The sequence below is a fragment of the Peribacillus butanolivorans genome, assembly GCF_001273755.1.
Taxonomy (GTDB): domain Bacteria; phylum Bacillota; class Bacilli; order Bacillales; family DSM-1321; genus Peribacillus; species Peribacillus butanolivorans.
Genome location: NZ_LGYA01000005.1, coordinates 173,014 through 288,356, shown reverse-complemented (window position 1 = coordinate 288,356; position 115,343 = coordinate 173,014). Strand labels below are relative to the sequence as shown.

General features: G+C 39.6%; 100 protein-coding genes and 3 pseudogenes (2 of these 103 only partly in view). 16 read left to right on the top strand and 87 right to left on the bottom strand.

Features of this window, described 5'->3' with window-relative positions:
- On the bottom strand, window positions 1–746 hold the 5' portion of the coding sequence (gene secA2 / locus AKG34_RS23380; RefSeq protein WP_053348534.1) for an accessory Sec system translocase SecA2. It extends 1,645 nt beyond the left edge of the window; 746 of the gene's 2,391 nt are visible here — the first part of the coding sequence; the start codon lies at window positions 744–746; the stop codon falls past the left edge of the window.
- Window positions 747–1,063: 317 nt separating this feature from the next.
- Here secA2 and AKG34_RS23375 point away from each other — a divergent pair, with 317 nt between their 5' ends.
- Window positions 1,064–2,494, top strand: coding sequence for an alkaline phosphatase (locus AKG34_RS23375; protein WP_053348533.1), 1,431 nt, complete (start codon window positions 1,064–1,066; stop codon window positions 2,492–2,494).
- 310 nt (window positions 2,495–2,804) lie between these two features.
- Here AKG34_RS23375 and AKG34_RS23370 read toward each other — a convergent pair whose 3' ends face one another.
- From AKG34_RS23370 to AKG34_RS23340, 6 genes are all read right to left on the bottom strand, one after another.
- On the bottom strand, window positions 2,805–4,892 hold the full coding sequence (locus AKG34_RS23370; RefSeq protein ID WP_053348532.1) for a SpoIID/LytB domain-containing protein: 2,088 nt from the start codon (window positions 4,890–4,892) through the stop codon (window positions 2,805–2,807).
- A gap of 415 nt (window positions 4,893–5,307) precedes the next feature.
- Window positions 5,308–9,846 (bottom strand): endonuclease, encoded by a 4,539-nt coding sequence (locus AKG34_RS23365; protein ID WP_053348531.1) that lies wholly within the window; start codon window positions 9,844–9,846, stop codon window positions 5,308–5,310.
- A gap of 77 nt (window positions 9,847–9,923) precedes the next feature.
- On the bottom strand, window positions 9,924–13,220 hold the full coding sequence (locus AKG34_RS23360; protein WP_053348530.1) for a 5'-nucleotidase C-terminal domain-containing protein: 3,297 nt from the start codon (window positions 13,218–13,220) through the stop codon (window positions 9,924–9,926).
- 428 nt (window positions 13,221–13,648) lie between these two features.
- Window positions 13,649–15,655, bottom strand: coding sequence for a penicillin-binding transpeptidase domain-containing protein (locus AKG34_RS23355; protein WP_053348529.1), 2,007 nt, complete (start codon window positions 15,653–15,655; stop codon window positions 13,649–13,651).
- A gap of 155 nt (window positions 15,656–15,810) precedes the next feature.
- Window positions 15,811–17,250 (bottom strand): hypothetical protein, encoded by a 1,440-nt coding sequence (locus AKG34_RS23350; RefSeq protein ID WP_053348528.1) that lies wholly within the window; start codon window positions 17,248–17,250, stop codon window positions 15,811–15,813.
- Between the two features lie 622 nt (window positions 17,251–17,872).
- Window positions 17,873–18,190, bottom strand: a complete 318-nt coding sequence (locus AKG34_RS23340) for a hypothetical protein (protein ID WP_053348526.1) — start codon at window positions 18,188–18,190, stop codon at window positions 17,873–17,875.
- Between the two features lie 541 nt (window positions 18,191–18,731).
- On the opposite strand from AKG34_RS23340, the gene AKG34_RS23335 reads away from it, so the two are divergent.
- Window positions 18,732–19,625: a helix-turn-helix domain-containing protein gene (locus AKG34_RS23335; protein ID WP_053348525.1), complete on the top strand. Its 894-nt coding sequence runs from the start codon at window positions 18,732–18,734 to the stop codon at window positions 19,623–19,625.
- 235 nt (window positions 19,626–19,860) lie between these two features.
- On the opposite strand, the gene AKG34_RS23330 is transcribed toward AKG34_RS23335, so the two are convergent.
- Complete coding sequence (locus AKG34_RS23330; protein WP_053348524.1) at window positions 19,861–20,409, bottom strand: REP-associated tyrosine transposase; 549 nt, start codon at window positions 20,407–20,409, stop codon at window positions 19,861–19,863.
- Between the two features lie 133 nt (window positions 20,410–20,542).
- Between AKG34_RS23330 and AKG34_RS23325 the strand changes: the two genes are divergently transcribed.
- Both AKG34_RS23325 and AKG34_RS29095 read left to right on the top strand, forming a co-directional pair.
- Entirely contained in the window at window positions 20,543–22,168 is a 1,626-nt protein-coding gene (locus tag AKG34_RS23325; protein ID WP_053348523.1) for a hypothetical protein, read from the top strand.
- Window positions 22,161–25,133 carry a DEAD/DEAH box helicase gene (locus AKG34_RS29095; RefSeq protein WP_053348522.1) on the top strand — a complete coding sequence of 991 codons (2,973 nt, stop codon included), beginning with the start codon at window positions 22,161–22,163 and terminating at the stop codon, window positions 25,131–25,133. Before AKG34_RS23325 ends, AKG34_RS29095 begins: the two co-directional genes overlap by 8 nt.
- A 236-nt stretch (window positions 25,134–25,369) precedes the next feature.
- On the opposite strand, the pseudogene AKG34_RS29090 reads toward AKG34_RS29095, so the two are convergent.
- Together AKG34_RS29090 and AKG34_RS23315 are read right to left on the bottom strand one after the other, a co-directional pair.
- Window positions 25,370–25,507 (bottom strand): annotated as a pseudogene (locus AKG34_RS29090) (LysR family transcriptional regulator); the annotation flags it as partial.
- Between the two features lie 267 nt (window positions 25,508–25,774).
- Window positions 25,775–26,383: a LysE/ArgO family amino acid transporter gene (locus AKG34_RS23315; protein ID WP_053348521.1), complete on the bottom strand. Its 609-nt coding sequence runs from the start codon at window positions 26,381–26,383 to the stop codon at window positions 25,775–25,777.
- Between the two features lie 125 nt (window positions 26,384–26,508).
- Here AKG34_RS23315 and AKG34_RS23310 point away from each other — a divergent pair, with 125 nt between their 5' ends.
- Window positions 26,509–27,954, top strand: a complete 1,446-nt coding sequence (locus tag AKG34_RS23310; RefSeq protein WP_053348520.1) for an aminotransferase-like domain-containing protein — start codon at window positions 26,509–26,511, stop codon at window positions 27,952–27,954.
- A 175-nt stretch (window positions 27,955–28,129) separates the two neighbouring features.
- Here the strand turns inward: AKG34_RS23310 and AKG34_RS23305 are convergent, their stop codons facing one another.
- From AKG34_RS23305 to ssb, 8 genes are all read right to left on the bottom strand, one after another.
- Window positions 28,130–28,549 (bottom strand): hypothetical protein, encoded by a 420-nt coding sequence (locus AKG34_RS23305; RefSeq protein WP_053348519.1) that lies wholly within the window; start codon window positions 28,547–28,549, stop codon window positions 28,130–28,132.
- A gap of 253 nt (window positions 28,550–28,802) precedes the next feature.
- On the bottom strand, window positions 28,803–32,537 hold the full coding sequence (locus AKG34_RS29495) for a S8 family serine peptidase (protein WP_152952398.1): 3,735 nt from the start codon (window positions 32,535–32,537) through the stop codon (window positions 28,803–28,805).
- A 207-nt stretch (window positions 32,538–32,744) separates the two neighbouring features.
- Complete coding sequence (locus tag AKG34_RS23295) at window positions 32,745–33,647, bottom strand: ABC transporter permease (RefSeq protein WP_053348518.1); 903 nt, start codon at window positions 33,645–33,647, stop codon at window positions 32,745–32,747.
- A 16-nt stretch (window positions 33,648–33,663) separates the two neighbouring features.
- A complete protein-coding gene (locus AKG34_RS23290; RefSeq protein ID WP_053348517.1) occupies window positions 33,664–34,668 on the bottom strand; it encodes an ABC transporter permease in 1,005 nt (334 codons plus the stop codon).
- 117 nt (window positions 34,669–34,785) lie between these two features.
- Window positions 34,786–36,402, bottom strand: a complete 1,617-nt coding sequence (locus AKG34_RS23285) for an ABC transporter substrate-binding protein (RefSeq protein WP_053348516.1) — start codon at window positions 36,400–36,402, stop codon at window positions 34,786–34,788.
- A 44-nt stretch (window positions 36,403–36,446) separates the two neighbouring features.
- On the bottom strand, window positions 36,447–37,415 hold the full coding sequence (locus tag AKG34_RS23280) for an ABC transporter ATP-binding protein (protein ID WP_053348515.1): 969 nt from the start codon (window positions 37,413–37,415) through the stop codon (window positions 36,447–36,449).
- The gene (locus AKG34_RS23275; RefSeq protein ID WP_053348514.1) at window positions 37,396–38,400 is read right to left on the bottom strand and encodes an ABC transporter ATP-binding protein; all 1,005 of its coding nucleotides are present in this window, start codon (window positions 38,398–38,400) and stop codon (window positions 37,396–37,398) included. The genes AKG34_RS23280 and AKG34_RS23275 overlap by 20 nt, the downstream gene beginning before the upstream one ends.
- A gap of 377 nt (window positions 38,401–38,777) precedes the next feature.
- A complete protein-coding gene (gene ssb / locus AKG34_RS23270; RefSeq protein ID WP_053348513.1) occupies window positions 38,778–39,140 on the bottom strand; it encodes a single-stranded DNA-binding protein in 363 nt (120 codons plus the stop codon).
- Between the two features lie 385 nt (window positions 39,141–39,525).
- Between ssb and AKG34_RS23265 the strand changes: the two genes are divergently transcribed.
- Complete coding sequence (locus tag AKG34_RS23265) at window positions 39,526–39,960, top strand: YwpF family protein (protein ID WP_053348512.1); 435 nt, start codon at window positions 39,526–39,528, stop codon at window positions 39,958–39,960.
- Between the two features lie 127 nt (window positions 39,961–40,087).
- On the opposite strand, the gene AKG34_RS23260 is transcribed toward AKG34_RS23265, so the two are convergent.
- From AKG34_RS23260 to AKG34_RS23225, 8 genes are all read right to left on the bottom strand, one after another.
- On the bottom strand, window positions 40,088–40,375 hold the full coding sequence (locus AKG34_RS23260; protein ID WP_053348511.1) for a hypothetical protein: 288 nt from the start codon (window positions 40,373–40,375) through the stop codon (window positions 40,088–40,090).
- Window positions 40,376–40,672: 297 nt separating this feature from the next.
- Window positions 40,673–41,101, bottom strand: a complete 429-nt coding sequence (fabZ, locus tag AKG34_RS23255) for a 3-hydroxyacyl-ACP dehydratase FabZ (RefSeq protein WP_053348510.1) — start codon at window positions 41,099–41,101, stop codon at window positions 40,673–40,675.
- A gap of 124 nt (window positions 41,102–41,225) precedes the next feature.
- Window positions 41,226–41,462 (bottom strand): DNA-directed RNA polymerase subunit beta, encoded by a 237-nt coding sequence (locus AKG34_RS23250; protein WP_236695033.1) that lies wholly within the window; start codon window positions 41,460–41,462, stop codon window positions 41,226–41,228.
- A gap of 196 nt (window positions 41,463–41,658) precedes the next feature.
- Window positions 41,659–42,507: a flagellar hook-basal body protein gene (locus AKG34_RS23245; RefSeq protein WP_053348508.1), complete on the bottom strand. Its 849-nt coding sequence runs from the start codon at window positions 42,505–42,507 to the stop codon at window positions 41,659–41,661.
- A 56-nt stretch (window positions 42,508–42,563) separates the two neighbouring features.
- Window positions 42,564–43,403: a flagellar hook-basal body protein gene (locus AKG34_RS23240; protein WP_053348507.1), complete on the bottom strand. Its 840-nt coding sequence runs from the start codon at window positions 43,401–43,403 to the stop codon at window positions 42,564–42,566.
- A gap of 282 nt (window positions 43,404–43,685) precedes the next feature.
- Window positions 43,686–44,687 (bottom strand): rod shape-determining protein, encoded by a 1,002-nt coding sequence (mreB, locus tag AKG34_RS23235; protein WP_053348506.1) that lies wholly within the window; start codon window positions 44,685–44,687, stop codon window positions 43,686–43,688.
- A gap of 321 nt (window positions 44,688–45,008) precedes the next feature.
- Complete coding sequence (gene spoIIID / locus AKG34_RS23230; protein ID WP_034315767.1) at window positions 45,009–45,281, bottom strand: sporulation transcriptional regulator SpoIIID; 273 nt, start codon at window positions 45,279–45,281, stop codon at window positions 45,009–45,011.
- Between the two features lie 435 nt (window positions 45,282–45,716).
- On the bottom strand, window positions 45,717–46,655 hold the full coding sequence (locus AKG34_RS23225) for a stage II sporulation protein SpoIIQ (RefSeq protein WP_053348505.1): 939 nt from the start codon (window positions 46,653–46,655) through the stop codon (window positions 45,717–45,719).
- 152 nt (window positions 46,656–46,807) lie between these two features.
- On the opposite strand from AKG34_RS23225, the gene AKG34_RS23220 reads away from it, so the two are divergent.
- The gene (locus AKG34_RS23220) at window positions 46,808–47,233 is read left to right on the top strand and encodes a VanZ family protein (protein ID WP_053348504.1); all 426 of its coding nucleotides are present in this window, start codon (window positions 46,808–46,810) and stop codon (window positions 47,231–47,233) included.
- A 20-nt stretch (window positions 47,234–47,253) separates the two neighbouring features.
- Here the strand turns inward: AKG34_RS23220 and spoIID are convergent, their stop codons facing one another.
- From spoIID to AKG34_RS23030, 39 genes and pseudogenes are all read right to left on the bottom strand, one after another.
- On the bottom strand, window positions 47,254–48,288 hold the full coding sequence (spoIID, locus tag AKG34_RS23215; RefSeq protein ID WP_053348503.1) for a stage II sporulation protein D: 1,035 nt from the start codon (window positions 48,286–48,288) through the stop codon (window positions 47,254–47,256).
- A 201-nt stretch (window positions 48,289–48,489) separates the two neighbouring features.
- The gene (gene murA, locus AKG34_RS23210) at window positions 48,490–49,791 is read right to left on the bottom strand and encodes a UDP-N-acetylglucosamine 1-carboxyvinyltransferase (RefSeq protein WP_053348502.1); all 1,302 of its coding nucleotides are present in this window, start codon (window positions 49,789–49,791) and stop codon (window positions 48,490–48,492) included.
- A 32-nt stretch (window positions 49,792–49,823) separates the two neighbouring features.
- Window positions 49,824–50,573 (bottom strand): YwmB family TATA-box binding protein, encoded by a 750-nt coding sequence (locus AKG34_RS23205; RefSeq protein WP_053348501.1) that lies wholly within the window; start codon window positions 50,571–50,573, stop codon window positions 49,824–49,826.
- A gap of 167 nt (window positions 50,574–50,740) precedes the next feature.
- Window positions 50,741–50,983 (bottom strand): DUF1146 family protein, encoded by a 243-nt coding sequence (locus AKG34_RS23200; RefSeq protein ID WP_053348500.1) that lies wholly within the window; start codon window positions 50,981–50,983, stop codon window positions 50,741–50,743.
- Between the two features lie 149 nt (window positions 50,984–51,132).
- Window positions 51,133–52,659: an NADH-quinone oxidoreductase subunit NuoN gene (nuoN, locus tag AKG34_RS23195; protein WP_053348499.1), complete on the bottom strand. Its 1,527-nt coding sequence runs from the start codon at window positions 52,657–52,659 to the stop codon at window positions 51,133–51,135.
- Between the two features lie 3 nt (window positions 52,660–52,662).
- Window positions 52,663–54,186, bottom strand: coding sequence for an NADH-quinone oxidoreductase subunit M (locus AKG34_RS23190; RefSeq protein ID WP_053348498.1), 1,524 nt, complete (start codon window positions 54,184–54,186; stop codon window positions 52,663–52,665).
- Window positions 54,183–56,054, bottom strand: a complete 1,872-nt coding sequence (nuoL, locus tag AKG34_RS23185; RefSeq protein ID WP_053348497.1) for an NADH-quinone oxidoreductase subunit L — start codon at window positions 56,052–56,054, stop codon at window positions 54,183–54,185. The genes AKG34_RS23190 and nuoL overlap by 4 nt, the downstream gene beginning before the upstream one ends.
- A gap of 34 nt (window positions 56,055–56,088) precedes the next feature.
- Window positions 56,089–56,403, bottom strand: a complete 315-nt coding sequence (gene nuoK, locus AKG34_RS23180; RefSeq protein WP_053348496.1) for an NADH-quinone oxidoreductase subunit NuoK — start codon at window positions 56,401–56,403, stop codon at window positions 56,089–56,091.
- Entirely contained in the window at window positions 56,400–56,924 is a 525-nt protein-coding gene (locus tag AKG34_RS23175) for an NADH-quinone oxidoreductase subunit J (RefSeq protein ID WP_053348495.1), read from the bottom strand. Before AKG34_RS23175 ends, nuoK begins: the two co-directional genes overlap by 4 nt.
- On the bottom strand, window positions 56,921–57,340 hold the full coding sequence (gene nuoI, locus AKG34_RS23170; RefSeq protein WP_053348494.1) for an NADH-quinone oxidoreductase subunit NuoI: 420 nt from the start codon (window positions 57,338–57,340) through the stop codon (window positions 56,921–56,923). The genes AKG34_RS23175 and nuoI overlap by 4 nt, the downstream gene beginning before the upstream one ends.
- A gap of 35 nt (window positions 57,341–57,375) precedes the next feature.
- On the bottom strand, window positions 57,376–58,383 hold the full coding sequence (gene nuoH, locus AKG34_RS23165) for an NADH-quinone oxidoreductase subunit NuoH (RefSeq protein ID WP_053348493.1): 1,008 nt from the start codon (window positions 58,381–58,383) through the stop codon (window positions 57,376–57,378).
- A complete protein-coding gene (locus tag AKG34_RS23160) occupies window positions 58,384–59,484 on the bottom strand; it encodes an NADH-quinone oxidoreductase subunit D (RefSeq protein WP_053348492.1) in 1,101 nt (366 codons plus the stop codon).
- A 4-nt stretch (window positions 59,485–59,488) separates the two neighbouring features.
- A pseudogene (locus AKG34_RS23155) lies at window positions 59,489–60,578 on the bottom strand (NADH-quinone oxidoreductase subunit C); the annotation flags it as partial.
- 254 nt (window positions 60,579–60,832) lie between these two features.
- The gene (locus tag AKG34_RS23150) at window positions 60,833–61,309 is read right to left on the bottom strand and encodes a NuoB/complex I 20 kDa subunit family protein (RefSeq protein ID WP_176527554.1); all 477 of its coding nucleotides are present in this window, start codon (window positions 61,307–61,309) and stop codon (window positions 60,833–60,835) included.
- 26 nt (window positions 61,310–61,335) lie between these two features.
- Window positions 61,336–61,710 carry an NADH-quinone oxidoreductase subunit A gene (locus AKG34_RS23145; protein WP_053348489.1) on the bottom strand — a complete coding sequence of 125 codons (375 nt, stop codon included), beginning with the start codon at window positions 61,708–61,710 and terminating at the stop codon, window positions 61,336–61,338.
- A gap of 407 nt (window positions 61,711–62,117) precedes the next feature.
- On the bottom strand, window positions 62,118–62,519 hold the full coding sequence (locus tag AKG34_RS23140) for a F0F1 ATP synthase subunit epsilon (protein WP_053348488.1): 402 nt from the start codon (window positions 62,517–62,519) through the stop codon (window positions 62,118–62,120).
- A gap of 25 nt (window positions 62,520–62,544) precedes the next feature.
- Window positions 62,545–63,942 carry a F0F1 ATP synthase subunit beta gene (gene atpD / locus AKG34_RS23135; RefSeq protein ID WP_053348487.1) on the bottom strand — a complete coding sequence of 466 codons (1,398 nt, stop codon included), beginning with the start codon at window positions 63,940–63,942 and terminating at the stop codon, window positions 62,545–62,547.
- Window positions 63,943–64,029: 87 nt separating this feature from the next.
- Entirely contained in the window at window positions 64,030–64,890 is an 861-nt protein-coding gene (locus AKG34_RS23130) for a F0F1 ATP synthase subunit gamma (RefSeq protein WP_053348486.1), read from the bottom strand.
- A gap of 37 nt (window positions 64,891–64,927) precedes the next feature.
- Window positions 64,928–66,436, bottom strand: a complete 1,509-nt coding sequence (gene atpA / locus AKG34_RS23125; protein WP_053348485.1) for a F0F1 ATP synthase subunit alpha — start codon at window positions 66,434–66,436, stop codon at window positions 64,928–64,930.
- 24 nt (window positions 66,437–66,460) lie between these two features.
- Window positions 66,461–66,997, bottom strand: a complete 537-nt coding sequence (locus AKG34_RS23120; RefSeq protein ID WP_053348484.1) for a F0F1 ATP synthase subunit delta — start codon at window positions 66,995–66,997, stop codon at window positions 66,461–66,463.
- Entirely contained in the window at window positions 66,994–67,515 is a 522-nt protein-coding gene (atpF, locus tag AKG34_RS23115; protein WP_053348862.1) for a F0F1 ATP synthase subunit B, read from the bottom strand. The genes AKG34_RS23120 and atpF overlap by 4 nt, the downstream gene beginning before the upstream one ends.
- Window positions 67,516–67,682: 167 nt before the next feature.
- A complete protein-coding gene (gene atpE, locus AKG34_RS23110; RefSeq protein ID WP_048685857.1) occupies window positions 67,683–67,907 on the bottom strand; it encodes a F0F1 ATP synthase subunit C in 225 nt (74 codons plus the stop codon).
- 62 nt (window positions 67,908–67,969) lie between these two features.
- Window positions 67,970–68,665, bottom strand: coding sequence for a F0F1 ATP synthase subunit A (atpB, locus tag AKG34_RS23105; protein WP_053348483.1), 696 nt, complete (start codon window positions 68,663–68,665; stop codon window positions 67,970–67,972).
- Window positions 68,666–68,687: 22 nt separating this feature from the next.
- A complete protein-coding gene (locus AKG34_RS23100) occupies window positions 68,688–69,056 on the bottom strand; it encodes an ATP synthase subunit I (RefSeq protein ID WP_053348482.1) in 369 nt (122 codons plus the stop codon).
- A 7-nt stretch (window positions 69,057–69,063) separates the two neighbouring features.
- Window positions 69,064–69,254, bottom strand: a pseudogene (locus tag AKG34_RS29070) (AtpZ/AtpI family protein).
- A gap of 275 nt (window positions 69,255–69,529) precedes the next feature.
- Window positions 69,530–71,758, bottom strand: coding sequence for a S8 family serine peptidase (locus tag AKG34_RS23095; protein ID WP_083450947.1), 2,229 nt, complete (start codon window positions 71,756–71,758; stop codon window positions 69,530–69,532).
- Between the two features lie 83 nt (window positions 71,759–71,841).
- A complete protein-coding gene (gene wecB / locus AKG34_RS23090) occupies window positions 71,842–72,963 on the bottom strand; it encodes a non-hydrolyzing UDP-N-acetylglucosamine 2-epimerase (RefSeq protein WP_053348860.1) in 1,122 nt (373 codons plus the stop codon).
- 45 nt (window positions 72,964–73,008) lie between these two features.
- A complete protein-coding gene (upp, locus tag AKG34_RS23085; RefSeq protein WP_053348481.1) occupies window positions 73,009–73,638 on the bottom strand; it encodes a uracil phosphoribosyltransferase in 630 nt (209 codons plus the stop codon).
- A 246-nt stretch (window positions 73,639–73,884) separates the two neighbouring features.
- Window positions 73,885–75,126, bottom strand: a complete 1,242-nt coding sequence (locus AKG34_RS23080; protein ID WP_053348480.1) for a serine hydroxymethyltransferase — start codon at window positions 75,124–75,126, stop codon at window positions 73,885–73,887.
- A 410-nt stretch (window positions 75,127–75,536) separates the two neighbouring features.
- Entirely contained in the window at window positions 75,537–76,130 is a 594-nt protein-coding gene (locus AKG34_RS23075) for a TIGR01440 family protein (protein WP_053348479.1), read from the bottom strand.
- Between the two features lie 141 nt (window positions 76,131–76,271).
- A complete protein-coding gene (rpiB, locus tag AKG34_RS23070; protein WP_053348478.1) occupies window positions 76,272–76,718 on the bottom strand; it encodes a ribose 5-phosphate isomerase B in 447 nt (148 codons plus the stop codon).
- A 129-nt stretch (window positions 76,719–76,847) separates the two neighbouring features.
- Complete coding sequence (locus tag AKG34_RS23065) at window positions 76,848–78,137, bottom strand: methyl-accepting chemotaxis protein (RefSeq protein ID WP_053348477.1); 1,290 nt, start codon at window positions 78,135–78,137, stop codon at window positions 76,848–76,850.
- Between the two features lie 23 nt (window positions 78,138–78,160).
- Entirely contained in the window at window positions 78,161–78,604 is a 444-nt protein-coding gene (locus tag AKG34_RS23060) for a low molecular weight protein arginine phosphatase (RefSeq protein ID WP_053348476.1), read from the bottom strand.
- Window positions 78,605–78,863: 259 nt separating this feature from the next.
- Window positions 78,864–79,430: a manganese efflux pump MntP gene (locus tag AKG34_RS23055; protein ID WP_053348475.1), complete on the bottom strand. Its 567-nt coding sequence runs from the start codon at window positions 79,428–79,430 to the stop codon at window positions 78,864–78,866.
- 75 nt (window positions 79,431–79,505) lie between these two features.
- Entirely contained in the window at window positions 79,506–80,555 is a 1,050-nt protein-coding gene (locus AKG34_RS23050) for an L-threonylcarbamoyladenylate synthase (RefSeq protein WP_053348474.1), read from the bottom strand.
- A gap of 294 nt (window positions 80,556–80,849) precedes the next feature.
- Window positions 80,850–81,680 carry a stage II sporulation protein R gene (gene spoIIR / locus AKG34_RS23045; protein WP_053348473.1) on the bottom strand — a complete coding sequence of 277 codons (831 nt, stop codon included), beginning with the start codon at window positions 81,678–81,680 and terminating at the stop codon, window positions 80,850–80,852.
- Window positions 81,681–81,840: 160 nt separating this feature from the next.
- Entirely contained in the window at window positions 81,841–82,710 is an 870-nt protein-coding gene (prmC, locus tag AKG34_RS23040) for a peptide chain release factor N(5)-glutamine methyltransferase (protein ID WP_330219177.1), read from the bottom strand.
- On the bottom strand, window positions 82,703–83,773 hold the full coding sequence (prfA, locus tag AKG34_RS23035; RefSeq protein WP_053348858.1) for a peptide chain release factor 1: 1,071 nt from the start codon (window positions 83,771–83,773) through the stop codon (window positions 82,703–82,705). Before prfA ends, prmC begins: the two co-directional genes overlap by 8 nt.
- 156 nt (window positions 83,774–83,929) lie before the next feature.
- Window positions 83,930–84,385, bottom strand: coding sequence for a hypothetical protein (locus AKG34_RS23030; RefSeq protein ID WP_152952396.1), 456 nt, complete (start codon window positions 84,383–84,385; stop codon window positions 83,930–83,932).
- A gap of 331 nt (window positions 84,386–84,716) precedes the next feature.
- Between AKG34_RS23030 and AKG34_RS23025 the strand changes: the two genes are divergently transcribed.
- From AKG34_RS23025 to AKG34_RS22990, 8 genes are all read left to right on the top strand, one after another.
- Entirely contained in the window at window positions 84,717–85,019 is a 303-nt protein-coding gene (locus tag AKG34_RS23025) for an urease subunit gamma (RefSeq protein ID WP_053348471.1), read from the top strand.
- Between the two features lie 17 nt (window positions 85,020–85,036).
- The gene (locus tag AKG34_RS23020; RefSeq protein ID WP_053348470.1) at window positions 85,037–85,360 is read left to right on the top strand and encodes an urease subunit beta; all 324 of its coding nucleotides are present in this window, start codon (window positions 85,037–85,039) and stop codon (window positions 85,358–85,360) included.
- Window positions 85,357–87,069, top strand: a complete 1,713-nt coding sequence (ureC, locus tag AKG34_RS23015; protein WP_053348469.1) for an urease subunit alpha — start codon at window positions 85,357–85,359, stop codon at window positions 87,067–87,069. Before AKG34_RS23020 ends, ureC begins: the two co-directional genes overlap by 4 nt.
- 11 nt (window positions 87,070–87,080) lie before the next feature.
- Window positions 87,081–87,536 carry an urease accessory protein UreE gene (gene ureE, locus AKG34_RS23010; RefSeq protein ID WP_053348468.1) on the top strand — a complete coding sequence of 152 codons (456 nt, stop codon included), beginning with the start codon at window positions 87,081–87,083 and terminating at the stop codon, window positions 87,534–87,536.
- Entirely contained in the window at window positions 87,529–88,215 is a 687-nt protein-coding gene (locus AKG34_RS23005) for an urease accessory protein UreF (protein ID WP_053348467.1), read from the top strand. The genes ureE and AKG34_RS23005 overlap by 8 nt, the downstream gene beginning before the upstream one ends.
- 34 nt (window positions 88,216–88,249) lie before the next feature.
- On the top strand, window positions 88,250–88,861 hold the full coding sequence (gene ureG, locus AKG34_RS23000) for an urease accessory protein UreG (protein ID WP_053348466.1): 612 nt from the start codon (window positions 88,250–88,252) through the stop codon (window positions 88,859–88,861).
- Window position 88,862: 1 nt separating this feature from the next.
- Entirely contained in the window at window positions 88,863–89,687 is an 825-nt protein-coding gene (locus tag AKG34_RS22995) for an urease accessory protein UreD (protein ID WP_053348465.1), read from the top strand.
- A gap of 269 nt (window positions 89,688–89,956) precedes the next feature.
- Entirely contained in the window at window positions 89,957–90,436 is a 480-nt protein-coding gene (locus AKG34_RS22990; RefSeq protein ID WP_053348464.1) for a hypothetical protein, read from the top strand.
- Window positions 90,437–90,512: 76 nt separating this feature from the next.
- Here AKG34_RS22990 and AKG34_RS22985 read toward each other — a convergent pair whose 3' ends face one another.
- The 13 genes from AKG34_RS22985 to AKG34_RS22925 form a co-directional block, all read right to left on the bottom strand.
- Window positions 90,513–91,118 carry an ABC transporter ATP-binding protein gene (locus tag AKG34_RS22985; RefSeq protein ID WP_053348463.1) on the bottom strand — a complete coding sequence of 202 codons (606 nt, stop codon included), beginning with the start codon at window positions 91,116–91,118 and terminating at the stop codon, window positions 90,513–90,515.
- A complete protein-coding gene (locus tag AKG34_RS22980) occupies window positions 91,108–92,028 on the bottom strand; it encodes an ABC transporter ATP-binding protein (protein ID WP_053348462.1) in 921 nt (306 codons plus the stop codon). Before AKG34_RS22980 ends, AKG34_RS22985 begins: the two co-directional genes overlap by 11 nt.
- Window positions 92,029–92,066: 38 nt before the next feature.
- A complete protein-coding gene (locus AKG34_RS22975; RefSeq protein ID WP_053348461.1) occupies window positions 92,067–92,933 on the bottom strand; it encodes an ABC transporter permease in 867 nt (288 codons plus the stop codon).
- Window positions 92,905–93,873: an ABC transporter permease gene (locus tag AKG34_RS22970; RefSeq protein WP_053348857.1), complete on the bottom strand. Its 969-nt coding sequence runs from the start codon at window positions 93,871–93,873 to the stop codon at window positions 92,905–92,907. Before AKG34_RS22970 ends, AKG34_RS22975 begins: the two co-directional genes overlap by 29 nt.
- Before the next feature lie 59 nt (window positions 93,874–93,932).
- On the bottom strand, window positions 93,933–95,552 hold the full coding sequence (locus tag AKG34_RS22965; RefSeq protein ID WP_053348460.1) for an ABC transporter substrate-binding protein: 1,620 nt from the start codon (window positions 95,550–95,552) through the stop codon (window positions 93,933–93,935).
- Between the two features lie 832 nt (window positions 95,553–96,384).
- Window positions 96,385–96,990 carry a thymidine kinase gene (locus AKG34_RS22960; RefSeq protein WP_053348459.1) on the bottom strand — a complete coding sequence of 202 codons (606 nt, stop codon included), beginning with the start codon at window positions 96,988–96,990 and terminating at the stop codon, window positions 96,385–96,387.
- Window positions 96,991–97,128: 138 nt separating this feature from the next.
- Entirely contained in the window at window positions 97,129–97,329 is a 201-nt protein-coding gene (gene rpmE / locus AKG34_RS22955) for a 50S ribosomal protein L31 (protein WP_053348458.1), read from the bottom strand.
- Between the two features lie 149 nt (window positions 97,330–97,478).
- Complete coding sequence (gene rho, locus AKG34_RS22950) at window positions 97,479–98,768, bottom strand: transcription termination factor Rho (RefSeq protein WP_053348457.1); 1,290 nt, start codon at window positions 98,766–98,768, stop codon at window positions 97,479–97,481.
- Between the two features lie 327 nt (window positions 98,769–99,095).
- Window positions 99,096–100,058, bottom strand: a complete 963-nt coding sequence (glpX, locus tag AKG34_RS22945; protein ID WP_053348456.1) for a class II fructose-bisphosphatase — start codon at window positions 100,056–100,058, stop codon at window positions 99,096–99,098.
- Between the two features lie 98 nt (window positions 100,059–100,156).
- Complete coding sequence (locus tag AKG34_RS22940; protein ID WP_053348455.1) at window positions 100,157–101,440, bottom strand: UDP-N-acetylglucosamine 1-carboxyvinyltransferase; 1,284 nt, start codon at window positions 101,438–101,440, stop codon at window positions 100,157–100,159.
- Window positions 101,441–101,651: 211 nt separating this feature from the next.
- Window positions 101,652–102,302: a fructose-6-phosphate aldolase gene (fsa, locus tag AKG34_RS22935; RefSeq protein WP_053348454.1), complete on the bottom strand. Its 651-nt coding sequence runs from the start codon at window positions 102,300–102,302 to the stop codon at window positions 101,652–101,654.
- Window positions 102,303–102,484: 182 nt separating this feature from the next.
- Window positions 102,485–103,342: a class II fructose-bisphosphate aldolase gene (locus tag AKG34_RS22930; RefSeq protein WP_053348453.1), complete on the bottom strand. Its 858-nt coding sequence runs from the start codon at window positions 103,340–103,342 to the stop codon at window positions 102,485–102,487.
- A gap of 246 nt (window positions 103,343–103,588) precedes the next feature.
- Window positions 103,589–103,960, bottom strand: a complete 372-nt coding sequence (locus AKG34_RS22925; protein WP_053348452.1) for a response regulator — start codon at window positions 103,958–103,960, stop codon at window positions 103,589–103,591.
- Window positions 103,961–104,273: 313 nt separating this feature from the next.
- Here AKG34_RS22925 and AKG34_RS22920 point away from each other — a divergent pair, with 313 nt between their 5' ends.
- Complete coding sequence (locus AKG34_RS22920) at window positions 104,274–104,804, top strand: DUF2529 domain-containing protein (RefSeq protein WP_053348451.1); 531 nt, start codon at window positions 104,274–104,276, stop codon at window positions 104,802–104,804.
- A 44-nt stretch (window positions 104,805–104,848) separates the two neighbouring features.
- On the opposite strand, the gene AKG34_RS22915 is transcribed toward AKG34_RS22920, so the two are convergent.
- The 9 genes from AKG34_RS22915 to AKG34_RS22880 all read right to left on the bottom strand — a co-directional run.
- On the bottom strand, window positions 104,849–106,456 hold the full coding sequence (locus AKG34_RS22915) for a CTP synthase (RefSeq protein ID WP_053348450.1): 1,608 nt from the start codon (window positions 106,454–106,456) through the stop codon (window positions 104,849–104,851).
- A gap of 475 nt (window positions 106,457–106,931) precedes the next feature.
- A complete protein-coding gene (gene rpoE / locus AKG34_RS22910) occupies window positions 106,932–107,522 on the bottom strand; it encodes a DNA-directed RNA polymerase subunit delta (RefSeq protein ID WP_309446281.1) in 591 nt (196 codons plus the stop codon).
- 201 nt (window positions 107,523–107,723) lie between these two features.
- Entirely contained in the window at window positions 107,724–107,882 is a 159-nt protein-coding gene (locus tag AKG34_RS28145; protein WP_157443906.1) for a hypothetical protein, read from the bottom strand.
- A gap of 138 nt (window positions 107,883–108,020) precedes the next feature.
- The gene (icmF, locus tag AKG34_RS22905; protein WP_053348448.1) at window positions 108,021–111,287 is read right to left on the bottom strand and encodes a fused isobutyryl-CoA mutase/GTPase IcmF; all 3,267 of its coding nucleotides are present in this window, start codon (window positions 111,285–111,287) and stop codon (window positions 108,021–108,023) included.
- A gap of 25 nt (window positions 111,288–111,312) precedes the next feature.
- Window positions 111,313–111,951 (bottom strand): TetR/AcrR family transcriptional regulator, encoded by a 639-nt coding sequence (locus AKG34_RS22900; protein ID WP_053348447.1) that lies wholly within the window; start codon window positions 111,949–111,951, stop codon window positions 111,313–111,315.
- Between the two features lie 113 nt (window positions 111,952–112,064).
- Window positions 112,065–113,204, bottom strand: coding sequence for an acyl-CoA dehydrogenase (locus AKG34_RS22895; protein WP_053348446.1), 1,140 nt, complete (start codon window positions 113,202–113,204; stop codon window positions 112,065–112,067).
- 26 nt (window positions 113,205–113,230) lie between these two features.
- On the bottom strand, window positions 113,231–114,361 hold the full coding sequence (locus tag AKG34_RS22890; protein ID WP_053348445.1) for an acyl-CoA dehydrogenase: 1,131 nt from the start codon (window positions 114,359–114,361) through the stop codon (window positions 113,231–113,233).
- A 29-nt stretch (window positions 114,362–114,390) separates the two neighbouring features.
- Entirely contained in the window at window positions 114,391–115,248 is an 858-nt protein-coding gene (locus AKG34_RS22885) for a 3-hydroxybutyryl-CoA dehydrogenase (RefSeq protein WP_053348444.1), read from the bottom strand.
- 31 nt (window positions 115,249–115,279) lie between these two features.
- Window positions 115,280–115,343, bottom strand: partial view of an acetyl-CoA C-acetyltransferase gene (locus AKG34_RS22880; protein WP_053348443.1) — the 3' portion only. The gene runs 1,127 nt beyond the window's last position; 64 of the gene's 1,191 nt are visible here — the last part of the coding sequence; its start codon lies beyond the right edge, outside the window; the stop codon is at window positions 115,280–115,282.

Genomic DNA, 115,343 nt, shown 5'->3' with positions numbered 1-115,343 from the left:
TCTTCATCCTCATTTAATGTCTTCATGATCTGTGCTGTAATATGAAAAAGCTCTGCCCCATCACTTGATTTTCCAGCAATGATTAAAGGCGTTCTTGCTTCATCAATCAAGATGCTATCAATTTCATCGACAATCGCAAATTGGTGGCCCTTTTGCACCTTTTCCTCTTTTCGAAAAACCATATTATCACGCAGGTAATCAAAACCAAATTCCGTTCCCGTTCCATATGTAATATCTGCTGCATAGGCTTCACGCTTTGCTGAAGGCTGCATTTTAGAAATATTCAAGCCAACCGACAAGCCAAGAAATTCATGAACCTGGCCCATTAATTCTTTATCTCTGCATGCCAGATACTCATTCGCCGTGATAATATGAACACCTTTTCCTTCCAATGAGTGTAAATAGCTAGGTAAGGCTGCAACAAGTGTTTTACCCTCACCTGTGTTCATTTGAGCTATGGCTCCCTCATTTAAGACAAAACCTCCTATAAGCTGAACATCATAGTGCCGAAGTCCCAATACACGTCTGGTTGCTTCCCGCACCACAGCAAAGGCATCAACTTGTATATCCATCAAGGTTTTACCAGAAGCAAGGAGACTTTTAAATGTATCCTTCATGCCTCTCAATTCATCATCCGAATATTTTTTATATTTAATCTCTAATTGATTCACATTATCTACAAACTTATAAATTCTTTTTAAGTCTTTAGAACTCTCATTAAATATCTTCTTCATACTAGTTAACATAGGATTTTCTCTCCTATAATATCAATTGTAGATCTAGAGAAATTATATCATATATAGGTATATATTGAACTTTTATCAATAATTACCTATCCATAGCAAATAGCAGTGTGAAAGGATTTTTTCGATTTTTGTAAGACCCTCGTAACAGGAATTTTCGCTGCTTTCTCCCAGGCTGTAATCTGGTTCAAATCTGGATGAAATGCAAATCATGCAGATATAGCCACATATAAGATTAAACCCTTCCTGATATTAAGGAAGAGTTTTTTTATGGATTTCAACAAATAATAGAAAGACTTACACCAAATGGAGGATTACATATGAATAAGACAACTAAAAAATTCATTCATAAACCTAGACGACCTTATCAATTTGGACTACTCGTTCTCTTCTGCCTTATTGGCTTAGCATCTCCTATTCATGCAGAAGCGCAAAACACTCCGAAAAATGTCATTTTGTTAATTGGTGATGGCATGGGGTTGGGTGCAATAGACATTGCCAGGCAATTTGAATATGGAAAAACAGGAATTTTACATTTGGAAAAGTTAGAGCATGTCGCACTGATGCGTACCTATTCCGCTAATAATTTTGTCACTGACTCGGCTGCTGGGGGTTCAGCGATTGCCACAGGTGTCAAAACCAACAATGAATCAATCGGTGTAGATTCAAATGGTTCTGAAGTAGACAGTATACTGGATGCCTTTCAAATGAGCGGAAAAAAAGTCGGGATTATCTCAACCAATATGGTTGTCGATGCCACCCCTGCTGCTTTTGGTGCCAGTGTATCAAACCGCTGGACAGGTGGCGCACATATCGCGAGACAACTCTTTGATAATCGTATCGATGTTATTCTTGGCGGTGGAGCCAGTTATTTCGGAGCGGATAAGCAAAATGGTGTAGATTTAGTCGCTAAATTTAAAGAAGCTGGCTATAGGGTTACGGCTAATAAGCAAGAACTTGATTCGGTTCAAAAATCAGAAAAACTTCTGGGACTGTTTCACCCTACTTATATGAATTTCAAGCTTGATAAAGAAGAATTTCATTCACAGGAGCCATCACTACCCGAAATGACAACCAAAGCAATCGAAATTTTGTCTAAGGGTGATAATGGATTCTTTTTAATGACTGAAGGTGCACGAATTGACCATACGGAGCATGCTGCGGATATCACTGGGATATGGAAGGAAACAATCGAATTTGATCAGACTGTAAAACAGGTTGTAGACTGGGCTAAGAACAGAAATGATACCCTTATTGTAGTGCTTGCAGACCATGAAACAATGGGTACCTCTGCTTCTGAAACAATGGATATCAGTGCATTGAAAAGGATCAACGTTTCTTCTGAATATATGTCCAAGCAACTTACTTTCGATAAAAATAATGAAATCAATCCCGAAAGTGTCGTTTCCGTATTTAAAAAGTATGCTCATATATCTCTTACCAATAAAGAGGTCCATCAATTCATTGATAACGTAAGAAAGAATAGAACCCTTGTCTATCCACAGCATCAAATAGATTGGGAAATCGGAAGCACAATTGCCAACTATTATAAAGCAGGAGTAGCTGACCGCAGCGTACGAGCAGCCAGTACAACAGGAGGACATACCGCCAATATGATTCCTGTTTTTGCAACGGGCCCAGGCAGTGAATACTTTGATGGAGTCATTGATAATACAGATATATCGCAAATCATCACAAAAGCCGCCCGTGTACCATTTACACCTGGCCAGCATCATACAAAAGAGGAATGAATTTATTCATCCCTCTGTTCAGATATTCTACTGTGTCAAAAGATAGATTTTTTCGGAGTTCAAGGGATATTCTGCGGATAAATATTTCTGCTTTGCCTATCGTAACATTAGATCCTGTTTATATCGTGTTAAGAACCTTGTCCAGATTTTTTCCAGACCTTAAATTGAATGTTTCGACCCACTTTTTGAAAGGTAAATTTTTTGAATGTCAGATTTGTCGCTCTACTGGCTAAGATCCCTCGAATCCGCTACTATAAAACCAACTTATTCAAAAAGACGCCATATAGTTTAAATATGGCGTCTCAAGTAGTTACTTTTTCACATATTCTTTTGAAACATACCCGATTTGGCTTCCATTCTTTATTTTATACCAATCTCCTTGTTGGGCCAGAATCGTCACAGTTTGGTTTTTCTTTAGCTTTCCGACGATTTTAGAGGATGTATTTGTTTTCTCTCTAATATTAAGTACGCTAGCCGTCACTTTTCCGGTTGTCTTCTTGATAGAGATTTTCTTTGAAACCGTTCTTTGATTATTACTTGCATCCTTGGCAGTGATCGTCACTGTATACGTACCGTTGGACACATTTTTAAAGTTCCAGGTAGCTGATTGACTACCTTTCTTCAGCGATGCCGTATCGGTCGGGGTGGCTATCACTTTTTCTTTACTGTTCTTGACTTGCACCGTAACTTTAGCTGCTTCGCTTATGGTATACGTAATGCTTGCTTTTTCTGTACTGTAATTTCCTGATGTATCAATACTCGTGATATTCGGTGCTGTTATATCCTTATTTACTTTAAACGCTTGTGTTACAGTACCTTTATTTCCGTCTCTATCAGTTGCGGTAATTTCCGCTGTGTAGTTTCCATTACTTACGGCTTTCGTGTTCCAGGCAGCCACCTGACTTCCCTTTTTCATAGATTTCCTACTAATTGGGGTGGCTATCACCTTGCTATTTTTATCTTTAATCGTGAGGGATACGGTAGCATCTTCATCAATAGCATACGTGAAGTTGACCTTACTATTTAGATAATCTTCCTTAGCCTTCACGCTCGTGATTCTCGGTGCCGTTATATCTTTATTCACAACAGGATCAGTTTCAGATCCAGCCGCAGCGTTACTATATTCCCTCACTATACTTGTATTCGGATAATAAAATTCTAAAATCCCCTGATATGTTTGACCCGCTTCTGCTCTGTGTTTTGCTCCATACTGACTTAGTCCAACTCCATGGCCGTATCCAAATCCATCAATTTTAATCTTGGCTGGATCCGTTGATGTTGAATTATCGACTAGGTAACTCTTCATATTACCCAGTCCCACCATGGCCCGGATTTTTGAAGCCTCGACATTCGTAAGGGTGACATTTTGCATTACTAATTTCCCCTTATCATCAGTAAGATCCTTCACATAAAAGTTCATCTGGATTGAACCTTTCGTAACCCGGCCTCCAGATGTTTTATCCGTTAAGGTTAGAACGGGAATTTCCGTTATTTTAATATCCTTTTTAGCATATCCATTATTTTGAAGCCAATTCTTCAGATTAGGAATAATCGTTTTGTCCTCTTCTTGTACGCTTGTCCACCAATCTTCCGGCTTTGATACATCGAGATTCGTTAAATCTATTTGCTTTTTATCCAGAGCTATCATCCATTTTAATTTCGGATCATATGAATCTTCTTTAATTGACAAATAAGCAAGAGGCTCTCCACTTGTCCAAACATTAGAATTTAATTCCGTCATGCCGCCATTGCTCGAGGAAAAGAGTGCTTCGATTAAATTCCCCTCATGCTTGATTACCATACCCGTTGTCTGTTCAACGGCTAAATTAGAGTGGGAGTGACCATCAGCTCCTCCATATACCTGGTAAGAAACCGTATCATTAATCACCTTAGATTGATAGCGAAGTGCATAAGTACGGGCCGCAATTGCCTGTGCTTTTACTGCTTCGATATGCCATAATGCCGGCATTTCCCTTGGAACCACACCCTTTAGATAATCTTCAATATAAACATGATTGATAGGGCGAATAAAACTGCCATCAACTGTAAATTCCAAGGAACCGGGATACGGACGGTTATTGATGGAAAGTAAAGAATCTTGTTTAACCGGAGTTACCATAATGGAAGCAAATATCCCTTTCTTCTGGGAGTTTTTGTACACCACGAGTTTTCCTGACTCTACTTTCACAGTCAGCTCTTCACCTGCCTTGATAAATACCTCTTTATCAGAAGTTTGATAGTCCCCTGTTGCCGTTAGTGTAACACTTGTTTGGTTTCCTAAGAAATTTTCCAGTTTCACTTTCATCGATGTATGCTCTTCGGCTGCCTCTGCTTCATGTGCAGGTAATGTAGAAAAAATGATAAAGAAAGCAATAAAAAGATACTTCAAACTTCTCATTCTAGTTCATCCTCATTTCTTTACCAACCTCTAGATTGATATTCAAAAGATTTTTATATTAATATTGACCCATTTATTAGTCACAACAATTTTACTTTGACATCAACTATGGCTCTTGCGACATTGTACATTGTGATATTTAGTGTAATAGCAATCATAAATATGCTTCTTCATTTTCTGTAAATCTATTTGAATAGCAAACTGTATTTTTCTGATAAAATTCATCATCACCCCAGGTTAGGAGTACTTAATTAACTTTTTATCTCTAAGAATTTGGAGCTTCTTTTAATACACAGAATAGCGAGATGCATAAGAGAGTAACTGATTTTACTTAACGAGAAAAAAATTTAATATCGCTGAGCTCATACGTATAAAAAAACCTCACCGTATTGACGATGAGCTGTGCAAAAATATATCAGCTTGCTTTTTTAATATCTTGTATTTTCTCAGCTTTCCAGATTTCGTTTGCCCACTCAGGGTGGTCAACAAAAGGATTGCGATTATGCTGCCATCTTTCATATATCACATCGTTTCGACGGCGTTCAAAGTCATCAACTGGGTCTAATTCATTCCACTCTAATAGAGTGGAAAATTTTCCATGCAATGCTTTGGGATAGGTATTAACTGTATCTGACAGCTCTAAATCAATTTCTCCGTTATCCCCTTCATAGCGGACAGCCATATAGAATATCATTCTCGCAACATCACCTTTAACACGGTTAGGTGGTTCCCAAGAGTCCGTATCATAATAACATTCACATCCACTATATTTTTTGCCGCCATTATCAAAATCAAGATGTCCCCTAACACTATTTACGGTAACATCCTCGGGGCGTAAATGATGAATATCTGTTCCTGGTCCTACACTGGTACCAAAATCACCATGGGATTTTGCCCAGACATGCTCACGATTCCATTGACCGTTGCCTCCACCATTATTCGACTTTGCCACAGACTTACCAGAGTAAAGTAAAATGACATTGTTTGGGTTTTTAGGATCTTCGTCTGTATCTTTGATTGCATCCCAAACCTTTGCGTATGTCAATTTCGTTTGTGACTTAATAATAGTATGTAATGACGTCTTTAATTCAGACCCGGTCTTACCTTCAGCTTTTTGATAATAGGTTTCAAGCTGATCGTCGGCAGTAACGTTTACTGAGAAAGTAGCAATTGTTTTCGATTCCCACTTGTCTCTTGCAGTGACAGCAACAATATAGGAACCTTTTGTACTAGTTGGAATTGTTAGTATGGACCCTGAGACCGTACCAATTGTTGTGGAATAAGAAAGTGAATCGCTATCTGGATCTGAAAAATGATTGTTTAAGTTTAAACTTACATCTTCTCCAACTTTCACGGAGAGATTATCGATAGTCTTTATTATTACTGGAGGACGATTTTCTTTTGGAATAAAGGGAGAAGCGATCGCTTCTCCTTTTGCATTATAGAATTTTATACCAGAAACATCTATACCTTCTTTAAAAATCCATTTTTGAACATTTTCTGCTCCCCTGATTTCTTTTACATTACTGTTATCAATCAACACTTCCTTGACTTCGGCACCTGAGAAATCAATGACAGTTTCCTTTTTTATTGGACTGATTATGATTTTCGTTTTCTTCAGACCTTCACCAGATAGAGTCGTATCTGTCTTCAGCCAAATTCCTTCTTTGATATTCGAAGTCGCATCAAGTTTGACCAATGAGTTAGGTGTTTCAACTACCAATTTTTTTGTTGTGAATCCGACCAAGTCATATACTTTTTGTGGCTGTGGTGTTTGTGTTGGTTTTAATTCTGTTTGAATCAGGACTGGATCATGGTCACTCGCGCGGCCATCAGCTTCTGTAAAGGATGAATTTATATGGACGATATTCACCTTAGTTTCTGCTGCAATATTATTAGAAACAAGAATATGATCCAGAACTTGAGAATTGCCTTGGTAAGTATAAGAATATCTTTCTTCAAAAGGAACCTTCTCCACCATGTTTGTTAATTCACTGCCTTTTAATGCAGTTAGTGTCTTAGAAAATTCAAAGTCATTGAAATCTCCTAGTAAAACAACATTTGCATTAGCATCTTTTGATTTAATATCCTTAACAAAGCTGTTAACAATACTTGCAATCTTAAGACGTTGAACTTCACTTTTTAATTCTGGCGGCTGATTTTTCCCAAATAGAGGCTGATCTCCACCCTTCGAATTAAAGTGATTGGCAACCACAATAACACTTTCACCGTTGAATTCAAATTGGGCTGCTAACGGCTTCCTGCTTGAAGCAAATGCTGCATTTGTCGGATCGATTCGGCCTGGGTTTAATGTAAGCTTGCCATCGTTAAAGCCGACCGACTCTGTAGCTTTTCCCTTTGTTCCTTCAGTAAGCGAAACAGTACCTTTTTTATACAAGAAACCTACTCGGATATTTCCACCTGGTGCTCCACCATCTTGCTTATCTTCTGGAGCTATATCAGTAAATAGATACTCTGGTCCACCTTCTGCTTGAATCTTGGCAACCAGCTTTTTAAAGCTTTCAGTCGCATCTGTAGTACCACTATCAGCCTCACCATCATTATCCTGCATTTCTGTTAAACCGATAATATCTGGCGTCTTCAGATTCTGTACAATGGCTTTAGCTAATTTCGTTAGTTTTTCATTGTCAGTTTTAGTTGAGAAATTCTCCACATTATAAGAGGCAACTGTCAGCTTCTTCCCATCCGGTTCAATAGAAGTAACTTCACGCTTCGTTCCCCCATCTTGTAGTTCAGGTAACTTATCCTTATTTGTCAACACTTTGAAGTTACTATAACCGTAGCTTACAACACCCGTAATACTTCCATTAAAACTATCACCCGTTTTCGCTACATATTTATCGTTATCAAATTTCAGATGAATTCTTTCTGGGTGGGTATCTGTTTCTGTAAACTTGACTCCACCAGCAGAAGTAGAAGTTTCCATGTTCTTAGGAATAACAACAACTTCCCCATACTCCTGTGGTGCCACAACCTTCGGACTATCAAGCTGAACAAGCATTCCCTCTAAACTTTCGTAAAAATCAATCCCGTCAACTGCTGGATTAAAAACAGTCAATCCATCACTATCAATCTTCCCTGTTGGCGGGGTACGGTCTTTGCCAATTACAATTGGGTCAGGTAAAGCCTGTCCATTTTTTTCAACCGTAATAGCGGATGCACTAATTTCTGTTACAGGAAGATCCGTTGTTGCTTTTTCGGAATATCCCTCCATCACATACTCTTTTACCGTTCCGCTTACTTTGACCACATCGCCAATCTTAACGCCATTAGCACTTTTATAAACAAGAATTCCCTCGGAAGTGTTTATATCATTATCAGGCTTTTGATCCTGAATAAAGAAATTATTATTATCAATCGTGGATACGACAATACCCTCTATATCTGTTACATTTTGATTTAAATATGGAGAAGTATGTCCAGCCCCTTGAATATCATGAATTCGGACATCACCTTTTGAAATAGTGTAAGTAAAAGTCGAAATGTTACCATCCGTTAAGCCACTTTTTACCGCAAAAGTTTTTAATGTCGTAGCTTCATTGATTGTAATTGGTTTGGTATAGACAGCGCTGCTTTTCGTAGGCTCCTGTCCGTCAGTTGTATAATAGATTGTTGCATCAGCTGTTCCTGAGGTCAGTGTGACAGTTTCACCTGCTTTAATAAATCCTGTACCAGGTGTTGCAACTACAGTTTGTACTTTATTTGCATCTTGGATAATATCAAGTGTACTTCTTGGAATTAATTGATATACGTCTTTATATGATCCCAATACACCTGTAATTGAATCATATGTTGTACCGACTGAAAGAAGCGTTGCATCTTGAGGGCGTAATGTAAGGGACTCTCCCTCCCCATCCTTTCCAATAAAGGTTCCGTTTGAAACAGACTCAACTGTTACATCTTTCACCGTTACAAGCTTAGCTTCCTTGCTCTCTTCAAATTGAGCAGCAGTCAATTTTTCTGCAACAGGAATACTTTCTTTTTTAAGAATAGTTACATCTGCTTTTTGAACATTTAACTCCAAGAGTGTATTATAATCAGCTAGCGTTCCTTTTGCGCTGATTTTATCTCCTGCCTCAACAGCTAGGTCTGAACCATAAATAACAATCCCTGCTGTGTCATCCTGGATATAGACTGTATTATTCGTGCCTGATGTAAAAACTGCCGTAACGACTCCAGAAGTAAGGGCTGAACTGCCAATGGTCATTTTTCTTACTTCGGCTATTGATTTAAGTGATATAATTTTATATTCAAACGATGCTATATCGCTATTATCCAAACCTGATGCTAAAGCAATTGCTTTAATTGTCATGTCTTTTGTAATAGTTATCGATTCTGTATATTGAGTGCTTGAACTCGTAGGAGTTGAACCATCAATTGTATAATAAATGGTTGCATTTTCAGTACCTGAGGAGAGCGATACTTTTGTTCCATCTATCACCCCGCCAGCAGCTACACTGGCTTTGACAGCTTCTACTTTATTAGGAGAAGTTTCTTCTATGAAGTTCGCCGCAGATAAATCTTTTAGGCCCGGTACTGAGAAATAGGCTGTGAGAGTTCCGGTGAAAAGCACCTTCTTACCCAAATTACCTGGATTTGTCTTTAGTCCGTAAGTAGCCCGATAAGTACCGCTATTTTTCAATTCTACCGGTATTATTTTACTTGGGTCTGTTTCGTCAGGAGAATCGGCAATCGCTAGATTTGTATCTCCTGCAAATTTTGCCGGGTCTTTAGTATATTTGTTTGTTGCTGTTGTATACCCCACGATATACCCCTGCACAGTAGCAGTTCCCGAGTTATTAGCAATCGCCTCTGCAACAGTAATTGGCTCAGCAGCTTTCGTAACGATAGAATTCATTGGTGCAAAAAAGCTTAATATCAATGTGGAAATTAGAATAAGGTTTATCTTTATTTTCCAATTCTTTCTTTTCATTGAACACTCTCCATAATTAATATATTTAGCAAAGGAAAGCCTCCAGCAAAGCCGCTAGAAGGCCTTCCATAAAACTATTAGTCTATGAAATATGTGTTACCAAGAACAGTTACATTTTTAAGAACTACCTTATCAGCGTCAGTGCCCTTCAAGTGAAGATTTCCTGTGATTATAGCATTTTCGAGACTAGATACTCCTGTTATATCGACTACTATACTGCCTTTATGAGTTTTAGGGTCCTCTGCTGTACCATTGAACTCACTTGCTTTCACTTCTGTTTTAGCTTCATCGATGATACGTCCTTCAAGAACTGGGGCAATTTTTTGGTCTTTCTGTACTTTGATATAATCTTGCAATACTTCCCAATCAACAAAGCCTAGCTCACTTACACGTCCTTCGCTGTATGCTTTTGCGAACATTGTGTAACCATCACCGCCTTTAGCAGTGAAAATATTCGTAGCAACCTGATAATTTTCATCATCTTTTAATTCTTCAAACATTCCATCTTTATAAACTTCCACACTTTGCACGCGAGACCCGGTGGCTTTTGTGTGGTCATATGTGAACCGTAGTCCGGAAACCTGCAGAAAACCGCCAAATGCAGAAGGAGCATCCTTCACGCTTAATTCAAGGGCAGATTTAATCTCTGAACCTTTTAAATCCATTACTCCCAATGAGTTACCAAAAGGAAGAATCTCAAAAATGTTTGCTAATGTAATGTTTCCAGCCTTAATTGTTGTACGAACGCCGCCTCCATTTTGAAGGGCAATAACTGTACCTGGTTTGTATTGTTGTGCTTTTGCAAGCATTCCGTCTGCAATAAAGTCACCCAGATTCGTTTCCCCTGTACGTGCTGCCGGATTTCCACCAATTAAGTCTACATCAGCGATGCCCACTACAAATTTCTGCATATCGTCGACCGCTGGCTTGTATTTAGTATTAAGGATATTTAAGGCTTCCTCATCATCTTTAATAACATAGGATTTATCTGCATTTTGTTTATTTAAATCTATTAACTTACCATCATTAGCAATAACTTTTCCATCTTTATCGAACTCTACATCCAATTGCCCTAGATAATTGCTATATTCATTAGCCTGAACAATGACAGTAGGCTCTGCTCCTGCTTCTGTATTAACAACAGTTGGTTTTTCTAATTTATCATGGGAATGTCCGCCGACAATTACATCAATTCCTTTTACTTTTTCTGCTAGAGTCAAATCGTTATCTCCACCGCCATCATTAAAGCCAAGATGGGTAAGTGCAATGACTTTATTAACGCCTTGTTCTTCTAAGCTATTAACGGTTTGCTGGGATTTTGCAAGATATTCTTCAAACTCAACCCCCGCTCCCGGGCTTGAGATATCTTTTGTTTCAGCAGTTGTAAGACCGAAAATCCCAACCTTTTCCCCATCAATACTCTTCACGATACTGCTGTATATTTCACCGCTTTTTGCTGTTTGTGTGCTTTCTCCCTTAAAGTAAGATTTGAGATACGTATCATTTGAAAAGTTAACATTTGCACTTACAAATGGAAATTTTGCATTTTTAACAAAATCAGCCAACTTTTCTGTACCTAGATCAAATTCATGGTTCCCAAAAGTCATTGCATCATATCCAATTAAATTCATGAACTCAAGATCAGCTTGCCCAGTATATTGGTTGAAATATAGTGTTCCAGAAAAGACATCTCCTGCATCTAAAAGCAAAGAGTTTTTGTTTTCCTTTCTTACTTCTTTAATAGCTGTAATTCGCCTAGCGATATTATCCAAATGTGCATGTGTATCATTTGTATGCATGACTGTTAATTCAAAGTTCTCATTAGTAACAGTAATTGTTTTGGTTGCCGAAGTTTTAGTAGCTTTGTGAATTAATGTTACGTCTATTTGGTCTCCTGCTTTCAGGTCATTCGCTCCATCAACTTTTGATAATACGAGTTGACCATCAGTGTTTGAAACTTCTTTTGCTCCTTTAACCCTTACTTCAATAGTCTCAAACTTTGTTACATCTTCACCATATTGGTTAACAACCTTATATCCAACGCTAACTTGCCCACCTACAATTGGAGCTTTCTCAGAAAGGATTTCGATACCTTTTACTTTTTCATCTTCTGTTTTAACTGAACCAGAAACTACTTTGTCTTGAGCTAAACCAGATACGTTAACTACGTATTCACCTTTTGTAATTTTAGATGTAAGTTCGATTGTTGCTGTTTTCTTGTCTTCGCTGAAAGTTACTTTTGAATCGTTAACTATACGTCCGTCCTTTTTCAACTCAAATAATGCTTTTGTATCATCAACAGCCTTGTTGAATTTAACTTCTAAGGTTTTAGAAGTGATCGCACTCACTTTCTCAACTTTAACTGTAGCTTCTTTAACTACAACTGTAATTACTAAGTCTTTTGCTTTGTTACCATTAGAGTCAGTTGCTGTGTAAGTTACTTTGTATACTCCGGCAACATTAGTATCAATTTTAGTCGCTCCTTTTGGCCCTTTAATTTTGTATGTTACGTACACTTTATTAAGCTTGTCTTCTGCCGTTACTTTAGGAAGCTTGAAATTTTCTCCCATTTCTACTTCGAATTTAACTTCACCTTTGTAAGTAAATTTTGGTGCTTCTTTGTCAGTTGCTTGGTCATATTTAGTTTGAACTTTTTTTGCATAGTCTTTAATTGCTTTGCCTAAGTCTTTTTTAGTATCTACTTTAATTTTCGAAGCAGTTTTAATTCTATCCGCTGCTGTTTTTGTATCTCCTTTATTCAGCCAGTACTCTGCTTTTTCATAGTAATAGTAAGCTTTGATTTCTCCTTGCAAAGCAGTTTTAGTAGCTGCTGTGAATTGAGCGTAAAGAAGTTTTTCAATTTTCGCACCGTATACAGTGTCTTTAATATTTTTGTCTGTTTTTTTAACAGAAGCATCAAGAGCATTGTATTTATTCTTTACATCTGTTGGCTTTTGAGCAATCGCAGCAGCGTTTAGTTTAGTGAGATCACTTTTAAGCGATTTTTTGGCTTTTTCAGCTGCTTTGTAGCCTTTTACATAGCCTTCAGCACGTGTGATATATTTTTCGTAACCTTTAAGTTCTTTGTAATAAGCATCTTTCTTAGCTTTGCTATTGCTTGAATTCTTTATTGAATTCTTCACATTCGTGTATTCTTTTTTAGCAGATTTAATTTGTTTTTCAACAGTTGTCACATTTGCTAATTTTTTAGCGTCGAAGTAAGTGCTAAATGGTTTTTTCATTGCTGCTTTTGCATTTTTAACTTGAGTGGCAATGCTAGTAGACGCCTCTGATTGTATTGGTGCAACAGCAGTGAATGCTGATGCGGCAATTGCAGTTGCCGTTGCTAGTTTAATTGCTTTCTTCTTATTCATATAGAATGTGTTCTCCCTTCCAATATCTAAAATAGTGCACTAGGTACTAATAGAGTAAAAAATAACAACGACTTACGAAACAAACAATTCAGCACTAATTAACCCCTTCACAACTCCTATTTTAAGTACCAATGTTAAAAACTAGTTCTATAAAACTATATAAACACAATCATTTTTTACCAATTTATCCTTGTAAATCTACAATAATACAATTATTTTGAAATTTCTACCTTTATTATAATAATTTTAAGTTAAAGTTTTTGTTATTACTTCCAATTATCTCTCTTATTAATCAACTATAATTTGTGATGATTTATTATTTCATTAATTAATATTTAAAAGAGTTTTGTTTTTATATGTTATCAATTTGTAATAGGAATATAGATACATAAAAAAGGCACCTACTACCAGTAGGTGCCTTTCCTTATTCATTTCAAGTATTTCTTCAAGATCGGTTTCATTTGATCGACAGCTAAATGGCTCCCGCCGCGTCCTTTTACATCTTCAATCATCCATGCCATAAGAAGTTCTGGATCTTCCGTGTCCATAGCGACGAACCAGCCGTTTTCTGTTCCGTTGGAGTTTTTGGAAGCCTTTATTTCAGCGGTTCCTGTTTTGGCTGCGATTTTGATGCCAAGATCATTTATGCCATGACCGCTTCCCTTAGGATGTTCCACTACTTGTGTCAACATCTTAGTGATCTGATTCGCTTGATCAGCTGATATGACTTTTTCTTTCCATATTTTCTTTTCAGTTTTATTGCCTGTTATTAACGAAGGCTTAAGGATGTTTCCTTCATTTAAGAATGCTGAGTACGTCATAGCCAAATGAAGCGTACTCATTTGAATTTGCGCTTGACCATATCCAGCATCTGCCAGGCGCCCTTCACTGTCCACTTTACCAATGCTCGATGCCTTGATCGGGTAGTCGTAGTCCAATGCATCATCAAAGCCAAATGCTTTGAGTCCACTTGTGAATTTGTCCTTACCAAGGCCAAGTGCTTTTTGGGCAAAATAAATATTATCTGAATAAATTAACGCTTTTTCCATATCGATTGCTACACCGGGATCAGCGACTCTTGTGATGGAATGGTCTTTCCAAGTCGACTTGGCCCACGTTTTCCCTTGGATATTGATTGACTCATTCGGATCCACACCATTTTTCAAAGCTATCGCCGCAGTTATTGCCTTAATAGTTGAACCAGGTGCAAAGGTTGAACTGAATCGATTCAGAAGCGGCTTATCCGGATCTTCTTCAAGCGCTTTTTGTTCGGCTTTTGTTATTCCGAATATATATTTGTTAGGATCAAATGACGGGCTTGAGACAAGCGCCAGCGTTTCGCCGGTCTTTGGGTCAAGTGCTGTAGCTGACCCTGCTTCTTTTTCGTATTGCTTAAAGATATCCTTTTGAAGCTCAGCGTCAATGGTTAATGTAATTGTTTCTCCTTCTTCAGCTGGCTTTTCAGCTATGACTTTTTCTTCGCCATTTTCTGTCTTAATATAGATTTTACCGCCTGGCTTTCCTTTCAGACGTTCTTCTAAAATTTCCTCGAGACCACGCTTGCCGATAACGTCACTTGCGGTATAGCCCTTGCCTTTCAATCTTTCCAGGTCTTCCGCTGACGCCTCACCGACATATCCGATTAGGTGGGCAGTTGCATCTTTATAGGGATATATACGATCCTCTGTATTATTGACCGAGACCCCAGCAATGCTTAACAGTTTTTCCAAGGTTGCGGTGTTATCGGATGACATTTTCTTGATAGGCACAAAATAGCTAGGCTGCACCCATGATTGGTTCAATTTCTGATTCACTTCATCCGTAGACATGTTGAGAATTCCAGCAACCTTCTTAACAGTCTCAGTTTCATTGGCCATTTTCTCTGGTACGATTCCTATTTCTGCAACGTTACCATTCATTGCAAGACCACGTTCATTTCGATCAACAATTTCTCCGCGTATTGCCGGGTACGATTCAACTGAAATTTTTTCATTAGCTTCTAATTCAGGGAAGATATAGCTTTCATCCCACTTGACGTACCAATTTTCTTCCTCATCTCCCTCTTCTTTGACAAGGGTTGCCTTATGATCAGAGCTAATCGCTCCCGCCATTGTTTCCATATCAACTGTATAGGCAAGATTTACTTTTTTTGCATCTTTATGATTTTTTTCTTCTTTTGGCTGTTTATAGTCCACTTTTAATTGGTCGACCTCAATGCCCTTATAGATTTTTTCATAGCGCTTCGCAAATTCATCTGCACTGACTTTTTCCTTTGTATCAGATGACAGATACTCATACATCTTCGTATAATCCTGTTTATTCCAAAGCTTCGTGTAAGTCGAAAAGCGCTCTTCTGGACTAGGCTCATCCGAGCAGCCTGCCAAAAACAATACGCTCATCAACAAAAAGCTGGAAACTAATGCTAGTTTCTTCATGATTTCCTCCTAATGAATAGTTAGAATGGTACACATATAGTTTATCAAAATATTAGAGAAATGGGGGAATTTGTATGACTAATTTCTTCATTTTACTAATTTCCCGTGTTTATGCTAAAGCAAAAGTCCTGTACTTAAGTACAGGACTCCTACAATTAAAGCATTTTCTTTTTTCGACTCCTTTTCTCTTGCAGCCATTTTTTCAGGAAGAAAAAGCCCAATAAACTGGAAATAACAAGACCAGTTGTCGTTACAAAGACGGCCACCCATTCATATATGGTGTAATTCAAATACTCTTTCCATGTTACTTTCCCTTTCCAATCTTCAATATATAGATTCATCCCGAAAATTCCGGAGATAACGGTGTAAATCGTGAGGATTTGCAAGAGATAATTACTGCTTTTCCCAGCTAGTTTATCCTGATTCAGATAGAGGTAGGAAAGTGTTTCCTTTACTTCTTTATAAAGCGGGGCAATCCTAAAGGTTTCATCCGTCATTTTAAATAGCTCTTTCCCAGTGGCCGTACTGTTGACTTCGGTAAATAAGTATTTTGAGGAAAAATCGGTGATCATGAAGATTAGCTGTTCTGTACTTGATTGGTCTTTTTCCACATCAATTCGGGAGTGTTCATGTGCCAATTTCAGAAGTACTATTTTATAATAGAAGTAAAGCAACACCGCATAAAAGTGCTGGCCGTACATTTCGCTTGCGAGTTGCTGTTCAAGCTTGCCTGTCGCTTTCGTGACACAGGCAAAATGATACACGCTTGTTACATAATAGGTTTCCTTCGCCCACCTGTCATACACCCTTTCCTGATAATACCGTTCGATGTAATCTGGATTTGTTGCACCGATATAGGGTTCACCATCACTATCATACCCATTCAGATCACTTGCACGGTACAAATCATTTTTAGAAATATTACGATACTCTGGGAGTGCAATATAGCTAATTACATACATTCTTTCATCGATAAAAAAAGGTAAGCTTCCGAAATAAGACGGATCGGCTTGTTCTTCGTCCATATACTCTTCCAGCGGTGGAAGTAACTCTTTGAAGATAAAATCCTTCACCTGTTTATATTTATTTTTCATACAGCCGATTTTCGTTTTCTCTTCGTCATCGGCAATTGGTTCGAGGATTCGGAACGTGTCGCCAAAATAGAGCACATCATTGTATGAAAGCCCCTCCGGCAACGTAACACGGAGATTCATCATGCCAATATGAAATGGGCATATAAAGATATCAATTGAATTAATAATAAAAGGGGTATTTAAATACGGTGATTCGAAGGTGCACCCAACATCCAGTTTTTTTGTAAAACGTCGCAATCCTTCCTTCTGCTTTGAACTGCTTGGAAACAAAATCGGCTCAATGTACGGCATAAAGTATTTTTCTAATTTACGGTGTAAAACTTTGTGGTCTCCATAAAATCCACCTTGCTGATTCATATCTTTCAAGTTCAAAAATACGAAATTGTCCTCTAGCAAATTTTCCACAAAAGTTTCAATCTTATTTCCCTCAAGTGTGAATGGAAAGATAAACTGCTGAAAGGAACACTTCGTAAGATCATTTTTATTATTTATCACATTCATCATCTATTCCTCCGCTTAAACCGGGATGGTCCAGGTTTAATTCATCTTGCTTCTTAATTTTTACCCAGGCATACAAAAACAAAACGAAACATATTGTAAAAATAAAGTGGACAAAGTATCCTCCAACAAAAAAAAGATCCCCCAAGCATGAGCCTGGGGGCCATCGAAGAGAGTCTTTCAACTCTCCTCACTTTAGGGTACTAGAAACTGATGTTTCTAATGAAAATCCGATATTCGGAACATTTTAGCATTTATTTTTAGTAGTATAAAACACGAAAATACACCCTATTTAAGCATTACAGCCTATTAGATGGTAATAAATTCAATTATACTGAGATTTTCAGACGAAAATATAACTATAGGAATATTTAAGTTTTCCCTACCTTATCTTTAATATACGGTCCTACTCATCCGTTAAATTCACGTTTTAGATGAAATGAAAAAGGGTAAAAACCCAGAAAAGGAACGACATCATGAAATCCAATAACAACAAATATCAATTCATATTAATTGAAAAAAACACCTCAAAAACAAGTGACAGAAAACGAATGAGTGAAAATGTCAAAATTCTCAATTAAACAGTAAAAGCTCATGACACGTATATGTCATGAGTTTTTACTGTTTAAAATGCAATTTCATTTCCCAGATGGTTGTGCCTTACGCACTTTTTGATACCGATTACGTCCAAAAAATGTTGAATTTTCTTCATAGATGTTGCCTGATATTCATCTACTATAGAAAATTCTTTAATATAAGCGATTTTTTCCTGTATATCTGTATCTATATTATCTTGGTTGTATCCTTTTTCGTTTGATTTTTTGCATGTGTATACCACAGCTTCACCGATCTTTTTGGTTGCCTTATCAAAATAAAAAGAAAACACAATGGCACATTCTTCATCGTAAAAAGAGGGCTGAACTTTCATATTAATATCAATCATTAACCTTACACCTCTCTCCGTTTTGTTATTTATACTATAACAAAATTAATAAAAGGAAATAGGCGTTCCAAACTACGCTTACGTTTCTTCTACCCGTACCAATTGGACCTTTTATTCCCAATCCGTAGATAATTATAACTAAAGGAATATGCGCAAAAGAATAATCTCCAAAAGAACAAAAAAAACATCTTCGAATGAAGATGCTAGAAAGAGCAAAATTAAAGTTCGATTCTTATTTATATAAGCCTGGAAGTTCTGCGTATAGGCCTGGTAATTCGTTTGGAACAATCACAAAAGCAGCGATGATAAGAAAAGATACGACTAATGCTTTAGTACTTTTTTTCATAGGTCATTCCTCCTTTTTTACAAAAAAATATTGGTTAAAATAGAAATTAATTCTATAGTTATATTTAACCACACTTCTTAAAATCATATATATCGACTACAGAATCTATTTAAACCGTTAAGGACAGGTACATACAGCTTTTACCGATTTTTCATAACAAAATATAACTCTAGGCATATTTTAAGGAGAATCAAAATGGATTTTTTTGCAGTTGGACAAAAAATAAAAGAACTACGCAAACAAATCGGACTTTCACAGGAAGAGTTAGCATCCGGTATTTGTACACAAGCACAGATTAGCAAGATTGAAAAAGGTGATGTCTATCCATACGCGTCCACTCTCTATCTAATTTCTCAACGCTTAGGAGTGGATGTGAATTATTTTTTTGATATTGGCATGACACCTAGACTGGATTACGTAGAAGAAGTGATCCATCAACTAAAAATAGCCAGAAGAACCCGAAATTATGAGGAAATGCAACAAATTGTGAAGACTGAGGAAAACAGTCCACTATTTCTTCAGAACAAAAAGAATCATCAGCTGATTCTTTGGCACAAGGGCATCTATGAATACGAAAAAAATAAAGATCTAGATAAAGCTATTGAATTTATTAAACAAGCCATTGCTATTACTCATACTACGGATAAAATTTATTCGGAACGGGAGCTCGAAATTTTAAGTAGTCTCGGAGTGATGTACGTAGCCGAAGAACAATACGAAAATGCGTTTGCCTTGCTTCAGAAGGCACTTGATCATTTGAAAGCCCTTCCTATCCTAACAGATAAGACGCTAAAGACACGTTTATCCTATAATTTTGGTAGAGTGTTAACACGATTAGTCCGATACGAAGAGTCTATTACATGCTGCCGCGATGCGATAAAATGGTGCTTGGAACATGATCAATTATATGCTTTAGCCGATTTACATTACCATTTAGGCTACAACCTTGAACTGGTAGGTAACTATAAAGAAGCAAAAGAATATCTAGAAAAGTCTGCATTTCTCTTCACGTTACAAAAGAATCATACATTTGCTACGTTTATCAACAAAAGACTGGATAGTTGGAAGAATGAAATGAAAATAAACTAAAACTATATTAAAAGGCCATTCCCCACACGGGAATGGCTCTTCACATTTACGAATTCACAAAGCAAATACACAAGCTCTCATGTCCATATTCCAAAACCTGTATTCCTCCATTTCAAATTCCAAGCCAAAATGAAGTATAATAAAGAGATGCTTCAAAAAACCACTCGGGAAATGGGATCTGACCCCTGTCCCATTGCTCAAAAACCCTGTACTTTCAAAGGTTTTCTGGTCTTTTTTATGGATGGGAAATAGGGTCTGACCCCCTCATTACGTATTCTTCGTAGTTTTGTGGGGTTTGAAAGTAATGAAGGATTTGTGTGGGGTTGACGTGCATATTTGGTTTCCCTATTTGGAAGGCTTTATAGCTGCTCCACTTATATTCAGCGGGGTTTTTGACGATATTGGCTTTTACAGGGTTTAAATGAATATAACGGCTTGTAGCAGTGAATTGTTCGATTGATTCGATTAAGACGGAATGATAACGGCCTTGGAAAAGGTGTCCATCGTGGTCATGACGCCTATTGAAGGAGATAGCATAGCGGGAGTTCAACTTATGCATAATATCGCTGATGGGGTGCTGCATCGTTTCGAGGAGAAGATGAACATGATTGGTCATTAGGCAATAGCTATGAAGCTCGAAGAAATATTTTTCTTTCGTTTCCTTTAAATGATGCAGATAACGAAGTCGGTCCTTGTCGTCTAAAAAAATGTTACTGTGGCGATTGCCACGGCTTGTAATATGGTACATCGCACCAGGGTACCATATCCTCGGTTTACGAGGCATAAAACATCATCCTTTCCTATTCCGGGGAAATAGGGTCTGACCCCTATCCGGTGTTGTTAAAGTACTGATAGATCAATGATAATACAAAAATATAATTTCGGGAAATGGGGTCTGACCCCTAAAGGAGGAGAGTATGGAGCGGGAGTTGTTGTTTGTTGGGGAGCGACTGGCAGGATTTTTGGATGCCGGGAATTCGGATGATTCGGATGTGGTAAATCAAGGGCTTCAATTGTACCGTCAGGGGCTTGTTGATCTTAAAGAGGAAGCGGTGGATACAATTACTGCTGAGGTGCAGGATGTCACTCGCTATAAGGCAAGGTTGAATCTTCTCTTCCCTCAGGATGGAAGCTGTACATGTGATTCCAGGTTTATTTGCCGGCATCAAATGGCGGTTTTCTTTTCTGCGTATTCGGAATACGCTAGTGTTTCCGATTGGTTAAGCGAATGGAACGCACCAAAGAATACCACACCCGCCCAAGCTTTACAGCAAGTAAAGCGGGCAAGTGAATTACTTAAACAAGTAGAGGAGAAATCCATTATCTTAGATAAAAGCTATCCATCATGGAAGCAATTCGTGAACGATACCTTCACGGAACAAGTAGAGCCTCATTTAGGCGCACCAACTTATGTGATTGAAAATCACATACAGACCTACTTTAAACGTCTCAGCTCCAAGGCCCCCATGGAACGGGAATGGAAGCTACTTTATCATTTTGTTACACAATTTTGCACAATGCAGCTGACACTGAGAATGATTCAGTTACATAAAAGTCAGACGCAAACGATCCGTGTCTTTTATGCACTGGCCGTCGATCTTGCAGAAGAGCTGCATGAAACGGTACAGCCGCTTAGTCGACAGGCACGCCCCTTTGCCTTTGATCCTTTCGTTTTCAGCATCAAAGAAGATGTAGCGAAGCTACTGAATGGCGGGGAAGGCCTAGAATATGAAAAGATCGATCTCTATCGGGAGATTTGGAGCTTTTTGTTCACCACGTCCTCATGGCGTAAAAAGGAACTCGAACGGGTCAAGAAAGAACTTCCAGAACAGTATTTAGGTACGACTGAGCGTACCTCCTATTCTCTAGCAGCGATTCACCTATCCCTGCTAGAGAATCAGGATCATCAGGCGATTGAACTTCTCCATGAATTGAAGAAGGAAGCCTGTCCGTATATCTTTTATTGGCTGACTCTCCTGTCTGAATCAGACAACCGTTCACGGGCCATTCCTTTCATTGAGTTCATCATCGCTCATGTACAGGAGTTTTTGGAGGATCTGTCTGATTATTATCAGCGGGTGGATTTCGTTCGGACCTTTACGACTTTGATTAGCAGCTGCTGCTATAAGTTAAAGCGGACCGATTTGCTTGAAAAATTTTACCGGGCTACCCTTCCACACAGCTATTGGAACTACGCAAATTTCCTTTTTGAACAAGGACAATATAAAAAATGGGTGGAGATGCATATTTACTCAGATATCAGCATTGATTTAATCAGCAGTGAATCCATTAAAGAAGTGGTCTCTAAGGAACCTGAACTAATCCTGCCCCTTTATTACCATGCGGTTCAGGAAAAAGTGTCCTTGAAAAACCGTCCTGCCTATAAGCAAGCTGTTCGCTATTTAAAAAAGATGCGCACTATCTATAAAAAGAGTAAAAAAGAAGACGTATTCGAACGCTATATTCTATATGTAGCCGATTCAACGAAACGGCTACGCGCTTTCCAAGAAGAACTAAAAAGGGGTAAGCTAATCGATGTTTAATCCAGGAAAATTAAAAATCAAAATAGCGGCTCTCGAAAACGGAACCTACGTCCTTGGTGTCGTCAATGAAGAGAATAGCTTTCTCAACACGAATTATATTCGCAGACTGTTATTTAATTGGGATGACGCCAGCTTTTACGGTACTAAAATGACGACCGATACGATAGAAGGAAATCCAGTTTTCATTCTTGACGCTTGGGGTCTGCTCAATTTTTTTGCGAAGGAAAGCTTTAACTCCTTCATTGAATGGGAGTGGTCCGAGATTTCCTCCCTTTGCCTGTCTGCAGCACCTGTTCTCCATGAATCCATTGAAGCAGGGATTCCCGTACCGGATTTCACTAATTTACAGTTGGACTCAATCGGCTGGAAGCTGCCGGAAGAAGTAGAGGAGGAATTTGTTCCTTCCTTTTGGGAAGAAGAAATCTCCTTGGACCTTCCTACACATGAAATGGAAACCAATCGAACTTTTATCGAGAAGTGGTATAATGGTGCCGCGAATATGTATTTAAAAAACTACTCACCGATGCAGCATAAATGGAGCGAAGCTGTCGGAGCATTAAAGGATTCACGACTTTCTCCTGAAGAATTGCAGGCCTTTTTCGACAAAGACAGCTGGCAGGAGTGGCTCGGCGCCCAGCATGATCCTAAACCATTCACTATAGGACTTCGGTTAACTGAGCCCCCGGATGGTGATGGACCTTGGATACTCGATGTCACCCTTCGTTCCAAAAGAGATGAGAATATCATCGAAACATATACAGGAAAAAAACTGCCGCGTGGCTGGAATAAGTACGCAAGCGATGTGGTGCGTGCTACTAAACGCTGGCAACTCGTCGTGCCCTGGCTTGGAGAGAATGGTCGTCTAAAAAGAGAGCTTTCGGAAACCGACGCATGGGAGTTTTTGACCGATGCTAGCGAAAAATTACTGTTTCTTGGTGTTGAAATTCTCCTTCCATCCTGGTGGCTAGCCCTGAAAGAGTCCACTCTCAAGGTGAAAGCGAAAGTAAAAAGCCAATCGAATCGGGGCCCCTCTTACGTTGGCCTTAAAGCTTTAATGGACTTTGATTGGCGGTTCTCCCTGAATGGTAAAGAGCTCACTGAGGCGGAGTTCGAGGAGCTCGTCAATGAAAAACGCAGACTCGTTTATATTCGTGGCCAATGGGTTAAACTCGACCCAGCTTTCATTAAGCAAATTCAGGAACTGATGGAAACAGCCAATGAAAAAGGTATTCAATTGTCGGATTTGCTGCAGCAAGAGTTATTGAACAGCACAGAAGTGGATGGCGATGATGATTCAGAAAACGACGAAATGCTCCGAATTCAATTTGAATTGAATCAGGAGCTTCGTAAAATGGTGGGAAGACTGCAGGAAACAAAAAACATTTCCATCCTGCCCATTCCTAAGACACTTCAAGGCGATTTGCGTCCCTATCAAAAACTCGGCATGAGCTGGCTGCTTTTTTTAAGAGAGCATGGTTTTGGAGCTTGTCTTGCAGACGATATGGGGCTCGGGAAAACCGTTCAGATGATTGCCTACCTACTTCATGTGAAGGACACTGAAGGAGCCCTTAAGGAGCTCCCTATTGCCTCGAAGGATGAACAAAAGAGTGAACCGATCATTGTCGACGAAGAAAGTAACACGGAGAGCAGCGATGAGGTAGAAATAATTACCTCCATTCCAGAACTTGTTTCAGTTCAATCAGCCCTTATCGTCTGTCCAACATCCGTTCTTGGCAACTGGCAAAAAGAATTAGAAAAATTCGCGCCCACACTTAAGGTTCATCTTCATTACGGATCTAATCGAGCTAAAGGTGAAGCCTTTGCTAAAAAAGCAGCGGGCCATGATATCGTTTTAACTTCATATGGCCTGACCCACCAAGATGTGGCTGAACTGTCTTCCATCCATTGGAGCAGTGTCATCCTTGATGAAGCACAGAATATCAAGAATGCCCAAACAAAGCAATCCAAGGCGGTTCGCAAGCTTAATGGCAGTCATCATATCGCCTTAACGGGTACGCCAATGGAAAACCGTTTAAGCGAATTATGGGCAATCTTTGACTTTATTAACAAAGGCTATCTTGGAACACTTGGTCAATTCCAGGAAAAATATGTGGCGACCATCGAACGTGAAGAACAGAAGGGTAAAATCAAGGAATTACAGCGCTTGATTCAACCATTCTTGCTCCGCCGGACAAAACGTGATAAAGAAGTCGCTCTGAATCTTCCGGATAAGCAAGAGCAAAAGGAATTCGTTCCGCTTACCACCGAGCAAGCATCACTGTATGAACAGCTAATCAAGGATACCTTTACTGATATCGAACAGCTGTCGGCCTTTGAACGAAAAGGTATCATACTGCAAATGCTTAATAAACTAAAGCAACTTTGCAATCACCCTGCTCTTTATTTAAAAGAGACGGAAAAAGAAAACATCCTGAAGGCACCTAACCGCTCTGGCAAACTTGAGAAACTGACTGAGCTTGTCGACGCTGTCCGCGAACAAGATGAAAGCTGCCTCATTTTCACGCAATATATTGGGATGGGCAAAATGATGAAGGAATTGTTAGAAAAACGGTATGGCTTTGAAGTTCCCTTCCTGAATGGGAGTGCGAACAAAAAGCAACGTGATGATATGATTACTCGATTCCAAGATGGAGATTTTCCAATCTTCATTCTATCGTTAAAAGCAGGTGGTACAGGACTTAATTTAACAGAAGCAAACCACGTCATTCACTATGATCGCTGGTGGAATCCAGCTGTTGAAAATCAAGCTACAGACCGTGCCTATCGAATTGGACAACAGCGGTTCGTTCATGTTCATAAGTTAATATGCACAGGGACACTGGAAGAAAAAATCGACCAGATGCTTGATAAAAAGCAAGCACTAAACGACGAAATTATCAGTAGTGACAACTGGATCACTGAACTTTCCACAGAGGAAATAAAGGACTTAGTTGCACTTCAATAATGTACTCACACTCAAAAAAACCTCTCACGATACGAAGAATGAATGAGGGCAGGGTGTTAGCTTATTAAGACATATAAAAAAAGGGAGAATACATATTCGAGATGTATTCTCCTTTTTCATTCAAAAAGCGCCGATTAATACTGCAATTTTTACCTCTTAAAAACCTTTCATAGCTAGCAAACTAGTCTATAACTTTCTCGGATCCAGTTTATTTTAAAGCAATCCTTTGACCCTGTTCATTCATCAAGGAACCCTTCTTCTAATAGCGTAAGGAATGATTGCAACACGGAAGATACACATCTGGATCTATGATAGATAGCATGACTCTTTATAAATCCTGGTACTTCGATTGGCTTGAACGCAAATTGGTTTTTTTACAATTCTCTTTCGCAACACGAAGGCACTAGTGGAGAAGAATATCATTTAGAAAGAAGGGGTTTGAGTTATCACCAGAACTGGAAAGGGAGATAATGAAAACAGATCAATACTATCCTGTAAGGCTAAAACATGAATTTGCATAGTTTTAACTGCAAATAAGAAAGGGAAAATTGCATTTCCCCCTTAAATATAGATTACCCAACTGGGTAATCTACTTCTTTTCCAGATTGGTTAAGTTCGAATTCAGATGCCATTTATCTGTTTCAAAACATCGATTTCACCATATAGAGAGCCGTAATCCAGATGATGATTGCAGAGGTTTTATTTAATATTCCAAGGAATTTTCCAGATGTATCAACCTTTTTTAGCAATCGTCCCGCAAGACATAATCCATGGAACCAGCACCATGATACCACGATGCATGTTGCCGTGAAAATCATTTTATCCGTTCCGGAATAAACAAGTGAACTCGAACCGATTACACCTATCGTATCTAAGATTGCATGTGGATTCAGTAGTGATACGGATAAAGCAAATACAATTTGTTTTTTGGTGGACATCTGTATAGTTTGAGCATCTGACCGTGAGTTCGCTTTGGCAAACCAAATCTGAAAACCCATATACAATAAAAATATAACTCCGATTATGATTAATGTAAGACGCAACCAATCATATTGCATGACAATCAACGAAACACCTAGAATAGCTAACAGAATGAGTACTGTATCACAAATGGCAGCTGTGATCGTTGCAGGCAATGCTTTTTTTAAGGTAGGTTGGGTTGCTCCTTGATTAAAAATAAATATATTTTGCACTCCTAATGGCAGTATCAGCCCTAATGCCAATAACAATCCATGAAAAAATGGTCCCATACGAATACCTCCCTCCATTCATATTCAGTATAATGAAAAAAACAAGGGGATTGACCATCCATTTGGTTGGTTTTCAATCCAACCAATTTATAATGAATATAGAACATGAAAGGAGTGGTTTTCGTATGTTTATCGAATGGAGACCAAACCGGCCGTCCAACCAATCTCTTCACCAACAAATAGTAGATTGGATGAAACAACAAATTACACGAGGGGAATGGCCAGTTGCTACCAAGCTTCCATCACAACGCTCATTGGCCGATTCTTTTGGCGTAAACCGAAGTACCATCATTACAGCTATAGATGAGTTGATTGCAGACGGACTATTAGAAACTAAGGTTGGGTCTGGCACATTCGTTTCGAATAACACATGGAATGTGCTCGTCTCCAGCAAACAGCCCGACTGGAAAAACTATGTCCGGAATGGCCTTCATGAACCTAATTTAAAAACGATTCAGGACATTAATCAGTATGAAACAGACATTGCCATCATCAGATTAGGCACAGGCGAACTTTCTCCATCTCTATTGCCTACAAAAAAAATCGAAAAGACGTTGCAATCCACTTCTTTTGATGCCCACTCATTAGGTTATTCTGAACCCAAGGGTGATAAAAGGCTTCGCCAATGTATAAGTGTTTATTTAGAAACAAAAGGGGTCAACGCAAGCCCCAGCTCCCTCATGATCGTTTCTGGTGGGCTTCAAGCACTCCAATTGATTTCAGTTGGTTTACTTCAAAAGGGATCAATGGTTTTACATGAATCCCCTTCCTATATAAATTCTGTTCATCCTTTTCAATCTGCGGGTATGCACTTAGTAGGCTTATCAAAACAAGGCCGAGAAAGTATTCCCACACAAATAAAGCGCATCAATGGAAGGAAGAAAGCGTCACTGTTTTATACTGTTCCAACGTTTAACAATCCAACCAATACTACATGGACAAAAGAGGAAAGACTAAACCTCTTATCCATGTGTAAAAAAGAACAGATTCCGATTATTGAAGATGACGTATATAGTGACTTGTGGTTTGAAAAGGAACCGCCGCTACCTATTAAATCCCTTGATACAGATGGCCTTGTATTGCACATTGGCAGTATGTCCAAAACATTAAGCCCCGGATTGCGCATCGGATGGATTGCTGGTCCAATAACTGTGATTGAACGTTTAGCAGATATTAAAATGCAAATGGATTACGGGTCCAGTGCTCTTTCCCAACACCTTGTGGCAGAATGGTTAGCAAGTGATCAATATTCAAAGCATTTAGAGTGGCTAAGGCATGAGTTGATAGTACGTAGAGATTTTACATTAACTCTTCTCAATCAATATTTTAAGGGACTGGCTGAATGGCAAATACCTCAAGGCGGATTTTATATATGGTTAAAATTATGTAAACCAATTGTGAATCCAAACCTTTTCAAGCAAGCGCTAAAGGAGAACATACTCCTTAATCCGGGGTACATATATGAACCAAATAACAATACACATTTACGGCTTTCATATTCTTACGCCTCGGAGGAACAATTAGCTTATGGTATTCAAACCCTCTCAAAGATCATTCGGCGGTTGATTTAAATTCTTGAAGGATTCAGAAAGCCGACTCATCATGTTGAGACATAAATGGGAGCTGCCTGCAGCCCCATTCTTATTGACTGAACAATCAACAGGCAGTGGTAAGGAATCTTATCGAATTACTTCTCGAAAGTCACTAACCTTTCACTGCTTACTAAGAAAGTTAAAGAAGAGGATATCATGGAGTAGTGGCTTTCCTTTTTGCGTCCCACTCTTTCGGCCTGACTATGAAAAAAGAATGGTAATTTCCATGATTGATCATTATATGCTCTAGAATTGTAGTAAGCGCCTCTCCCTTATTCAGCTGATAATCCTCTGAAATTTCCTCAATGGTGATTTTTTCTTGATGAGGGTCATATTTGATTGATGTTTTAGCAATACCCTTTTCAAATAGCGAAAGGGTAACCTCCTGACAAAGCGGATAATCGTGATAGGCTAAATCTGTGCGGGGTACTTTTTCAAATGGAGAATTAACATGTTGAAGTGTATCAAAGAAACTCGGTTTTGTAATTGATAACTGGTCACTTGCTCTTTTTTCAAATTTAATGGTAATTCCGCGACTATATACCTTTTTGTTCAAACCCTTTTTATAATTCATAGATACCCTCCTATTTAGATTGGTTCTTTATACCTAATTCCTTTATCTTCTATTATATTCCTGCCAGAACCCGAAAATAAATATTTTCTCTCATAGATTTCGTTATTGGCATGGTGAAAATACCATAAAGCTACTGAAAGCTTGTCGAAGAAATAAGCTGCTCAAACTTCACCTTTTGAAAATTCCACAGAAATTTTTATCATAGGTCTAATACGAAAAAACAGCCCCCTTGGATAAGAGGGCTGCCTTACGTTTATTTTTTGGCTTTTTGAATGTTGAATACTTTCTTCGATTCATTTCCGGCAAGATCGGTTACCTTAAATTCAAACTTATTGTTGCCTGGTTTAAGCGGTAGTTCCAAATCCTCTATCTTCTTCTTATAGGAACGCATTTTGTATGGTTCCTTGAATTCGTTATAGAATACTTCGCTTCCGTTCAAATAAAGGCGGATCTCATCGAAATTATCCTCTACTGTCACGTCCACTTTTGGATTTGACCCTTTGACTCCCACAGTTGCTGGCACACCTTTAACCTTTAAACCTGGTTTTGTCGCATCAACCATTATCGTCCGCTTAAAGGAAACCGTGTTATCCCATTTGTCTGTTGCTTTAACAGTAAAGCTTTGGACGCCATCCCCAAATTTCTTTTCAATAGAGAATTCATACTTATTCTTCGTTTTGTTATACGTTACAGGGACCCTTTTATTGTCGATTGTAAATTCCTTTATTTCCGACGCTTCTTCAATTTCACCTGTTATTTTGATTTTATTTTTATTGTTCACGCTTAAGGCTTCAGGACTTTTGATCTTAACTGCTGGTGCATTATTATCGATTGGAGCTGAATCAGTGGCCAATTCGGTTTCAGCTGCTTTTTCATTACCAGCGAAGTCTATTGCCACGACCTGTACCTTTTCCCCTCTTACATCAGGTAGAGTGAATTTTTTCGTATTCGCTGCAAGGGGCTCTTTAAGGATAGATTCACCATCGATTTGTACATCGTAATAGGCAATTCCTGAACCATTTAAATTATCCTTACCTTGGATGGTTAACACCTTACCTATTTTCGAAATCTTAACTGTCGGCTCTAAGGTATCTACTTTGATAGGCATTTTATACGTCTGCCATTTTGCACCCTCGTAATCTATCATCGCTTTGATTTCAAAATAATAGACTCCATCTTTAGCGAGTGCATTATTAATTTTACCATCCCATTTACGGGCAGGATCAAGAGAGTAATAGGACCCTTCTCCGCCATCATAATAGTCCTTACGCACATTATTCTCAGTTCGAAGTTTCCGAACTGATTTGTTTTCACCATTCAATATATTGAATTCTACCTTTTTCGCATTCCTTAAGAATGATAGGATCGGCACGAAGTCATCCTGTGCTCCATCACCGTTCGGGGAAATCGCAATATATTTACTATTAAATGTTTTTCCTGCAGGGTCGTACCCAAGATATGTGAAATCTTCATCTGCTGTCGAAACTCCTCCTGCCATGCCATAGAACGACTCTTTATCATACTTAGTTCCATCTAGGATCGGGGCCTTGTCCCATTCTCCTTTAAAACCTACATACGGAACATGGAGTTCTGGTTTTGTGTCAGTTGGATCCTTCAGTGTCACGAACCCTTCAACAAAATATCCATTTGGGAAGACCTTGTCAATGTCTACAAGAGTCTGAAGATCATCGCCAAGTACTTTTGCATTGGATATGTCCACTTTCACTTCAAATGTAACCGATTTTTTTGCAGGTACGGTAATCTTGTTTGTATTTTTATTATTAATTTTAATCGAAGCGTTCTGAATTTCCTGTGCCTCTAATTGGTTAGCGGAATAACCCAGTTGACCCTGGATAGCATAGTCTGTTTGGATATTTCCTTTTACATCATATTTGACTGCTTTGTTACTGAAGTTTTCAACCTTCAAAGTAAAGGCGAACTTATTGCCGATTTCCTTCATAGCAACCTTCGCTTCTTTCGTAAATGCCTCCGTCACGACAGCTGGTGTGGACAAAGCAGATTGTAGCTGCATGACACCTGCTCCTTGCCTCCGAGGCGAGTAAGGATTTTTCCAACCAAGAGCATTATTGACGACACCTTGATCCGTTAATGGCTTTGAAGTATTCATCATCAGGTTCTTAGCCAAATTCGCCCGCGCAAATCCATTTAGTTTAAATTCTTTATCCACTCTTTCAAGAACCAGTGCAGAACCCCCGGATACATGCGGTGCCGCCATCGAGGTACCACTCATCATGCCATATTCATCATTGTTCAACGTCGAGTATATTTGTCCACCTGGAGCTGTGATTTCTGGTTTAAAATCCAGATTCGGTGCGACACCCCATGAACTGAATGAGCTCATTTTCCCTGCTTCGGGATTTACAGCTTTTGTCTTATCACCATTAAAGGTAACCTTCACCTTTTCCCCTTCAGTTATGGCTGTTTTCATCTTTATTCCATCCGATTTCAACATAAACAACTGCGGAATCGTTATGCTTGGATCTGTAGCCATAGAAATATACCCATCAGCATTGTTAAAAATAATGACTCCTGCCGCTCCTGCTGCCTGAGCATTTTGGGCTTTTTCAATAAAAGAAAGCGTGCCGCGTTCAATAAGGGCAAACTTGCCTTTCACATCCACTTTCGAAAGCTCCCCTGGCGTCCCAAGACCTGCAACAACCAAGTCATATGTTTTATCCTTTAGAGCATTGGGATGTACGCTTGAAGCCGACATGAACGGTGCTTTCCCTTCCTGCCCTTTAATATCATAAGTAGCCGCATCTAAATCCATGAAGTTATTCTCGACGGATGCTACTTGTACCGAATCATGAGCAAGTCCAGGTGAACCTGAAACGCCGATATCCGGGTTTGAGGCCGTTGGGTTTGCAAACCCATTACCAAAATGAGCCGAGTTCCCTGCTGAAATCGACATGAGTATCCCATTATTCACAGCTCTCGAAACCGCCTGCTGCTCAGGATCTTCAGCTGATACAAAACCTGCAGTAGATCCTAGGCTCATGTTCAGCACATCTGCCCCAAGAATAATTGCATCATCAATTGCCTTAATATAAATATCGCCCCATGTTGTCTGCATAGCAGGGTCATTCCCAAATACCTTTAAAGCAAGCAACTGGGCTTCAGGAGCGACCCCTTTAATGCCGCCATTCTCTTCATCCCCATTGGCTCCTGCGGTTCCAGCTACATGCATTCCATGCATCGAAGCCTCTTCACCAAGATCAAGGATTTCTTCATTTTCGTCCATGTAATTGTATCCATAAGGTACCTTCGTAGTATAATAGTTACCTAATAGATGGCTAGAATCCTTTATTCCACTAATTTCACTTTCAGTCAGTTCTGCTTTATTTTCATCGCTTAGAACCATATCACGGTGAGATGGGTCGATTCCAGTATCTATAATACCGACGACCATTCCTTCCCCTTTATAACCATACTCCCGCCAAGCTTCCTGAGCCTGGACAAGTTCTTTACTATAAATCATCTCCGGCTTTTCAACAGGACGTTCATATTCATTCGCTATATGTACTTCAGCAACTTCAGGCATGGCTTCGACCTTTTTAATTTCGCCATATTGAAGCTCTGCACTGAAACCATTTACCACTGTCGTAAAGCTTTCTAGTTCCTTGAATGCTATTTTTTTCTCTTTCACTTTATTTTTCACTTTTTTCTGGTTGGCCAACTTTTCGGACTTTAATTGTTGCCTCTTATTTTTAGATAGCTCTTTAAAAAGTTTCCCTTCCTTCGAAGCTATTTCTATTGCCGGGGCTTCCTTCATCTCTACGATGACCCTTACCTTCTCGTTACTTTTGTATTTCTTTTCCGTTTCGTTTTTCTTTAACTTTAAAATACTTTCCTGATTCTTCTTTCCAACGCTCGATCCGTTCGAAGGATCAGGGAGCTTGGCTGCGGAAACGGTTGCCGTAAATACTAATAGAAAGATTGCTAGAATGGACAAGCTACGTTTAATCAATGAACTTTTCCTCCTCTAAAATAATCAATTTTTGGAATTTTCTTACTAAGTATAAAAGTATCACAACCTTTGGGGTGATTTTAAGAGATAATAGTCACTATTTTCCTATTTATAACTAGGATTTTGTTATTATTTTTCATATTTTAATAGATTTGTAAGAAAAACAAAAAAGATGGTGATTGTAAAAGAATCACCATCTTTTAACATTTAGTTTTTCATTCTCGGATCCAATGCATCACGCAGTCCATCACCCATTAGGTTAAAGCCGAGGACAGTTAACATAATCGCAAGACCAGGAAACAGCACCGTCCATGGTGCCTGAATGATAAATGACCTCGAATCGGCAAGCATTTTTCCCCACTCTGGTGCCGGCGGTTGTGCACCGAGACCAAGGAACCCGAGTGCTGCACACTCAATAATGGCAGTGGCAATCGCCAAAGTACCTTGAACAATAATCGGTGCAAGGCTATTCGGGAGAACGTGATGAAGTAGAATTCGGCCATCCCCCATTCCTATTGCCTTGGCAGCTGTTACATATTCCTCTTCTTTCACTGTTAATACCCTCGAACGTAAAAGCCTGCCGAATATAGGGACATTGACGATGGCAATGGCAATAAGTGCATTGCGAAGTGAAGGCCCCAATACGGCTACTACGGCAATGGCAAGCAATATACTTGGAAACGCTAGAATAATGTCAAAAACCCTCGATATGATTGTATCTATCCACTTTCCGTAATACCCGGCGATAATTCCTAGAAAAGACCCGACGACGACAGACCCGGCCACAGATAAAAAACCAATTCCTATTGATATGCGCGAGCCATAGATAACCCTACTCAAAATGTCACGGCCAAATTCATCCGTTCCAAACCAATGTTCTGAAGATGGAGACAGATGTTTATCACTAAGCTTCTGCCCCTCAAATGAATAAGGTGCAATAATCGGTGCGAAAATAGCGATTAAGACAAAAAATAAAACAATACCAAGACCAACAAGGGCTATCTTATTTTTCTTAAAGCTTTTCCACCCTTCCTTCCAGGGAGAGATGACTTTTTCCTCTGTCTCTTGGGGATTAAGGATTGGCGATGTATTCGTTGCTATTTCAGGCATGAGCTTCCCTCCCTATTTATTTATACTTAATCCTAGGATCAATCGCTGCATACAACAAATCCACAACTAGGTTAATCATGACAAACAAAAAGGCGATGATGAGGATTCCGGACTGAATGACCGGATAATCCCGGGAAAGAATTGCATCATAAATGTATGTACCGATACCTGGCCAACCAAAAATGTTTTCCGTTAAAATAGCCCCTCCTAAGAGCAACCCTGTCTGTAGGCCGATAACCGTAACCACTGGAATTAAAGCATTCTTCAAGGAGTGCTTATAAACAACCCAAAACATTCTCATTCCCTTGGCTCGAGCCGTACGGATGAAATCCGATCTCATTACCTCTAACATGGACGAGCGTGTCATCCTTGCAATAATCGCCATCGGAATGGTAGCAAGCGCGAGTCCCGGTAAAATTAAATGCTTAACCACTTCGCTAAATTGGTCAACTCTTCCAGAAATGAGGGTGTCTAATAAATACAGACCCGTTATTGCCTCAACAGGATCCCTGATATTGTCACGCCCTGTCGTAGGAAGTAAGTCCCATTGAATCGAAATGATATATTGTTCCATTAGTCCAAGCCAGAATATCGGCATAGACAAACCAATCAACGCAATGACCATTGCTGCATAATCAAACCATGAGTTTTGGAACCACGCCGAAATAATACCGGCATTTACACCAATGACTACAGCTATAAGCATTGCAATCAAGGCTAACTCAATCGTCGCCATTAGATAAGGCACAATTTCTTCAGATACCGGACTCTTTGTTTTTAAGGAAACACCAAGATCGCCTGTTAACAGACCTAATAGATAATCCCAAAACTGAATAAACCAAGGTTTATCCAAACCGAGTTCCTTTGTCATTGCCGCAACTGCCTCTTTTGTTGCTTGCTGTCCTAAAATTACTTGTGCAGGATTTCCTGGAATCGCACGAATCATCATAAATACAATAAACGCCATTCCAAGTAATACTGGAATGAGGGATCCTAAACGCCGTACGGTATAGGAAAACAAAACAATCACCCGCCTTTTTACAATAGGGTCCTTTACATTCACCCTCGATTATTTTGAAATGCATTCCATAACAAAACCGGGAAGCATGCATAAATCCATACTCCCCGATTCGTACGGTTAATTCTCTATAGACACGTTAACTAGAGATTGAGAACCGGTTGGATGCGGAACGAATCCTTTTATTGTCTTAGTTCCAGCAAGTTGTGGTAAAGAGTGTACAAGTGGAACCCATGGCGCTTCTTCATGAATGATTTCCTGCGCTTTTCCATATAACTCATTACGTTTAGCTTCTTCTGCAGTAGATTGAGCTTCAATCAATAGTTCATGAACCTCTTCGTTTGCATAGCGAGCATAGTTATTTGATCCGATATTATCTTTATCCAATAAGGTGTAAAGGAAGTTATCTGCATCTCCATTATCGCCTGTCCAGCCTAGCATGAAGGATTCAGCTTCTCCTGCCTGCACTTTCTCTAAATATGCAGCCCATTCATACGAAACGATATTTGCTTCGATACCTACTTGTTTTAAGCTTGCTTGAATGGCTTCAGCTACTTTTTGACCATCTGGCATATATGGACGTGGTACCGGCATTGCCCAAAGATCCATTTTGAACCCATCTTCAAGTCCAGCCTTTTTAAGTAATTCCTTAGCTTTTTCTACATCGTAGTCATAGTCTTCAATGTTGTCATTGTATCCAGAAACAGATGGAGGCATTGGATTCTTAGCAGGCTCAGCTGTGCCTTCGTAAAAGTTATCAATGATTTCTTTTTTGTTAATTAGGTGTGAGATGGCTTGGCGTACTTCCTTTTTGTCGAATGGAGCTTTTTCAACATTGAATGCAAAGTAGCCGACATTCATGGATGGACGTTCGAATATTTGTAGTTTGTCATCCCCTGTTACTTTGCTAATATCACTTGGGTTTAACCCGTCCATTAGATCAACTTCACCTTTGATTACAGCATTTAATCGAGCAGAGTTATCTTTAATGACTTTAAACGTGATTCCATCAAGCTTTGGCAGTCCATCTTGCCAATAGTCATCATTTTTCACCACTTCAATCGTATCGCCTGGTTTCCATGATTTAAATTTGAATGGACCTGTTCCAGAAGGATTCTTACCGAAATTGTCTGCATCTTTTTCAAAGCCAGTTGGACTTGCTATTGCAAATGTAGGCATAGCAATATTTTTCAAGAATGGTGCCTGCGGACGATTTAAAGTGAATTCCACTGTATTATCATCAATAGCTTTTACCTCTTTGATAACATGGCCTTCATCACCTTCAAAGCCGCCAAACATAGAGGCATAGTATGCAAATTTAGCTTCATCCTTACTTTGTGCCCAGCGCTGAAAGTTTTTAACAACTGCTTCCGCATTGAAATCCGAGCCATCATGGAACTTAATGCCGGTTTTCAATTTGAATGTATATGTCTTTGCGTCATCGGAAACATCCCATGATTCTGCAAGACCTGGCTTTATTTCCGTATTATCTTCTCCGTATTTTACAAGGGTTTCAAAAACCTGCTGTGTGACGATAAATGATTCACCATCCGTTACTATAGCGGGATCAAGTGAAACTGCATCGCCGCCTTTACCATAAATTAATACGCCTCCTTTTGCTTCACTTGATCCCCCTTTATCTTCATCTTTCTCTTTGGTTGTAGATGAGGAACATCCTGCAAGTGCAAGTGAAAGCGCCAGGATAGTAGTTAACAATAAAGCCCATGTCTTCTTCATATTCTTCCCCCTTTATTTTTTTAAGAATTTATGTGTACGTCGTGTCAATTGTATAAATGACAAGCAACGTAGTGACCGGGTTTATGCTCATGCAAGACGGGTTTTACTGATTTGCACTCCACCATGGCCTGCGGGCATCTCGTATGGAAGGGACAACCGCTTGGCGGGTTAGATGGGCTTGGAACATCGCCCTGCAAGATTACTCTATCTCCCTTATATTCCACATCTGGAATCGGCACAGCAGATAATAAAGCCTGCGTATATGGATGAAGGGGGTCTTCGTAGAGTTCTTCACTTCCCGTCAATTCAACGATATGACCAAGATACATGACACCGACGCGGTCAGAGATATGCCTTACTACGCCAAGATCGTGGGCAATGAATAAGTAAGTCAGATCAAAATCCTTCTGCAAATCTTGCAAAAGATTCAACACCTGAGCTTGAATCGACACATCCAGTGCAGATACGGGCTCATCAGCGATAATCAGCTTAGGGTTAACTGCAAGTGCCCTAGCAATGCCAATACGTTGCCGCTGACCACCACTGAATTGATGTGGGTACCTTTTGGCATGGTAACTGCTTAAACCAACAACCTTTAGGAGCTCCTGCACCCGGTGTTGGCGTTCCTTTTTATCTTTTAAACCATGAACGATAAGGGGCTCTTCCAATATCTTTTCAACAGTATGCCTGGGATTAAGGGACGCGAATGGGTCCTGAAAAACCATTTGCATTTCTCGACGCATCTTTCTCATTTCACGAGAAGTTAAAGTCGTTAGGTCTTTTCCCTCAAAATAAACATTCCCTTCACTTGGCTCAAGCAATCGAAGCAGTAACCTACCTGTTGTTGACTTTCCGCAACCGCTTTCACCAACAAGACCTAAGGTTTCTCCTTTATAAATGGAGAATGACAAACCATCAACGGCCTTTACCTCCCCCACCGTCTTCCCGAGAATACCTCCTTTGATTGGAAAATGCTTCTTCAAGTTTTCTACCTTAACTAATGGTTGAGTCATGCAATGCTGCTCCTTTCCCATCTTCATACATCCAGCAGCGTACTTGCTGGCCGTTATCGAATTCCAGAAGTGACGGGGTCTCACTTAGACATTTCTCCAGAGCATGAGAGCAACGAGGGGCAAACTGGCAGCCCTGGTTGCTTGTTCCTGGCCTTGGAACATTACCTGGAATCGAGTAAAGCCGCTCTTTTTTTAGACGCATATCAGGAATCGATTGTAGTAAACCGACCGTATATGGATGTTTCGGATTTCGAAAAATCGTTTGCACTTGTCCTTCCTCTATTACCTTGCCGGCATACATTACAATGACACGCTCACACATTTGCGCCACAACGCCAAGATCGTGAGTAATCATCATGATTGCTGTATCTGTCTCTTTATTTAAGTTCTTCATTAACTCTAAAATTTGTGCTTGAATCGTCACATCCAAAGCGGTTGTCGGTTCATCTGCTATGAGAAGTTTCGGCTCACAGATCATTGCCATTGCAATCATGACCCTCTGTCTCATCCCACCTGAAAGCTGATGGGGATATTCATTGATAAGTTCCTCAGCACGTCCAAGCCCAACCAGCTTTAACATTTCCACGGCTCTTTGACGGGCCTGCTTTTTATTCCATTTTCTATGTATCCGAAGAGTCTCCACCAATTGCTCTCCAATTGTAAAAACTGGATTCAAGCTTGTCATTGGTTCCTGAAAAATCATGGCAATTTCATTTCCGCGAATCTTTCGCATTTTCGCTTCAGAGGCATTGGCGATGTTAACCCCTTTAAAAAGAATCTCTCCTTCTACCTTACCAGCCGGAGAGGGAACTAGTCCCATGATGGACAAAGAAGTTACACTTTTCCCGCAGCCTGATTCCCCAACAATCCCCAGCACCTCACCTGGATTGATGTGAAAATCAATGGAATTTACGACTGGAATTTCCCCATCGTCAGTACGAAAACTCGTTCGTAGTCCGTTCACTTCAATAATTGGTCCCTTCATTACATCACTTCCTATATATAACTATTTTACCAATTTAATATTATTTGATTTATTATTGCATCTAAATTGAAAATTTACAATATATTTTCTTAAAATTCTAATTTTTTAGAATAATAATTTTATTTTACATTTACCACTTTGTTGTACATATTTATTACATAAAGAAAATGACTGCGATTTTGCAGTCATTCAAAAGGAGGGAATCAAGTACCTTGATTCAATTTAGGGGGTAATCGGAGATACTTACGGGGGAAAAGCCAAATCGGCTTTGGGGAAATAATGGGAGTAAACGAGTCTTATATGAAGTAATACTTTTACGAAATTGTTTTATGTTGATGAAAAAGACGCCTGGTTCAAGAATAGAAATTCACGTTAGACTATAAACCAATATGCTCAAAATCCTTTGGCTTAACATCATTTTGTTTAGATCCTATGAATTGAACCTTCTCGGCGACAACTTCGGTAACATATACTTTTTTACCTTCTTGGTTTTCGTATCTCCTTGTTTGAATTCTGCCGGTAATGCCAATTAAGGCCCCTTTTTTGCAATACTGAGCGGTGTTTTCAGCTGTCTTTTTCCATATGATACACTGTACAAAGTCCGCCTCATAATCGCCTACTGTATTACGAAAGTTACGGTTGACCGCTAACGTAATATTGGAAACTGCCTTGCCATCCGGTGTGTATCTTAATTCGGGGTCCTTCGTCAGTCTCCCTACAAGGGTAATTTGGTTGATCATCTTTTCACTCCTTTCTCTTTAATATGCTTTTATCATAATGAATCTTTCATCAAATGGAAAATCGACAAAATAATCTGTGTCCACCCATTTTCTTGATAAAAACCTGATTTGTATTTACCTAAAATTCAATTTTTGCAATGGAAAGTAAGTAAAAAACAAAAAGAATACAAATTTAAATTTTTTGCAAATTTTTATTGTATCGTTCATAATTTAGACAATTGTTGGGTTTTCATTTCATTAAGGTACGGTTTTTTAGTATGATATAATTACCTTTAAAAGGATTAACAGGTTTAAACTTTCACGAACCCAATCAAATATCGGAAATCTAGGTTTAAGAGGGGTATTTTCCACCCTTCTTCATACAGGCAAGAAACGGAGGAATTAGATGAAATCGTTTAAATTAATTTCGTTGCAAATTGTTACTGAGGAATTACACTTAATTGATATTGTATTAACAGACGGTCTTATAATTAATAAAGAAAATGATGCAAGAACCTGGTTACTCGAAGCCTTTGTAGAAGAAAGCCACTTCAAAGAGCTTGAATCCTCACTTCCCAATATAGACGGAGAGGTGTTTATCCAAGCCGTTATTACAAAAAAGGACAATGAACCAGCTTTATTTAGCACTGTCCTACGTACCATAAGAAAAGTTGGCAACCATTATAGCCTATTATTTGTTGGACACATCCAAAAAACACGCAGCAAATATGCAGAACTTCTTCTTGAAGATTTGGTCCTAAAAGGTCTAGTCGGAGATGAATTAATAAATGAATTCAAGCAAAAAATCCGCTCTAAGCCTAAACTAGCCACGAATAAATAAGGTACACTTCCCTTTATTCCTATTTCCCCTCAAACCAAATACACACAAAAAAAAGACTGACCTAGACGAAAAAGGATAATAATCCTCTTCTTAACTAGGTCAGTCTTTTTAATCAATGCTAATTACTTTACTTGTTATCGTCATCAGCGTCGTTATCTTTGGTATTATCGTCATTTTCAATCATTCCATCATCATCTTTATCCAGATCATTTGCATCGTTATCGTTATCATTATCATCATTCACATTGTTATCATCATTCACATTGTTATCATCAACGCCATTGTTATCATCATTAATTATGTTATTATCTTCTGGAGCGGGATTGTTATCATTATTATTTGTTCCACACCCAGCAAGGAACATCACAGATAATAAAGATCCCGCAATTAGTGCAAAAATTCTTTTCATCATCATTTTTGGCAACCTCCCTTCTATCTTTTATTCCTTACTTATTTTGCCCGAATGTGAAAATAACTTGCGTCCTATTTTAAAATAGCAAAGAAGTCCGCTGAACTCATATTTATAACGAATGATTCGCATTAAAAAATGCCGGACATATATATGTCCGACATTCAAAGGGAGAATAAAAAGAAATTGTACTTAAAGAATTCAAAGCATTTGCTTCTTATATATACACCTATAAAGGCTTTTCAAAACCATTTTTATAAAAAAAGTTATATTAATCCAACTTTATCTTGAACAAGTATATTTTTATTTGTCTCCGAAGGCAAACATAATCTCTGTTTCACATGCAACCTCGCCATCTACCGTTGCCACCGCTTTCCCTTTACCCAATGATCCCCTCATACGCACTATTTCAACTTCAAGGCGTAGTTGGTCACCTGGTTTTACCTGCTTTTTAAATCGACAATTATCAATTCCAGCAAAAAACGCAAGCCGTCCTTTATATTCATCTTGTTTCAAAACTGCTACAGCGCCAACTTGTGCTAATGCCTCTACAATTAAGACTCCAGGCATAACAGGATAATCAGGGAAATGCCCATTAAAGAATTCTTCATTAGCTGTAACATTTTTCAGCCCTACAGCTCTTTTTCCTTCATCTATTTCAATAATCCGATCAACTAATAAAAATGGATAACGATGAGGAATGATTTCCTTTATTTGCGTAATATCTAACATATTTGTTCCTCCTATGACTTTAATTTTTTCACACTTAACGAAAACCCGCCTCTACCCTAAAGGCAGAGGCGTAGTTGCCATAAATATTTCTATAACAACGGCAACTACTTCGAAAAATATGGAACTATGCGTCTTTGTTTACAATATCAATAATATGGGTCCACGTTGATTTTTGAAAAACATCCGTTGCGTGTCCTCCACCGATCACACTGTAACCTAAAAGCGCCCCAGATAATACAGCAAAGAAAATTAATCCCATAACAATGAGTAAACGAAGCCAAATTGGCAAAAGACGCACCCTTATTCTACGTTTCTGTTTCGCTTCAACTTCCATTACCTCTTCATTAAGTTGTTGTCTCATTACACTTTTTTGCTCCATATAAGATGTAAAAGCTCCTTTTTCTAAGAAAACTCGCCGACTGATTTTCTCTCTTCTCATACTATCGGCAGCCATGTCGAAATGAAAAGCGCCAACAAATACCTTTGTTAAAGTATTAATTATAACCGATTTGTTATAAACTCGCAGCGAGGTATTCTTTATTCTGTATTCCTATTAATCAACGGATACCATTGATTAATCCGCTCATTTGATCAGCCATCGTTACGGCACGAGATTGAAACTGATAATGACGCTGAACATTGATTAAATCCGTCATTTCTTTAGAAAGATCGACATTCGAGGACTCTAGGACGCCTTGGCTAACAGCTATTTCACTACGTGAATCTCCTGTTAGCGCTGTCATTATATCATCTTCCGTAACGCCCAGGCCTCTCATGTTATCGGGAAGACCAAGTAAATTACCACCTAATTGGTCAAGGAATTGTGGTTTTTTTACCGAGACAACGCCGAGCCCAAAACTCTTCTCGCCAAATTCCTCCGTATCAACCGTCAATAAGCCTTTTTCCGAAACTGTGATTTCTTTAATACTCCCCTCAATAAGGATCGGCTCCCCATATTCATCAAGGACTCGATGCCCAGCAGAGGTAACAAGCAGCATTTGTTCTGGATTTTTCGCACTAGGGGATAAATAAAAAGCACCATCCCGTGTTAACCTTGTATTGACCCCTTTGCCATCCTGAACGCTTACCGTAAAGAATAGATCTTCCTTTGTGAATGCCACATCAAGATTACGGTCTGTCGTCTTTAAAGCCCCCTGTGCAAGCACCAATTGAGATTGACTTATCTTAGCACCTGTTCCCTGTCGAATACCAGGTGTTGTCAACCTTCCAATTTCCTTGGACTTACTCGGCTGATTATCAAAACTTTGCGTAAACAAGTCATTAAAACTCGTTTGGTTCTTTTTGTAAGCAGTCGTATCCACATTGGCAATATTATTGCTGATTTGATCAATTTTACTTTGAAGTTGGTTTAGTGTATTCGTCGCTGTTATCATAGTTCGATTCATAGACATTCCCCTTAAATGTTCAAATTCCTAAAGACAGTTTTCTACAAATCGTTTACTTAAAGCTTGCCAACCTCATTGACCGCTTTATCCAAACTTTTATCATAGGCTTGAAGGACTTTCTGACTAGCTTCAAAAGAGCGGTATGACGACATCATTTCTGTCATCGTTCTAGATTGATCGACATTCGAGCCCTCAAGGAAACCTTGTTTCGTAGAAAAACTAACCTCTGCACCCGCATATGCACTAGGTAATTCATCATCATTCACAACTTTATAAAGACCTTCTCCATCTTTCATAAGCTGTGCAGATGGATTATCTGAAAAACCAATGCCAAGGCGTGCCTTTTGAACATTTCCTTCTAAAATAACACCGTTTTCTGTAACGGTAAACTGATCACTATCAAGCTGAATTCGTTCATTATTCTCATCCAGTACATAATAACCCTTAGGGGTAGTCAAATACCCTTGCCCATCTAAAGTAAAACTGCCGTTACGTGTATAACGGAGTCCACCATCACCATCCTGAACTGTAAAAAGCACCGCCCCTTGCCGACCGGTTCCTTCATTGATTGGAAGATTTTCGTCAGCCAAGGCAAGATCTGTATTAAGCTGGGTTTCCTCTAGAGTACCTTGTGTAAATAAAGGATTGGTTTCTTGTACATAAACACCGGTACTAAGGCTCCCTACCTGAGAAAACTTCGACATGCTTAATTTGTTTTCTGTAGGAATCGTTTTACTATCGATGTTGCTGAGAAGCATTTCCGGAAAAGATCTTATACTCGTTTGGTCAGCTTTAAACCCTGTTGTATTTGCATTGGACATATTGTTTGTAAGCATTTCTGTACGCCTTTGCTGTGTAAGCATCCCAGAAGCAGCTGTATAAAAACCTCTTAACATCTTCTTCACTCCTTATTCTACATTACTTATACCGTTTGATTTCTTATATCTATCTTATCGGTTATAAACTTCAGTATCTTAAGGAAAAAAGAAAAGCATTAGGCAGAAGAATTTGTCTGTATTATAGGCTAGGTCAGATTTAAAGGAATGGTGTTAAATTTTCAACTAAAAGAAGAGGGCCTATTGCTCATCAGTACTAGAACTGCACGCACTTTCACTATGCCTCATGTTTGTCTGAACCTTAGACCCCTATCTTATAATGCAGATTTTCACGTCCGCTTTTTAATTGAATTTGTGCCGTGGCAATTTGTCCATATTATCAAGCATAATTCCAGTTCCAATTGCAACACAATCCATTGGATTTTCTGCAACAAGTACTGGGACTTTAAGTTCTTCTGCAAGAAGGAGATCAATACCATGAAGCAATGCGCCTCCGCCTGTTAAAATGACGCCTCTGTCAATAATATCGGCAGAAAGTTCAGGTGGTGTCCGCTCAAGTACACTTTTAGCAGCTTGTACAATGATAGAAACCTGCTCGCGAAGAGCTTCTTCAATTTCTTCAGAGTTGACAGAGATGGTTCTAGGTAATCCTGATACCATATCACGCCCACGAATATCAATGACTTCTTTACGTGAACCAGGGAAGACTGTTGCAACCTGAATTTTAATGTTTTCTGCTGTACGTTCACCGATTAGAAGCTTATACTTCCGTTTGATATAATGTAAAATTTCATTATCAAATTTATCACCGGCCATTTTAATAGAAGAAGACGTAACGATATCCCCCATCGAAAGAACCGCAATGTCAGTTGTCCCGCCACCAATATCTACGACCATGTTGCCGCTTGGTTGAAAAATATCCATGCCAGCACCGATTGCAGCTACTTTTGGTTCTTCTTCAAGGAATATTTTCTTGCCACCGCTCTTTTCTGCAGCTTCTTTAATCGCCTTTTGTTCAACACTTGTTACGTTTGTTGGGCAGCAAATTAAAATTCTAGGCTTTGAAAGAAAGCCTTTCACATTTAATGTATTTATAAAATGCTTAAGCATCGATTCTGTTACATCAAAGTCCGCAATGACGCCGTCTTTTAAAGGACGAATTGCGATGATGTTTCCTGGAGTCCGGCCTACCATTTTACGAGCTTCTTCCCCGACAGCAAGAACACGGTTTGTATTCTTATCAATCGCTACTACCGAAGGCTCATTTAACACAATTCCTTTACCTTTGACATGTATTAGAACATTGGCTGTTCCAAGATCTATCCCAATATCTCTAGCAAACATTTCTTAAATCCTCCTTGAATATCCTCACATATAACCTACTTCTGTCCTAATTGTTTATTTTACCATATCGTATTGACACAAGTAAGTATGAATTATAAATAAACACAAACATATACTATTTTTTCCTAAATAACCAATATGAAACATCATCAATACATCTAAATATATCCATAATCACTTTCTCATACTATTACCCAATAAAAAAATCCCGGCATGGAGATTCATAATCAAGGTTTTAGAAAGATGACACATTTTCATGTCCTCTTTATCTATTCCCTAATTTCTCGAATCACTTCCAAATACCGGAATCAATTTAAATACTTATTTAACGATTTCTTCTTCTCTTTCAGATCGTTTATATTTTAATTTTGTCGCTTCTCCACCTCGAAGGTGACGAATGGATTTATGATAATCCAATATATCCTTCACTTCGTTAGCCAAATCAGGATTAATTTCTGGCAGCCTCTCCGTTAAGTCTTTATGCACTGTACTTTTAGAGACTCCGAACTCTTTTGCAATGACGCGAACTGTTTTTCTAGTTTCCACGATATACTTTCCTATCTTGATAGTTCTTTCTTTGATGTAATCGTGCACACCACTCGACCTCCCCAAATTGGATGTGAGAAGTGTGAAATGAGATTCGTATTTTTCGAATCGAATACCGCTGCCCTATAAACAATGAAAGATAGAATTATTCAACTATTAGATAATTTGTAATAAACGATTCCTCACCTCAAACACTCTCTTTTCATGGTTTATAACATCTTATTAGCTTGGTTAAGAATATATGCCTAATGGGACATGTGAATTAGATTTATTTCTAAGATTTATCTGTTTATTTTCCTTAAAAACAAATTATTTCCCGAGAAATTTGTCGGAAGGGTGAGGGTTTCATCGTTTGAACCAATATTTCCTCGAAAGAAAAAAAGGAAGCCGTTCAAAATGAACGGCTTCCTTTTACCAAATTTTCAGTTGTTGTCATTCGAAACGCTCAAGGTTTATGTTTTGATTTTATTAAAAATCTTAATCTTAATTAGATTGATTTAACGAATCTTTCAAGGAATCGCTTTTCTCAGTAGAATCTTCACCTGGAGTAGAGCCTTCCTTATCTGTACCACTTTCTAAATCTGTGCCCTCTTCAGTTTCATCAACTGCAGGCGTTTCATCTGTTCCAGTTTCTGATTCGTCAATTGCTGGTGTTTCTTCTTTCTCAGTTTTAGATTCGTCAACTGCTGGTGTTTCTTCTTTCTCAGTTGAATCGTCAAGTGTGCTGCCTTCTGTTTCAGTTGCTGATTGAATGGCAGATGCTTGTTTATCAACAAAATCAATTGGATTTAATGCAATGTTATCTTTTCTGATTTCGAAGTGGACATGCACGCCTGCTTCTTCATTGATTTGACTTTTTCCAGCAGTAGCAATAGCTTGCCCTTGTTTCACTTTGTCACCAACCGCAACTTTGATATCTTTCACTGATTGATAACGAGTAACGACACCATCTTCATGCTCAACTTCAATTAAATTGCCAAGCAAAGCATCGTCTTGAACTTTCGTTACATTTCCACTTAGCGATGCTTTTACATCGAAAGCTTTTCCATCTTCCATTGCAATGTCTATACCTTTGTTTTGCTCATATCTATTGTTGTAGAAAACCAAAGCTTCTTCTTGTGCCTTTTCATCTGCATTCACATCATAGAATTGTTTTTTAATTACCGTTTTGTCGGCATTGGCTACAGGCATCTTGATTGTCTCAAGATTACTATTGACCTCGACTGAAGGCTGTTCGTAGTTTTTTCCTGTTTCAGCTGAGTCCTCTTTACCGTCATTAGCTGAATCATCAAAACTATTTTGTAATAAGAAGGCCGCGGCTAAGATTATGGCTGCACTTGCGATATAGATTGCTGATAATGCCCAACGTTGTTTAAGTATACGTCGGATTTTGGAAGTTGGTTTCTTTTCTTCCTCTCTCATATTAATCACCTCAGCAATCATTCTGAACATTTTGCTAAGATTATATACATTTTGGTAAAAAATTTTTTAGATTTATTTTGTGGAAAAGAAACCGATTTTATTCGTAGAATGGTAAAATGTTTTGTATCTTACTGTTGAAGGATGTTTAATTTATGAAAAAAGCCTTTAAACTCGTGTTAACGTTATTACCTTTTTTATATATGATTGCCATTTGGACAATGTCCAGCCTTCCTGATGATGTTATTCTTGATATCCCCTCATCATCAACGGACCGATTTATCAAAGAGGCACTTCATTTAGTCGAATTTGCAATTTTGTACATACTATTCGTTTCTGCTCTTGCAGCAAACCAAAAACTGAAGCCAACGCTAAGCTTGTTGGCAGCCCTTGTGGCAGGCTTATATGGTATTGTAGATGAATATCATCAATCTTTCATTCCCTACCGTTCCGCCACCTTAATAGATGTAATCAAAGATATCATCGGAGTATTGGCTGTCTATTTTCATGTTCACTACCACTATTTCAAGCACAAACGTGGCTTTTTAACTATTATAGAAAAATTAGGCGAAAAAAAATGAGAGATGGGGAATCCCATCTCTCATTTTTTCGCCGTCATTGTATTCATCCACTTGCTAGAAGACTGTACTTTTACCCCTTTATAGTAGTACTTTACAATATCTTCATAGTTTTTTCCTTCCCGGGCCATTCCGTTAGCACCGTATTGACTCATTCCAACTCCGTGTCCATATCCTTTGGTCGTGATGACAATTTGGTTGCCTTGGCGCTCCCAGTTAAAATCAGATGACTTCAATCCGAGCTTTTCACGAATCTGCTTCCCTGTCAATTTCTTTCCACCGATTTCAACTACACCTACACGATTACCTGATGTTCTTTCAATGACGGTCCCTATTGTTGTCCCTGATGATAGACTTACGCCTAGCTTCTTTTCAAAATCCGCAGCGTTCACTACCATTTTATTATAAAACTTTGGTGAATCTTTATCCCATGGACTGGATACACTTTTTAAATAAGGAAACTCTGCTTCCCAATAGTCCTCGGAATTCTCTGTATACCCATTGCTGGTTGAAAAAAAAGTCGCTGTAATTGGTTTTCCATTATAGGTTAGAATTTGGCCTTGTGTTTCCTTAATAGCTTTGTTAATTTTCTTCATCTTCCATTTATAATCAGAGCCCCACTGCTTTTTTAGCTCATCATTATTCATATAAACTTGATGCATTACCGTATCGCTCACATCTGCACCGTCTGGCAAGCCCATTCGATTATCGTTTATTAGCTGATCGACAATGTAAGTTCTGGCTGTCAATGCTTGGGCCTTCAATGCTTCTTCCTCAAAATCCGCAGGCATTTCAGCTGCAACCACTCCAGCCAAATACGATTCAATCGGCAGTTTTTGAATCTTTTTAGCAGATGTACGGTAAACAGCAACTTCAACGGCACTCATTTCATTTGTACTCACTTCTTTACCCTCTTCCTTTGCTTTCTGTTCTAATTGTTCGTCTAACTTTCCACTTGTCTTATCACTTGAAAATGGAAGCACAAGCACTGCTGGAATCATAATAATCACAAATGCTACTGCTATAAATAGTACGATCATCGGTTTGATAGCTTTCAAATCCTGGGCCTCCCTACACATGTTCTCTGCTGATATTCTCCCATCCAGCAGGTATCTCTACATAACATATGTATGTCGAAGGACAAGCTTTTATGAATAGAAAAACGACAGTTACTGAGTTAGAAGTTTTAATACTAGAACAAAACAAAAAACCCATTCACACTTCAATGACTGAAGCGAGAATGGGTTTTTTAAGATATCTTATGCGTTTAAATCGGCAATTTTTTTCGTTTCTGAAGGTACTTCTTCGTTAATACGCTCCACATCAGCACCTAAAGATGCTAATTTACCATGGAAGTTTACGTATCCTCTGTCAAGATGCTTTAATTCTGTAACACGAGTAATGCCATCCGCAACTAATCCAGTCAGGATAAGCGCAGCAGCAGCACGTAAATCAGTTGCAGCCACTTCAGCACCTTGAATATTAGTTGGTCCATTCACAATAACAGAACGACCCTCAATTTTTATATTCGCATTCATGCGGCGGAATTCTTCAACATGCATAAAACGGTTTTCGAACACTGTCTCCGTAATCATACTTGTTCCTTCAGCACGCAATAATAATGCCATCATTTGTGATTGCATATCAGTTGGGAAACCAGGATGTGGCATTGTTTTAATATCAATAGCCTTCAAGGTTTTTGGACCGATAACACGCAATCCATCTTCTTCCTCAAGGATTGTAATGCCCATTTCTTCCATTTTCGCAATAAGGGAAGTAAGATGTTCAGGCACAGCTCCTTGAACAAGAACGTTACCACCGGTAAGAGCAGCCGCTGTCATAAACGTACCAGCCTCGATGCGGTCAGGTATAATCGCATGTTCAGTGCCATATAATTTATCGACACCTTCGATTCTCATTGTACCCGTACCAGCGCCTCTGACTTTGGCACCCATTTTATTAAGGAAATTCGCAAGATCTACAATTTCAGGCTCTTTGGCCACATTTTCAAGTATAGTCGTACCTTCAGCAAGTGTTGCTGCCATCATGATATTTTCAGTGGCACCTACACTTGGGAAGTCAAGGTACACTCTTGCACCCTTAAGTCTGCCTTCAACTTCGGCATCAATGAAACCGTTACCGACCTTCACTTTTGCTCCCATCGCTTCAAAGCCCTTTAAATGTTGATCGATAGGACGAGAACCGATGGCACAACCACCAGGGAGAGCAACGCGGGCCCGGCCATTCCTTGCTAATAATGAGCCCATCACTAAAACGGAAGCTCTCATTTTACGTACATATTCAAATGGTGCTTCTTCTAATAACTCTCTTGATGCATCTACAGTTACTTGATTGTCATGAAAGGCAACATCTGCATTTAAGTTGCGCAATACTTCGTTGATTGTATATACATCGGAGAGCGTAGGAACATCTTTAATGATACTTTTCCCATCACTTGCTAATAATGTTGCAGCGATAACTGGCAAAACGGCGTTTTTAGCACCTTCTACTTTAACTGTCCCGCTAAGCCTATTTCCGCCGCGGACGATGATTTTTTCCAAAAGTATTCCCCTCCGCGTCCATTTTCTCTATATTAATATTCAAACGTTATGATTGGTGTGCCAACTACAAAGTTCGTTCTGTCACCCAATCCTTCTGTCCGTAGCCCAAACTGCAAATTTAATTTTTCTTTTGTCAAAGGTTGTTTAAACAATGTTGAATGTGCAGATATAGATGTAAAGTTTGTTTCATGCACACTCTCAATTTCCCTTGCTTGGAACATATCTAACAGATCTTCAGTTTTAGAGTTTAAAACCGAATCCATATTATCATTGATAGACCCTTTTATACAAGAAAAAATTGAAGGAGTTCCTATAAATAGGTCATTCACCCTGTTCTGGAACGTTGTTGTAAAGAAGGCTGAATTACCTTTTCTCCACTTTTGCCCCTTCACTTCGTAAATAACATAGGTAACTTTATCAAATTTCTCTTCCGTTGTCATTATTTTAATAGACTCGGTTAGACCTGAATCGACATTGTGAATTAACGCCTCAGCCTTCCAGCCGGAAGCATCATCTTCCCGGTACCATTGAAATTGAGGGTATTTTTGTTTTAAAACTGATACTTCTCTTTCAAACTCTTGTTTAGTTGCAATCTCTTTATTTATTTCTCTAGCATATACAGACCATTCTCCTATGTTTAAATCCTTATCCTGTTGTAGCAGTTCCACCAACTTAACTATATCGGTTTTACTTTCTGCTACAATCGTTCTATTCCCAATTAAAATCACCATCAAACCAAGAAATACTATGTATGTTAACATTTTTTTGTTCCAATTATGCATGTTAAATCCCTCCCCTTTTATACATTCTTTCCACAAGGAGAGAGTTCATACTTCGTGTTTTCCGACAATTGGTGACACCTCACTACCTGATATTATTAATAGCAGGGGAAGTATGGCGAATACAAGAGTAGAATCATATTTTGCTATAAGCAGAGTCTTACAGCTTATTAATCATCACTAAACATATATGGGAGTTGGTTCGCAAATCCCAGGTAGTCAAGGAAGAAATTACTAACAACTGAACCGATGGCAACCGTTAATAAAATATATAAAACCCTGGCCTTGATGACTGAATTGGATCTTAAAATTTTATCAAAGTGTAATGCCTGTAAAGCCCACCAGGTAACTGCAATGAAAAACAAGTGTGCAATTATTCCTGTTAAAGCCTGCTGTCCCATTGTTGAAAACATGTACATACCTCCTAAAAGACACCCGTCTTCTATTCTAACACAAAACCCCTTCGAATTTGGAATATAAAAGGAAGAATTGCAAAATATCTTTTTGAAACTGTAAATAGAGGCTTGATCCAATGGAACAAGCCTCTGATACAGGCATTATATCATTCACTCGAAATAAAGTCTGTAAAATCCCCAAATTGATTATGGAGAAAATCCAAGGCTAGATTAGGAACTATCCCGAAAAGGATGGTACCTACTAGGCAAATAATTATAACGGTGGACAGACCGGATCGAATTTTAATTACCTTGTCTGAATGAATGGGGCGGAAAAAGACTTGAACCAATAATCCAAAATAATACACATAGGACACAATTGTACCTGCAATCATGATCCCTGCAAGGACATAATGTCCAGGTTCAGTAATGAATGTTCCAAGAAAAATATTCAGTTTGCCGATGAACCCTGTCGTTCCAGGAATTCCAGCTAACGAGAGGATAAAGACAGTAAATGCTATGGCAAGGTATGGAGATCTCCCCCCAAGCCCTGCCAGAATACTTATGTCCTCTGAGCCACTTTGACTGGAAAGCAGTTGAATGACCGCAAATACGCCGATATTCATTAGTAAATATGCCAGTAAGTAAAACCAGACAGTATCCATTAAGAAGTAGCCACCGCCCATTGTCGCTACCGCTACAAGGAGGTAACCGGCATGGGCGATACTAGAAAAGGCAAATAACCGTTTTAAGTTTTGTTGTCTTAATGCAATTACATTTCCAATAATGATTGTCAGACCTGCCACAAAAGCTATATAGATATTATTTTTTTCCAAAAAGTCGAGTGCTCCGAATGTATCACCGGGAGCGGTTAGAAACAGTGAAAGGAAGATACGCAGGATGATGACGAATCCTGCAGTTTTCGAGATGACACTTAAAAAGGCAACCACAGGAGTAGGTGCTCCCTCATAGACATCCGGCGCCCACATATGAAACGGAGCAGCAGCAATCTTAAAGGATAAACCAACAAAAACCATGAAGAAAGCGAGACCCATAATGTATTGCAGCTGGCCATCCGTCATAGCGGCCATCGTCCGGCTCATCTCCCCTAGATTTACCGAACCGGTCACTCCATATAAATAGCTCATTCCGAACAAAGTGATTGCCGTAGAAATACCGCCGTTAATCACATATTTCATAGACGCTTCATTAGACTTTCTATTATGTTTACGTATTCCTACTAATATATAAGAAGAAAGTGAAAGTAGTTCTAGCCCAACAAACAAGGTTATCATATCACCGCTTGAGGTCATGATCATCGCCCCAAGCAATGCGGTCAGGAACAGATAATAAAATTCCCCGCGATGCTCCTGCAATCCCTCTTGGGGCTCGTAGCTTTCAGCAAGGAGGATGACAAGACCCGCTCCGAATAATAAGATTAGCTTAAATGCTTTTGCAAATGAATCTAAACGAAATGTATCGGATAAGATGCTTACAGTCTCAAAGGAAAATAAGCTAATCAGTGACAAAAATGCCAGAATAATTCCGGTTAACGCGAGCCATGCAAGTTTCCTTCGATTAAAATGCTTTGGCCAGAATAAATCCAATATCGAAAGAATCATGGCCGTTCCAAGGATGATGAATTCTGGCATCATCGCTCCCCAATTGTAAGAAAGCATTGTGTTCCAATCCATCCTTCATCGCCCCCCTAGCGCTAGCATCATGGCATCAATCGTTTCTTGAAGAGGCCCGCCTAATAGATTTGGGTACACCCCAACCGATATAATCAACCCGAGAAGTACCACAGTTGGCACAAACTCCAGCCCCTTAAGGTCATGTTTCTCTTTCTCTACCAAGCTATTACTTTTACCAAACGTTATCATCAGGACCGCTCTCAGCATATAGACAGCCGTTAAAACAAGTCCCAGAGCTCCGATTGCCGCAAACAATGGCTGACTCTTGAATAAGCCGAGAAATACCATAAATTCACTGATAAAGCCAGACATCCCAGGCAAACCGAGGGAAGCCATCCCGCCAGCTAACAAAAGTCCAGAAAATATTGGCATCGACTTTGTCAAGCCGCCAAGTTTAGTAAGCATGGTTGTGCCCGTCCGCTCATACAACACGCCAACCAAGAAAAACAACAAAGCAGCAATTAATCCATGTGAGATAACTTGAAAGATGGCTCCCTGAATACCCGATTCGTTCAAGGCACCCAGCCCCATCATAACGATTCCCATATGGGAAACCGAGGAATATGCTAAAACGAGCTTGAAATCCGTTTGCAATAACGCTAAAAATGCACCATACAACAAGCTTAGGACTCCAAAAAGTACAACGATAAAAGCCAGGCTTTTATATTGTTCCGGGAAAATCCCCATTCCAAACCGGATGATTCCGTATGCCCCTATTTTCAAAAGGACACCTGCATGAATCATAACAATGGAGGGCGGTGCCTCGGCATGAACCCGCACCATCCAGCTGTGGAAGGGAAATACGGGCAGCTTAATCGCAAAAGCTATGATGAAGGCCAAACATAATCCATACTTCATCGAACCGGAAATTGGTGCAAAGAGCGAGACGCCGCCCATCGTCATCATCTGAGACAAAGCCTCAATATTCGTCGTTCCTGTCCGAGCAAACAAAATCAAAATAGCCACCAATAGAACCGCCGAACCAATGCCATTATAAATTAGGAAACTATAAGATGCTTTCTCCTTCTCTAAAAATCCCCATCTCCCAATTAAAAAGAATGTCGGAATCAACGTCATTTCAAAAAAGATGAAAAAAAGAATTAAGTTTTCTGCTGTAAAGACACCGAGCATACCAATCTCTAAAATTAGAAATAAAAGGTAATACCCTTTCCACTCTTGTTTTATATAAATGGAGGCCATCGCTGCTAGCGACGAAACGATTGTTGTCAGTAATATAAAGATGAGACTTAACCCATCCAGACCCAATTCAAAATTAACGGTAAACAATTTAGGGTCATACATCGCCAAATTTCCAAATCGGATCCAATTAATCTTGGTATCAAAGGAAGAGAGTGCCACACCCGAATAATATTGACTAAATAGAAATAACGAGAGAATAAGGGGAGGCAGTGTTCCAAAAAAGCCGAATTGCTTGATCGTTCTTTCCTCTTTTTTCGGCATAATGGCAACCATTACAATGCCAAGTAGCGGAGAAAACACTAATAGTGAGAGCAAATAGACATTCATCTTAAATACCCCCCTGTCAACGCAAAGATGACCAATAGTACCGCGAGCCCAAGAAAGGCGATCATGCCATACTGCTGCACCTGTCCTGTTTGCAGTTTAGACCCTATTTTCCCTAGCCCCTCTATTGAACTTGTCACTGTTGAGATCAATCCCCCGACAATGAACTTTTCAATATAAGAAAGAAATAAACTAAAGCCCTTAATTGCATAGCCTACAGTAAAAAAGTAAATCTCATCAATAAAATACTTATTATCTATAACTTTATATAATTTGGAGTTCTCTTTGAAGAGCCAGTCCCGGGGTATCTTCTTTTTAGCGTACATCATATAAGCAAGTAATATGCCAGCAAGCGATACAAACACGGCCATAAACATAATCCACACAGGTCCCTCATTATGGCTAGCGCCAAGCAGCTTTTCATTTCCTTCGACTAGCCAATCACCCAGGAATGTTCCGAACCATGGGGTTTGAATATATCCACTAATCACAGCAAGCAACGCCAAAACAAACATAGGAAGTAACATGATTGAAGGTGATTCCTTAACCTGATTAACTGAACTTCGTGATTCTCCTGCAAATATCATGAAAAACAGGCGGAACATATAAAATGCGGTTAAAAAAGATGTAATCACTGCAAGTGTAAATAGGAGATAATCCCCATGCTCCCAGGCTGACATAAGAATTTCATCTTTACTGAAAAACCCCGACAGCAAGGGAAACCCCGATATAGCCAAAGTTCCAATCAAGAAAAGCGGTCCTGTCCAATTCAACCTTTTCCATAACCCACCCATTTTTTCTATGTTCTGTGTATGTATAGCATGAATTACACTTCCTGCTGCTAAAAACAGCAATGCTTTAAAAAAAGCATGAGTCATTAAATGAAACACCCCTGCCACATATCCAGCCGTACCTAAAGCTAGCATCATAAAGCCAAGTTGGGAGATCGTCGAATAGGCTAGCACACGCTTAACATCCTTTTGCACAAGAGCAATGCTTGCGGCAAAGATGGCTGTAAATCCACCCGTTACTGCTACGACGTGCATTGCTGTAACGCTTGCCAGAAACAACGGAAACATAGTGGCTACCAAGTAAACTCCTGCTGCAACCATAGTTGCTGCGTGAATCAGTGCAGATACAGGAGTCGGACCTTCCATTGCATCAGGAAGCCAAGTGTGAAGAGGAAACTGTCCCGATTTCCCAACCGCACCGATAAAAATCAGAACAGCAATCAACGTCAACCTTCCAACTGAAATCTCGCCAGCTTGAACAGCTTGAAAGATCTCTCCATATTCAAAGCTACCAGTTTCCCAGAATAGTAGAATAACGCCAATTAAAAGCCCTACATCACCTATTCTGGTCATAATAAAGGCCTTCTTCGCAGCCTTCTTTGCTTCCTGTTTATAAAAGTAAAACCCAATCAATAGGAAGGATCCAACCCCGACCAATTCCCAGAAGAAATAGAGTTGCAATAAATTGGGTGCCATGACAAGCCCAAGCATTGCAAAGGTGAAGAAACCAAGGTATGCATAGAAAATGGAGAATCGCTCTTCACCGTACATGTACCCCTTCGAGTAAATCTGGACAAGCAGGCTAACAAGTGAAACAATCACGAGCATCAAGGCATTAAGCTGATTGATTTCAAATCCTGCCGTAAGTTGCGTCCCACCGATGGAAAGCCAATCTATCGTTACTTTATAAGTAGGTTCTTTAAACCGTTCTATCAAGACAAGCAGCGATAAAATAAACGAAGCTAGCGTTAATAATATTCCTATATAGGCTCCTTGTTCTCGCCATCTCCTGCCTGATAGAAGCAGAACCAGAAACGTGACGAGTGGGAAGATCGGTATGAGCCAAGCATTCTCCATCATCGTATCAAATCCCCTTCTTCATTTATATAAACCTTCAATGCTTCATTGAATCCATTTCATCAACATTGACCGTCTTACGATTACGATAAAGGGCCATTAATATGGCCAGCCCAACAGCTGCCTCGGCTGCAGCAATTGTAATTGTAAATAATGAAAACACTTGACCAGTAATGGATGGCGTTACTCCAAATTTACTGAAAGCAACCAAATTGATATTCGCAGCGTTCAGCATCAGCTCAATGGAAATCAAAACAATGACCACATTTCTTTTTACCAATGCGCCATACAGTCCAATACAAAATAAAACTAGTGCCAATACCAGATAAGCCGACAAGGGAACTCCTGTCATAATTGATCTCCCTCCTCATCCTTATCGTCTTTTTTTGCTAACACAATGGCACCTACTAAAGCAACAAGCAGGAGAACAGACATCACTTCAAACGGAATCACATATTTGGAAAACAGCTCAATGCCAATTTGTTTCGTATTTTCCTCATGCAAGGTCGTTGGCTGAACAGGTATATGCAGATTGTAAATACCCAGATAAACTGCCACAGCAAATCCAGCAACCGCTAGCAGCAAAGAGAATTTTCCCCACCTCCCTTTTGACGGTTCTTCGCGTTCTTGATGTTTAGTCAGCATAATTCCAAACAACATCACGATCGTAATTGCCCCAGAATAGATTAAGATTTGTACGACTGCCACAAATTCTGCCGAGAGCAGCATATAAATGCCTGCAATGCTTAGAAATGTAAAGACAAGGGCAATTACCATGTGTACCACTTTTGTTAACGTAATTAGCAGCACACCGCCTAATATGGCGACGAGTGCCAAACCCAAAAATGCAATTAATTCACCGGACAAACTCATACTTTATTCACCTTCCGGATATTTTCATCATTTTCATCCAGCCACTCCAGATTTTTAAATAACTGTTCACGGCTGTATTCCGCCAGTTCAAATTGATTCGTCATCACTATCGCTTCAGTAGGACAAACCTCCGTACATAGATCACACAAAATACATATCTCAAAATTGATGTCATACGTATCGATGATTTTACCTTTTTTTGTTTGGTCCGGATGCTTTTTCCCTGTTAATTGTATACAGTCTGTTGGACAAATCGTCACGCATTGATTGCATACAATGCACTTCTCAGGATAGAATTTTTGTATTCCACGGAATCGATCAGGGAGCGGCAGCGGCTCATTTGGGTAGTCGTAGGTCACTTTTTTCCGTGTCAAGTTCTTCAACGTATAGGTTAAACCTTTTGCTAAGCCAAGCATATTAATCCCTCGCTTTCTGATTAGCTTAAAGTTTTTTAAAAAAGTTTAAATAATTCTTTTAAAAGTGCAGTTAAAAATATATTAGCTAACGCAATCGGCAGCAGTACTTTCCAGCCGAACTCCATCAATTGATCGGCCCTTATACGCGGAAAGGTTACACGAATCCAAACCAATACATAAAACACAGCACTAAACTTCAGTCCAAACCAGACAGCCGCCGGAATAAAATCCAGAAACGGTATAGAATTCCATCCCCCTAAAAATAATACAGTGGTTAACGTAGCCATTGCAAACATATACACATATTCTGACAACATAAAGAATGCCCAGCGAAATCCAGAGTATTCAACATGATAACCCGAAACGAGTTCAGATTCCGCTTCCGGAAGATCAAAAGGGACCCTGTTCAACTCAGCTACCGATGCAATAAAAAAAACTATAAACGCAATTGGTTGAAGAAAAATGAACCAAACCTTCTCCTGTGCAGCGACTATATCATTTAAGTTTAAGCTCCCTGTTAACAGGACTATCCCCACTAACGACATCACGAGCGGAATTTCATACGATATCATTTGCGCTGCCGCCCGCATTCCGCCAATCAAAGAGTATTTATTGTTGGATGCCCAGCCTGCCGTGACGATACCAATCGTCGTAATACCGGAAACCGCCATATAATACAATAGTCCGACACCTATATCGGCAAATTGAAATGCATCGGTAAATGGCAATGTAGCAAGGACCATGAAAGCTGGAGCAAAGGCGATTACCGGTGCCAATATATAAAGCGGCTTATCGGCTTTTTTTGGGATTGTATCTTCCTTGATTAAAAGCTTCAAAACATCGGCAACGGTCTGCAAAAGCCCCCATTTACCACCAATCTGATTTGGCCCCACCCGCAACTGCATGAACCCCATGATTTTTCGTTCAGAAAGAATACCATAGGTGACAAACCCTAAAACAACAAATAGGAGCAGCACAGCCAAGCCAAAAAAGATGCCAAAATTCAGTAGACTTGGCGTGGATTGAAGCAAATCCTGGATCATTTATCCATCCACCTCCCCTAATACAATATCGATGGCACCTAGGATCGTTATCAAGTTCGCCATATTTTCCCCTTCCAGTAACTTTGGAAGAATTTGCAGATTATAAAATGAAGGTCGGCGGAATTTTAACCGGTACGGCTCCTTTTTTCCCTCACTTGCGATATAACAGCCGATTTCCCCTCTTGGTGATTCAATTCGGACAAAGGCCTCGCCTTTTGGCACTTTTATTATTTTCGGGACCTTAGCAATGATTGGTCCTGCCGTTGGAAACTGCTCAACCGCCTGCTCAAGGATTTTCAATGATTCTTCAATTTCCTCCATCCTGCAGTGATAGCGTGAAAAAGCATCGCCTTCTTCTCGGGTAGGAATATTAAATTGAAACCTGTTATAAATAGAATATGGTTCATTTTTTCTTAAATCCCATTTTACACCTGTACACCTTAAGTTTGCACCGCTTAGTGAGTACTGAAGCGCTTCTTCCTTCGAATAGGTGCCCACTCCCTTAACTCGGTTCACAAAGATTTCATTCCCTGTTACCAGCTCATGGTAACCAGCTAGCTGCTCCCTCATATAAGGAACAAACTCTGCCACCTTTTCAATCCAGTCTTCAGGAGCATCCCATTTCACACCTCCGACCCGCATATAATTAAATGTAAGTCGTGCACCTGACAATTCAGTCAATAAGTTAACGATCATTTCACGTTCACGAAAAGCATATAAAAAGGGGCTCGTCGCTCCAATATCAAGCAAATAAGTTCCCCACCAAACAAGGTGACTCGCAACTCTGCCTAACTCCATTGCGATTACCCGCAAATACTCTGCCCTGTCGGGGATTTCAACCCCCATCATTGTTTCAACGGCATGACAAAGCACATAATTATTTGTCATTGCGGCCAGATAATCCAGTCGGTCGGTATAGGGAATAATCTGAGTATATTGTAGATCTTCCGCTAATTTTTCCGTACCGCGATGTAGATACCCTATGACAGGTGTAGCCTCTTTTATTATTTCACCATCGATTTTGATGACAAGCCGAAAAACACCATGTGTACTCGGATGCTGTGGCCCTACATTGAGAAGCATTTCTTCCGTTCGTAACATTGGGTTACACCTCCACATCATAAGGCTGATAATCTTTTCGAAGAGGATACCCGACCCAATCCTCACCAAGTAAAATCCGCTTTAAATCAGGGTGTCCCTGAAAGAGGATACCGAGTAAATCGTAGGCTTCACATTCCGGCCAATTTGCCCCCGACCATAAAGGGACTAATGAAGGAACAACTGGAGAATCCCTATCCAGCTTCACTTTCAAGGCAGCCGAATGATTCGTATTAAATGAATATAGGTGAACATAGATTTCCATATGAGTTTCAAAATCTGTTCCATGCAGTTCTGATAAATAGTGAAAGTTCAACTGTTCATCATACCGTAAAATTTTAGCTATTTGAAAATATGTATCTGGTTTAGCAACTAATGTGGGGACATCTTTTGATAGATTATTAATATAGTAATCTGTTAGAGCACCTTGTCCCAAATTCCTTTCAATAGCCTGAACAATTTGATCGAGTATTGATTGGTTTGGTGAAGGTTCATCTGGGGTGTGAACTTCTGTACTCTCCTCTACTCTAGCCCTGGTCTTTGCAGCAGCGGCGGCTTTCGCTTTTGCAGCAGCAATGGCCTTAGCCTTTGCTTTTTCAGGATGCTCTTCTTTGCCCACTAATTCCTTTTTTTTGGCGAGAGCAGCGGCTTTTGCCTTTGCAGCTGCGGCGGCTTTTTGTTTCGCTGCATCCATATTTCCTTCTGATTCTTCTATTCCACTTTCTTTTAATTGTTTTCGGGCGAGAGCAGCGGCTTTTGCCTTTGCAGCTGCGGCGGCTTTTTGTTTCGCTACATCCATATTTCCTTCCGATTCTTCTATTCCACTTTCTTTTGATTGTTTTCGGGCGAGAGCGGCGGCTTTTGCCTTTGCAGCTGCGGCGGCTTTTTGTTTCGCTACATCCATATTTCCTTCCGGTTCTCCTGTAACACTTTCTTTTGACTGCCTTCGGGCTAAAGCAACTGCTTTTGCCTTTGCAGCTGCGGCGGCTTTTTGTTTCGCTACATTCATATTTCCTTCCGGTTCTTCTGTAACACTTTCTTTTGACTGTCTTCGGGCTAAGGCGGCGGCTTTTGCCTTTGCAGCTGCCTCTTTCTTTNGCGGCGCGGCTTTTTGTTTCGCTACATCCATATTTCCTTCCGATTCTTCTATTCCACTTTCTTTTGATTGTTTTCGGGCGAGAGCGGCGGCTTTTGCCTTTGCAGCTGCGGCGGCTTTTTGTTTCGCTACATTCATATTTCCTTCCCGTTCTTCTGTAACACTTTCTTTTGACTGTCTTCGGGCTAAGGCGGCGGCTTTTGCCTTTGCAGCTGCCTCTTTCTTTTGTTGCGCTAAATCCTGCTCTTCACTCATCTATATCACCCGCTTTCCAGTTTTCGCTTCGTAACGGATTTTTTCTTTTAATTTATTAATACCATAAATAAGTGCTGCCGGGTTTGGGGGGCACCCAGGGATATAAACATCAACAGGTACTATTTGATCTACCCCTTTGACAACCGAATATGATCGTACATATGGTCCTCCTGCAGTTGCACAAGACCCCATAGCAATAACCCATTTCGGCTCTGGCATTTGGTCGTACAATCTCCTTATTATCGGAGCCATTTTTTTCGTTACAGTGCCAGAAACAATCATGACATCCGATTGTCTAGGTGATGTTCGGAAAAAAGAGCCAAAACGGTCCAAATCATAATGAGAGGAACCCACTCCCATCATTTCAATCGCACAGCATGCTAAACCAAAAGTCATTGGCCATAGGGAATTACTTCTTGCCCAGGCCTTTACTTGTTCAAGTGTGGATAAAAAAATACTGTGACGCAATTCTTCCATTTCTGCAGGAGTAAGGTCGTCTAATTTTAATTCCACTTTAACACCTTCTTTTTCCAAGCGTAGATTAGTCCTAATAAAAGGATAAGGACAAAAAATAACATTTCAATTAGCGCAAACAGCCCCAGCTCGTCGTAAGCTACTGCCCATGGGTAAAGGAAAACAGTTTCTACATCAAAAATGACGAACATCAAGCCAAATAAATAATACCTGACATTGAACTGAACTCTTGAATCCTGAAAAGGCTCGATCCCACTTTCATAAGTCGTGTATTTCATATCATTCGGTTTGTACGGTCTAAGCAGTCTTCCAAAAAATAATGCGACTAAAGGTAGTAAAATGCCAAGACTAAGAAAAACAAATACAATTAAATAGTTATTTTGGTAAATATGCAGCTGTCCCATGTCCATCTCCCTTTATAGAGAAATCATGTTTAATAGGTGTATTTTTAACTTGCTTGTCTTCTTTTTTTATTGGAATCTTGTTTTAAATATTTATGCAGTGCTACAATTTTTTAGAAGTAACGTGACAAAGAGGGGGCCAGAAGTAATAAATGTAAGCGTATACATTATATCATCCAGAAATTAGTATGTCGATGAAGTAAGGGTTAATATGGAAAATACTTTACACTATAATTCGATATTTTTTATGAAATTTCAGCAGATTTTTTCTTATTTCGACGTTCAAATGCAGAAATTATGAGTTTGTATGATAATAAGCTCTTTTAAAGGCAGTTTAGATTGCATGACTAAAATAAAAAACACCAGGACTCTCCGCAAATAGAAAGTCCTGGTGTTTTGATTATATAAAATTATCGCATTTCTGCAATTTGAATCCGATTGATAGCACGTTTAAGCGATAAATCAGCTCTTTTGGTATCATTTGATCCATCATTGTTCTGCAATCTTTGTTCCGCACGTGCTTTTGCTGCTTGAGCGCGTGCAAGATCGATAGTTTCAGCTCTTTCAGCAGATTGAGCTAAAATGGTTACCACATCAGGGCGAACTTCTAAGAAGCCACCGTTTACAGCTACATAGTCTGTGTTGCTTCCATTTTTAAGACGGACAGCACCGATGGTAAGAGGAGCTACAGTTGGAACGTGTCCAGCCATAATTCCCAGCTCACCACTTTTAGCTTTAGTGCTTACCATTTCAACTTCTGCATCATATACTGGGCCATCGGGAGTAACAACATTGACTTTAATGGTCTTCATTTCATTCCCTCCTAGGTCCCTTTAATTAAGCCATTTCTTTTGCTTTAGCAATAACTTCTTCGATGCGACCAACTAGACGGAAAGCATCTTCAGGAAGTTCGTCGTATTTTCCAGCTAGGATATCTTTGAATCCTTGGACTGTTTCTTTAACTGGTACATAAGATCCCTTTTGACCAGTAAATTGTTCAGCCACGTGGAAGTTTTGTGACAAGAAGTTTTGAATTCTACGAGCACGGGCAACGATTACTTTTTCGTCTTCGCTTAACTCGTCCATACCCAAGATCGCAATAATATCTTGAAGTTCTTTATATTTCTGTAAAGTTGATTGAACTTGACGAGCTACTTTATAGTGCTCAGCTCCAACGACTTCCGGGCTAAGAGCACGAGAAGAAGAAGCCAATGGATCAACTGCTGGGTAGATACCCATTTCAGAAAGTTTACGCTCAAGGTTAGTTGTTGCATCTAAGTGAGCGAAAGTTGTAGCTGGAGCCGGATCCGTATAGTCATCGGCAGGTACATAGATCGCTTGAATAGATGTAACAGAACCTTTATTAGTTGATGTGATACGTTCTTGTAATTGACCCATTTCTGTAGCAAGGGTTGGTTGGTAACCTACCGCTGAAGGCATACGGCCTAGAAGGGCAGAAACCTCTGAACCTGCTTGAGTGAAACGGAAGATGTTATCGATGAAGAAAAGAACGTCTTGTCCTTGTTCGTCACGGAAATATTCAGCCATTGTCAAACCACTTAAAGCTACACGCATACGTGCACCTGGTGGCTCGTTCATTTGTCCGAATACCATCGCTGTTTTCTTAATAACACCAGAATCAGTCATCTCGTAGAAAAGGTCATTTCCTTCACGAGTACGCTCACCTACACCAGCGAATACTGAAATACCGCCGTGCTCTTGTGCGATGTTATTAATAAGTTCTTGGATAAGTACAGTTTTACCAACACCGGCACCACCAAAGAGACCGATTTTACCACCTTTGATGTAAGGTGCAAGTAAATCTACTACTTTAATACCAGTTTCAAGAATTTCAACTGATGTTGATAAGTTCTCAAAAGTTGGTGCTTGTCTGTGAATTGGATCACGACGTACTTCAGCTGTAAGTGGTTCAAATAGGTCAATGTTTTCCCCTAATACGTTGAAAACGCGACCTAGAGTTACTTCACCTACAGGAACGGAAATTGGAGCTCCTGTATCAACAGTCTCTGCACCACGAGTTAAACCATCCGTGGAAGACATTGCTACAGTACGAACTGTATTATCACCTAGTTGAAGGGCTACTTCAAGAGTTAGTCCTGTACCAGACGCTGTATTTTCGATTCTTAACGCGTTATAGATCTTAGGAAGTTGTCCGTCTTCGAATTTCACGTCAACAACCGGACCCATAACTTGAGTAACGCGTCCTATATTCATCGTTTTCCCTCCTAACGTGCTTATAACGACTATCAAGTTTATGGAACGGCCAACATATCGTCCGGGCCGACCGTCCCTTTAATAATTTTATTCTAAAGCTGCTGCACCGCCAACAATTTCCGTGATTTCTTGAGTAATTGCGGCCTGACGTGCACGGTTATATTGCAATGAAAGTGAATCGATCAATTCTTTCGCATTATCGGTTGCATTTTTCATTGCAGTCATACGTGCAGAGTGCTCACTTGCTTTACCATCTAACAAAGCACCATAAATTAAACTTTCTGCGTACTGAGGTAGTAATACCTCAAGAATTTCTTCAGCATTCGGTTCAAATTCATAAGAAGTCAATGTTGCATTGGAAGTATTAAAGTCAGCTAAAGGAAGGACTTGCGTTTCCGTTACATCCTGCTGGATTGGGCTGACATAATGGTTATAGTACATATAAAGCTCATCACACAGTTCATTTAGATACAAATTCACTGTAGATTTAGCAAGGGAGCTAATGTCAGCAAAAGACGGCTGATCAGGAACCCCAATTACTTCAAGCTCTACGTGCATATTACGGCTGACAAAGAAATCACGGCCAACCCTTCCGATTGCGATAATGACGAACTCATCATTGGATTTATGGCGTTCAAGAATAGTTTTATGAACGTGGCGAAGGATACTACTGTTGTAGGCTCCTGCCAATCCGCGGTCCGATGTGATTACCAGGTAACCGGTTTTCTTCACTGGACGTGAGACAAGCATTGGATGAGATGCATCCGTACTTCCGTTCGCAATACTTGATACTACTTCTTGAATTTTATCCATATATGGAACATATGCTTTAGCATTCGCTTCTGCACGGTTCATTTTAGAAGCAGATACCATCTGCATCGCTTTTGTAATTTGACTCGTCTTTTTCGTTGAAGTAATCCGAGACTTAATATCGCGTAAAGAGGCCATTCATTCTCACCACCCTTTATAAATTAGTTAGACCTTATTATTCAGAAATAACGAAATTCTTTTTGAACTCGTTAATTGCAGCAACGATAGCAGCGTCTTCAGGAAGACCTTTAGTTGTGCGAATGTGATCTAATAATTCTGGATGAGAACGATCTAGGAACACATAGTATTCTTCTTCAAAACGAAGGATATCCGATACTGGAATATCATCTAAATGACCTTTAGTTAATGCATAGAAAATCATGACTTGTTTTTCAACTTTAATTGGTTTGTTTAGATCTTGCTTAAGAACTTCAACTGTACGAGCACCACGGTTAAGTTTTGCTTGTGTAGCAGCATCAAGATCAGAACCGAATTGAGAGAATGCTTCCAATTCACGATAAGAAGCTAAGTCTAGACGTAATGTACCAGCAACTTTTTTCATCGCTTTAATTTGTGCAGATCCACCAACACGGGATACGGAAAGACCAGCGTTAATCGCAGGACGTACACCTGAGAAGAACAAATCAGATTGTAAGAAGATTTGTCCATCTGTGATGGAAATAACGTTTGTTGGAATATAAGCAGAGATATCGCCTGCTTGTGTTTCAACAAATGGAAGCGCAGTGATTGAACCAGCACCTAAAGTGTCATTCAATTTAGCTGCACGCTCAAGTAAGCGGGAGTGCAAGTAGAATACATCCCCAGGGAAAGCTTCACGACCTGGAGGACGGCGAAGCAGCAAGGAAAGTTCACGGTATGCTGATGCTTGTTTAGAAAGATCATCATAAACCACTAAAACGTGCTTGCCAGCAAACATAAACTCTTCACCCATAGTCACACCAGCATATGGAGCTAGGTATAAAAGTGGTGCTGGTTGAGAAGCTGATGCAGATACAACGATTGTGTAATCTAATGCACCATTTTTACGTAGTGTTTCAACTGTTCCACGAACTGTTGATTCTTTTTGGCCAATAGCAACATAAATACAGATCATGTTTTGGTCAGCTTGGTTAAGGATTGTATCGATCGCAACTGATGTTTTACCAGTTTGACGGTCACCAATGATTAATTCACGTTGTCCACGTCCGATTGGTACTAGAGCATCGATAGCTTTAATCCCTGTTTGTAATGGTTCATGAACAGATTTACGGTCCATAACACCTGTAGCAGGGCTTTCGATTGGACGAGTTTTTGTTGTAGCGATTGGGCCAAGACCATCTAATGGCTGTCCAAGCGGATTTACAACACGTCCGATTAATTCTTCTCCAACTGGTACTTCCATGATTCTTCCTGTACGGCGTACTTCACTGCCTTCTTGAATGTCTCTGAAAGGTCCAAGAATAACAACACCTACGTTATTTTGCTCAAGGTTTTGTGCTAAACCCATTGAACCATTGGAAAATTCTAAGAGCTCCCCAGACATTGCATTATCTAAACCATGAACGCGTGCGATACCATCACCAACAGTGATAACTGTACCTACATCGCTTACTTTAATTTCCGACTGATAGTTTTCAATCTGCTTTTTAATCAGCGCACTGATTTCTTCAGCTTTGATGCTCATGAATTTCACCCCTATCTGTGAATATTAACCTAATAGTTGTTTGCTAAGACGACCAAGCTTACCGCTAATCGTTCCGTCATATATGCGGTTACCGATTTGAAGTTTGATGCCGCCAAGAATATTGGTATCCGTAATATTAGTAATGCGTAAATTTCTTTTACCGATTTTTGCAGCAAAAGATGAAGACACAGCTTCCATTTCTGATTCAGTCAATGGACGAACTGTATAGACAGTTGCATCCGCAACTGAGTTTTCTTCATTCGCAAGTTCAATAAACTCTTGTGCCATAGCAGTCACTTCATCTGTACGATGACGCTCTACCATTAACATTACTGTGTTTTGAACGGAAGAAGAAAGGCTTGCAAATGCATTTGCAATCAAAGCACTTTTTGCATCTTTAGTCATTTTAGGATGAGCTAAGAAGCTTAATAGCTCATTATCATTTGTAAAAACTTCATTCACTATGCGAAGCTCTTCTTCAAGTTGGTTAATGAGATTTTGCTCTTTCGCAATTTGGAAAAGGGCAACGGCATAACGCTTTGCTACTGTTATATCGCTCATTTCCCTTCTCCTGCCTCTTGAATGTAGTCATTAATCAATTGCTCTTGATCAGCTTCAGAAAGTTCTTTTTCAATTACTTTAGAAGCAATAAGTACGGATAAAGATGCCACTTGCTCGCGTAATGCTGTAATAGCTTTTTCTTTTTCCTGTACAATTTCACGCTTCGCTGATTCTTTAACACGTTCAGCTTCAAGACGTGCTTGATTCACGATATCTTCACGCTGTGCTTCACCTTGAAGTTTTGCGTTTTCTATAAGTTGTCCCGCTTCAGTGCGAGATTGTTTTACGATTTCACGTTGTTCTTCTAAATATTTAAGTGCTTCTTGTCTGCTAGCTTCCGCTGCTTGAATTTCATTTGCAACATGTTCTTCACGTTGAGTCATGATGCCCATTAGAGGACCCCATGCAAATTTCTTCAGCAACGCTAACAAAATGATAAACATTACTAATTGGAATAACATGTCTCCGCCATTAAAGCCATGAGACGTTGACCCAAGTACAAAGCTGCTTGTTAACACGCTTGGTTCACTCCCTTCACGAGTTTCACTTCTTAAAGCGTTCATTCATATGAACTTTTAGAAAACTATGCTCTTAAACTGTATAAAAACAGGATTGTGGACATAAAGGAAAGGCGAAGGTTCACATGGAACGAACTTCGCCATTTTTGAACTTTTTAAAGGTTCTATTAACCACCATATACCATAAACGCAATTACTACCGCGATGATAGGCATCGCTTCAACTAAACCTACACCGATGAACATTGTTGTTTGAAGCATACCGCGAGCTTCTGGTTGACGAGCGATACCTTCTACTGTTCTTGAAACGATAAGACCATTACCAATACCTGCACCTAGTGCTGCTAAACCAATTGCAATTGCTGCTGCAAGAAGACCTACTGAACCTGTCATTATAAATATCCTCCTTAAATTGTATCAAAATTTTATTTTTTTAGTTCTAAATGAACTTATAATTAATGGTCGTCACTGACTTTATGAGACAGATAAACCATTGTTAACGTAACAAAGATAAACGCTTGGATACTACCGACGAAAATACTATAGCCTTGCCATACTAATGTAGGCACAATTGCACCAATAAATCCGGCAGGTCCACTAAATGCTAACGTCCCTGCTAATAAACCTAGCAAAACTTCACCAGCATAAATGTTACCATATAGACGCAGACCAAGTGTCAAGGAGTTTGTAAATTCCTCTACAAGTGTCATTGGGTTTTTGTAAGCTTTAAAGTAACCCTTGGCGCCTTTCATTTTTATAGCATAGTAATGCGTTAAACCTAAAACCATGACTGCAAGAGTCAATGTGATAACTGGGTCGGCTGTTGGTGATTTCCACCAAAGCACTCCATCGTAACTAATTGCAAACGGAAGACCTAGCATATTGGACACAAAAATGTACATTAGCAAAGTCATACCAAGCAGTTGAAACTGACCACCTGTTCTCCAGTCCATGTTACTATTAATAATCCCCTTAACAAAATCCATAATCCATTCCATGAAATTCTGCATGCCAGTTGGCTTCATTGCTAACTTACGTGTACCAATCACTGCAATTAAGAACACAACAAGACTCGCAATTGTTATCATTAGGACATTACTTAAGTTAAAAGTTAGACCCATAAAATCGTGTAAGGGTGCTTCATGATTCAACTATATTCACCTCTCTTCCCCGCTATCGACGTATTAATTGGATGAAAAAATCTATAAAAATGACGATATAAGCTGTCATTAATCCCCATACAACACTAATCAGATGAAAATGCTCCGGAAATTCCAATGCAAGGAGTACCGCTAGACCTGCGGATGCCATTCGTGTCATCGTTCCAAGAGATTTAGTTTTCTTTCCTTCATCAAGCGCCTGACTGAATTTTTTCATTTTCTGATTAATCAGCCATAAATTGTATAAACTCAAACTCGTACCCAGTATAAGCCCAGCAAAAACGGCTTGATAACTCGTAAGTCCCCATCCAACAACATAAACCGCCAGAAGAAAAATTATATATTTACTCTGCCTGTTGAACATGATTTTCATTTCTGGCATTTTTCATTTAATCTCCTGAGAAATATTTTCGAACTGAATGGAGCATTGCTTGTAAACCTAATGCAAGTCCACAAAGAAGGCCAATTACTAATAGCAGCGGTTCGAATCAAGGGTTCTGTCAAATCATCTTTCTAAAAAGAAGATACCGATCAAAACTGATCCGACTATTTGAGAAAGAATCGCTGACATCAAAGTCATAGCCATTAATAGACGGCAATTTATTTGACGAAAGTTGCATCCTCGCGGTTGAAATTTGGTGGAGGATAGAAAACATTTCATGCTGTAAAAATCTGCATGTTGGGCTCCTGAAAACCCTCTCATTTTACATCCTTAGTTAGCATACAATAGGCAAGAATCAATGTCAATGAGTGGTTAGTGAAATTTGTCACAGGTTTGTAATTATTAACGAATTGTTCACAAATTATCTTTTTATTACTATTGACATACGTTTTATTTTACTTATTGTCATTTCTTCACTCAATAAGTAACGTCTTTTCTATCCGATCTTCTCTTCCATTCCTTCTTGCAAATATTATTGCTTTATATACACCTTTAGGCGGCAAGTCTTTTCTATATATATTTTTTTTGGTCAAACCTGAGGGTGCTGGTTTCGACCAATCCATATATCCGGCAAATTTTAAGGTGTCTGCGTCATAAAGAGCAATCCCGAATTCTTCAGCTCCTCGAGGTAGATACATCTCGTATCGATATGTGCCGGCCTGGTCGCCTTGGCCGAATTCAAACCCCATTACTCTTGGATAATCCGGTTCTTCTTTAACGTATAAATAAGGGAGCGAAATTTTTTTACTTCCTTCCATTATAATTAGGTACCCATCATAAACCCCCTTCTTGAGTTCAGACGGGTTTACTTGAAGTCCCACATCGATTGCTTTCTTTTCACTTGGATTTAAAGTAATCGATTTCGGCAAATCCCAAATGAGTCCCTTCTCTTTTAATGGGACAAGAAAAGAGTACCTCCTAATCTTCTTTCCTGTATTTTCAAGGACAATCGGTTCATGATGCTCTTCAATTCCCTCTTTTTTTGTATACATTCCAAATGACAAAGAACTTGGATACAGCAGTGTGTCTGCTTTTAATGCTTCAGCAACCTGGATGCGGCCAGCTCCCTGTTCATATGTATGATACAGTTGACGTGCCGTTTTACTTAATGGCTTAGAAGTACTCATCAAGGCTGACTTTACTTGTTCAGGAGTCCACTCCGGATGCTTTTGTAAAATTAAAGCGCACGCACCTGCAACATGCGGGGCAGACATACTTGTGCCAGCTAAGGACATATATCCCTTAGGAATGGTGCTTTCAATCTCAACTCCAGGCGCTAACACGTCTGGCTTAATCCCCCAAGATACCGTTACCGGTCCCCTCGAGCTAAAATCAGCCAGTCTATCTTGCTCCTTCTTATATACAAAATGAACTTTTTCGTGTTTTTTTTGATCCACAAATTTCTTAAGTCGTAATCCATCTCTTCTATTAATAGATGAAACTGGTATATTCATCTCTTTTTCTAAGCTACCGGTAAAGGTTCCGTTCGTATTATTATATATAATTACCGCTTTCGCTCCTGCCTTTTCAGCATTGGATACTTTCTCCTGAAAGGTAAGTGTACCACGCTCAAGTAACACGATTTTATCTTTAACATGTTTTAGCTCATTTTCGTTTCCGATATTTCCATAAATTACTTCTTCCGAAAAAGTTAAGTTCCACTTCTTTGAGCCTTGAAATAGAGTCAAATAAGATTGATACTTTTTTGACCCAAGTCCGTAAACCATATATGGAACCTTCAACGGAGGAGTTGACGCCCCTACCGAAATCGCTTTTTCTGCTGTCCCAGGCGAACCCACAGTCCAAACAGCCGGCCCAGAATTGCCGTTTGATGTGACAGCAACGATTCCGCTTTCCACCGCTTTATTTAAGGCTAGCGAAATAGGTAAATCAGGTCCATTGACATTGTTCCCAAGAGAAAGGTTTAAAACATCTACCTTATCTTTCATTGCTGACTCAATAGCCGTCAAGACTTGCTCTGTATCTCCTGCACCTCCTGGACCCAATGCCCGATATGCATAAATCTCTGCTTCTGGAGCGACACCCACCATTTTTCCATTGGCTGCAATAATACCCGCAACATGGGTTCCATGTATTGTATCTAAACCTCCCATGTTCTTCGTTTCCATCGGGTCTTCATCACTATCAACTAAATCTTTTCCTCCTTTATAATTACGCTGCAAATCTGGATGTGTATAATCAATCCCTGTATCGATAATCCCTACTTTTACTCCTTTCCCGGTTATCCGGTGATTCTTTTTATCAAAGAAACTCCTCACCCTGTCTCCTCCAATGAAAGGGACACTTTCATCTAGCAAGGCATGATATATAGATACTTCAGTAACAGCTTGAATCACACTCTCCTTCTTAAGTTGTTCAATTTCATTCTTTTTCCCATATACAGAAAATCCATCAAGGGCAACCGTATAAATATTACGTAAATGAAGGGATGGATACTTTTCAAGCAGCTTATTAATCTTTTCTTGTGAAATCGGGCTTTCCATCGTGACTACAACCGTTACTTTCTTAGATTCAGATAACTTTGGTAATGGCGGCAGAATGACAGAGGCTAATCCTTTTTCATTTGAGAAAAAAAATATTAAAAGGAAAACAGACAATATAAAAGATATCTTTCTCAACATAATCATCCCCTTAGCAGTTATCTTTTCTCAACTACCTTGGAGTATGCAAATAAAAAAGGAAAAGCCAATTGGCTTTTCCTTTTTTATGGTTCAAATCTTGTTGGCGGTACACTGACTTGCTTAAAATAGTAACGTACGGCTTCAGCAATTCGGGCTGAAGCATTTCCGTCCCCATATGGATTAGAGGCCTTAGCCATTTTTTTGTGTTCTTCATGATTGGTTAGCAATTCATGCGCCATTTTAAAAATGGTCTGTTCATCCGTACCCGCCAGTCTTAAGGTGCCTGCTGCAATCCCCTCCGGGCGTTCAGTCGTATCTCGCAAAACAAGAACAGGTACACCAAGTGATGGTGCCTCTTCCTGGATGCCTCCGGAGTCAGTCAAAATCAAATAGGCTCTTGATGCAAAGTTATGAAAATCCAATACGTCCAGCGGTTCGATTAAATGGACACGCGGATTATCACCGAGAATCTCGTTTGCTAGCTCTTGAACAGCGGGATTTAAATGGACAGGATAAACCACTTGAACATCGTCATGATCTGCAACGATTTTTTTGACAGCCCTAAAGATATTCCTCATAGGCTCCCCTAGGTTTTCCCTGCGGTGAGCTGTAAGTAAAATGAGCCGGTCATCTTCCAATTTATTTAAAACTGGATGAGAATACGTGGACCGCACTGTCGTTTTTAAGGCATCGGTTGCCGTATTTCCCGTCACGAATATGTTTTCTTTCTTGTTTTCATTCAGCAAATTCTCTTCCGCTTTTGAGGTCGGCGCAAAATGTAAGTCTGCCATAGTTCCGGTAAGCTGTCGATTCATCTCTTCCGGATAGGGGGAATACTTATTCCATGTGCGCAGCCCTGCTTCCACATGTCCAATGACGATTTGATTATAAAAAGCAGCTAAACTGGCTACAAAGGTTGTAGTTGTATCACCATGAACAAGAACAATGTCAGGTTTAGCTTCCTTCATTATAGAGTCCAGACCACTTAATGCTCTATTTGTAATATCAGCAAGCGTTTGCCTTTCCTTCATTATATTCAAATCATAATCGGGTTGAATGGAAAATAAGTCGAGAACTTGATCTAACATTTGTCGATGCTGAGCCGTAACAGCAACGATTGGTTTGAAATATTCTGGGTGTTTTTGAAATTCGAGTACTAAGGGCGCCATTTTGACAGCTTCTGGTCTCGTTCCAAAAATCGTCATGACCTTAATCGGTTGGTTCAATCGTGACACCTCAGTTTCTTTCTATTATTTTGTGCCGAATAAACGATCTCCCGCGTCTCCTAGACCTGGAACGATGTAGCCATGTTCATTCAGTTTTTCGTCAAGCCCTGCAATATAAATATCCACATCAGGATGCGCTTCTTTTAATGCTTCTACGCCTTCTGGGGCTGCAATTAGGCACATGAATTTGATGTTAACTGCACCGCGCTTTTTAATAGAATTGATAGCTTCAATAGCAGAACCGCCTGTCGCTAACATTGGGTCAACAACAATGCATTCTCTTTCTGCCAAATCGCTTGGCATTTTCGCATAATATTCAACCGGTTTTAATGTTTCTGGATCACGGTAAAGACCGACATGACCTACCTTTGCAGCAGGAATCAATTTAATAATTCCGTCCACCATTCCAATACCAGCACGTAAAATTGGAACGATACCAACTTTTTTACCAGAAAGCATTTTTACTTTCGCTTTGCTGACTGGTGTTTGGATTTCTACTTCTTCAAGCGGCATGTCTCTTGTAATTTCAAATGCCATTAATGACGCAACTTCATCTACTAGTTCGCGGAATTCTTTTGTTCCTGTATTTATATCACGTATATAGGCTAATTTGTGTTGAATTAACGGGTGATCGAAAACATAAACTTTTCCCATTTAGCATCTCTCCAATTCTATTGCTTAATTTTGCTCTTTTTATAATTTCCCTATTCGTTTAGAAAAATTTTCGTATCTTTTAAAATTCACTTCAACCTATTTTACAGAAAAAAGGTTCAATCTTCAATAAAGGTTTAGATGTCAGACCTATTTTCACTATTCTGACTCTTCAAAACACACTCTTCTCTGTGTCTATCTATTTAAGCACACAAAAGCCGCTTCCCCAGAAAGGAAGCGGCTCCGTTATTACAATGAAGGATATAATTCAAATTTGCTTGTTAATGCTTCAACACGCTGTTTTGCTTCTTCAAGTTTAGCTTCATCTTCATTATTTTTCAAAACAAGTCCGATGATTGCAGCGATTTCATCCATGTCTTCTAATCCAAAGCCACGAGATGTAACTGCCGCTGTTCCAATACGTATACCACTTGTAACGAATGGTTTTTCCGGATCATACGGAATCGCATTTTTGTTAACGGTAATACCGATTTCATCTAGTACATGTTCTGCAATTTTTCCTGTTAGCCCTGTAGAACGTACATCAAGAAGAATTAAGTGATTATCTGTTCCATCAGAAACAAGGGTAAAGCCTTCTTTTTTCAAACCTTCGCCCAAACGTTTAGCATTGTCGATAATTTGTTGTGCATAAGCTTTAAAATCATCTTGAAGCGCTTCGCCGAATGCTACAGCTTTAGCAGAAATTACATGCATTAAAGGCCCACCTTGAATTCCAGGGAAGATTGATTTATCAATTTTCTTACCAAACTCTTCTTTACAAATAATCATACCGCCGCGTGGTCCGCGAAGCGTTTTATGAGTAGTTGTCGTTACAAAGTCTGCATAAGGAACTGGACTTTGATGCAATCCTGCAGCAACTAAACCTGCGATATGTGCCATATCAACCATTAAATAAGCCCCAACTTCATCTGCAATCTCACGGAAGCGTTTGAAATCAATTTCACGTGGATATGCACTAGCCCCTGCTACGATCAGTTTAGGCTTGTGCTGACGTGCTTTTTCCAAAACATCGTTGTAATCGATACGGTGATCTTTTTCGTCTACACCATATTCAACAAAGTTGTAGTTAACACCACTGAAGTTAACCGGGCTTCCATGTGTTAAATGACCGCCGTGTGACAGGTTCATTCCTAACACAGTGTCGCCAGTTTGAAGAACGGTAAAGTAAACTGCCATATTAGCTTGAGCTCCAGAGTGTGGTTGTACGTTTACATACTCGCCACCGAAAATCTCTTTTGCGCGGTCACGGGCTAAATCTTCAACGATGTCGACATACTCACACCCACCGTAGTAACGTTTACCCGGATATCCTTCTGCATACTTATTAGTTAAAACCGATCCTTGAGCTTCCATGACAGCTTCACTCACGAAGTTCTCAGAAGCAATAAGCTCAATCTTACTTCTTTGACGCCCTAATTCCAGTTGAATTGCGTTAAACACTTGCTCATCTTGCTTTGCTAAACGATTCATTCCGTAATTCCTCCTCAAATTGTGCGTTATTCGCTTTTTACATTATTTACAACATGACTTCAAAAAGACATGAAAAAGCCTTATCGATAATTATTTGAAAATTCTACTCCATTTTAACATGTCTATTTTAGAAGTGATAGTCTATTTTTATCGAACGTTCATTGTTTTTTCATTTAAAAACGTTCGCATTTCACATCTTATTTAAGGTAAATAGCTCTTCCTACCTGAATTTTATTAGTAAAAAAGCTTTCCGATGAGGGGGTATACCATTTTTTCTTCACTAACCATTCTATTGGTACTATACAAAAAAATCGTTAAAGATTCTTCTTGTTCTTTACATTTTTCTTTTATTTAATAGTCTCCATACAAAAACAGCATCCCTCATCTGAGAAACGCTGCCTAATTTTCTATTAAGTACAACTCTTGTTTACTGAAGTATCCTGATATACAGCCCGCTCTCCGCCAATTAGTTTTGGGCGGGTTTTAGCCATAGTCACATGTGCATGACCAATTTCTTTAATGGAGACTCGAACAGGGACAGCCACATGTTTTAAATGCATACCGATGAAAGTATCACCGATGTCTATCCCCGCTTCTGCCTTGATATGCTCAACGACGATAGCATCTTTCCATTGTTGATAGGCATAGGTTGCCATCGACCCTCCTGCCGTTCTTACAGGGACAACTGACACTTCTTCATAATCTCTTCGAACTGCGGCCTCTCTTGGTAAAACGAGAGCCCTATTTAAGTGTTCACAACATTGATAAGCAACCTGAATTCCCGTTTTTCTTTGGAAATCCTCCATTACAGCAAAGATCATTCCCGCAACATCAATTGTTCCGTCTGTGCCGATTCGTTTTCCAATCACTTCACTTGTACTGCAGCCAATTACCAATAGCTGTTTTTCTTTTAGAGCTGCCTCTTCTTGAAACTCTTGTAACAGTATTCGAAACTGATTTTTCCATATCTCAAGCTCATCTGAAAATGTAGTATCATTTGTCATGAAATACGCATCCTTTCATTTAAAGAAAACTTACTGATTGGTTAGACCTTAGATGAAGAGAAGACCTCTTGTCCTTGTTCTAAATCTTCACTTCTTACCTGCACAGCTTATCGCTTAAGAAGGGCATTCTAGTGATTTAAATTAGGAGTGTTTTCCTTCATACTCCGCTATCTTACCAATCCTGTTTTCATGACGGCCGCCTTCAAATTCTGATGTCAACCATGTTTGGGCAATTTCCCTGGCAAGCCCAGGACCAATTACACGTTCCCCCATTGCCAACATATTGCTGTCATTATGCTGACGAGTCAATTTCGCACTATACACATCATGAACTAATGCACAACGTATCCCTTTAACCTTATTCGCTGCAATGCTCATTCCAATACCTGTACCGCATATTAGTATTCCACGATCAAACTCACCCTGCGCTACTTTTTCGGCAACTGGCAAAGCATAATCCGGATAATCCACGGATGTACTACATTCACATCCAAAATCCTCAAATGGAATATTTAACTCATTCATTAAATTCTTTATTTCTTCACGGATTTGAATACCACCATGATCCGATGCAATTGCAACTTTCATCAAAATCCTCCTCTAGCTGTTTTTATTTGATTTTATTGTGTCACAAAATTGTGAAAAGATAAAGTGAAGCTATAGGTTTCCGCCCATATAGAAACAGGAAACCTACACTGGTTTCCTGTAAAAATGATATTAAGTATGAAAGCGTGTAATGGTCTGTTTCAATTTTTCTGCTTGCTCTTTAAGCTCCATAGCCAAATTTTTTACGTTTTCCATAACCTTCGCTTGTTCATGAGTCGTAGCCGTTACTTCTTCCGCTCCAGCAGATGTTTCTTCTGCAATAGCAGCCACTTCTTGAGACTGCCTTGATGTTTCTTCAACACTTTCCATTTGACGATCAACAAGCTCAGTAATATCTTTTACCGCAGCGACAACATTATGTACTGTTTTGGTCATTCCTTCTATCGCTATATCCGTATTAGTACCTTTTTGGGCTTCTTTATTCGCCAAGACGACCTGTTCGCCAATTTGTTTAACAACAGCCTGTACCTCAACCTGAATATTTTGAATCAAACTTGAAATGCCTTGAACAGCTTTAGCGCTCTCATCAGCTAACAGACGGACTTCTTCCGCCACAACAGCAAACCCTTTCCCATGTTCTCCTGCTCGTGCCGCTTCAATGGAGGCATTCAATGCAAGCAAGTTCGTTTGTGCTGCAATATCGCCGACAAGCTCAATGATTTGTTCTACCTTTTTCGCATTTTCCTCTAAACGCTTGACTGTTTTTAGGGACTGTTGGTTTTCTTCAGCCAATTGTTTAATGCCGAAAACTAAGGAATTAACTACTTCTTTACTCTGAGAAAGCTCTGAAGCCATTTCACTGGATATAACAACAGATGCCTTCGCTTTATTTTGAACCTGTTGGGCAATCATGATGACATCATCAATAGATTCAGCCGTATTCATGATGGAAACAGCCGAGGTATCAGCACCTTTGGATATTTCCTCAATGGTTCTTGCCATGTTTTCTGCCTGTTCCGATGCTTTTGAGGATTCTTGAGAAATATGGATGACCTTGTTATTGGTCTCTTGGAAATTTTCTTCAATACTTTGCACCATTTCCCGCAGGTTAAAAAGCATATGGTTAAAAGCTGTACCTAATGATCGAATCTCATCATCCGTCTTTGATAAAACTACTTCTTCGTTAATACTTCCCTGGGCCGTACTTAACGCCACTTTTTCTAGTCTTTGCAGGGGTTTAGTAATAAGACTGGCTGCAAAAAACGCAAGAATTCCAGACCACAATATGCCTAATAGCAGTGTCCCAACACTAAAACTTATCGAACTCGTGTTTTCAAAAAACATTGGATGGATCACGAAAATAAAAAATGCCGAGGTTGAATAAGTGATTAAAGCAAGGACTGTGATAAAGATAACTAATTTTTTTCGTAACCCAAACTTATATTGAGTTCTTTCCGCCATTCTTTTTCCCCCTGTAGACTTGTTTACTTTTCCAGACTTTTTACTAATTCTTCTATTAGATCTTGAAGCTCCCTGAACGTTTCCCGATAAAGGTCTTCCGGGCCACCAAACGGATCTATTATGTCTCTATCATGTTTATCGTCATTAACAAATTCTTTTAAAGTAAAAGTTTTATCAATTATATGGGGGAATGTACTCATAATGGCCGTTTTATGCCCTTCCGTCATGGTAAAAATATGAGTAGCCCAATCTATTTCCTTCTCAGATAAAGGTGTTGAGGAATGATTATGTGATATGTTATTTTCAACTAATACACTTTTAGCATGCATTGAAGCGTCTTGGCCAGCCGAAGCATATACGCCAGCAGATCTCACTTCGATACCTTTAATATTCTTGTTTTTTAAAATTGCTTCTGCCATGGGGCTTCTGCACGTGTTACCGGTACATACAAATAATACTCGGATCATTTTAACGTCCTCCTTTTTTATCCATTATAAGCTATTGCCCCATTTTTAATAGTCAAAATAAAAGCACTCTTATTATTAAAATATCATAATAAATTCACTTCAACCAAAAAAATTAAGTCTATTTCGTAAACCCTTTATCCTATAAGATAAAACCATCTTTCTTCCCCTTTTTCCACAGTGAAATGTTTAAAAGAGAAAAATAAAAACCGCCCCGGTAATTCGGAACAGTTGAGGAAGGACAGATATGAAATTAGGTGCATCAAAAGGAGAATAATAGTTTTAGACCAAACGCACACAGAATACTACCACCAAGGATCTCACTGTAAACTCCCAGTAACCCCTGCATCTTTCTCCCCAGTAAAAGTCCTGCCCACGTTAAAAAAGTGGCAGCCATTCCAAAACAGAGAATGGTCAAAATCGTTTTAGCTCCATAAATCCCCAGCGTTAACCCTACCGAAAAACTATCCAGGCTTACCCCTAGAGCAAAAATAAACAGACCTTTTCCGATAGGAGCGAGCATCTTATTATCTCTATTTCCAGCTTCTCCCCTTTTACCGGGAATAAACATCTGGATGCCCAAAATTAACAGCAATAGACCGCCAGCGTATGTAGCAAATGTTCCGAATTTATCAGAAATGAAACGACCTGCCCCCATACCTAGCAAGGGCATCCAAATATGAAAAAAGCCTACAGTTAGCCCTATAAAAAGGATTTGCCTTAACCTTAGCTTAAACATCCCCATTCCAAGGCCGACAGAAAAGGCATCCATTCCCAACGCAAAAGCCATTAGCAATAAGGTGATGATTTCTCCAGCGAATGTATTCATTCCATACCTCCCTCGGACGTACCTACTACATGTTATGCATGTCCGAAAAGAAATAGAAGAATAAATCAGTCCTTATTACGCATGTTCTTCTATGATTTGATGACCTGCAGCCTTCTCGAGCCGGTTCATAACCGCAACCCCTATACCAGACTCAGGAAACATTTCGCTAAAAATGATATCGACATCAAGTACATCAAATTGTCGTAAAGCATCATATAGCCCTGCTGCAACTGTATGTAAATCCGCTAATGATCCAGGAGCAACAATATAATCCGCCTTATATTCTCGTTGATGTTCAGTAGGTGTTATCACACCGACTTTTAACCCATCACCTCTTTTTTCATCCACAAGCTTCTGAAGGAAAGCTTGATTACCCTTTACTAAAAAAAGAGGGGCTTTCGGTGCATAGTGGGTATATTTCATACCCGGAGCTTTTGGTGCTGCGTCCTTATGTTTCAAGGCAGCGTCTTGTCTAACTGTTCCAATGACTGCTTCCAGTTGTTCAACTGTCACGCCACCCGGTCTTAAAATAACAGGCACTTCCTCCGTGCAATCAAGCACGGTAGATTCAACACCTACACCTGTGGTCCCACCATCGACAATGCCCGCAATCCGGCCCATTAAATCATCCACAACATGTTTAGCTGATGTGGGGCTTGGTTTGCCAGAGGTATTTGCACTTGGAGCAGCAATAGGCAGATTACTCGCTTGAATAAGACCTAGGGCAACCTGATGATCTGGCATCCTGACCGCGACTGTGTCTAGACCCGCCGTCACTAGGTTTGATAGCTGCCCTGGTTTCCGTTTCATAATCAATGTTAAAGGACCCGGCCAAAATTCCGCTATAAGTTTCCTTGCCTGTACCGGAATCTCTTCAACAATATCTTTCAACTGTTCTTCAGTAGCTATATGAACAATTAAAGGATTATCACTCGGACGCCCCTTCGCTTCAAACACTTTTTTGACAGCCTCGTCACTTTTAGCATTAGCTCCCAGCCCATATACGGTCTCCGTTGGAAAAGCAACCACTTGATCAGCCTTTAATAATTCAGCTGATTGTGTAATTTGGGGATAACTTTGTAAATTATCCACATTTTTATCCACTAACCAAACTTTCGTTTTCATCGTAAACACCTTCACCTTTTAACATTACTTATTTTATATAATTGCTTTTATATGAACGATATTTCAGTCTTATCGTACTATTATTTCTTAAAATATACTTTGAAAGTATAAAAGAAGTATACACATAATTCAAGTGTTATCCACAAATTGTGGATAATTGTAACGAAACGGTGGATAACTTTGTGGATATTATGGATTATTGACAGACTTTTTCGATATTTTGTTAATAACTCTGTGGATATGTATTATTACATTTATCTAATCGTAAAAAAAACGAGGGCAGATGCCCTCACTTTAAAAAATCTCATTGAAAATTTCTGCAAATAAGGACTTCACTTCCACCTCGGGCTCCTTTTCCCCTTCATATAATTGTTGACCTCGGTCAGTAGATGCCGTCAAATTATCGCTTGTATCTTCAACGTTCTCTTCGATGCCTTTCGGTGTCACTTCTTCCTTAACCTTTTCTTCCGGCGCTTCCACTTTTACACTTTCCTCTATAACTTCTTCTTTAACTTTTTCCTCTGGCACAACTTTCTCTTCATTCGTTGCAGCATATGCCTTCCCTTTTGAAGTCACTGATTCTTCATCTTCATCCTCGACAATTGGACTTTGGCTTACAGCTGTCCCATTTGAAAAATCCAGGAAACATAATGGAGGAAATAACACACACCACCAATTAGCCCCTTCCCCTTCACCAAGTGTGATAATCACCGCTTCATAATCACCTGCAGGATATAAATACTGACCGTAAAGCTTTGTCGGGAATTCCGCCTGTCCAAAATCGACGTTGACTGTCTGTTCCAAACCATTTTCCCTTACTACTGCCTCCGCTGTTGCTTGGATATCTGGTAAATGCGAAGTAATCACTTCCCTCGCCTCATCCAAAGAGGTAAGCTCCTGAACCCACTTCGTAATATCTTCATTTACTTTATCTCTAATCAGGCGCTTAACAGCTTGATCCTCTTCTGTATCACTATTAGCAAGTATTCGCAGACGAATCGCTTCATCTGGAATCACCATAGTTTCTTCCGCACTGACCGCCTCCGATTTAGGCATATATATACTTACAATTGTTCCTATTGTTAAGATTAATAGATAGATAATGGCTAAATGTTTAGTTTTCATCGCCCTCGCCCCCTCACACAAATTAGTTTCGCCAATTTTCCGTTATCTTAAACTAGTAAAAGTAAAAAAGAGGATAACTAAAAATATAGATTCTAAAAGGTATATTGGGTGAAGCACGTTACATTCCAAACAAAAAAATCCGTCTCACATATGAGACGAATCATTTTAATACAGCAAAGACCATTCGATCCTTTTTGTTAATGTCATTTTCAATGGACACTTCTGCCGCAGGAAATGTCCGCTTTAAGAGACCAGCAACTGCCTGACCCTGTCCAGTGCCTACCTCAAAGCCAATCAGTCCCGGTACATTCATAACCAGTGGCAATTGTTCCATAAAGCGGCGATAAAAGTCTAAGCCATCGACACCAGCGAATAACGCACGATGTGGTTCATGATCAGTTACGACCACTGACATGGATTTTTGATCATCATTTGGTATATAAGGAGGATTCGATAAAAGGATGTCCACCTGATTGTTCTGCTTAATGAACGGCTGCAGCAGATCGCCTTGCACAAACTGTACCTCAGCTCCAAGTAACTTGGCATTCTTTCTCGCTACCTCAAGTGATGGATCTGCTATATCCGTGGCTGTCACCAGCAAGTCTGTTTCTTCAAGCTTCATCGTAATTGCAATCGCACCGCTGCCCGTCCCAATATCCGCTAAGCTGAGCTTCTGTCCCTTCGTAAAAATGTTAGGGAGCTTGCGAAGTGTATAATAAATTAATTCTTCTGTTTCAGGTCTTGGAATCAACACTTCTTCATTAACAAGGAAGGTCCGTCCATAAAATTCTTCACTGCCTGTAATATATTGAACAGGGGTCCCATCAACATGTAGCTCAACAGCGGACTTAAATTGTTCTAACTCCTCTTTATTGAGTTCATAATGGAGATTGGCTAATAGCTGGGAGCGAGTTTGCTTTAAATAATGCTGCAACAAAATTTCTCCTGCATTAGCATCCCGATCATTTTCCTTTAAAAAAGAAGAAGCCCATTTAAGGACTTCGAATACTTTCATTACAGAATTATTCATCTGCATTTTCCAGTCTTGAAGATTGATCTTCCATGATTAATGCATCCACGACATCATCCAGCTTACCTTCCATAATTTGATCCAGCTTTTGAATCGTTAAGCCGATACGATGGTCGGTAACACGGTTTTGCGGGAAGTTATACGTACGAATCCGTTCTGAACGATCACCCGTTCCAACGGCAAGCTTCCTGTTTTGGTCATATTCCGCCTGTACTTCACGATGAATTTTGTCATACACACGGGCACGCAAAACTTTCATTGCTTTTTCTTTGTTCTTGATTTGTGATTTTTCATCCTGACAAGATACAACGGTATTTGTTGGAATATGCGTCAATCGCACCGCTGACATTGTGGTGTTAACACTCTGTCCTCCTGGTCCACTCGACGCAAAGGTATCTACACGAACATCCTTATCATGGATTTCAACTTCCACTTCCTCAGCTTCCGGTAAAACGGCAACCGTAGCCGTGGACGTATGAATCCGTCCACCTGATTCAGTTTCAGGTACACGCTGCACGCGATGGGCTCCATTTTCGAATTTCAACTTTGAATATGCACCGTTACCATTAATCATGAAAATGATTTCCTTATAACCACCAAGCCCTGTAGGACTTGATTCAATAACTTCAGTTCTCCAGCCTTGCACCTCAGCAAAACGGCTGTACATACGGTATAGACTACCTGCAAATAAGGCCGCTTCATCTCCGCCTGCCGCTCCGCGGATCTCCATGATTACGTTTTTATCATCGTTAGGGTCTTTTGGAATAAGCAATATTTTCAGCTTATCTTCAAGACCTTGTATGGTCTCTTCAAGTTCATTAATCTCTTCTTTAACCATTTCACGCATATCCGCATCAAGTTTGTCTTCAAGCATCGCCTTGGCTTCCTGGAGTTGCTCACGAACTGCTTTATACTCTTTATACGTTGAAGCCGTCTCCTGAATACTGGATTGCTCCTTAGAATATTCCCTTAGCTTCTTTGAATCATTAATGATTTCAGGGTCACTCAATAGTTCATTCAATCTTTCATATCTATCTTCTACTGCCTGCAGTCGATCAAACAAATTATTCACCTCATAAATTTTCCAAAACATCTACATGAAACGAGTTGGAAGTAATCCATCCTTTTTAACTATAAATAAGTGCCCTAACCGAGTTCACTTCTAGCTTAATTATAGTATAGGTGAATAATCGACGTCAAAGAGGATTCAAAATTGTGGTTATTTCTTTAATTTAACATCTATATTATATTGGGGAACAACTCTGGTTATCATGTCTTGAATTCGCTGCTTTTCCTCATTTCTTTCTTCATCCGTCTTGATTTCACCTTTATCATGGACCGTAACATGTATGGTATTGCCATTAAACCATACGGAGCCTGCATCATAATTAGTTTCCGATTTAATGATTGATCGGATTTTATCTATTTCCTGCCCCATGGATGGAGAATTATTGGATGTATGATGCGGGGTGTTGAGGACTTGATCCGATGGCCGTTCCGCTTCATTGTCCCAATCCTTATTAGATACATGTTTTAAACTTTTGCCAACAAAATCTTTGCCATCCCGGGATTGATCCCCATATTCCGAATCATTATTTATTGCATTGTCATTTTGACTGCATGCTGTTAGTGCAGCAAGAAGAAAAGCAGTCATAAAAATCAGTATTGATTTCATATTTTTTCCCTCCATTTTGGTTAAGTTTATAAAGAGCGGTTCCTCTTCAGCTTTCCCAAAATGAAGCAAAATGTATCTTTTATTTCTCTTCCCTCTTTTTTACAAAATGCTCGACTTTATCTTAATAGTTAAAGTTTATTGCAAATGTCTATTTTTAGTTCAAACCGCATTGCGTTAAACTTCATCTTAAAATCTTTGTATGTTAAAATCCTTTTGAAAGGATTATCTACATGGATTTAGGAGAAAATGAATAAAGGGTAATAATTAGCTCCCCTTTCTTCCAAATAGGGAGTTTTTTTATTGTTTGTAATTACAACAGGAGGATTCAACTATGCATTTATTGCCGCGGGAAATCGACAAGCTTATGATAGTGGTGGCAGCGGATCTTGCGAAGCGCCGAAAAGACAGAGGATTAAAGTTAAATCATCCGGAAGCTGTCGCCCTCATCACTTATGAGGTTATGGAAGGGGCAAGAGACGGGAAAACTGTAGCCCAACTTATGGAGTATGGGGCTTCCATTTTGACACAAGAAGATGTCATGGAAGGAATACCTGAAATGATAGATGATATTCAGGTTGAAGCAACTTTTCCAGATGGAACGAAATTGGTGACTGTCCACAGCCCGATACGATAAATAGGAGGGATAGCTATATGTTGCCAGGAGAATACATTTTAAAAGAAGAAGAGATTATTTGTAATGAAGGAAGAGAAGTATTCACCATTTCTGTTACTAACACCGGCGACCGCCCTATTCAGGTCGGATCACATTTTCATTTCTACGAAGTAAATGAAGCACTCCAATTTAATAGGAAGAAAGCTTACGGAAAGCGATTAAATGTCCCTGCTGGAGCGGCTGTTCGTTTTGAACCCGGGGATGAAAAAGAAATACAGCTTCTAAATTTTGCAGGAGAACGGCGTATATACGGGTTCAATAATAAAGTAGACGGCAAATTAGAAAGTGAGGATGAATCATGAGTTTTAAAATGTCCCGAAAACAATATGCTGAAATGTACGGACCAACTACTGGTGACTCTATCCGCCTTGCTGACACAGATTTGTTTATTCAAATTGAAAAAGATTACACTTCATACGGAGAAGAAGTTGTCTTTGGCGGCGGAAAAGTCATTCGGGACGGCATGGGCCAGCACCCCCTTGCAACCCGTAAAGACGGTGTGGCAGATACCGTTATAACGAACGTAGTAATTTTAGATTACACAGGAATTTGTAAAGCAGATCTAGCCATTCGGGATGGTAAAATTTCTGGAATTGGTAAAAGCGGAAATCCACTCGTTATGGACAATGTGGATATTATTATTGGCGCATCTACAGAAATAATCGCCGGTGAAGGTTTGATTGTGACAGCTGGTGCCATCGATACCCACGTTCATTTTATTAATCCAGAACAAGTACAGGTAGCACTAACATCTGGAACAACAACATTAATCGGGGGCGGTACAGGTCCTGCAGCTGGATCTAAGGCAACTACGGTTACTCCGGGTGAATGGAATATTCACCGCATGCTTGAAGCTGCTGAAGGCCTCCCTATAAATATTGGATTTACAGGTAAAGGACATGCTGCTTCCACTGAACCCTTAATCGAGCAAGTTAGAGCTGGAGTTATCGGATTAAAAGTTCATGAAGACTGGGGAGCTACTGGTTCATCCCTTGACTACGCACTACAGGTAGCAGACGAATATGACATTCAAGTTGCCCTGCACGCAGATACATTAAATGAAAGCGGATTTATGGAAAATACCATGGCCGCAGTAAAAGACCGAGTTCTTCACATGTACCATACTGAAGGCGCAGGCGGTGGCCATGCACCTGATTTAATCAAATCAGCAGGTTACCATAACATTCTGCCTTCATCAACGAACCCCACCCTCCCTTATACCGTTAATACTATCGACGAACACCTTGATATGGTCATGGTTTGCCATCATTTAAATCCTTCTGTTCCAGAAGATATCGCTTTTGCAGATTCTAGAATTAGAAGGGAAACAATTGCAGCAGAAGATATCCTTCACGACATGGGCGTATTTAGCATGGTAAGCTCTGATGCCCAAGCAATGGGCCGGGTAGGAGAAGTCGTTCTACGCACATGGCAAGTAGCAGACAAAATGAAAAAACAAAGAGGCATCCTGTTTGGAGATAGCAAACATGCCGACAACAACCGGGCTAAGCGCTATATCGCCAAATACACTATTAATCCAGCCATTACACATGGGATTTCAAAGCATGTTGGTTCTATTGAAGTTGGAAAATTGGCAGATCTAGTCCTCTGGTCTCCAAAGTTTTTTGGCGTGAAGCCAGAAATGGTGCTTAAAAACGGTCTTGCGGTTACTGGGTTAATGGGTGATGCCAATGCATCTATCCCGACACCACAGCCGTATATTTATCGTCCAATGTACGCTCAGTTTGGAAAGGCCTTAGCAAAAAGTTCGGTTACTTTCATTTCTCAAGCAGCCTACGATGATGGTGTTCATGAAAAACTTGGACTACATAAAATGATTCTACCTGTTGGCGGAATTCGGACTCTAACTAAGAAAGATATGAAATTAAATGCTGAAACACCTGATATTACAGTTGATCCGCAAACATATGAAGTAAAAGTAAATGGAGAACTCCTGACATGCGAGCCAGTTGATACGGTGCCAATGGGTCAGCGATATTTCCTATTCTGAGGTGAAAAGTATTGATTATAGAAAAAGTTGTCACTAACTTAGAAAAGATGGATACAAACGAAATTAAAAAGCGTCATATAGAAAAAGTGTACTTGGAAAGCGCACATTTAATGAAGCGCATTCAACGGGTCAAAACGGATCACGGCAATGAGCTTGGTATTCGCTTAAAAGAGCATCGAGACCTTTTAGCTGGAGATGTATTATACATGGATGATAAAAATATGATCGTCATAGATGTGCTATCAGATGATTTACTTGTTATCTCCCCTCGAAGCATAAAAGAAATGGGGACAATCGCCCATCAACTTGGCAACCGTCACCTCCCTGCTCAATTTGAAGAAGATGATATGTTGGTCCAATATGACTATTTGGTTGAGGAATTACTTCAAGAACTCGGAATTCCTTTTAAACGGGAAGAACGAAAAGTGAAACAAGCGTTCCGTCATATAGGCCACAGTCATGAATAACAATATTCTCTCTTTGTTTCAGCTATGCGACTCTAATTTACCTACCGGCGCTTTCAGCCATTCTTTCGGCCTGGAGAGTTATATACAAGAAGATCAAGTTAAGGACCAGGAGACATTTTTCCAGTGGCTTAAAGTGTATTTACATGAGCAGCTCATCTACTCAGATGGGCTTGCCTCTCGTCTCGTTTATGAAGCTCTTATGGATGAGGATATTCAAGAAATATGGAACCTGGATCGCCTATTAACTGTCCAAAACTTGCCGAGGGAAACGCGGGAAGGAACACAAATGATTGGGGATCGAATGCTAAAACTCACAGAATCGCTATACGGTATGCCAATCCTCTCACAATATAGAGCGGAAATTAAGAGAAAGAGTTCATTCGGCCATCCCGCTATTGTATTTTCGATGGTAGCACATGGGCTTGGGGTAACAAAACCAGACACCATCCTCTACTATTTGTATTCTGCTATTTCCAGCCAAGTTCAAAATGCGGTACGAGCCATTCCTCTTGGACAAACAGCAGGTCAAACAATTACTCACAATTTTATACCAGAATTAACACAGGCTGTGGAAAGAATTCTGCAACTAACGAAAGATGATTTTGGCATCGTTTCTCCTGGTATTGAACTGTCTCAAATGAAACATGAACGCGTTAACATTCGAATATTTATGTCTTAATTTTTTTGAAAGAATCAGTAAAGGAAGTGTTTTAATGGAACCAATAAAAATCGGTGTTGGAGGACCTGTTGGAGCAGGTAAAACAATGCTTGTAGAAAAATTGACACGCCATCTCGAAAATGAAATAAAAATGGCAGTTGTCACAAACGATATTTACACAAAAGAAGACGCTAAATTTTTAATACAAAATGGTGTTCTTCCAGAGGATCGGATCATTGGTGTGGAAACGGGCGGCTGTCCTCATACCGCCATTCGCGAAGATGCTTCCATGAACTTCGCCGCTATCGATGAGTTAATCGAGCGTCACCCGGACGTTGAACTTATTTTTGTTGAAAGTGGCGGAGACAATCTTGCAGCTACTTTCAGCCCTGAACTAGTTGACTTTTCTATTTATATTATTGATGTTGCCCAAGGGGAAAAAATCCCCCGCAAAGGCGGACAAGGTATGATTAAATCTGATTTGTTCATCATTAATAAAACGGACCTTGCTCCATATGTCGGTGCCAGCCTTGAAGTAATGGCAAAGGACACAAAAGTATTCCGCGGTGACAAACCATTCGTTTTTACAAATTTAAAAAATGATGATGGCCTTCCTGAAGTAATCGACTGGATTAAGCAGCATGCTTTATTAAAAGGTTTAGATTAATATGACAGATTGGACTGGCACTTTATCTCTGGACCTAGAAGAACGGAAAGGGAAAACCGTCGCAAAAAGGGTGTATTTTCAAGGTGCACTCAAAGTTATGCGACCGATCTACTTTGATGATTCAGGTCAGGTCTGCTATTACCTTCTAAATCCCGGCGGCGGCTATTTAGACGGCGATCGATACAAGATGGAAATATCAGCCGATGAAGGCTCTAAAGTTACTTTAACTACCCAATCTGCGACAAAAGTATATAAAACGCCGAAAGGCTATGCCTATCAGGAAACCCAAATTCACTTGCAAAAAGGCAGTTATTTAGAATACCTTCCAGATCCGCTAATTGCTTATGAAAATGCTCATTACAAGCAAAAAAATGTAGTTCATATGGAAAGTGGAGCAACGTTTATTTACACAGATATCCTCACACCTGGCTGGTCCCCGGAGGGTAAAAAGTTTAGCTATAATACCATTCAATTAGTTACTGAGGTTTATCTGAATGGTAAACTTGGTGTGTTTGACCATATCAAATTAATGCCAGAAAAACAAACACTATCGGGTCTAGGTTTCATGGAAGGCTTTACTCACCTAGGCTCTATGATTGCGGTCAGCGAATATACGAATAATTCTCTTCTCGATGAATTGTATGAAGTGATTCAAATAGAAGAATCGAGTTTTAAATTTGGAATTTCAAAGCTAGCCGTGCCAGGCTTTAGCATACGAATCCTAGCCCACTCTACCCAAGTCATTGAACGAATATTGGATCAGTGCCAAAAGATCATCAGCGAGAAGTGGAATAATCGTACACCAAGCTTTTTACGGAAATATTAATACATTCATCGGAGGCTGCTCCTTTAAAAGGCACAGCCAGATGAGCCATTTTATATTGTATTTATTTTGAGTTCCTAAATTCACATTACGCTGTGCTATTAAAGACCGATTTCCCATGAACTGCGCCCTTTAAATGACAGTCTTAAATAAAGACCTATATAATAGGCAATTAATAGATTACTCCGGTATTTTACCGATCTTGTAACTCAATATTTACGATAATCTAGGAAAAATATTTAAGTAGAAACTTTCATGAGAGGGGATACAGTATGCCTGAAGATAAGAATGCAAAACCCGAACTTGAAGATTTTGAGGTAGAAACAGTGTTCGAGAACCGTGTTCACGAGCGACACGCATTCACTTTTAAAGTCCAAGGAGAGGAATTCAAGGGGCATTTTCATGAGGATGAAATTCATTGGCTCCACCCTCACCCAAAACAAACGATTGGTGAAAGTAAAGTGGACATTATTGAAACTACCATACATTCATTAATGCGACACTATGGAATTTCAAAAGAGATTAAAGGCCTTGAAATAAAACCAGCATTTGAAGACCGGGTACATGAACGCCGACAATTTTCTTTGCAAGTGCAGGGAGAGGAATTCAAAGGCTTTGTTCATGAAGGAGAAATTCAATGGTTCCATCCTCAGCCAAAGCAAAAGCTTGAAGAGGATCTGGTTGAGGCAATTGAATCAGAAATCCATGAAAAAGTAGCGGAACACGAAAATAATAGTAAAGAGAATGATTAGAAATAGATAATATAAGAAAGGAGGTCTCTATTAAAGAGATCTCCTTTTCTAATGTCATTCAATTAATTTCTTTATCTCAACTAAAATCATTAAAATCAATCACACGTTGACAAAGTCTTTGCATAAGCTTAGATTCATGAGTTACAACTACTATTCCCATCTTTCTCTTTTTAGCAATTTCAATGACAGCATGCCAGATTTGAGTCTGTGTGATTGCATCGAGCATTGTTGTCATTTCGTCTGCAATTAGAAATCGAGTATTGGGTCCTAATGCACGGGCAACACAAAATCGTTGTAGCTCTCCTCCCGATAGTTCGTTAGGCCATCGTTCTAGCCACTCCCGATCAATTCCCAGTAATTCTAACACCTCTTTATTGGGTTTCCATCCTTCATTAAGAATCTTGTGCATCTTCCATCGTGGATTAATCGCTTTTTCTGGATGCTGAAAGATCAATTGAACAGGATGATATCCTTTCTTTGGCAATGGAGCACTATTAAAGGTCACAGTTCCCTCAATTGGTGTCTCAAAACCCGCTAAAATCCGGCAAAACGTTGTTTTCCCACATCCACTTGGACCAGTGATGCCAACGATTTCCCCTGGCTCTAGCGTTAAATTGACTCCTTGAAACAGCCATGGTCCATTTCCATATCGAAATCCGATGTCTTTTGCTTCAAGTTGCATGAATACACCTCACCATTCCCCCCCTAAGTTTTCGCATTTCAGGTTGTACTTGCCGGCATTCAGGTGTTGCCATTACACAACGTGGTGCAAACAAACATCCCGCTGGTAATGAACTTGGATGAGGTTGCGAACCTGGAATTGGAATAAAATCATTTTGAGGTAATGCTCTCCACAAAGCCTTACTATAAGGATGCCGTATTTCCTCACCGTGACCTTTAAAGTTCTCCACTGGAGCTACCTCTACTGTAGTTCCTGCATAAAATACGGCAATTTTATCTGCAATATTAAGGGCCGATTCAATATCATGAGTTATCAGCATCACCGCACAACCATTGTCGGCAACCTCTCTAAAATTATTTAGCGCTTCCTTTATTACATCGGGGTCGAGCCCTGGAGTAGGCTCATCCGCAATAATCACCTTTGCTCCGCTTACCATGGCAGTGGATAGAAGCGTCCTCCTCGCCATACCTCCAGAAAGTTGAAATGGATACATTTTCTCAACCTCTTGCCTTAAGTGATAGCGCTCAAAAACCTCTCGTTGAACCGATACAGCATCCCCATTTTTTACAGAAGTACGGACTTGACTTCCAACACGCATGAGTGGGTCTAGAAAGTTTACCGATTGTGGTACAAGAGCAATTTCCTTACCTCTTAATACAGTTTGCCGATCAGGGGTGAGTTCCTCTCCCGCATATTTAATTACTCCACATATACTTGCATTTCTCGGCAGTATTCCTAGAATGGCATGTGCGAGCAAACTTTTTCCCGATCCACTCGCTCCAACAACAGCAAGAATCTCACCTGCCTCAAGAGTAACATTTAAACTTGATATAACTTTATGAGTTTTCTGTTTAAGTCCAGTATATTGCTTAAAAGATACTGATAAATTTTCCACTTCAAGAATAGGCATTTGTTAACTCCTCTTAATATTGAACGTAGCATATCTGATTAATCTTGAGCCCTATTAGGATCTATGAGCAACCGGATATTCTCTCCAATCTGATCAAACGTTCTAACGATAATCAGCAAACAAAGCCCTGGAAAAAAGGCAAGCCACCACATACCTGAAGATAAGTACTTCATCGATTCTGATAGAATAATTCCAATTGCCGGCTCGTGAGGCGACAATCCTAAACCTAAAAATGTAACTGCCGCCTCATGTAAAATAACATGAGGAAACAGTAACATAAAACCAATTAACAGTTGTGGAGCTATATGTGGAAGAATATGATGCAAAGCAATCCACCATTGGGATTTCCCCATTTTCTGTGAAACCTGAACATATTCTGCTGAACGAACTTGCATAACCTCTGCTCTGATGACTCGAGCAAGACTTGGCCAATGTGTTAAAGCTAATCCAATTACAATTCCTTTAAATCCTCCCCCTAATGTAAAAGCGATAAGAATAAGAGTTACGAGATGTGGTACACTCAGAAAAAGGTCGATGAGCCATGAAATAAGACGATCTGCCATTTTCCCCATTGTTGCTGCTGCCATACCCAAGAAAAGAGCAATTGACGCACTTCCAATTGCTCCAATCAATCCAACTCCTATACTTAAAGAAAGTCCCATTAACGTTCTTGTAAACATATCTCTACCTAACCAATCGGTACCAAAGAGATGGTCTAGGGATGGAGGAGCATTTCGATCATTAAGATTTGTTACAATTCTCCCCTCATCAATTAAAACACCTCCTAATATAACAATTACTAAAAAAATAATTGAAATTAGGATTATAAAAAGCGTCCGCTTCTTTCGATTAGAAGGAAGTTGTTTATGATTATCTTTATTTTTTAATTTGAGGCTTGAAATCATATCTTCTCCCCTCCCTCATTCTCGGATCTAATAAACGATAGCTCAAATCAGCCAGTAAATTTCCTACAAAAACAAATATTGTACTAAATATAACTAATCCCAATAAAAGGGGAACGTCTCCCCTTAGCCCCGCTTCTACCGTAGCCTGTCCTAAACCGGGATATGAAAAAACTTGCTCAGTCAACACTGCTCCACCAAACAATTCACTAAAAGCCGCAAACTGCAAGGTAATCGCTGGCAAAGCAACATTACGTAATCCATGTCTCCAAAACAGGACAAAGCCTTGTTCACCTCTCGCCCTAGCGAATAAGACATAATCACTAGCAAGAACATCAATCAGCTTCTGGCGCGTATGTAGTGCCACATTAGCGACCCCAACTATACTAAGTGTGATCGCTGGCAGAATAAGATGATTGATTCGATCCACCATTGTGACATTTTCTGCAAGGACACCAGCTGGAACCCCCATTCCAAATGGAAACCATTTTAGCCAAACGGCAAAAACGATAAGAATAAGGAGCCCCATCCAGAAGGTAGGAGTTGAAGCTAGTGTGAAACAGTACCATTTTATTATTCGATCAATCCAAGTCCCCTTTTTCATTGCCGCTACAACACCCATGGCAAATCCAATCATACCTGATAATACCCAAGCTGATATCATGAGCGCTAGGGAATTTAAGAATCGTTCACCAATAATGTCAATTACCGGGCGGCGAAATATCATTGAAGTTCCTAAATCACCTGTTAGCAAAGCAGAGCCCCAATTCAAGAACTGCACCATAACTGGTTGGTCAACTCCCCAATATTCAGCTATCTTCTCCCGTTGCTCAGGTCCTACCTTCAACATATCTGCACCGATGTAGGCTTGAATTGGATCAATCGGAGAGTTTTTTATTAATAGAAAAGAAATTAAACAAATGGCAAATAATAATGTGGCCATTCTTAAACCTTTCAACAATAAAAATAATCCAAGCTTTCCACCTATATATTTACGCACAGTTACTTAGTCCATTTCCATTCAACTATATTATCTGTTGCAGGCCAACCATGACCATGAACATGGATTCTTTGTTCTCCGATATCAAGTCCATCTTTCACTAAGTATAAATGATCAATATTCACTAACCAGGCCCATGGAGCGTCGCCATTCGCACTTAAACCTGTTGTTCCATCCCATTGCGCTTTTTTCCAAAACTCAATTGCTTCTGTTTCACTTGTAGCGCGAAGAGCCTTTTCAAAATAATCATCTACCGTTTTGTTTTGATAAAAACCAGTATTATAATAGTCTACCCCTGCAAATTTACTACTATAAATGTTATACATCTCATGAGGGTCATGGCTTCCCCAACCTAAAAGGACAGCATTCGAATACATTTTCTTTTCAATAATATCCCAGCTTCCACCTTCTAATTTAATATGAATTCCTAGTGGCTCGATCATATCGGCCACAGAAATGGCAAGAGATTGTCTTATTGCATCACTCGCTAAGTAATATAGAGTGAACTCAGCTTTCAAAGAGTCTTTCTCAAGAATCCCATCTCCATCTGTATCCTTCCACCCGGCTTCTTTCAAAAGTTTTCGCGCACCGTCCAAATCAGCATCTTTAATGACTGTATCTGGGTTCCACCAAGGAAGGCCATCCACTGAAGTATAGGCTGGAGTCCCACGTCCTTCTAAGACTCCATCCACAAGTGCTTTTCGGTCTACTCCAATATTTATCGCATGACGAATAGCTGGATCGGCTGTTACATCGTTACCAATTGGTAAACCATCTTCAGTAAAATCCCCTGACTTTATAAATGGGAAGGCGATTCCCCGATTATCTACTGTTTTTACTGATTCCAGTCTCATTCCAGGTACTTCCAGGTTACTAAATGCAGCTGGTATATAGGCAAGATCAACCTTTCCCGCTTGTGCAGCAGCAAATGACGCATCCTCGTTTAAGAATAAAAAGGTTATCTTTTTAAAATACGACTTTTTGTCATAGTATTCAGGATTAGCCTTTATAATAAGCTGTTGCCCCTTGTCCCATTGAACGAGCTGATAAGGCCCTGAACCTATAGGGTTTTCAGCATAGTCTGCTCCATATGCATGTTTTGGGACAATTCCCGTTCCTACTAAAGAATTAACAAATGTTGATTGAGGTTCTTTTAATGTGAATTTTACTGTGTAATCATCCATTGCCTCTACTTTATCCATACCATTAAGATCAACAACTGACCCATTTTTAGTAGCTGTTTCAAATGTAAAGACTACATCATCAGCGGTTAATGGTTGACCGTCTGAAAATTTCACATCCTTACGCAAGATTACAGTCCAAACCTTGCCATCTTCATTGACTTTATAACTGGTTGCAATATCATTTACAATGTTTAACTTGTTATCTCTTTTTAGTAGAGTACTCTGGAATAGCGGTGAACCATAACGTCCCCACCCAGTTGTTGGATCAAAACCTGCTTCAGGCTCAGATCCAAAAGCCATCACAAGTTCGTCCTTTTTCTTCTGAATACCCTCACCATTTGCATCACCAGATTGATCGAGTTGCTGATTACAACCCCCTAACATGAAAGATGAAACTAATGTAGCTAATACTATAATTCCAAACAATTTCTTTTTCATCTGTCACACCCCATAAATTAATATCTTTCTAATAAAGGTTAAATACTTAACCCGCCTGTAAAATTAGGTGAATTTCACGGGTGCATACCTCACCCGATTTACAGGAATAAACAACTAATTGGTATACAAAAAATACATTATTCAATTAATTCAGATATGTATAAGGCAAATGTCCATAACATCTTTCTGGCAGGTGTTGTTACAGGAGGTATTACAAATCATGACTACGATGAAGATAAACAATTTCGCGGAATAAAATTGTGGAAACTAAACTACATAAAATAGCATAAGACGAGAATAGGCACCTGCTGATTTGGTGTCTATTCTCGTCTATCCCTTATCTAAATAGTTTATTTGATAATAAACAGCTTTATTATGTACTGAAGGACTCACTTTGCAAGAGATATTTGAAAAGAATTTTTTCCATACAACAACAATAGTAAACGACTTTTGTGTCAAGTATACGATTTTTTCTATAATTAAACAACTCTATTATTAGCATAAAATCAAGTTAGATAAAACTCTAAATCAAGAATTTAAAAGCAATTGAATGCGGTAACGTATAGGACTGAATAGTTTTGAGTAGGCGAGAGGGGGAATAGAAAAATGAAGAGACTTATACAGGTCTAATGATTGATCCATGAAAGGGACACACAGGGCTAAATAAGTAACAACAAAGGATACCCTCATGAATTTGATATCAATAAAACACAAGGTTTTGCCACTCTAACACTCAAGGTAATAGCTGTTTTCCCTTAGGCTCTTTTTTAGCTGAACTTGTGTAATTAATAAAAGTGCCCTAAGATCTCTTTGGATCTTAAGGCACCATGATTTAAATATGTTCTTTAATCCCTGCCGTCTGCTTGCCTGGGACTTCGTGGTGATGGCGGCAACGGGGCTCGTATGATTCCGATGCACCTACAAGGATGATCGGCTCATCATAGGAGGCCGGTGCACCATTAATCAATCGTTGTGTCCTGCTTGCAGGTGATCCGCACACTTCACACACAGCCTGTAGCTTTGTTACTGATTCTGCTAGCGACAATAAAGCAGGCATAGGACCGAATGGTTCACCTCTGAAATCTTGATCGAGTCCTGCCATAATCACTCGATAACCGCTGTCCGCAAGATGCTGGGCAACCCCGACAATTTCATGATCAAAAAATTGCACTTCATCTATTGCGATGATATCTAAGGGCTTATCTAAATACTTAAAAATATCTGTTGAATGGGCAATAGGTTTTGCCATCACAGAGGACCCATTGTGTGATACGACAGCCTCTTCCGCATAGCGATTATCTATAGCAGGTTTAAAAACGGCTATTTGCTCTTTAGCAAATTGAGCACGGCTGACTCGTTTAATCAATTCTTCAGATTTACCTGAAAACATGCTTCCGCAAATAAGCTCGATCCAGCCTGTTTGTTTCATTACATACATGGAAACAGCTACTCCCTTCCACCTGTCAATCCCTTGGCCATAATGGAATTAGACCCGGCTTTATATAAATTCAAACTTGTTTATAGAAAAGAAAAAACAGGCAAGAAAAATACTTGCCTGTTTTTTGAAAAGTCCGGCTTATTTAATACCGTATTTTTTGTTGAAACGATCAACACGTCCGCCAGCTTCAGCGAATTTTTGACGACCAGTATAGAATGGGTGGCATTCTGAACAAGTCTCAACTTTGATCTCTTCTTTAACTGAACCAGTTTCAAAAGTGTTTCCGCAAGAGCAAGATACTTTTGAAAGTTTATAATTTGGATGAATTCCAGTTTTCATTCTTTTCAGCTCCTTCTGCCCTGAATCATTCGAAACAGAGTTATATACTTCAAGGTGAGAGAAAAGTACCCTCACATTTATTGTAAAAACACATGAACTCATTATAGCAATTTAAGACTAGTTGTGCAACAGTTTGTTTCTTTCCCTGTTTAAGAACGTTTTGCGTTTGCTGGTCCCTTTTTCATTTCTAACATCTCTTCATCCAACTTACTGAAAAATTCTTCATTTCCTTTTGTCTGTTTTAAACGGCGAAGGAATTTTTCGGCAAAATCAGGTGAATCAGACATTGTTTTCCGAATTGCCCAAAGTTTATCCAAACGATCTTTCGGAATTAACAGTTCTTCTTTACGAGTACCAGAGCGACGAATATCAATCGCTGGGAAAATACGTCTTTCGGCAAGGGCCCGATCTAAATGAAGCTCCATATTACCTGTACCTTTAAACTCTTCATAAATGACGTCGTCCATTCGGGAACCTGTATCTACCAAAGCTGTAGCAAGAATCGTCAAGCTACCACCCTCTTCGATATTTCTAGCTGCACCGAAAAAACGTTTTGGCCGGTGAAATGCAGCCGGGTCAATCCCTCCGGATAGTGTACGACCGCTTGGCGGAATGACAAGGTTGTAGGCACGCGCCAGACGAGTAATACTGTCCATTAAAATAATAACATCACGTTTATGTTCAACTAGGCGCATTGCCCGTTCTAACACTAGTTCTGCGACTTTGATATGGTTCTCCGGCACTTCATCGAACGTCGAACTAACCACGTCCCCAGCCACCGAACGTTCAATGTCTGTTACTTCTTCCGGACGTTCATCAATAAGCAATACAATCAATTCCGATTCCGGATGATTCGTGGTTATGGCATTAGCAATTTCTTTGATTAACATCGTTTTACCAGCTTTTGGCGGTGCAACAATCAAACCACGCTGTCCAAAACCAACAGGTGCTAAGACATCCATAATTCTTGTTGATAAATTCTTCGGTGTTGTTTCCAGTTTAATTTGTCTGTTTGGATACAGCGGTGTTAAGCCTGGGAAATGAACACGCTCTTTAGCGGACTCTGGGTTATCCCCATTGACAGCTTCCACATGCAGCAATCCATAATAACGCTCGTTTTCTTTTGGCGGCCTAACCTTACCGGAAACCTTATCACCGTTACGCAAATCAAATCTGCGGATCTGCGAAGCAGAAATATAGATATCCTCCGAGCTTGGAGAATAGTTAATTGGACGTAAGAAACCAAAGCCTTCTGAAGGGATAATCTCTAAAACGCCTTCCATGAAAAGAAGACCATCTTGCTCAGCTTGTGCCTTTAAGATTGCGAAAATAAGTTCCTTTTTTGACAGTTTGCTGTAATAGGAAACTTTATATTCACGCGCGTGCTCATAGAGATCCTTTAGTTTCATGTTTTCTAAATTGGAAATAGTTAAATTCATTATGACACCACACTTTTATTAATTAAACGTTTTCACCCATACTGAAAAAGAAATGGTTTGTTAAATGGAAGAAAAACCGCAATCCATGTACCCGACCAGAGTTTTCTTAGAAAGGATGATACATTTTTACATGTAAAGAAGAAAATTATTTGAAGGCTTCTTGAAGTTTGGAGTGAAAGGGCAGATTATATATATTCAAATCAATTATTAGTAGACCAAGCTTTATTTTACTTTTTTTATTTTAATTATTCAACTTAAATTTTTTTATAGAGAAAGCGAGCGATGAAACCGCTCGCTTTCTCTCGGTAATTTTTTATGAAAATAGTCTCAGTCAATTAAGCCATTCGGTTTAATTTTTAGACTATGTCTTCCATCAATGAAACGAACGGTACCTGATTTAGCACGCATGACTACGGATTGTGTTTCACCGTAATGGCCTTTAAATTGAACACCACGTAAAAGTTCTCCATCCGTCACACCTGTTGCAGCAAAAATTGCATCATCCCCGCGAACCAGATCTTCCATTCTCAAGACTTTCCCTAACTCAAGACCCATTTTCCCACAGCGAGCCACTTCTTCTTCACTTTGAGGAAGAAGCTTACCTTGAATTTCTCCTCCGAGGCATTTTAAAGCCACAGCTGCAATAACTCCCTCTGGAGCTCCGCCTGATCCGAATAATATGTCAACACCAGTTAAGTCGAATGCCGTATTAATGGCACCAGCAACATCTCCATCGTTGATTAACTTAATCCGGGCACCTGCCTCACGAAGTTCATGAATGATCTTCGAATGACGATCGCGGTTTAATACCGTTGCGACTACGTCTTGAATATCTTTATTTTTTGCTTTGGCTACCGCTTTCAGGTTGTCCAGTACTGATGCATTGATATCAATCTGCCCAACTGCCTCAGGACCAACTGCTATTTTGTCCATATACATATCCGGAGCATGAAGCAGATTCCCTTTATCTGCAATCGCCAAGACTGCTAAAGCATTCCAACCTCCTGATGCAACGATATTCGTTCCTTCTAAAGGATCAACCGCAACATCCACTAATGGTCCAAGCCCAGTACCAAGCTTCTCACCAATATAAAGCATTGGAGCTTCATCCATTTCCCCTTCACCGATTACAACTGTACCTTGCATAGGAATTGTATTGAAAACATCTCGCATTGCAGTTGTTGCTGCATCATCTGCTTCGTCTTTCTTTCCTCTTCCCATCCAACGTGCAGAAGATAGCGCCGCCGCCTCTGTCACGCGAACAAGCTCCATCGATAAACTTCTTTCCATTCTTGGTTCCCCCTCAATGTGCACTAGCATGCTCTATTTATATATTAGTATAACACATTACTTTATATATGTAACACAATGAGGCAGCAAGAAACGGATCAGCTTTTCAGCTGCTCCACTTCTTCTTCCGTCATTTCTTCACGCCAAATCGTTGCTCCCAAACCTGAAAGTTTCTCTACAAGATGACTGTATCCACGATCTATATGCTCAAGCCCGGTCACTTCAGTAATCCCTTCTGCCATTAAGCCGGCAATTACTAAAGCTGCTCCGGCACGTAAATCACTTGCCTTTACTTTTGCACCGTGAAGTTGAACCGGACCATTAATAATTGCGGCTCTGCCTTCGACTTTAATCTTTGCATTCATGCGCCGCAGTTCATCTATATGCTTAAAGCGGGCCCCGTAAATCGTATCGGTCACCATGCTAGAACCACTTGTTTTTGTTAGAAGAGACGTGAAGGGCTGCTGAAGATCTGTTGGAAATCCAGGGTAAACTAACGTCTTGATATCAACCGCTTTATATTTCTCACCTGGAGAAACAAAGATCTGATCATCACCAGCCTCGATATTTATGCCCATTTCCCGCATTTTGGCCGTTAACGACTCTAAATGCTGGGGAATGACATTATCAATTAAGATGCCTTCGCCGACTGCTGCGGCTAAAATCATGAAAGTTCCAGCTTCTATCCGATCAGGTATGATCGTATGTCTGCAACCATGCAAACTGTCCACACCATCAATACGGATAATATCCGTTCCAGCACCCTTGATTTTTGCTCCCATATTGGTCAACAACGTGGCAACATCAATGATTTCCGGTTCTTTCGCTGCATTTTCAATAACTGTCCTTCCTTTAGCCAAAACGGCAGCAAGCATAATATTAATCGTTGCCCCGACGCTCACGACATCCAAATAGATACGTGCGCCTCGTAGCTCATCCGCCCTTAAGTAAATAGCACCTTGTTCATTCGTCACTTGTGCGCCAAGTGCTTCAAAACCTTTTATATGCTGATCTATTGGTCGAGGACCTAAATGGCAACCTCCAGGCAGGCCAATCACAGCCTTTTTAAACTTCCCTAGCATCGCGCCCATTAAATAATAAGAGGCACGTAATTTCTTCACTCTTCCGTTAGGCAGAGGCATTGAAATCATCCTGCTGGGGTCTACTGTCATTTCTCCATCATTAAAGGCAACATCACCGCCAATTTCCTCCATTAACTCTTTCAGCATCTCTACATCTGAGATATCAGGCAAGCCTTCTATCGTAACAGGAGAGTCTGCTAAAATTGTTGCAGGAATCAAGGCGACCGCACTATTTTTTGCACCGCTGACACGAATGCTTCCCTTTAGAGGGTAGCCACCGGCAATTTTAAGTTTTTCCATAATATACTCCCTTCCACGCTAAGCACTTAGAAGCTACTTCCAAAAAGTAATATTTTACCACAAGAAAATTGCATAATCCGACAACATTTACTATCTAGTTTCTTAGTTTACACAAAAATAGAAAAGTCATGTAAAAAAATGATAAAAATTTCTAATTTTGTTTATTTCCATTTAACCGGTGCAATTTATAGCGACTTAGCGGCAAGGTAATTTATGCTTCTGTACGAGAATTCCAATCCTTCAAGAAAGCTTCAATCCCTTTATCTGTTAATGGGTGATGGAATAATTGCATTAAGACTTTATAAGGAATCGTTGCAATATGGGCTCCTTTAAGAGCAGCTTCTGTAATATGCATCGGGTGACGAATTGAAGCTGCGATAATTTCAGCATTGATATCATGAATAGCAAAAATATCAGCAATATCAGAGATTAAATCCAGGCCATTTTGACCGATATCATCTAAGCGTCCTAAAAATGGAGACACATAAGTTGCTCCTGCCCTAGCAGCTAATAATGCCTGGTTGGCACTAAAAATAAGGGTAACATTTGTTTTGACTCCTTGTTTTGTTAAAGCCGCAACAGCCTTCAATCCGTCTGGAGTCATTGGTACTTTAATGGTGATATTAGGGGCAATAGCAATAAGTTCTTGCGCTTCAGCCATCATTCCCTCAAAATCAAGCGCAATGACTTCTGCAGAAACAGATTCCTTTACAAGGCTTGTAATTTCTTTTAAACGGTCATGGAAAGATACACCTTTTTCTCTTGCGACAAGAGACGGGTTAGTCGTAACTCCTGCTAATACGCCAAGTTCGTGCGCTTGTTTGATTTCTTCCATGTTTGCTGTATCTATGAAGAATTTCATGTTTTTTCCTCCGTATGTACTCGATTTTTTATTTTTCTATTATGCATCTGAATTCTAATTGTTCAAAAAACAAAGTGCGGTTTTTGGCCGCACGTATAAATAGATACCATCAAAGGGGAAGAGTGCCCCCCTGATGGATATTCTGAATCATTTAAAAATGATAAAACCTAAAGGCTATAGAATTACGCTTTACCGTTTGAACCAAATTCCCTTATCTTTCCGATGACAGTCTCTTTAATCGCTTCACGGCCAGGTACCAAGAATTTACGAGGATCGTAAACTTCTGAGTTGCTATTTAGAACCTCACGTACAGCTTTTGTGAAAACAATCTGATTTTCAGTATTCACATTGATTTTTGATGTTCCAAGAGAGATCGCTTTTTGGATATCTTTCGTAGGAATACCTGTACCGCCATGGAGTACTAGAGGTTTGTGTGTTAAATCCCGTACCTCTTCCATTTCTTTATATCCTAGGTTAGGTTCTCCTTTATATGGACCATGAACAGATCCCAATGCTGGTGCAAAGCAGTCAACATTCGTTTCTTTAACTAGCTGTTCGCACTCTTGAGGGTCTGCATATACGACTCCATCAGCGATTATATCGTCTTCTTGTCCACCAACAGTTCCCACTTCTGCCTCAACGGAAACATTGCGTGCGTGAGCATATTCAACAACTTTCTTCGTCGTCTCAATATTTTCTTCAATTGGGTGATGTGAAGCATCGATCATTACGGACGTAAATCCTGCCTCGATAGCTTCTTTACATTTATCAAAGCTTGAACCATGGTCAAGATGAATTGCCACAGGTACTGTGATTTTCATGTCTTCCAATAAACCTTGAACCATCATAACTGTCGTTTTGAAACCACCCATATGACGGGCAGCCCCTTCAGAAACACCAAGAATGACTGGAGATTTTTCTTCTTCTGCAGCAGCTAGAATAGCTTGTGTCCATTCCAGATTATTAATATTAAATTGACCTACTGCATATTTTTCATCAAGAGCTTTATTCAGCATATCTTTCATAGAAACTAAAGGCATTTGATTTCCTCCTACTAGTGAATGTTTATTATTTAAAGTTAATTCTATCTAGATATTCCCTAAAACCTTTGGAACATACACTTATAAATCGGAATATCTCTCCTCTTTTAGCATATCAATACATGAAAAAAACAGCAACAAATTCACTATATCAAGTCTCAAATTTATTCCAAAAAAACACGGCTCATCTTTTAAAAGATAGCCGTGGCATTCTTTAATTTATAATAATATTAATCATAAAGACTGTTAACTTGATTGAATTGGCAAGTATTCACGCACAGCTTTTCTAATATCATCAATGTCAAACGGCTTGGCAAAGTGAGTCATGGCTCCTAAGTCTTTTGCTTCTTGAATCATATCAAGTTCACCATAAGCAGTCATAATAATGACCCGAATGTCTGGATCAACTACCTTCATCCGCTTCAAAATCTCAATTCCATCCATTCCTGGAATCTTCATATCCAGTAATACAAGATCAGGTGAATGATTATTTAGCACTTCTAAGGCTTGAATGCCATTCGCTGCTTGAAATGTATCATACCCTTCTTTATGTAAAACCTCGTTCAATAAAATACGAATCCCAAATTGATCATCAACAATTAATATTTTCCCTGACATTTTTTCACCTCACCTCTTCCCAATTTATTATTATAAAAAATGTATCTGCCTGACTAAATTACCTGCCAAAAGGTAGTTCGTTAGATTGCCGTCAAATTACATAGATGTCAATGCTTCTATTTTATCACTGATTTCTATGTTCATATTCGATAATTGTAACAAAATTCCTGCCATATGGCTAAAAGGATTTATATTTTTTTGTTTTTTCAATCGATTATGTAAATTCGCCTTTTCAGCCTTAAGCCCCGAAACCTGTCAATGCAGGGGAAAGTCCTTTATAATAGGGGTACTATTTTTAAAGGAGTTTCTAAGCATGTTAAAAATTTTTTCGACGCAGATAAGCGGTTTATTTAAAAAAATGATAGAAAAGGAAGCCTTCGAAATGGAGGATGCCGGACGCTTGTTAGCTCAGGCTGCGGTCGGAGACGGATCTGTTTTTGTACACGGCTTCGGTGAAATGCAAGGAGTGGCAGCTGAAGCGTTGGAAGGGGAGGAACCCTTTCCTAAAGCAAAAAGATACGAAGATGGCGCGGCTATTTCCCGAGAAGATCGGTTTCTTTTATTCAGCCGCCATTCAAACGATTTAGAAGCCGTAAATCTGGCTAAACAGCTTCAGAAGCAGGATATACCATTTGTAGCGGTTTCAACAGCTGTTCCATCAGAAGAAGAATCGCTTTTGGAGCTTGCTGATGTACATATCGATTTACGAATTCAACGAGGCTTAATCCCCGATGAAACAGGAAATCGATATGGGTATCCAACCCTCATTGCGGCTCTTTTTGCTTATTATGGAATTAAATTCACCCTTGTAGAAATTATTCAAGAATATAAAAATGAAGATTAATTCTTCAATAAAAAAAACAGCCACATGGGCTGTTTTTTGTTTTATTATTGTTTTTTATTATTTTTTAAAGACATGCCAACGAAGTCACGGAATAGTGGCTGTGGACGGTTAGGACGTGACGTGAATTCCGGATGGAATTGTGAAGCCACGAACCAAGGATGATCTTTTAATTCAATGATTTCAACTAGGCGACCATCTGGGCTTGTACCAGAAAAGACAAATCCTGCCTCTTCCATAGCTGGACGGTAATGGTTGTTGAATTCATAACGGTGACGGTGACGTTCATAAACAACCTCGTCATTATACGCTTCGTATGCTTTAGTTCCTTCGATAAGCTTACAAGGGTATAGACCAAGACGCAGTGTACCACCCAAATCTTCTACATCCTTTTGCTCAGGAAGAAGATCAATAATTGGGTCTGGAGTTTCCTCGTTAATTTCAGCTGAGTGCGCTTCTGGCAATCCTAGAACGTTGCGTGCATATTCAATGGATGCCAACTGCATGCCTAAACAGATTCCGAAGAATGGTGTTTTTGTCGTGCGAGCAAATTCAGTAGCTGCAATTTTCCCTTCGATTCCACGATCTCCAAATCCACCAGGAACAAGGATTCCATCTGCATCTTTAAGAAGTTCAGCCACATTTTCTTTTGTAACATCTTCAGAATTTATCCAGTCGATTTCAACATCGGCATCAAATGCGTAACCTGCATGCTTAAGTGCTTCCACTACAGAAAGGTAAGCATCTTGTAATTCAACATATTTTCCGACAAGAGCGATTTTCGTTTTCTTTGATAAAGAAGTAACCTTTTTGACAAGTTCTTTCCAATCTTCCATATCCGCTTCGCCACAGTCCAATTTCAAGTGATCACAAACGATTTGGTCCATGTTTTGTGCTTGAAGCGCAAGAGGGATAGAGTAAAGTGTATCTGCATCTAGACATTCGATAACTGAATTTTTATCGATATCGCAGAATAACGCAATTTTATCCTTCATATCTTGTGAAATTGGGCTTTCTGTACGTGCAACGATGATATTCGGCTGAATTCCAAGACTACGCAATTCTTTTACACTATGCTGTGTCGGTTTTGTTTTCATTTCACCAGCAGCTTTGATGTAAGGAACAAGTGTACAGTGGATATACATAACATTATTGATTCCGATATCACTTTTAATTTGACGAATCGCTTCAAGGAATGGAAGAGACTCAATATCCCCGACCGTACCACCGATTTCAGTGATGACTATATCCGCATTAGTTTCATTACCTGAACGGAATACCCGTTCTTTAATTTCATTTGTGATATGGGGAATAACTTGAACTGTTCCACCTAAGTAGTCGCCACGGCGCTCTTTTCTTAGGACGGTTGAATAAATTTTACCTGTTGTCACATTGCTGTGTTTACCAAGGTTAATGTCAATAAAACGCTCGTAATGACCAAGGTCCAAATCCGTTTCAGCACCATCATCCGTTACAAACACTTCACCATGTTGATAAGGACTCATTGTCCCTGGATCTAAGTTAATATAAGGGTCAAATTTTTGAATCGTTACATTCAAGCCTCTATTTTTTAAAAGTCTACCTAAAGAAGCAGCTGTTATCCCTTTTCCTAAGGAAGAAACTACTCCACCTGTTACAAAAATATATTTTGTCATCTCATATCCTCCTATAGAATGTTTTCATCCAATGCTGTTCTCTTACTTTTTCAAATACATTTAAAACAGAACCCGCATCTTTATGATATAAATTAAATTTCTGCCGCCAAACTGGCGGTTTAAAAGCACAAGGCAGGTTTTAACTTCTTGTCCTTTTCGTTTAAGACCGCAAAGCAGTACAAACCAATAATTACTTAAAGGTCTTTAGTGAGAGTCATGCCGGATACACGAATAAGAATAAATTTCCTTAAATGACAGTAACATTTAATTATGTTCTCTATAGTTTTACCCTTATAAGAGAAATCATTTTAAAAAAATAAAAAAATGATGTCATTTATTCATTCCATCAATAAAAACAAAAACGCTCCGCTTACAATAAAAGTAAGGGAGCGATATAATTTAATCATTGTGTCCTTTTTTAAGGAGCCCAAAAATGATTCTACAAATTTCGCCTTAAAAAGTCAAGGGCGATTATTTATTTCTCATGATCTTCATCAAGCTCTTCTTCGTCTTCATCTTCGTCCTCATCGTCTTCTAGGACAAATGCTTCGTCTTCAATTATTTCTTCTTCTAGATCGTCATCATCGTCTACGTCATCTTCTAAAAGTTCCTCGTCGATTACTGGAGCATCTAAAAGATCATCGTCGTCGTCATCCTCATCTTCGTCTAAATCATCGATATCTTCTTCAAAATCAAGATCTTCATCTTCAAGCTCATCGAAATCGTCGACAATCACAGCGGCTTTTTTAGCTTTCTTTTTCTTCTTCGGTTTTACAACATGTACAACTTCTTCTTCAATTTGGTCAACTGGGTACCATGTTTTCAATCCCCAGCGGTTGTCTCCAAGTGAAGTAAATCGGCCATCTACATTCAAATCTGTATAGAATTGAGCAATTCTTTTTGCCACTTCTGCTTTAGATAAATGATGAAGCGTAGCTAACTCACTTATTAAATCTTTAAATGGAATCGGTTCATTTCTTTCCACTAACAAATCATATGCCATCTCTATTAAGGACATTTCCAATAACTGCTCTTTTGAGTATTGTTTTAAACTCAAATTCCGCACTTCCCTTCTCTATTCAAACACTAAATTCTGTGTTTTTTCACATAAAAAAATAATCTAAAACAGTATTTCGATAAAATAACGACAATTCCTGCTAGACATATACTCCATTATAAACAATCTAATTGGGTTTATGCTAGTTCTATCTGATACTTTCACAGATTTACCCTTACGTTTATGTAAACAGAAATCTTTAAACAGATTTTATTTACTCTTCAATGATTTCTGACGATAGGCTGCAGTAAAAAATACTACAGATAGAATAAAAAAGGAAACGGCGCCTAATTGATGCTCATACAACTCAAATAAAATAATGATAGCAAAAATATAACCTATGATTAATCCAATCATCTTCAGGTTCATTTTTTCAACTCCAATAGGGCTGATTCATCATTTTTGCCCCTTTACCAAATAATTATAAGGGAAAATTTACATTTTGCGAAAAAAACTCGGAATTTTTTTAAAAAAGGGGCCTCCTCAATTTCGGAGTACCCCTTAACTTTACATATTTCTTCGATATTGTCCGCCGACATCATATAATGCACGTGTAATCTGGCCCAAGCTAGCCACTCTCACACAATTCATGAGTTCAGCAAAAATATTTTCCCCGTTCATCGCCGCTGCTTTTAAATTAGTTAGGGCTTCTTCTATGAACGCTTTATTTTTTTCCTGAAATGCCTGTAAGTTAATGATCTGCCCTTCCTTTTCTTCTTTCGTGGCACGGGCAATCTCCATGCTGTTCACAGCTTCTTCTGAAGGAGGGTTAGGATTCAAGTACGTATTAACCCCAATAATCGGCAATTCTCCCGTATGCTTTTTCATTTCGTAATGCATGGATTCATCCTGGATTTTCCCGCGTTGATATTGTGTCTCCATAGCACCCAATACACCGCCCCGATCATTGATGCGATCAAACTCTTGTAGTACCGCTTCCTCAACCAGATCTGTCAACTCTTCTACTACAAAAGCACCCTGCATCGGGTTTTCATTTTTTGATAGCCCGTGCTCCTTTGTAATGATCATTTGAATAGCCATTGCACGACGTACAGACTCTTCCGTAGGTGTAGTGATAGCCTCATCGTATGCATTCGTATGCAGGGAGTTGCAGTTGTCTTGCAGGGCCATTAATGCCTGAAGTGTCGTTCGGATATCGTTAAAATCAATTTCCTGCGCATGGAGAGAGCGCCCCGACGTCTGGATATGATATTTCAACTTCTGACTACGGTCATTCGCTCCATATTTATCACGCATGACTATCGCCCAGATCCGTCTTGCAACCCTTCCGATAACCGTATATTCCGGGTCTAGCCCATTCGAGAAGAAGAAAGACAAATTCGGCGCAAAGTCATCAATATTCATTCCGCGGCTTAAGTAATACTCTATATAAGTAAATCCGTTTGCTAAAGTAAAAGCCAATTGTGAAATAGGATTGGCGCCTGCTTCAGCGATATGATACCCAGAAATGGATACCGAATAATAATTTCTGACTTTATTATCAATAAAATACGCTTGGATGTCCCCCATTAGCCTTAGGGCAAATTCTGTGGAAAAGATGCATGTATTCTGCCCTTGGTCTTCTTTTAGAATATCAGCTTGAACAGTCCCGCGTACCGTTTGAAGCGTGTAAGCCTGCACTTGTTCAGTTTCGGCGTCTGTAAGGGAACGGCCCAACTCTTTTTCTTTCAGTTGAACCTGTTGATCAATCGCTGTATTCATATACATAGCCAAAATAATTGGCGCAGGACCATTGATAGTCATGGATACAGATGTCGATGGGTGGCATAGGTCGAAGCCAGCATACAATTTTTTCATGTCATCCAACGTACAGATACTGACGCCGCTTTCACCTACCTTTCCATAAATATCCGGCCGGTAATCAGGATCTTCCCCATATAACGTCACAGAATCGAAAGCCGTACTGAGTCGTTTGGCATTATCGTCCTTAGACAAATAATGAAAACGTCGGTTGGTTCGATCAGGTGAACCTTCACCAGCAAATTGCCGCTTAGGGTCTTCTCCCTCACGCTTGAATGGAAAGACTCCGGCTGTATAAGGGAAGAAGCCAGGTACGTTTTCACGGAAGACCCAACTTAATATTTCTCCATAGTCCACATATTTAGGCAGTGATACTCTCGGAATCATTAGACCTGATAAACTTTTAGTTTTCAGCTTTGTGATGATTTCTTTATCCCGGATTTTTGTTACAAACTGCTCCCCTGCATATTTTTCTTTTAAGTCCATCCATCCAGAAAGGATCTTTTTTGATTCAGCAGATAATTTGGAGGCGGTTTCTTTTTTCAGTGTTTCCAGAGAAGTGATAATGTCTTCATTACTTTCATTTTCCTTAACTGCTTCAATTGCTCCTTCGAGCTGAAAGAGTCTGCGGGCAAAACGGACTTGTTCACCAGCCCGTTTATGATACGATCGGACCGTATCACTGATTTCACGTAAATAATAGCGGCGGTCGGTTGGAATTATGACATTTTGTTTGTATACTTCCGCTTCTTTTGAAAAAGTAGTACTCCATTCTGTCCCTGCTTTTTCATTTAATTTTTCAATTAGTGCAGCGAATAATGCATTCGTTCCTGGATCATTGAATTGGGAAGCAATTGTGCCATAGACAGGCATTTCAGAAGGATCTTGATCAAAAAGCGTACGGCTACGTTGATATTGTTTTTGAACTTGGTTTTTTGCATCCTCGGAACCTTTACGCTCATATTTGTTTATCACTATTAAATCGGCATAATCAATCATATCAATTTTTTCAAGCTGGGAAGGAGCACCGAACTCACTCGTCATCACATACATAGCCACATCGCATATCTCAGCAATCTCCGCATCCCCCTGACCGATCCCGCTCGTTTCAACGATAATTAAATCGACGCCAGCTGCCTTCACAACCGAAATGGCATCTTTAATCGCTAAAGACAACTCACTTTTTGAATGACGAGTGGCTAGGCTCCGCATGTAAACACGCTCAGAAAAAATTGCATTCATTCGGATTCGGTCACCCAGCAAGGCACCACCTGTTTTTTGCTTTGTCGGGTCGACAGAAAGGATGGCCACCTTCTTATCTGGAATTTCGTTTATAAATCGACGAATCAATTCATCAGTCAGCGAACTTTTCCCTGCTCCGCCCGTCCCTGTTATCCCAAGAACCGGAACCTGCTTTTCAGATGTCTTGATTTGCTCAAGGAGGCTCTCCACTGCAGCCGCGGATTCATTTACAGCATCGAGTCTATTTTCAGCGAAGGTAATATATTGGGCAATGGCACTTGTTTCCCCTGCGATCAGTTCATCAAAGCGTTCCTGCAAGGATGGTTTGACGGTTGAAAAGTCGCACTCCTCCATCAATACATTAATCATGCCTTGAAGCCCATACTCCCGTCCCTCATCTGGAGAGAAAATACGGGCAATTCCATACTCATGAAGCTCTTTAATTTCCCGCGGGATAATGACTCCTCCTCCGCCGGCAAAAATCCGAATGTGCTGAGCTCCCTTTTCCTTCAACAAATCATACATGTATTTAAAATATTCCACATGCCCACCTTGGTAAGATGACATCGCTATACCTTGAACATCCTCTTGGATCGCCGCGTTAACTATTTCCTCTACCGAGCGATTATGGCCTAGGTGAATAACCTCCGCACCGCTAGCCTGAAGAATTCTCCTCATGATGTTAATAGATGCATCATGTCCATCAAATAAACTCGAAGCAGTCACGAATCGGATATGGTTCTTTGGTTTATACACCTCAACTGTACTCATTTAGCTCCTCCTTATTGAAACGAATTCATATCAAAGTACTTTTCTGAATCGATACATTTTGAATCAATAATTGTGTCTGCAGTTCAACATACTCTTGAAGCGTATACTTTTTGTGTAAAGCCCATCTTCTAAAACTCCACATCTGTCCCTGAACAAAAATGTTATGAGAAACAAGACTTATTTGATTTTCCGTTAACAGAAGCTCCCCATTTTCGACACATTTTGTTATGACCTTTTCAAACATACCTACCATCTGGATTTCTTTGTTTAGCACGTATGGTAATGCATCTTTCGTCAGAGCTTTCACTTCTTGATACATAACTAGAACTTCGTCCTGCATATCATCCATTACTTGATAAAAATAAGCGATTGTCAGTTTCAGACTTTCTAGTGTCCCATCACTCTGTTCAATTTCTTTCTGAAGTTTTTCCTGAACTTCATCGTAAATAAAATCACAGACCAGATATAAAACATCTTCCTTTGTCCGGATATACTCATATAACGTACCTATACTGAAACCAGCGGCTTTAGCGATTTCCCTCGTCGTAGTACGATGAAATCCCTTTTCTTTAAAAAGGGTCACCGCACCTTTTATCATTTGTGTACGTCTTTTTTCAACCAACCGCTCATCCTTTACTGACGCATGAACTTCTCTTTTTTCCATTTTCTAACCCCTTTTGGAAAGCCTATCATTTAATGTTCAAAAGACAGTCTTTTGAAAAATGAAAAGGGTATTCCGGGAAGAACGATTCCTCACCGGAAAACCTGATTTCAATTCTATTTAGTTATCATCCTTGAGATGACCAGCTTTTGAATTTCCTGCGTACCTTCATAGATCTGGGTGATTTTTGCATCACGCATATAGCGTTCAACTGGATAATCTTTTGTATATCCATAACCACCGAAAACTTGCACGGCCTCTGTCGTCACTTTCATTGCTGTATCCCCTGCAAATAGTTTTGACATTGCCGACTCTTTTCCATAAGGAAGACCTTCTGACTCTAACCAAGCTGCCTGATAGGTTAATAGCCTTGAAGCCTCCACTCCTGTCGCCATATCCGCTAATTTAAAACCGATGCCTTGCTGTGCGGAAATTGGTTTTCCAAATTGGACACGCTCTTTTGCATAGTCAACTGCTGCATCCAATGCACCCTGTGCAATGCCGACTGCCTGGGCCGCAATTCCGTTACGGCCACCATCAAGCGTCATCATCGCAATTTTAAAGCCCTCTCCTTCTTTGCCAAGAAGATTTTCTTTAGGCACACGGCACTCATCAAAAATAATTTCCGTGGTTGGTGATGAACGAATCCCCAGCTTTTTCTCTTTTTTACCCACACTAAAGCCCGGGAAGTCTTTTTCAATGATAAAGGCACTTGTTCCTTTTTGTTTGGATTCAGGGTCTGTCAATGCAAAGACTACATACGTATCAGCAATCCCGCCATTCGTGATGAAAATTTTTGAACCATTAATAATATATTCATCACCTACAAGCTTTGCAGTCGTTCTCATACCACCAGCGTCAGAGCCTGAGCTTGGCTCCGTCAGACCATACGCACCTATTTTTTCACCCTGCGCCATCGGACGAAGGTATTTTTGTTTTTGCTCTTCAGATCCAAATTTGTAAATTGGCCATCCTGCAAGAGAGGTATGGGCGGATAAAGTTACTCCCGTAGAAGCGCAAACACGGGAAAGTTCCTCAATCGCGATACAATAAGCTAAGTAATCGCTTCCAATGCCGCCATATTCTTCTGGCCATGGAATCCCTGTCAATCCTAGTTCAGCCATTTTATCAAAAATCTCACGGTCAAATCGTTCTTCTTCATCCCTTTCAGCGGCTGACGGAGCCACTTCATTTTGGGCAAAGTCGCGTACCATTTTTCTGATCATTTCATGTTCTTCTGTTAGTTTAAATTGCATGACTGTGTCCCCCACTTTTTTCTTTTTTATAGATTTTTACTGATGACCATCCTCTGTATTTCACTGGTACCCTCATATATTTCGGTTACCTTTGCATCCCTGAAATAGCGCTCGACTGGATATTCCGTTGTGTATCCATAGCCGCCGTATACTTGAACGGCTTCTATTGTCACCTCAACAGCCGTCCTCGAAGCGAATAGCTTAGCCATGGACGCCTCCTTGCCGCAATTCAATCCTTTGGAGCGTAAATACGCCGCTCGATAGACCAGTAGTCTAGAAGCTTCTATGTTCGTTGCCATTTCAGCCAGCTTGAAACCAATCCCCTGCTGGGTTGCAATTGGTTTACCAAATTGCACTCTGTCTTTTGCATATTGGACAGCATGTTCCAAGGCACCTTCAGCGATTCCAAGTGCTTGAGAAGCAATGCCTATCCTTCCAGAATCCAAGTTGGCCATCGCTATCTTAAAGCCCTCACCTTCGTTGCCAAGGATATTAACTGCAGGTATTTTCATATCTTCAAAGGTTACCTGTACGGTGCTCGATCCATGAAGACCCATTTTACGTTCATTTTTTCCAATGATTAAGCCCGGGGTTCCTTTTTCTACGATAAAGGCAGAGATTCCCTTGCTCCCCTTCTCAGGGTTGGTTGAGGCAAAAATAATATATACATCTGCTTCGCCACCGTTGGTGATAAATACCTTGGAACCATTTATTCGATACATACCGCCTTCCTTGACCGCTTTTGATTTCAAACTAGCAGCATCGGAACCTGAGCTTTGTTCTGTTAAACAAAAAGCACCTAACATTTTTCCCGCGGCAAGCTTAGGCACATATTTTTGCTTCTGCTCATCCGTTCCAAAATAAACGATTGGATTTGTTCCAACAGAAGTATGAACAGACAATATGACACCGAGAGTCGGGCTTACTTTGGAAATTTCATTAATGGCGATAATATACGACATAAAGTCCATACCCGCTCCCCCATATTGTTCTGGAATCGGGATTCCCATTAACCCAAGCTCACCCATTTTATGCAGGATTGTTTTGGGGAACTCTCCTCTTTCCATTGCCTCGATATGTGGGGTAATCTCATTCACCGCAAAATCACGTACCATTTTCCGCATCATTTCCTGCTCTTCTGTAAACTTGAAATCCATTCCTTCATTCCTCCCTAGCTGCATACTCTCTATGATTTGTTATATTCGTAAAAGCCACGCCCTGACTTCTTACCTAACCACCCTGCTTTTACATATTTTCTTAACAGAGGACATGGACGGTATTTATCATCTCCTAGCCCTTGGTGAAGGGTTTCCATTATGTATAAACATGTGTCCAACCCAATGAAGTCAGCTAGTGTCAACGGACCCATCGGATGATTCATTCCTAGCTTCATCACGTCATCGATTGCCTCTTTAGTAGCGACACCCTCATATAGTGTATAAATGGCCTCATTAATCATCGGCATCAAAATCCGGTTCGAGACAAAGCCAGGGAAATCATTTACTTCAACCGGTACCTTGCTTAGAGATTCCGCCATTTTCTCAACTTTTTTATAAACTTCGTCCGTTGTTGCAAGGCCTCGAATAATCTCAACCAGCTTCATGACCGGAACGGGATTCATAAAATGCATGCCAATTACCTTTTCCGGTCTTCTTGTGGCGGCGGCTATTTCGGTAATCGGTAGTGAAGAAGTATTGGATGCAAGAATTACGTGTTTCGGAGTAATTTCATCCAACTCGGCGAATAGCTTTGTTTTAATTTCCATATTTTCAATCGCCGCTTCAATCACCAAATCAACCCCAGCGGCATTTTTTAAATCTGTTGATGAAGTCAATCGTGAAAGGGTTGCATCTTTATCCTCAGCTGCCATTTTCCCTTTTTCAACTTGACGGGAAAGATTTTTGATAATTGTGCCTAAGCCTTTTTCTACATACTCTTCTTTTAAATCATGTAAAAGAACTTCATAACCGCTCATTGCGCAAACTTGTGCAATACCAGATCCCATCTGCCCCGCGCCAATGACCATTACTTTATGAATGCTCATGAATATCCCTCCTTATTTATCTATGAATCTATCAGCCCTGCTTTGGTACTTCGATTAATATGGCATCTCCTTGGCCGCCGCCACTACAAATTGCT

Bases quoted from the DNA above. Each gene is read 5' to 3' on its own strand.
- AKG34_RS23375 (WP_053348533.1), top strand. From the start codon at position 1,064: ATGAATAAGACAACTAAAAAATTCATTCATAAACCTAGACGACCTTAT.
- AKG34_RS23370 (WP_053348532.1), bottom strand. From the start codon at position 4,892: ATGAGAAGTTTGAAGTATCTTTTTATTGCTTTCTTTATCATTTTTTCT.
- AKG34_RS23365 (WP_053348531.1), bottom strand. From the start codon at position 9,846: ATGAAAAGAAAGAATTGGAAAATAAAGATAAACCTTATTCTAATTTCC.
- AKG34_RS23360 (WP_053348530.1), bottom strand. From the start codon at position 13,220: ATGAATAAGAAGAAAGCAATTAAACTAGCAACGGCAACTGCAATTGCC.
- AKG34_RS23355 (WP_053348529.1), bottom strand. From the start codon at position 15,655: ATGAAGAAACTAGCATTAGTTTCCAGCTTTTTGTTGATGAGCGTATTG.
- AKG34_RS23350 (WP_053348528.1), bottom strand. From the start codon at position 17,250: ATGAATGTGATAAATAATAAAAATGATCTTACGAAGTGTTCCTTTCAG.
- AKG34_RS23340 (WP_053348526.1), bottom strand. From the start codon at position 18,190: ATGATTGATATTAATATGAAAGTTCAGCCCTCTTTTTACGATGAAGAA.
- AKG34_RS23335 (WP_053348525.1), top strand. From the start codon at position 18,732: ATGGATTTTTTTGCAGTTGGACAAAAAATAAAAGAACTACGCAAACAA.
- AKG34_RS23330 (WP_053348524.1), bottom strand. From the start codon at position 20,409: ATGCCTCGTAAACCGAGGATATGGTACCCTGGTGCGATGTACCATATT.
- AKG34_RS23325 (WP_053348523.1), top strand. From the start codon at position 20,543: ATGGAGCGGGAGTTGTTGTTTGTTGGGGAGCGACTGGCAGGATTTTTG.
- AKG34_RS29095 (WP_053348522.1), top strand. From the start codon at position 22,161: ATGTTTAATCCAGGAAAATTAAAAATCAAAATAGCGGCTCTCGAAAAC.
- AKG34_RS23315 (WP_053348521.1), bottom strand. From the start codon at position 26,383: ATGGGACCATTTTTTCATGGATTGTTATTGGCATTAGGGCTGATACTG.
- AKG34_RS23310 (WP_053348520.1), top strand. From the start codon at position 26,509: ATGTTTATCGAATGGAGACCAAACCGGCCGTCCAACCAATCTCTTCAC.
- AKG34_RS23305 (WP_053348519.1), bottom strand. From the start codon at position 28,549: ATGAATTATAAAAAGGGTTTGAACAAAAAGGTATATAGTCGCGGAATT.
- AKG34_RS23295 (WP_053348518.1), bottom strand. From the start codon at position 33,647: ATGCCTGAAATAGCAACGAATACATCGCCAATCCTTAATCCCCAAGAG.
- AKG34_RS23285 (WP_053348516.1), bottom strand. From the start codon at position 36,402: ATGAAGAAGACATGGGCTTTATTGTTAACTACTATCCTGGCGCTTTCA.
- AKG34_RS23280 (WP_053348515.1), bottom strand. From the start codon at position 37,415: ATGACTCAACCATTAGTTAAGGTAGAAAACTTGAAGAAGCATTTTCCA.
- AKG34_RS23275 (WP_053348514.1), bottom strand. From the start codon at position 38,400: ATGAAGGGACCAATTATTGAAGTGAACGGACTACGAACGAGTTTTCGT.
- ssb (WP_053348513.1), bottom strand. From the start codon at position 39,140: ATGATCAACCAAATTACCCTTGTAGGGAGACTGACGAAGGACCCCGAA.
- AKG34_RS23265 (WP_053348512.1), top strand. From the start codon at position 39,526: ATGAAATCGTTTAAATTAATTTCGTTGCAAATTGTTACTGAGGAATTA.
- AKG34_RS23260 (WP_053348511.1), bottom strand. From the start codon at position 40,375: ATGATGATGAAAAGAATTTTTGCACTAATTGCGGGATCTTTATTATCT.
- fabZ (WP_053348510.1), bottom strand. From the start codon at position 41,101: ATGTTAGATATTACGCAAATAAAGGAAATCATTCCTCATCGTTATCCA.
- AKG34_RS23250 (WP_236695033.1), bottom strand. From the start codon at position 41,462: ATGAGACAACAACTTAATGAAGAGGTAATGGAAGTTGAAGCGAAACAG.
- AKG34_RS23245 (WP_053348508.1), bottom strand. From the start codon at position 42,507: ATGAATCGAACTATGATAACAGCGACGAATACACTAAACCAACTTCAA.
- AKG34_RS23240 (WP_053348507.1), bottom strand. From the start codon at position 43,403: ATGTTAAGAGGTTTTTATACAGCTGCTTCTGGGATGCTTACACAGCAA.
- mreB (WP_053348506.1), bottom strand. From the start codon at position 44,687: ATGTTTGCTAGAGATATTGGGATAGATCTTGGAACAGCCAATGTTCTA.
- AKG34_RS23225 (WP_053348505.1), bottom strand. From the start codon at position 46,655: ATGAGAGAGGAAGAAAAGAAACCAACTTCCAAAATCCGACGTATACTT.
- AKG34_RS23220 (WP_053348504.1), top strand. From the start codon at position 46,808: ATGAAAAAAGCCTTTAAACTCGTGTTAACGTTATTACCTTTTTTATAT.
- AKG34_RS23205 (WP_053348501.1), bottom strand. From the start codon at position 50,573: ATGCATAATTGGAACAAAAAAATGTTAACATACATAGTATTTCTTGGT.
- AKG34_RS23200 (WP_053348500.1), bottom strand. From the start codon at position 50,983: ATGTTTTCAACAATGGGACAGCAGGCTTTAACAGGAATAATTGCACAC.
- nuoN (WP_053348499.1), bottom strand. From the start codon at position 52,659: ATGGATTGGAACACAATGCTTTCTTACAATTGGGGAGCGATGATGCCA.
- AKG34_RS23190 (WP_053348498.1), bottom strand. From the start codon at position 54,186: ATGAATGTCTATTTGCTCTCACTATTAGTGTTTTCTCCGCTACTTGGC.
- nuoL (WP_053348497.1), bottom strand. From the start codon at position 56,054: ATGATGGAGAATGCTTGGCTCATACCGATCTTCCCACTCGTCACGTTT.
- nuoK (WP_053348496.1), bottom strand. From the start codon at position 56,403: ATGACAGGAGTTCCCTTGTCGGCTTATCTGGTATTGGCACTAGTTTTA.
- AKG34_RS23175 (WP_053348495.1), bottom strand. From the start codon at position 56,924: ATGAGTTTGTCCGGTGAATTAATTGCATTTTTGGGTTTGGCACTCGTC.
- nuoI (WP_053348494.1), bottom strand. From the start codon at position 57,340: ATGCTTGGCTTAGCAAAAGGTTTAACCTATACGTTGAAGAACTTGACA.
- nuoH (WP_053348493.1), bottom strand. From the start codon at position 58,383: ATGATCCAGGATTTGCTTCAATCCACGCCAAGTCTACTGAATTTTGGC.
- AKG34_RS23160 (WP_053348492.1), bottom strand. From the start codon at position 59,484: ATGTTACGAACGGAAGAAATGCTTCTCAATGTAGGGCCACAGCATCCG.
- AKG34_RS23150 (WP_176527554.1), bottom strand. From the start codon at position 61,309: ATGGAAGAATTGCGTCACAGTATTTTTTTATCCACACTTGAACAAGTA.
- AKG34_RS23145 (WP_053348489.1), bottom strand. From the start codon at position 61,710: ATGGGACAGCTGCATATTTACCAAAATAACTATTTAATTGTATTTGTT.
- AKG34_RS23140 (WP_053348488.1), bottom strand. From the start codon at position 62,519: ATGAAGACCATTAAAGTCAATGTTGTTACTCCCGATGGCCCAGTATAT.
- atpD (WP_053348487.1), bottom strand. From the start codon at position 63,942: ATGAATATAGGACGCGTTACTCAAGTTATGGGTCCGGTTGTTGACGTG.
- AKG34_RS23130 (WP_053348486.1), bottom strand. From the start codon at position 64,890: ATGGCCTCTTTACGCGATATTAAGTCTCGGATTACTTCAACGAAAAAG.
- atpA (WP_053348485.1), bottom strand. From the start codon at position 66,436: ATGAGCATCAAAGCTGAAGAAATCAGTGCGCTGATTAAAAAGCAGATT.
- AKG34_RS23120 (WP_053348484.1), bottom strand. From the start codon at position 66,997: ATGAGCGATATAACAGTAGCAAAGCGTTATGCCGTTGCCCTTTTCCAA.
- atpE (WP_048685857.1), bottom strand. From the start codon at position 67,907: ATGACAGGTTCAGTAGGTCTTCTTGCAGCAGCAATTGCAATTGGTTTA.
- AKG34_RS23100 (WP_053348482.1), bottom strand. From the start codon at position 69,056: ATGCCAGAAATGAAAATCATGTTCAACAGGCAGAGTAAATATATAATT.
- AKG34_RS23095 (WP_083450947.1), bottom strand. From the start codon at position 71,758: ATGTTGAGAAAGATATCTTTTATATTGTCTGTTTTCCTTTTAATATTT.
- wecB (WP_053348860.1), bottom strand. From the start codon at position 72,963: ATGACGATTTTTGGAACGAGACCAGAAGCTGTCAAAATGGCGCCCTTA.
- upp (WP_053348481.1), bottom strand. From the start codon at position 73,638: ATGGGAAAAGTTTATGTTTTCGATCACCCGTTAATTCAACACAAATTA.
- AKG34_RS23080 (WP_053348480.1), bottom strand. From the start codon at position 75,126: ATGAATCGTTTAGCAAAGCAAGATGAGCAAGTGTTTAACGCAATTCAA.
- AKG34_RS23075 (WP_053348479.1), bottom strand. From the start codon at position 76,130: ATGACAAATGATACTACATTTTCAGATGAGCTTGAGATATGGAAAAAT.
- rpiB (WP_053348478.1), bottom strand. From the start codon at position 76,718: ATGAAAGTTGCAATTGCATCGGATCATGGTGGTATTCAAATCCGTGAA.
- AKG34_RS23065 (WP_053348477.1), bottom strand. From the start codon at position 78,137: ATGGCGGAAAGAACTCAATATAAGTTTGGGTTACGAAAAAAATTAGTT.
- AKG34_RS23060 (WP_053348476.1), bottom strand. From the start codon at position 78,604: ATGATCCGAGTATTATTTGTATGTACCGGTAACACGTGCAGAAGCCCC.
- AKG34_RS23055 (WP_053348475.1), bottom strand. From the start codon at position 79,430: ATGAATACATTCGCTGGAGAAATCATCACCTTATTGCTAATGGCTTTT.
- AKG34_RS23050 (WP_053348474.1), bottom strand. From the start codon at position 80,555: ATGAAAACGAAAGTTTGGTTAGTGGATAAAAATGTGGATAATTTACAA.
- spoIIR (WP_053348473.1), bottom strand. From the start codon at position 81,680: ATGAAAACTAAACATTTAGCCATTATCTATCTATTAATCTTAACAATA.
- prmC (WP_330219177.1), bottom strand. From the start codon at position 82,710: ATGAATAATTCTGTAATGAAAGTATTCGAAGTCCTTAAATGGGCTTCT.
- AKG34_RS23030 (WP_152952396.1), bottom strand. From the start codon at position 84,385: ATGAAATCAATACTGATTTTTATGACTGCTTTTCTTCTTGCTGCACTA.
- AKG34_RS23025 (WP_053348471.1), top strand. From the start codon at position 84,717: ATGCATTTATTGCCGCGGGAAATCGACAAGCTTATGATAGTGGTGGCA.
- AKG34_RS23020 (WP_053348470.1), top strand. From the start codon at position 85,037: ATGTTGCCAGGAGAATACATTTTAAAAGAAGAAGAGATTATTTGTAAT.
- ureC (WP_053348469.1), top strand. From the start codon at position 85,357: ATGAGTTTTAAAATGTCCCGAAAACAATATGCTGAAATGTACGGACCA.
- AKG34_RS23005 (WP_053348467.1), top strand. From the start codon at position 87,529: ATGAATAACAATATTCTCTCTTTGTTTCAGCTATGCGACTCTAATTTA.
- ureG (WP_053348466.1), top strand. From the start codon at position 88,250: ATGGAACCAATAAAAATCGGTGTTGGAGGACCTGTTGGAGCAGGTAAA.
- AKG34_RS22995 (WP_053348465.1), top strand. From the start codon at position 88,863: ATGACAGATTGGACTGGCACTTTATCTCTGGACCTAGAAGAACGGAAA.
- AKG34_RS22990 (WP_053348464.1), top strand. From the start codon at position 89,957: ATGCCTGAAGATAAGAATGCAAAACCCGAACTTGAAGATTTTGAGGTA.
- AKG34_RS22985 (WP_053348463.1), bottom strand. From the start codon at position 91,118: ATGCAACTTGAAGCAAAAGACATCGGATTTCGATATGGAAATGGACCA.
- AKG34_RS22980 (WP_053348462.1), bottom strand. From the start codon at position 92,028: ATGCCTATTCTTGAAGTGGAAAATTTATCAGTATCTTTTAAGCAATAT.
- AKG34_RS22975 (WP_053348461.1), bottom strand. From the start codon at position 92,933: ATGATTTCAAGCCTCAAATTAAAAAATAAAGATAATCATAAACAACTT.
- AKG34_RS22970 (WP_053348857.1), bottom strand. From the start codon at position 93,873: ATGGCCACATTATTATTTGCCATTTGTTTAATTTCTTTTCTATTAATA.
- AKG34_RS22965 (WP_053348460.1), bottom strand. From the start codon at position 95,552: ATGAAAAAGAAATTGTTTGGAATTATAGTATTAGCTACATTAGTTTCA.
- AKG34_RS22960 (WP_053348459.1), bottom strand. From the start codon at position 96,990: ATGTATGTAATGAAACAAACAGGCTGGATCGAGCTTATTTGCGGAAGC.
- rpmE (WP_053348458.1), bottom strand. From the start codon at position 97,329: ATGAAAACTGGAATTCATCCAAATTATAAACTTTCAAAAGTATCTTGC.
- rho (WP_053348457.1), bottom strand. From the start codon at position 98,768: ATGAATTTAACTATTTCCAATTTAGAAAACATGAAACTAAAGGATCTC.
- glpX (WP_053348456.1), bottom strand. From the start codon at position 100,058: ATGGAAAGAAGTTTATCGATGGAGCTTGTTCGCGTGACAGAGGCGGCG.
- AKG34_RS22940 (WP_053348455.1), bottom strand. From the start codon at position 101,440: ATGGAAAAACTTAAAATTGCCGGTGGCTACCCTCTAAAGGGAAGCATT.
- fsa (WP_053348454.1), bottom strand. From the start codon at position 102,302: ATGAAATTCTTCATAGATACAGCAAACATGGAAGAAATCAAACAAGCG.
- AKG34_RS22930 (WP_053348453.1), bottom strand. From the start codon at position 103,342: ATGCCTTTAGTTTCTATGAAAGATATGCTGAATAAAGCTCTTGATGAA.
- AKG34_RS22925 (WP_053348452.1), bottom strand. From the start codon at position 103,960: ATGTCAGGGAAAATATTAATTGTTGATGATCAATTTGGGATTCGTATT.
- AKG34_RS22920 (WP_053348451.1), top strand. From the start codon at position 104,274: ATGTTAAAAATTTTTTCGACGCAGATAAGCGGTTTATTTAAAAAAATG.
- AKG34_RS22915 (WP_053348450.1), bottom strand. From the start codon at position 106,456: ATGACAAAATATATTTTTGTAACAGGTGGAGTAGTTTCTTCCTTAGGA.
- AKG34_RS28145 (WP_157443906.1), bottom strand. From the start codon at position 107,882: ATGAACCTGAAGATGATTGGATTAATCATAGGTTATATTTTTGCTATC.
- icmF (WP_053348448.1), bottom strand. From the start codon at position 111,287: ATGAGTACAGTTGAGGTGTATAAACCAAAGAACCATATCCGATTCGTG.
- AKG34_RS22900 (WP_053348447.1), bottom strand. From the start codon at position 111,951: ATGGAAAAAAGAGAAGTTCATGCGTCAGTAAAGGATGAGCGGTTGGTT.
- AKG34_RS22895 (WP_053348446.1), bottom strand. From the start codon at position 113,204: ATGCAATTTAAACTAACAGAAGAACATGAAATGATCAGAAAAATGGTA.
- AKG34_RS22890 (WP_053348445.1), bottom strand. From the start codon at position 114,361: ATGGATTTCAAGTTTACAGAAGAGCAGGAAATGATGCGGAAAATGGTA.
- AKG34_RS22885 (WP_053348444.1), bottom strand. From the start codon at position 115,248: ATGAGCATTCATAAAGTAATGGTCATTGGCGCGGGGCAGATGGGATCT.